The organism is Nocardia mangyaensis, assembly GCF_001886715.1.
Taxonomy (GTDB): Bacteria; Actinomycetota; Actinomycetes; order Mycobacteriales; family Mycobacteriaceae; genus Nocardia; species Nocardia mangyaensis.
The window spans coordinates 2,816,191-2,931,533 of the sequence record NZ_CP018082.1 but is presented as its reverse complement, the minus strand read 5'-3'; the positions used below and the strand labels follow the sequence as shown (position 1 = coordinate 2,931,533).

Annotated in this window: 99 protein-coding genes, 1 tRNA gene and 12 pseudogenes (2 of these 112 only partly in view); 47 read left to right on the top strand and 65 right to left on the bottom strand. The window is 64.3% G+C overall.

Going from position 1 to position 115,343, the window contains the following annotated elements:
- On the top strand, positions 1-106 hold the 3' portion of the coding sequence (locus tag BOX37_RS13395) for an oxygenase MpaB family protein (protein ID WP_071927930.1). 650 nt of this gene lie to the left of the window's left edge; the window shows 106 of its 756 coding nt (coding positions 651-756); its start codon lies off the left edge, out of view; its stop codon occupies positions 104-106.
- Between the two features lie 150 nt (positions 107-256).
- Here the strand turns inward: BOX37_RS13395 and BOX37_RS13390 are convergent.
- From BOX37_RS13390 to BOX37_RS13335, 10 genes and pseudogenes are all read right to left on the bottom strand, one after another.
- Positions 257-1,054, bottom strand: a pseudogene (locus BOX37_RS13390) (IS5 family transposase).
- 272 nt (positions 1,055-1,326) lie between these two features.
- Complete coding sequence (locus tag BOX37_RS13380) at positions 1,327-1,992, bottom strand: MspA family porin (protein WP_071927929.1); 666 nt, start codon at positions 1,990-1,992, stop codon at positions 1,327-1,329.
- Positions 1,993-2,072: 80 nt separating this feature from the next.
- On the bottom strand, positions 2,073-2,735 hold the full coding sequence (locus BOX37_RS13375; RefSeq protein ID WP_071927928.1) for an MspA family porin: 663 nt from the start codon (positions 2,733-2,735) through the stop codon (positions 2,073-2,075).
- Between the two features lie 853 nt (positions 2,736-3,588).
- On the bottom strand, positions 3,589-5,538 hold the full coding sequence (locus BOX37_RS13365; protein ID WP_071927926.1) for a primary-amine oxidase: 1,950 nt from the start codon (positions 5,536-5,538) through the stop codon (positions 3,589-3,591).
- 135 nt (positions 5,539-5,673) lie between these two features.
- Entirely contained in the window at positions 5,674-6,231 is a 558-nt protein-coding gene (locus tag BOX37_RS13360) for a flavin reductase family protein (RefSeq protein ID WP_206045822.1), read from the bottom strand.
- Positions 6,232-6,258: 27 nt separating this feature from the next.
- Entirely contained in the window at positions 6,259-8,013 is a 1,755-nt protein-coding gene (locus tag BOX37_RS13355; protein ID WP_071931465.1) for a dipeptide ABC transporter ATP-binding protein, read from the bottom strand.
- Between the two features lie 71 nt (positions 8,014-8,084).
- A complete protein-coding gene (locus tag BOX37_RS13350; RefSeq protein ID WP_071927925.1) occupies positions 8,085-8,972 on the bottom strand; it encodes an ABC transporter permease in 888 nt (295 codons plus the stop codon).
- Entirely contained in the window at positions 8,972-9,997 is a 1,026-nt protein-coding gene (locus tag BOX37_RS13345) for an ABC transporter permease (RefSeq protein WP_156910386.1), read from the bottom strand. The genes BOX37_RS13350 and BOX37_RS13345 overlap by 1 nt, the downstream gene beginning before the upstream one ends.
- Positions 9,998-10,002: 5 nt before the next feature.
- The gene (locus tag BOX37_RS13340) at positions 10,003-11,484 is read right to left on the bottom strand and encodes an ABC transporter substrate-binding protein (protein ID WP_167659933.1); all 1,482 of its coding nucleotides are present in this window, start codon (positions 11,482-11,484) and stop codon (positions 10,003-10,005) included.
- A gap of 68 nt (positions 11,485-11,552) precedes the next feature.
- A complete protein-coding gene (locus BOX37_RS13335) occupies positions 11,553-12,929 on the bottom strand; it encodes an NtaA/DmoA family FMN-dependent monooxygenase (RefSeq protein ID WP_206045821.1) in 1,377 nt (458 codons plus the stop codon).
- 1,209 nt (positions 12,930-14,138) lie between these two features.
- On the opposite strand from BOX37_RS13335, the gene BOX37_RS13325 reads away from it, so the two are divergent.
- Together BOX37_RS13325 and BOX37_RS36370 are read left to right on the top strand one after the other, a co-directional pair.
- The gene (locus tag BOX37_RS13325; protein WP_071927921.1) at positions 14,139-14,528 is read left to right on the top strand and encodes an IS5/IS1182 family transposase; all 390 of its coding nucleotides are present in this window, start codon (positions 14,139-14,141) and stop codon (positions 14,526-14,528) included.
- Between the two features lie 281 nt (positions 14,529-14,809).
- Positions 14,810-14,929: pseudogene (locus BOX37_RS36370) on the top strand (ATP-binding protein); the annotation flags it as partial.
- 25 nt (positions 14,930-14,954) lie between these two features.
- Here the strand turns inward: BOX37_RS36370 and BOX37_RS13315 are convergent.
- Positions 14,955-16,061 (bottom strand): helix-turn-helix domain-containing protein, encoded by a 1,107-nt coding sequence (locus BOX37_RS13315; protein ID WP_084759603.1) that lies wholly within the window; start codon positions 16,059-16,061, stop codon positions 14,955-14,957.
- A 329-nt stretch (positions 16,062-16,390) separates the two neighbouring features.
- Between BOX37_RS13315 and BOX37_RS13310 the strand changes: the two genes are divergently transcribed.
- Both BOX37_RS13310 and BOX37_RS33955 read left to right on the top strand, forming a co-directional pair.
- The gene (locus tag BOX37_RS13310; protein ID WP_156910385.1) at positions 16,391-16,528 is read left to right on the top strand and encodes a hypothetical protein; all 138 of its coding nucleotides are present in this window, start codon (positions 16,391-16,393) and stop codon (positions 16,526-16,528) included.
- Between the two features lie 61 nt (positions 16,529-16,589).
- Positions 16,590-17,102, top strand: a complete 513-nt coding sequence (locus BOX37_RS33955) for a hypothetical protein (RefSeq protein WP_156910384.1) — start codon at positions 16,590-16,592, stop codon at positions 17,100-17,102.
- Between the two features lie 38 nt (positions 17,103-17,140).
- On the opposite strand, the pseudogene BOX37_RS13305 reads toward BOX37_RS33955, so the two are convergent.
- The 8 genes and pseudogenes from BOX37_RS13305 to tal all read right to left on the bottom strand — a co-directional run.
- Positions 17,141-17,550, bottom strand: a pseudogene (locus BOX37_RS13305) (transposase); the annotation flags it as partial.
- Between the two features lie 151 nt (positions 17,551-17,701).
- The gene (locus BOX37_RS34640) at positions 17,702-17,941 is read right to left on the bottom strand and encodes a hypothetical protein (protein WP_071927918.1); all 240 of its coding nucleotides are present in this window, start codon (positions 17,939-17,941) and stop codon (positions 17,702-17,704) included.
- Positions 17,938-18,303 (bottom strand): MaoC/PaaZ C-terminal domain-containing protein, encoded by a 366-nt coding sequence (locus BOX37_RS35780; RefSeq protein ID WP_084759601.1) that lies wholly within the window; start codon positions 18,301-18,303, stop codon positions 17,938-17,940. Before BOX37_RS35780 ends, BOX37_RS34640 begins: the two co-directional genes overlap by 4 nt.
- Positions 18,300-19,050: pseudogene (locus BOX37_RS13285) on the bottom strand (SDR family oxidoreductase). The gene BOX37_RS35780 and the pseudogene BOX37_RS13285 overlap by 4 nt, the downstream one beginning before the upstream one ends.
- A gap of 45 nt (positions 19,051-19,095) precedes the next feature.
- Positions 19,096-20,100 carry a glucose-6-phosphate dehydrogenase (coenzyme-F420) gene (fgd, locus tag BOX37_RS13280; RefSeq protein WP_071927917.1) on the bottom strand — a complete coding sequence of 335 codons (1,005 nt, stop codon included), beginning with the start codon at positions 20,098-20,100 and terminating at the stop codon, positions 19,096-19,098.
- 58 nt (positions 20,101-20,158) lie between these two features.
- On the bottom strand, positions 20,159-21,604 hold the full coding sequence (gndA, locus tag BOX37_RS13275; RefSeq protein ID WP_071927916.1) for an NADP-dependent phosphogluconate dehydrogenase: 1,446 nt from the start codon (positions 21,602-21,604) through the stop codon (positions 20,159-20,161).
- A gap of 3 nt (positions 21,605-21,607) precedes the next feature.
- The gene (gene pgi, locus BOX37_RS13270; RefSeq protein WP_071927915.1) at positions 21,608-23,293 is read right to left on the bottom strand and encodes a glucose-6-phosphate isomerase; all 1,686 of its coding nucleotides are present in this window, start codon (positions 23,291-23,293) and stop codon (positions 21,608-21,610) included.
- Positions 23,290-24,399 (bottom strand): transaldolase, encoded by a 1,110-nt coding sequence (gene tal / locus BOX37_RS13265; RefSeq protein ID WP_071927914.1) that lies wholly within the window; start codon positions 24,397-24,399, stop codon positions 23,290-23,292. Before tal ends, pgi begins: the two co-directional genes overlap by 4 nt.
- A 167-nt stretch (positions 24,400-24,566) precedes the next feature.
- On the opposite strand from tal, the gene BOX37_RS13260 reads away from it, so the two are divergent.
- The 7 genes and pseudogenes from BOX37_RS13260 to BOX37_RS13230 all read left to right on the top strand — a co-directional run bounded on the left by BOX37_RS13260 (position 24,567) and on the right by BOX37_RS13230 (position 31,333).
- Positions 24,567-25,349, top strand: coding sequence for a DeoR/GlpR family DNA-binding transcription regulator (locus BOX37_RS13260; RefSeq protein ID WP_071927913.1), 783 nt, complete (start codon positions 24,567-24,569; stop codon positions 25,347-25,349).
- Positions 25,350-25,475: 126 nt separating this feature from the next.
- Positions 25,476-26,294 (top strand): annotated as a pseudogene (locus tag BOX37_RS13255) (IS630 family transposase); the annotation flags it as partial.
- Positions 26,295-26,519: 225 nt separating this feature from the next.
- Positions 26,520-27,607: pseudogene (locus BOX37_RS13250) on the top strand (IS110 family RNA-guided transposase).
- Complete coding sequence (locus BOX37_RS13245; protein ID WP_338039868.1) at positions 27,561-27,926, top strand: transposase; 366 nt, start codon at positions 27,561-27,563, stop codon at positions 27,924-27,926. Before BOX37_RS13250 ends, BOX37_RS13245 begins: the two are co-directional and overlap by 47 nt.
- Before the next feature lie 877 nt (positions 27,927-28,803).
- Positions 28,804-29,007, top strand: coding sequence for a hypothetical protein (locus BOX37_RS13240; protein WP_071927912.1), 204 nt, complete (start codon positions 28,804-28,806; stop codon positions 29,005-29,007).
- A gap of 539 nt (positions 29,008-29,546) precedes the next feature.
- A complete protein-coding gene (locus tag BOX37_RS13235; protein WP_071927911.1) occupies positions 29,547-30,254 on the top strand; it encodes a DUF8020 domain-containing protein in 708 nt (235 codons plus the stop codon).
- Positions 30,255-30,691: 437 nt separating this feature from the next.
- Complete coding sequence (locus BOX37_RS13230; RefSeq protein ID WP_156910383.1) at positions 30,692-31,333, top strand: TetR/AcrR family transcriptional regulator; 642 nt, start codon at positions 30,692-30,694, stop codon at positions 31,331-31,333.
- Positions 31,334-32,321: 988 nt separating this feature from the next.
- Here BOX37_RS13230 and BOX37_RS13225 read toward each other — a convergent pair.
- From BOX37_RS13225 to BOX37_RS13195, 7 genes are all read right to left on the bottom strand, one after another.
- On the bottom strand, positions 32,322-33,086 hold the full coding sequence (locus BOX37_RS13225) for an SDR family NAD(P)-dependent oxidoreductase (protein ID WP_071927909.1): 765 nt from the start codon (positions 33,084-33,086) through the stop codon (positions 32,322-32,324).
- 507 nt (positions 33,087-33,593) lie between these two features.
- Positions 33,594-34,352 carry an enoyl-CoA hydratase/isomerase family protein gene (locus tag BOX37_RS13220; RefSeq protein ID WP_071927908.1) on the bottom strand — a complete coding sequence of 253 codons (759 nt, stop codon included), beginning with the start codon at positions 34,350-34,352 and terminating at the stop codon, positions 33,594-33,596.
- 470 nt (positions 34,353-34,822) lie between these two features.
- Positions 34,823-36,028: a flavin reductase gene (locus BOX37_RS13215; protein WP_071931461.1), complete on the bottom strand. Its 1,206-nt coding sequence runs from the start codon at positions 36,026-36,028 to the stop codon at positions 34,823-34,825.
- Between the two features lie 282 nt (positions 36,029-36,310).
- Complete coding sequence (locus tag BOX37_RS13210; protein ID WP_167659932.1) at positions 36,311-37,534, bottom strand: acyl-CoA dehydrogenase family protein; 1,224 nt, start codon at positions 37,532-37,534, stop codon at positions 36,311-36,313.
- A gap of 56 nt (positions 37,535-37,590) precedes the next feature.
- Positions 37,591-38,394: an enoyl-CoA hydratase/isomerase family protein gene (locus BOX37_RS13205; protein WP_071927906.1), complete on the bottom strand. Its 804-nt coding sequence runs from the start codon at positions 38,392-38,394 to the stop codon at positions 37,591-37,593.
- Between the two features lie 93 nt (positions 38,395-38,487).
- A complete protein-coding gene (locus tag BOX37_RS13200; protein WP_071927905.1) occupies positions 38,488-39,729 on the bottom strand; it encodes an acyl-CoA dehydrogenase family protein in 1,242 nt (413 codons plus the stop codon).
- Between the two features lie 54 nt (positions 39,730-39,783).
- A complete protein-coding gene (locus tag BOX37_RS13195; RefSeq protein WP_071927904.1) occupies positions 39,784-40,902 on the bottom strand; it encodes an acyl-CoA dehydrogenase family protein in 1,119 nt (372 codons plus the stop codon).
- 187 nt (positions 40,903-41,089) lie between these two features.
- On the opposite strand from BOX37_RS13195, the gene BOX37_RS13190 reads away from it, so the two are divergent.
- Together BOX37_RS13190 and BOX37_RS33285 are read left to right on the top strand one after the other, a co-directional pair.
- The gene (locus tag BOX37_RS13190; RefSeq protein WP_167659931.1) at positions 41,090-43,519 is read left to right on the top strand and encodes a CaiB/BaiF CoA-transferase family protein; all 2,430 of its coding nucleotides are present in this window, start codon (positions 41,090-41,092) and stop codon (positions 43,517-43,519) included.
- A gap of 170 nt (positions 43,520-43,689) precedes the next feature.
- Positions 43,690-44,512, top strand: a protein-coding gene (locus BOX37_RS33285; protein ID WP_206045820.1) for an IS5 family transposase whose coding sequence is annotated in 2 segments (ribosomal slippage) — positions 43,690-44,037 and positions 44,039-44,512 — 822 coding nt in all. Because the reading frame shifts where the segments join, the coding sequence is not laid out codon by codon here.
- Positions 44,513-44,555: 43 nt separating this feature from the next.
- Here BOX37_RS33285 and BOX37_RS13175 read toward each other — a convergent pair.
- The 8 genes from BOX37_RS13175 to BOX37_RS13140 form a co-directional block, all read right to left on the bottom strand.
- Positions 44,556-45,320 (bottom strand): NADPH-dependent F420 reductase, encoded by a 765-nt coding sequence (locus BOX37_RS13175; RefSeq protein ID WP_206045819.1) that lies wholly within the window; start codon positions 45,318-45,320, stop codon positions 44,556-44,558.
- Positions 45,320-46,240 (bottom strand): TIGR03619 family F420-dependent LLM class oxidoreductase, encoded by a 921-nt coding sequence (locus tag BOX37_RS13170; protein WP_071927902.1) that lies wholly within the window; start codon positions 46,238-46,240, stop codon positions 45,320-45,322. The genes BOX37_RS13175 and BOX37_RS13170 overlap by 1 nt, the downstream gene beginning before the upstream one ends.
- Before the next feature lie 819 nt (positions 46,241-47,059).
- Positions 47,060-48,724: a long-chain-fatty-acid--CoA ligase gene (locus BOX37_RS13165; protein ID WP_240505331.1), complete on the bottom strand. Its 1,665-nt coding sequence runs from the start codon at positions 48,722-48,724 to the stop codon at positions 47,060-47,062.
- Positions 48,725-48,839: 115 nt separating this feature from the next.
- Positions 48,840-49,604 (bottom strand): acetoacetate decarboxylase family protein, encoded by a 765-nt coding sequence (locus tag BOX37_RS13160; protein ID WP_167659930.1) that lies wholly within the window; start codon positions 49,602-49,604, stop codon positions 48,840-48,842.
- A gap of 216 nt (positions 49,605-49,820) precedes the next feature.
- A complete protein-coding gene (locus tag BOX37_RS13155; RefSeq protein WP_206045888.1) occupies positions 49,821-51,284 on the bottom strand; it encodes an aldehyde dehydrogenase in 1,464 nt (487 codons plus the stop codon).
- A gap of 182 nt (positions 51,285-51,466) precedes the next feature.
- Entirely contained in the window at positions 51,467-51,910 is a 444-nt protein-coding gene (locus BOX37_RS13150; RefSeq protein ID WP_071927900.1) for a VOC family protein, read from the bottom strand.
- A gap of 70 nt (positions 51,911-51,980) precedes the next feature.
- Positions 51,981-52,370, bottom strand: a complete 390-nt coding sequence (locus BOX37_RS36115) for a Zn-ribbon domain-containing OB-fold protein (RefSeq protein WP_167659929.1) — start codon at positions 52,368-52,370, stop codon at positions 51,981-51,983.
- Positions 52,371-52,374: 4 nt separating this feature from the next.
- A complete protein-coding gene (locus tag BOX37_RS13140; protein WP_071927898.1) occupies positions 52,375-53,532 on the bottom strand; it encodes a thiolase family protein in 1,158 nt (385 codons plus the stop codon).
- A 148-nt stretch (positions 53,533-53,680) separates the two neighbouring features.
- Between BOX37_RS13140 and BOX37_RS13135 the strand changes: the two genes are divergently transcribed.
- The gene (locus BOX37_RS13135; protein ID WP_071927897.1) at positions 53,681-54,496 is read left to right on the top strand and encodes a crotonase/enoyl-CoA hydratase family protein; all 816 of its coding nucleotides are present in this window, start codon (positions 53,681-53,683) and stop codon (positions 54,494-54,496) included.
- Between the two features lie 85 nt (positions 54,497-54,581).
- On the opposite strand, the gene BOX37_RS13130 is transcribed toward BOX37_RS13135, so the two are convergent.
- Positions 54,582-55,475, bottom strand: coding sequence for an alpha/beta hydrolase (locus BOX37_RS13130; protein WP_071927896.1), 894 nt, complete (start codon positions 55,473-55,475; stop codon positions 54,582-54,584).
- 577 nt (positions 55,476-56,052) lie between these two features.
- Here BOX37_RS13130 and BOX37_RS13120 point away from each other — a divergent pair.
- A pseudogene (locus tag BOX37_RS13120) lies at positions 56,053-56,481 on the top strand (IS701 family transposase); the annotation flags it as partial.
- A 242-nt stretch (positions 56,482-56,723) separates the two neighbouring features.
- Here the strand turns inward: BOX37_RS13120 and BOX37_RS13115 are convergent.
- The 12 genes from BOX37_RS13115 to BOX37_RS13060 form a co-directional block, all read right to left on the bottom strand.
- Positions 56,724-57,281, bottom strand: coding sequence for a nuclear transport factor 2 family protein (locus tag BOX37_RS13115; RefSeq protein ID WP_071927894.1), 558 nt, complete (start codon positions 57,279-57,281; stop codon positions 56,724-56,726).
- 216 nt (positions 57,282-57,497) lie between these two features.
- Positions 57,498-57,686 carry an oxidoreductase C-terminal domain-containing protein gene (locus tag BOX37_RS36110; protein ID WP_071927893.1) on the bottom strand — a complete coding sequence of 63 codons (189 nt, stop codon included), beginning with the start codon at positions 57,684-57,686 and terminating at the stop codon, positions 57,498-57,500.
- A 54-nt stretch (positions 57,687-57,740) separates the two neighbouring features.
- On the bottom strand, positions 57,741-58,805 hold the full coding sequence (locus BOX37_RS13105) for an IS630 family transposase (RefSeq protein ID WP_071927892.1): 1,065 nt from the start codon (positions 58,803-58,805) through the stop codon (positions 57,741-57,743).
- Between the two features lie 506 nt (positions 58,806-59,311).
- A complete protein-coding gene (locus tag BOX37_RS13095; protein WP_071931452.1) occupies positions 59,312-60,502 on the bottom strand; it encodes a CaiB/BaiF CoA transferase family protein in 1,191 nt (396 codons plus the stop codon).
- Positions 60,503-60,861: 359 nt separating this feature from the next.
- A complete protein-coding gene (locus tag BOX37_RS13090; RefSeq protein WP_071927890.1) occupies positions 60,862-62,016 on the bottom strand; it encodes an acyl-CoA dehydrogenase family protein in 1,155 nt (384 codons plus the stop codon).
- 93 nt (positions 62,017-62,109) lie between these two features.
- Positions 62,110-62,922: an HpcH/HpaI aldolase/citrate lyase family protein gene (locus tag BOX37_RS13085; protein ID WP_084759591.1), complete on the bottom strand. Its 813-nt coding sequence runs from the start codon at positions 62,920-62,922 to the stop codon at positions 62,110-62,112.
- The gene (locus BOX37_RS13080; protein ID WP_071927889.1) at positions 62,919-63,803 is read right to left on the bottom strand and encodes an HTD2 family dehydratase; all 885 of its coding nucleotides are present in this window, start codon (positions 63,801-63,803) and stop codon (positions 62,919-62,921) included. Before BOX37_RS13080 ends, BOX37_RS13085 begins: the two co-directional genes overlap by 4 nt.
- Before the next feature lie 163 nt (positions 63,804-63,966).
- Positions 63,967-64,722: an SDR family NAD(P)-dependent oxidoreductase gene (locus tag BOX37_RS13075; protein WP_071927888.1), complete on the bottom strand. Its 756-nt coding sequence runs from the start codon at positions 64,720-64,722 to the stop codon at positions 63,967-63,969.
- 109 nt (positions 64,723-64,831) lie between these two features.
- Positions 64,832-65,212: an ATP-binding cassette domain-containing protein gene (locus tag BOX37_RS13070; protein WP_071927887.1), complete on the bottom strand. Its 381-nt coding sequence runs from the start codon at positions 65,210-65,212 to the stop codon at positions 64,832-64,834.
- Positions 65,213-65,443: 231 nt separating this feature from the next.
- Positions 65,444-66,622, bottom strand: a complete 1,179-nt coding sequence (locus tag BOX37_RS13065; RefSeq protein ID WP_071927886.1) for a thiolase family protein — start codon at positions 66,620-66,622, stop codon at positions 65,444-65,446.
- Between the two features lie 301 nt (positions 66,623-66,923).
- The gene (locus BOX37_RS36105; protein ID WP_156910734.1) at positions 66,924-67,064 is read right to left on the bottom strand and encodes a hypothetical protein; all 141 of its coding nucleotides are present in this window, start codon (positions 67,062-67,064) and stop codon (positions 66,924-66,926) included.
- A 118-nt stretch (positions 67,065-67,182) separates the two neighbouring features.
- A complete protein-coding gene (locus tag BOX37_RS13060) occupies positions 67,183-67,959 on the bottom strand; it encodes an alpha/beta fold hydrolase (protein ID WP_071927885.1) in 777 nt (258 codons plus the stop codon).
- Between the two features lie 537 nt (positions 67,960-68,496).
- Here BOX37_RS13060 and BOX37_RS13055 point away from each other — a divergent pair.
- Both BOX37_RS13055 and BOX37_RS36100 read left to right on the top strand, forming a co-directional pair.
- Positions 68,497-69,012 carry an MFS transporter gene (locus tag BOX37_RS13055; protein WP_071927884.1) on the top strand — a complete coding sequence of 172 codons (516 nt, stop codon included), beginning with the start codon at positions 68,497-68,499 and terminating at the stop codon, positions 69,010-69,012.
- A 147-nt stretch (positions 69,013-69,159) separates the two neighbouring features.
- Positions 69,160-70,104, top strand: coding sequence for an LLM class flavin-dependent oxidoreductase (locus BOX37_RS36100; protein WP_071927883.1), 945 nt, complete (start codon positions 69,160-69,162; stop codon positions 70,102-70,104).
- On the opposite strand, the gene BOX37_RS13045 is transcribed toward BOX37_RS36100, so the two are convergent.
- The 3 genes and pseudogenes from BOX37_RS13045 to BOX37_RS13035 all read right to left on the bottom strand — a co-directional run bounded on the left by BOX37_RS13045 (position 70,023) and on the right by BOX37_RS13035 (position 72,355).
- Positions 70,023-70,694 (bottom strand): TetR/AcrR family transcriptional regulator, encoded by a 672-nt coding sequence (locus BOX37_RS13045; protein WP_071927882.1) that lies wholly within the window; start codon positions 70,692-70,694, stop codon positions 70,023-70,025. The genes BOX37_RS36100 and BOX37_RS13045 overlap by 82 nt on opposite strands.
- A complete protein-coding gene (locus BOX37_RS13040; RefSeq protein WP_071927881.1) occupies positions 70,691-71,182 on the bottom strand; it encodes a phosphotransferase family protein in 492 nt (163 codons plus the stop codon). Before BOX37_RS13040 ends, BOX37_RS13045 begins: the two co-directional genes overlap by 4 nt.
- A gap of 11 nt (positions 71,183-71,193) precedes the next feature.
- A pseudogene (locus tag BOX37_RS13035) lies at positions 71,194-72,355 on the bottom strand (acyl-CoA dehydrogenase family protein).
- A gap of 152 nt (positions 72,356-72,507) precedes the next feature.
- On the opposite strand from BOX37_RS13035, the gene BOX37_RS35265 reads away from it, so the two are divergent.
- A complete protein-coding gene (locus BOX37_RS35265; RefSeq protein ID WP_338039867.1) occupies positions 72,508-72,822 on the top strand; it encodes a helix-turn-helix domain-containing protein in 315 nt (104 codons plus the stop codon).
- Positions 72,792-73,343 (top strand): TetR/AcrR family transcriptional regulator, encoded by a 552-nt coding sequence (locus BOX37_RS13030; protein ID WP_240505330.1) that lies wholly within the window; start codon positions 72,792-72,794, stop codon positions 73,341-73,343. Before BOX37_RS35265 ends, BOX37_RS13030 begins: the two co-directional genes overlap by 31 nt.
- 469 nt (positions 73,344-73,812) lie before the next feature.
- Here the strand turns inward: BOX37_RS13030 and BOX37_RS13025 are convergent, their stop codons facing one another.
- On the bottom strand, positions 73,813-74,634 hold the full coding sequence (locus BOX37_RS13025) for an SDR family NAD(P)-dependent oxidoreductase (protein WP_071927880.1): 822 nt from the start codon (positions 74,632-74,634) through the stop codon (positions 73,813-73,815).
- 96 nt (positions 74,635-74,730) lie between these two features.
- On the opposite strand from BOX37_RS13025, the gene BOX37_RS13020 reads away from it, so the two are divergent.
- The 10 genes and pseudogenes from BOX37_RS13020 to BOX37_RS12980 all read left to right on the top strand — a co-directional run.
- Positions 74,731-75,345: a TetR family transcriptional regulator gene (locus tag BOX37_RS13020; RefSeq protein ID WP_071927879.1), complete on the top strand. Its 615-nt coding sequence runs from the start codon at positions 74,731-74,733 to the stop codon at positions 75,343-75,345.
- A gap of 836 nt (positions 75,346-76,181) precedes the next feature.
- Positions 76,182-76,775: a TetR/AcrR family transcriptional regulator gene (locus tag BOX37_RS13015; protein ID WP_071927878.1), complete on the top strand. Its 594-nt coding sequence runs from the start codon at positions 76,182-76,184 to the stop codon at positions 76,773-76,775.
- 118 nt (positions 76,776-76,893) lie between these two features.
- On the top strand, positions 76,894-77,760 hold the full coding sequence (locus tag BOX37_RS13010) for an SMP-30/gluconolactonase/LRE family protein (protein WP_084759588.1): 867 nt from the start codon (positions 76,894-76,896) through the stop codon (positions 77,758-77,760).
- A 245-nt stretch (positions 77,761-78,005) separates the two neighbouring features.
- On the top strand, positions 78,006-78,626 hold the full coding sequence (locus BOX37_RS13005) for a nitroreductase family protein (RefSeq protein ID WP_071927877.1): 621 nt from the start codon (positions 78,006-78,008) through the stop codon (positions 78,624-78,626).
- A gap of 108 nt (positions 78,627-78,734) precedes the next feature.
- Positions 78,735-80,075 carry an NtaA/DmoA family FMN-dependent monooxygenase gene (locus BOX37_RS13000; RefSeq protein ID WP_071927876.1) on the top strand — a complete coding sequence of 447 codons (1,341 nt, stop codon included), beginning with the start codon at positions 78,735-78,737 and terminating at the stop codon, positions 80,073-80,075.
- A gap of 203 nt (positions 80,076-80,278) precedes the next feature.
- The gene (locus BOX37_RS12995) at positions 80,279-81,760 is read left to right on the top strand and encodes an MFS transporter (protein WP_084759586.1); all 1,482 of its coding nucleotides are present in this window, start codon (positions 80,279-80,281) and stop codon (positions 81,758-81,760) included.
- Positions 81,761-81,822: 62 nt separating this feature from the next.
- Positions 81,823-82,431, top strand: coding sequence for a transposase (locus BOX37_RS36095; RefSeq protein WP_071927875.1), 609 nt, complete (start codon positions 81,823-81,825; stop codon positions 82,429-82,431).
- A 258-nt stretch (positions 82,432-82,689) separates the two neighbouring features.
- A complete protein-coding gene (locus BOX37_RS33930; RefSeq protein WP_156910378.1) occupies positions 82,690-82,893 on the top strand; it encodes a hypothetical protein in 204 nt (67 codons plus the stop codon).
- Between the two features lie 121 nt (positions 82,894-83,014).
- A complete protein-coding gene (locus BOX37_RS12985; RefSeq protein WP_071927874.1) occupies positions 83,015-84,166 on the top strand; it encodes a 3,4-dihydroxy-2-butanone-4-phosphate synthase in 1,152 nt (383 codons plus the stop codon).
- Positions 84,167-84,557: 391 nt separating this feature from the next.
- A pseudogene (locus tag BOX37_RS12980) lies at positions 84,558-85,184 on the top strand (IS110 family transposase); the annotation flags it as partial.
- A 48-nt stretch (positions 85,185-85,232) separates the two neighbouring features.
- Here BOX37_RS12980 and BOX37_RS12975 read toward each other — a convergent pair.
- Both BOX37_RS12975 and BOX37_RS33925 read right to left on the bottom strand, forming a co-directional pair.
- On the bottom strand, positions 85,233-86,366 hold the full coding sequence (locus BOX37_RS12975; RefSeq protein WP_167659926.1) for an acyl-CoA dehydrogenase family protein: 1,134 nt from the start codon (positions 86,364-86,366) through the stop codon (positions 85,233-85,235).
- A gap of 788 nt (positions 86,367-87,154) precedes the next feature.
- Positions 87,155-87,430: pseudogene (locus BOX37_RS33925) on the bottom strand (IS3 family transposase); the annotation flags it as partial.
- A 254-nt stretch (positions 87,431-87,684) separates the two neighbouring features.
- On the opposite strand from BOX37_RS33925, the pseudogene BOX37_RS12960 reads away from it, so the two are divergent.
- Positions 87,685-88,729, top strand: a pseudogene (locus BOX37_RS12960) (IS110 family RNA-guided transposase).
- Between the two features lie 299 nt (positions 88,730-89,028).
- Here BOX37_RS12960 and BOX37_RS12955 read toward each other — a convergent pair.
- Entirely contained in the window at positions 89,029-90,705 is a 1,677-nt protein-coding gene (locus tag BOX37_RS12955; RefSeq protein ID WP_071927871.1) for an AMP-binding protein, read from the bottom strand.
- A 2-nt stretch (positions 90,706-90,707) separates the two neighbouring features.
- Positions 90,708-92,393: a CocE/NonD family hydrolase gene (locus tag BOX37_RS12950; RefSeq protein ID WP_240505328.1), complete on the bottom strand. Its 1,686-nt coding sequence runs from the start codon at positions 92,391-92,393 to the stop codon at positions 90,708-90,710.
- Positions 92,394-92,542: 149 nt separating this feature from the next.
- Between BOX37_RS12950 and BOX37_RS12945 the strand changes: the two genes are divergently transcribed.
- Both BOX37_RS12945 and BOX37_RS12940 read left to right on the top strand, forming a co-directional pair.
- The gene (locus tag BOX37_RS12945; protein WP_206045816.1) at positions 92,543-93,700 is read left to right on the top strand and encodes a GAF domain-containing sensor histidine kinase; all 1,158 of its coding nucleotides are present in this window, start codon (positions 92,543-92,545) and stop codon (positions 93,698-93,700) included.
- The gene (locus tag BOX37_RS12940) at positions 93,694-94,299 is read left to right on the top strand and encodes a response regulator transcription factor (protein ID WP_071927869.1); all 606 of its coding nucleotides are present in this window, start codon (positions 93,694-93,696) and stop codon (positions 94,297-94,299) included. The genes BOX37_RS12945 and BOX37_RS12940 overlap by 7 nt, the downstream gene beginning before the upstream one ends.
- A gap of 269 nt (positions 94,300-94,568) precedes the next feature.
- On the opposite strand, the gene BOX37_RS12935 is transcribed toward BOX37_RS12940, so the two are convergent.
- The 3 genes from BOX37_RS12935 to BOX37_RS12925 are packed head-to-tail and all read right to left on the bottom strand — an operon-like array spanning position 94,569 to position 95,579.
- Positions 94,569-94,958: a TetR family transcriptional regulator gene (locus BOX37_RS12935; protein ID WP_071927868.1), complete on the bottom strand. Its 390-nt coding sequence runs from the start codon at positions 94,956-94,958 to the stop codon at positions 94,569-94,571.
- Positions 94,951-95,238, bottom strand: coding sequence for a DUF3558 domain-containing protein (locus tag BOX37_RS12930; RefSeq protein WP_071927867.1), 288 nt, complete (start codon positions 95,236-95,238; stop codon positions 94,951-94,953). Before BOX37_RS12930 ends, BOX37_RS12935 begins: the two co-directional genes overlap by 8 nt.
- Before the next feature lie 35 nt (positions 95,239-95,273).
- The gene (locus BOX37_RS12925) at positions 95,274-95,579 is read right to left on the bottom strand and encodes a hypothetical protein (protein WP_071927866.1); all 306 of its coding nucleotides are present in this window, start codon (positions 95,577-95,579) and stop codon (positions 95,274-95,276) included.
- On the opposite strand from BOX37_RS12925, the pseudogene BOX37_RS33920 reads away from it, so the two are divergent.
- Positions 95,511-95,711 (top strand): annotated as a pseudogene (locus BOX37_RS33920) (hypothetical protein); the annotation flags it as partial. The gene BOX37_RS12925 and the pseudogene BOX37_RS33920 sit on opposite strands and share 69 nt — an antisense overlap.
- A gap of 27 nt (positions 95,712-95,738) precedes the next feature.
- On the opposite strand, the gene BOX37_RS12920 reads toward BOX37_RS33920, so the two are convergent.
- A complete protein-coding gene (locus tag BOX37_RS12920) occupies positions 95,739-97,391 on the bottom strand; it encodes a 4Fe-4S binding protein (RefSeq protein WP_071927865.1) in 1,653 nt (550 codons plus the stop codon).
- Complete coding sequence (locus BOX37_RS12915) at positions 97,388-99,538, bottom strand: molybdopterin-dependent oxidoreductase (protein WP_071927864.1); 2,151 nt, start codon at positions 99,536-99,538, stop codon at positions 97,388-97,390. Before BOX37_RS12915 ends, BOX37_RS12920 begins: the two co-directional genes overlap by 4 nt.
- 72 nt (positions 99,539-99,610) lie before the next feature.
- Here BOX37_RS12915 and BOX37_RS12910 point away from each other — a divergent pair, with 72 nt between their 5' ends.
- From BOX37_RS12910 to BOX37_RS36085, 7 genes are all read left to right on the top strand, one after another.
- Entirely contained in the window at positions 99,611-100,222 is a 612-nt protein-coding gene (locus BOX37_RS12910; protein WP_156910376.1) for a TetR/AcrR family transcriptional regulator, read from the top strand.
- 294 nt (positions 100,223-100,516) lie between these two features.
- A complete protein-coding gene (locus tag BOX37_RS34895; protein ID WP_071927863.1) occupies positions 100,517-100,798 on the top strand; it encodes a hypothetical protein in 282 nt (93 codons plus the stop codon).
- A 609-nt stretch (positions 100,799-101,407) separates the two neighbouring features.
- The gene (locus tag BOX37_RS12900) at positions 101,408-102,301 is read left to right on the top strand and encodes a hypothetical protein (RefSeq protein ID WP_156910375.1); all 894 of its coding nucleotides are present in this window, start codon (positions 101,408-101,410) and stop codon (positions 102,299-102,301) included.
- Positions 102,302-102,589: 288 nt separating this feature from the next.
- Positions 102,590-102,958: an LLM class oxidoreductase gene (locus BOX37_RS12895; RefSeq protein WP_420811596.1), complete on the top strand. Its 369-nt coding sequence runs from the start codon at positions 102,590-102,592 to the stop codon at positions 102,956-102,958.
- Positions 102,959-103,033: 75 nt separating this feature from the next.
- Positions 103,034-104,212, top strand: coding sequence for an IS701 family transposase (locus BOX37_RS12890; RefSeq protein ID WP_420811611.1), 1,179 nt, complete (start codon positions 103,034-103,036; stop codon positions 104,210-104,212).
- Between the two features lie 194 nt (positions 104,213-104,406).
- Positions 104,407-104,928, top strand: a complete 522-nt coding sequence (locus BOX37_RS36090) for a transposase (protein ID WP_156910373.1) — start codon at positions 104,407-104,409, stop codon at positions 104,926-104,928.
- 31 nt (positions 104,929-104,959) lie between these two features.
- Positions 104,960-105,193: a hypothetical protein gene (locus tag BOX37_RS36085; RefSeq protein WP_071927859.1), complete on the top strand. Its 234-nt coding sequence runs from the start codon at positions 104,960-104,962 to the stop codon at positions 105,191-105,193.
- 96 nt (positions 105,194-105,289) lie between these two features.
- Here BOX37_RS36085 and BOX37_RS12875 read toward each other — a convergent pair whose 3' ends face one another.
- Complete coding sequence (locus tag BOX37_RS12875) at positions 105,290-105,580, bottom strand: hypothetical protein (RefSeq protein ID WP_071927858.1); 291 nt, start codon at positions 105,578-105,580, stop codon at positions 105,290-105,292.
- 732 nt (positions 105,581-106,312) lie between these two features.
- Between BOX37_RS12875 and BOX37_RS35955 the strand changes: the two genes are divergently transcribed.
- The 3 genes from BOX37_RS35955 to BOX37_RS33915 all read left to right on the top strand — a co-directional run bounded on the left by BOX37_RS35955 (position 106,313) and on the right by BOX37_RS33915 (position 109,252).
- Positions 106,313-106,579, top strand: a complete 267-nt coding sequence (locus tag BOX37_RS35955) for a helix-turn-helix domain-containing protein (protein WP_071927857.1) — start codon at positions 106,313-106,315, stop codon at positions 106,577-106,579.
- A gap of 197 nt (positions 106,580-106,776) precedes the next feature.
- Positions 106,777-108,072: a site-specific integrase gene (locus tag BOX37_RS12865; protein ID WP_156910372.1), complete on the top strand. Its 1,296-nt coding sequence runs from the start codon at positions 106,777-106,779 to the stop codon at positions 108,070-108,072.
- Positions 108,073-108,220: 148 nt separating this feature from the next.
- Positions 108,221-109,252 (top strand): hypothetical protein, encoded by a 1,032-nt coding sequence (locus BOX37_RS33915; RefSeq protein WP_156910371.1) that lies wholly within the window; start codon positions 108,221-108,223, stop codon positions 109,250-109,252.
- A 1,390-nt stretch (positions 109,253-110,642) separates the two neighbouring features.
- Here the strand turns inward: BOX37_RS33915 and BOX37_RS12855 are convergent.
- A tRNA-Pro gene (locus tag BOX37_RS12855) sits at positions 110,643-110,716 on the bottom strand.
- 195 nt (positions 110,717-110,911) lie between these two features.
- On the opposite strand from BOX37_RS12855, the gene BOX37_RS12850 reads away from it, so the two are divergent.
- Complete coding sequence (locus BOX37_RS12850) at positions 110,912-111,745, top strand: LLM class F420-dependent oxidoreductase (RefSeq protein ID WP_071927854.1); 834 nt, start codon at positions 110,912-110,914, stop codon at positions 111,743-111,745.
- A 75-nt stretch (positions 111,746-111,820) separates the two neighbouring features.
- On the opposite strand, the gene BOX37_RS12845 is transcribed toward BOX37_RS12850, so the two are convergent.
- The 3 genes from BOX37_RS12845 to BOX37_RS12835 form a co-directional block, all read right to left on the bottom strand.
- Positions 111,821-112,138: a GYD domain-containing protein gene (locus tag BOX37_RS12845; RefSeq protein ID WP_071927853.1), complete on the bottom strand. Its 318-nt coding sequence runs from the start codon at positions 112,136-112,138 to the stop codon at positions 111,821-111,823.
- 238 nt (positions 112,139-112,376) lie between these two features.
- A complete protein-coding gene (locus BOX37_RS12840; protein ID WP_071927852.1) occupies positions 112,377-113,273 on the bottom strand; it encodes a phosphotransferase in 897 nt (298 codons plus the stop codon).
- Between the two features lie 46 nt (positions 113,274-113,319).
- Positions 113,320-113,910 (bottom strand): TetR/AcrR family transcriptional regulator, encoded by a 591-nt coding sequence (locus BOX37_RS12835; RefSeq protein WP_071927851.1) that lies wholly within the window; start codon positions 113,908-113,910, stop codon positions 113,320-113,322.
- A gap of 62 nt (positions 113,911-113,972) precedes the next feature.
- Between BOX37_RS12835 and BOX37_RS12830 the strand changes: the two genes are divergently transcribed.
- Entirely contained in the window at positions 113,973-114,503 is a 531-nt protein-coding gene (locus BOX37_RS12830) for an SRPBCC family protein (protein ID WP_071927850.1), read from the top strand.
- Between the two features lie 188 nt (positions 114,504-114,691).
- Positions 114,692-115,343, top strand: the 5' portion of a protein-coding gene (locus BOX37_RS12825; protein ID WP_071927849.1) for a YciI family protein. 62 nt of this gene lie beyond the right edge of the window; 652 of the gene's 714 nt are visible here — the first part of the coding sequence; it begins with the start codon at positions 114,692-114,694; its stop codon lies off the right edge, out of view.

The following is a 115,343-nucleotide window of genomic DNA, read 5'->3' as shown; positions in this document are numbered from 1 at the left end:
GTTCCGCTCCTACGCCACCGGCCTCCGGATGGCGGCAACGATAGCGCCGCCGTCGATTCGCTACGTCCCGTCGGCGCGTGTGGAGAGGCCGCTGCGGCCGGCGTAAAGCATGATCTTGGAGCAGTCCCGGGTCCGTGCAGACGGAGACCCGCGGCCCGCCTGCCCGGCGGCAAGAACCGCATCCACTCGGAATTGCAAAGCAGGTCGCTGAAGATGCCGTTAACTCCGAAATCGATGGTGCTGCTTAGAGCTCCTATCAGGTTCGATTGCTGAGTCGTCGCCAGCAGATGAGCGCAGCGGCGAGGTCGAGAAATCCTTGATGGATGTCGGTGCGGCGTTCCCAGCGGACGGCCAGGCATCGGTATTGGTGCAGCAAGGCCAGGGTTTGCTCGACGATCCAGCGGCCGGCGGTCACCTTGTCGCGGGTTCCGCTGCGTGGGATGTAGACGGTGATTCGTCGTTGCTCGAGTTCGTCGTAGACGCGCGGATAGTCGTAGCCCTTGTCCGCGATCAGGGTCGTGATCTTCTCGCGTGGTCGGCCGGGGCGTCCTCGCAGAGGCCGCACACGGTCGAGTAGTTCGGGCAGCACGAGGTGGTCGTTGATGTTGGCCGCTGATTGAACGATTGCGAGTGGTAGGCCGTTGCCGTAGGTCAGGATGTGGTGTTTCGCTCCGGTTTTGCGGCGGTCGACCGGGCTTGGACCAGTGTCGGCGCCCCCCTTTTTGCCCGTACGTGTGAGCCGTCGGGGATGACGCGGTCGAAATCGATCAGTCCCGCGCGGTGGCAGTGGGCGAGCATCGTGGTGTGCATGGCCTCGAATACCCCGGCGGCCTGCCAGTCGCGTAGCCGACGCCAACAGGTCATGCCGGACCCGAATCCCAGTTCTTGTGGCAGGGTCTTCCCACCCGATGCCGGTGATCAGCACGAACAGAATCCCTTGCAGGACAAGTCGATCGTTCATCCGTGCTGGTCCCGGTGTTCCCGCCGCCTTGACCGGTAGTAGCGGTTCGATCACTGCCCACAGCTGGTCGTCCACGATCCACGGCGCTGCCACGACGAAACATCCTGCACTACAAGCAGACTCGTCGCCACCCGACAGAACCTGTTAGGAGCTCTTAGTACTCCAGCAATAGATCGTGATCCTGGTGCTGGTCGACCCTCGGGCAGTAACGAGGTGCTACCGCGATGTTCATCGCGGCCGTCACCGGACGCATTTATGCCGTCACCGCGCGCTGGCTCGTTCGGGCCCCGCAAGAGTCGACGAGCGGGTTTCGTCCGTCGAGCCAGCGCGCCACACCAACGGTGTGATCACCTGCGCTCGATCGTTCAGCCGAGGCTGAACGGCTGGCCCCACAGGGTGACCCAGGTGGTGACCGATTCGGTGATCACCTCGACGCCGATGAACGACCGAGCCTGGGCATAGCCGCCGCAGCCGTTCAGTCCGATGGTCTCATCGGACCAGGTCACCGAGCCGGTGCTGCCTTGGAAGCCGTTCAGGACCGAGTGCCTTTCGTTGCCGTAGTCGTCGGGGCTCTCAATATCGAGCACGTAGAACGATTTCGCCTGGCCGGGGCCGATGGTCAGGTTGCCGCCGGTTTCAGCGCTGGGACTCACCGAACCTTCGCTGTCGACGCTAGCGGCAGCGCCGCCTTCGGCGCCGCCGCCGGTGATGTTGACCTGGCAGCCCACTACGTAGCCGGGATAGATGTAGCCGCCGGGTTCGCCGCCGCCGGCGATCTCGACCTGGGCACTACCGGAAACCCACGCGTTGCGGTGCACCGGGGTGGACCCCATGGACGGGCTGATGGTGGCCGACTCGCCCACCATCCGCACGGTCACCACCGTGCCGTCGGACAGCGTCTTGACGAGTTCACCGCCGGGCAGCGGTACGAAGGTATCGGCATTGGCGGCGCCGGTGGAGAACAGACCCATGGCGATGGTGGCAGCGGCACCGACGCCGGCAAGGCGTGCCACTTTCTTGCGGTTGATCATGGTTGGACCCTTCGAGGGGAAAGCTCGCGTGGTACGCGAGGGGAGGTTCGTTTCGATACGACGTGGACGGATCCGCCGGTTCAGCCGATGCTGAACGGCCGGCCGTACAGGGTCGTCTTCGAGTAGTGGTCGCCGATGATCTCAACCACCGTGTACGACCGCGCCTGCGCGTAACCCGCGCAACCCTGGATCTCGATCTCGGCATCCTGGTACTCGACCGAGTACCGGCTGGGCTTGGTGATGTTCTTGTAGTCGATCTGGACGAACTTGACCTCACCCGGGCCGAGCTCCACGCCGACCGAGCCGCCGATGTTACCGCCGTTGAGGTTCACGCCGAGGGACCCGCCGAGGCCGATGGCATCGTCACCGATGCTCACCTGGCAGCCGACGATATAGCCGGTGTTCAGCTGCGAAGCGCCGTGCGTCGAGGAGTTGTTGGTGCCATCCGCACTGGTCGGGCCGTTGTTCGGGCCGACCTCCCCCTCGGGGGTCACCGCGACATCGGCGGCCGCGTTACCGGAAACCCAGACGACCCGGCCCGCGCCGTTGGCTGCCATCGAGGGCGAAATAACGGCGTGTTCGCCGGTACGGGTGATGGTGACGCCCGGACCGGCCTTCTGGCCGTCCGGTAGCGGCACGAACGTATCGGCATTGGCAGCGCCCACCGACAGCAGGCCCACGGCGACAGCGGCCGCGCCGCTTGTTGCGGCGATCGTCGGTCGCGTGGAAAGGAAGGTTCTCATTGTCACGTTGTTGTCCTTGTCTTCGGTACTGCTGCCTCATGGCGGCTGTCTCTGGCCGGGAAATTCGGACCGCCGTCCAGTCACTAGATCTGCCGGTCCCGGAAACCACGCTTCGTGGCCGTCCAATCGCAGAAAAGAGTCGACGTTCCACTAATGCGTGGGCAACAGGCATAGGGGCTTCTCCTTGCGCCCCCCGTTCATTTGCAGGAGCGCCTTGTCTGGCGTGTTCCCTATATGAGTTCCGCGTTGAAGATATTCACGTCGTCGATGACGACGCCGTCGAGTAGTCGGTAGAACTCCTCAACGTTCTGGCGTCATAAAGGTGCGTTCGCGTTGTGTGGTCGTTGTCGGGCAGAGAACTACTTTCTCGAGATACGGATTGTCCGGCCTGAGCGGCTGGTCGAGGGGAGGCGCTGAAGGGCGGTGAGCATCCCGACCCGACCGCAGTGAGCGGCCACTGAGCGCCAAACCAAGACGCCGATCGCCAGCACGGATTCGGTGGTGGCCACAAGGAGTGCGACGTCAAGGGGCACGGTGGAAAGTCCGCTGTGGGACGGGCCGTGATGTGGCATCTGGTGCGTCGAGTGATCGCCTGCCATTGCGATGTGTATGGCGATCATTCCCAAGTTCATGGTCGCCGCGAGCGTCCAGTCGCGCACCGAGGGCAATGACCAGAGATGAAGCGCACAGAGCATGCACCCAGCGATCATCGCGGCCATTAGGATGGTGAGCAACGGTTGCGGTCCGCTATGCCCGTCCAGCCTTTCCGTATGCAGTGCGGCTGATGCTAAAGCCAAGCCGGCACCGACCCGGCCCAACCGCCGTGTGGTTCGGGTCGGTGCCGCGGGGTACTTCACGCGTGGTCAGCGGGGTCAGCGCAGCAGTGCGTGGTGGTGCCGGTCGGCACTCCGAGAGCGGGGTTTCGGTCGAAGAATCCGACCGGCTTCAACTTGAATCCTGCGTAGTCGACGGGCATGACCGGCCAATCCTCAGGGCGCGGAAAGTGGGTTAGCCCGAAGGTGTGCCACACCACGATGTCTTGTGCATCGATGTTGCGATTCCCGGCGACGAAGGCAGGCAGACCCGCCTGCCCGGGGTGCTGGTTCACCAGGTCACCCGCTGGATAGCGTTGTGCGGGGTCATAGGGCGTCACCCACAGGTTTTTGGTCGCGAACGCAGCGCGGGCCGCGATGGAGCTCGCGTCATCGGCGAGCAACACGGGCTGTCCCTCCGGGTGCAGCGCATAGCCGACATCCTGGCCGAGCCGGTTCTGCTTGGTCGGATTGGTGATGTGCCAGGTTCGTGCTTTGCGGTTGTCGGCAACCCGTTGTGCCTGGGACTCGGTGAGCAGGGTCGTCTTCTGTGCGCGGAATGCGTTGCCCCACGGGTTGTCCGGGCCCACCGGAACCCGCACCGCATCGACCTCCGAGACGGTGTTGACGTCGCCGTCGACGGCCATATCCAGTCGAGCGGAGAACAGATGCTGGTGGAACGGGGCGCCCAGGCCGGGTGCCACCTCGGTAGCGAAGCCGCCAGGACCGCGGTAGGCGGAGGGGAATACGACGCCGGTCGCCTTGGCTTCGAGTTCGACGGTGCCGTCGAGATACAGGTACCAGTAGAAGCCGTAGTCGTAGTTGCCTATCGTCAGGAAGAACGAGATCACCAGCCGACGCGATCGCCGCGTCTCCGACATGCCGTTGAACGTGTCGGTGTGCTTCCACAGCACACCGTAGTCCTCCTCGTGCAGGCAGATAGCGTTGCGCAGCACCTTCGGATCACCGTGCTCGTCGGCTGCGGTGACGTCGAAGTAGTGGATCTCGCCGAGGCAGTCGCAGCCCAGCTCGAGGGAGTTGGTGTAGCGGCCGAACAGGTATTCACCTTGGTCGAAGTAGTTCTGCCAGTAGCGCACCGGTGACGGATCGGCGTAGGGCACAACCATCTCGGCGATCGAAGCCCGGTAGATCACCGGACGCCGAACCCCGTTGTCGTCGAATGACAACTGGTGCAGGGTAAGCCCTTCGCGCACGTCGAATCCGAACCTGAAATTCCAGTTCGCCCAAGTGATCTCGGTGCCGTCCACGGTGAAGCTCGGCCCCTCGGGCTGGGTGATCTCGATGGGTTTGAGATCGGCGCGGATCGGCGCGGCGTGCGGAGCCGCATTCCATTCGCCCCGCTCGACGGGAACGGGCAACACGACGTCGTCGATCACCTGCACGACCTGACGCGCGACCAGGTCGACGTAGGCGTTCACACCGTCGATGGGGTGGGCCCACGGTAGATCGACTGCGTCGTCTTGGTGGAAGGCCAGTACTCGGACGATGCGGCGACCGACCTCGTCGTCGTGCCCGAATACGCCGGCCGACAACGGAACTGCACGAACCTTCGCCGGATCGATAGCGCGCCTTTCCATAGCTGCAACCCATTCGACGCTACCGAGCAGGTACTCCTCGATGTCGGCGAATTCCTCGTCGAGGATCGGCACTTGCCCCTGCGTCGCCGAGTCGATCGACGCCGAGCTGGCGATCTCGCCGTTCGTGACCGACACGATGTGGTCGGTCCCAGCCCCGGTCGCGCGGTCGAGCAGCAGCACTCGGGCACGCCGCTCGATGAGGTCACCGGGGGTGAAACCCTGCACCATCGACTTATGTGGTTCGTCCAACGCGACATAGACGAACCGCACGCTGTCGCCGACGAGCCCGGCGTCGGTCAATACCGTCTTGACCGCGCGAATCTCGTCGGCGGACAAGGGCGTCAGCGGATGATCGGCGTGTAGGCCGGTGTGTGCGGCTTCGGTGGTGGTCATCGGTAGGCCTCCTGATCGATACGGTTCTTGTCTTGGCGCCGCCAGGTGATAACCGCGACGACAGCGAGCGCGATCCAGCGGTGATCTTTGCCGCGGCAGGTGGGGGGTCATGTGCTTCTTGCCGTGTGTTGTGAGTCAAGAGACGGCGATCGATCCGGTGGCGGCGAGTTCGCGGAAACGTGATCGGTGCCAGATCAGGGGCTCGGCCTCCCCGACGCCGAGCCGGCTGACTTCGAGCAGGATCAACCAGTGGTCCCCTACATCGTCCACGCGGTAAATAGAGCACTCGAGCCAGAGTGCTGCGCCGTCAATGAAGATCGCGCCATTTTCGCGGGTCTCGACCGCAACCTGCTCGAAGCGGGTTGCGCGGTCCTTCCCGGCGAGTTGTCGGGTGAGGTCGCCCTGTCCTCGGCCGAAGATCGACACGCCGAGCGACGTGGCACCGGACAGGGCTGTCCATGTCCCGGAGCTCTTTTGAACAGCGACCGCAACGAGGGTCGGGGCCAAGGAGACCCCGACCATGAAAGACGATACGACGAGCGCGTGCTTGATTCCGTCCCGTTCGGCTGACAGCACTGCCACGCCTGAAGGGAATTGTGAGAACGCGTGCCGAATGGCTTTCGAATCGGCAGGCACGATCTTCTTCTCAATCACTACTTCTCCAATTGAAATGATCTGGACGATGTGATTCACGCCGGGTCCGGCGTTCTCAGGGCCCGTTCATGCGGTGAGACGCACCTCGGGGACCGCGTCGTAGAGGGCCTGGGTATACGGGTGGCGCGCCTGGGTGAACAGCGATGCGGTGGCACCCTGATCGACGACTCGTCCGTCCTTCATCACGATTGCCCGGTTCGCGAGACTGCGGACGACTGCGAGGTTGTGGGTGATGAACAGAAGCGAGACGCCACTGCGGCGAAGATCATCCAGAAGGTTGACGATGGCGGCCTGCACCGAGACGTCCAAGGCCGAGGTGACTTCGTCGCAGACGATGATGCTGGGTCTTGCGGCGAGTGCACGTGCGATGGCGACGCGCTGCTTCTCGCCCCCGGAGAGCTGACCGGCGTACTTGCCGAGAACGCGCGGAGAGAGCTGAACGCGATCGAGGAGCTCGGCCAGTTCGCCTGTCGAGGCGCGAGTGCCGGCGAGCATCTCCAACGGTCTCCCGATGATCGACCGGATGGTGTGGGACGGATTGAGTGAGCGGTCCGGGTTTTGGAATACGATCTGGACCTGCTGGAGTTGTTCGCGGGTGCGGGCTTTCGCTTGACCCGGCAGGGGCTCGCCCCGGAACAGGATCTGGCCACCTGAGGGCTGATGCAGACCTGCGATACACCGGCCGGTGGTCGTCTTTCCGCTGCCGGACTCCCCGACGACGGCCACGCATTCTCCCTTGCCGATCTCGAAGCTGACATCCTCGACCACGACGTTCCTGCGTTGCCCCTGGCCGTAGGCTGCGACCAGATCGCGCACCTCGATCTCGGGAACTCCGATCAGTGGGGCGACCATCTCCTCGCGGATCGTCACCCGCACCGGGACGGAGTTCGGGCGCACGCACCGGATGTATCCGTCGTCGTGCGCCGGAACGACCGGGGGGTACTCCTCCGCGCAGAGGTCGGTGGCGACGGGGCATCGTGTGCGGAAGAAGCAGCCGCTCGGCCGTTCGCCCGGTTGCGCGGCGGTACCCGGGATACCAGTGATAGCGCGTCCGGTCAGGACGCTCGGTACCGAGTTGAGCAGTTCGGCGGTGTAGGGATGGGTGGGATTGCGGAAGATCTGCATACAGGATCCGACTTCGACCAGACGCCCCGAGTACATGACGCCCACCCGGTGGGCGATCTCCTGAACCACGGCGAGGTCGTGCGTGACGTAGACAAGGGCTGATTCACGTCGCGCCGCAAGGTGGGCTACGAGTTCGATGATCTTCTTCTGGGAGGTCGCGTCGAGCGCTGTGGTCGGTTCGTCCAGCACGATCACGCTGGGCCGGCCGACCAGTGCCATTGCGATCAGGATGCGTTGCTGCTGTCCGCCGGAGAGTTCGAACGGGTAGCGATTGATGAATCGCTCGTCGGCGGGAAGCTCCACATCGCTGATCGCCTCGATACATCGCTTCCGGGCGTCGGCAGCGGCCACCCCGTGCACCGTGAGGGTCTCGACCATCTGCGAGATGATCGTCCGGCGCGGGCTGAGCCCCTTGCTCGGGTCCTGGGGAACGTAACTGATCCGGGAACCGCGAACAGAGCGCAGGTGCCGAGCGGTGAGAGCAGCCAAGTCGGTGGCGCCCACCCTGATCTCACCCGCGCTGATTCGCGCGCTGGCGCGGGCGAAACCGAGCAGCCCGAGCGCGACGCTCGACTTCCCGCAGCCTGATTCTCCGACGAGAGCGAAGATCTCCCCCCGCGAGACATCGAAACTGATCTCGTCCACGATCTCGACGCCCGACTCTGTCTCGATACGCAGACCGCGCACCTGAAGCACCGGTTCCTGCTCCGGATCGCAGATAGCGGGTGTGCTGGTCGTATCAGGTCTCAGCGATGCGCGAGCGCTCATCATCGGGTCCTTCCGCCCACGGAACGGGCAATCGAATCGGAAACACTGGTGACGGATACGGTGAAGAGCGCGATGGCTATGGCCGGCACGACGACCGCGATGGGTTGTGTCAGGAGGCCGATCCGGTTCTCGTTGATCATCAGGCCCCAATCCGCCGCCGGCGGCGACTGGCCCACGCCGAGGAAGCTGATACCCGCGTAGATCAAGGCGGCGAATCCCACCCGCGCGCCGAAATCGGCGGCAAGCACAGACCGGGTATTGGGCAGGATCTCCCGCACAGCGATGCTCAGCCGGTTCTCACCCCTGGCAAGCGCCGCTTCGACATAGTCCGCCGAAGCCGCCTCCCGGGTCGCCGCCCGCGCCACCCGAATCGCTCCCGGGGCCAGAACGACCGTCAATGCCGCGAGCGAGGCACCGGGCCCGGTTCCCAGACTCGCCAGTACGAGCAGAGCCAGAATGAGCGCCGGCAACGACAGCACCACATCCACGATCCAGGTCGTGACCAGATCGAACCGGCCTCCGATCGATCCGGCCAGCGTGCCGATCACTCCTCCGATCACCAACGAGATCAGGGGAGCCAGCAGCGACAGTATGACGAGAGTGCTTCCGCCGTGCAGGAAGCGGCTGAGGACATCACGTCCGAGATAATCGGTGCCCAGCAGATGCGTTCCGTTCGGAGCGCCGAAAGGAACGCCGGCAACCTGCGTGATGCCGAACGGCGCCACGAATGGACCGACGATGACGATCAGCAGGATGATCGCGAGCACCACCACACCGAACCGGCCGCCGGACGTACCCGTCGCGAGCCTGTACACAGTCCCTGCACTCGCCGCGGCCCGCCTCACGAAGGAGGCACGGGTGGGTGCAGTCGTCGAGATCGCAGCCATCAGAACGCACCTCCGCGTCGCAACTGCGGATTGAGCGCCATCGCCACGAGATCGGCGATCAGATTACTCAGGATATACGCAGCACTGATCAGGATCGCCAAACTGGCTACCGTCGTGATGTCACGAGTCGAGACCGCCTGCACGAGCATCGTTCCGATCCCCGGATAGTTGAAGACCATCTCGATCACGACTACACCGCCGATCAACGACCCCAACGCCAGACCGAGCATCTGCACCGTCGGGCCCAATGAGTTCGGCAGCACATGGCGAATGATCAAGGTGCGAGTCGGCACCCCACGCAACACCGCCATCTGCACAAAATCGGACTGCAGCACCTCGATCGTCGAGGCCCGCACCAGACGAGTCAACTGGCCCGCACCCACGATCAACATTGCCAACACGGGCAGCGCCAGGAGATGCGGCTGCTCCAGCGCCGTCAACCGGGGATTCAGCATCGAGACACTCGGCAAAATCCGGAGCCAGCTGGCAAAGATCAGCACCAGGAACGTGCCCACAACGAACTCCGGAGTGGAGAGGAACCACATCGTGCCGGTTCCCACGACCTGATCGACCATTGTGTCCTTCCGCATCGCCGACCACGTCCCCAAGGCCAACGAGACCGGAATCAACAACACCAACAGGCACCCGGTCAGGACAAGCGTGTTCCCCAACCGCGGCCCCACGAGATTCGCGACCGGCTGATGAGACACCATCGAGACACCGAGGTCACCGTGTAGCAAACCGGTGAGCCAGGACCAATACCGAATAGCCACTGGCTGATCCAAGCCGGCCGACTTCAACGCTGCCTGGAGAGCGGCCGGATCACCGGCTCGAACTCCTAACGCGACCTCTGCCGCATTCCCGGGTAGGAGGTTGGCACCGAAGAACACCAGCACGGACACCGCTAGCAAGGTGGCTACGCCCGCGGCGATCCGCAGCAGGACGTATCGCAGAAGTGGGGGAAGCGACCGGCCTCCTCGCCTGGAAGCGGAGACCCGATGACGAAGCGACTCAGTGATAACCATTGTCGTCACTTCACCATCACGTCGGAGAAGTCGTAATCACCGAACGGCATCCGCATATTGGTAGTGAGTCCGGAGACGTAGTCTGCATGCGCGGTGACGAGGTTAAGGAACGCCGGGATGATGTACGGGCCCTCGTCGTAGATGCGCGTCTGCGCCTCGATCAGGTGTGATCGCTGATCGGCGGGGCCACTGGACGAAGTCGCGGCCTCGTAGGCTGCGAGGAATCCCGGATCGGTCCAAGCGGTTTCGCTCAGACCGGAATCGACGGCCAGCGGGCTCATCTGCATATTGATCTGAGTACCGATCGGACGCCCCTCCCAGTACGTCGGGGACCACGGCTGCTCGCTCTGCGGGGTCGCGTAGAACTCGGCCATGGGCATCTGCTGCACGGTGATCGTGACGCCCGCCTTGGCGGCCGACGCAGCGAAGAGCGTGACCATCTCGTTCATGCCCGGAGCGAGATTGGTGGTCGGCAGGCTGAGAGTGAGGTTCTCGTAGCCGGCCTCTTTGAGCAGCTCGCGGGCTTTGTCGTCGTCGTAGCTGCGTTGGGGCAGGTCGGCGAAATTGGGATCGAACCAGCCGAACAAGTCGTTGCCGACGGCCGCGTTCCCGCCGTAGGCGTTACTGACGATCTGATCGCGATCGATCAGAAGACGCATCGCCTCCCGTACCCTCGGGTCATCGAACGGCTTCATCCGGGTGTTCATCCGGATGCCCACCCACGACCCGGAAGGCTTGTTGCTGACAGAGAGGCCGGATCGTTCGAGCTGCGCGATCCCGCTGAACGGCACACCCGAGATCGCGTCGACTTGACCAGACATCAGCGCATTCAACCGTGCGCTGTCGTCGTTGATGGAATCGATCTCGACTTTTTCCAGCTTCGGAGCGCCGCCCCAGTAATCGTCGTTCCGAACGAAAGTCGACTGCTGGCCAGGCGTGAAGGATTCGAACTTGAAAGGACCTGTTCCTATGGGCCGCTCAAAGCTGGTGGTACCGTCTTTGATGATCAGCTCGTTGGTATCGACAAGCGTTTCGGGGAAAAGGAAGTTCGGTGCTGTCAGCGGCATTTGCAACGTCAGATCGTCGACCTTGTGCAAACCCGGCCGATCCACATTCGACCAAATATTCGCGGCCCAGGTCTTGTTCTCGACGTTGTAGTTGATCGTGTAGATGGCATCGTCCACGGTCAGCGGCGTGCCATCATGCCACCTCACCCCGTCACGCAGCTTGAGCGTCCACACAGATGCGTCGTCGTTGGGTGTGAATGATTCAGCGAGGACGTTCTCCACGATCTCATCGCCTGACCCCATCTTCACCAACGGCTCGAAGATCTGAAAGGCGCGGGCGATACTCACTTCCGTGTCCATATGGGTCGGGTCAAGGGTCTCCGAGGTGCCCGCACCGACGATTCCGACCCGGAGCACGCCTTCACCTGAGGCGCCCGGCGTGCAACCCGCCAGAGCAGCGGCCCCGGCGAGCAGCGTCACCCCGACTATCGCCGAGACGACTGAACGAACGCGGCCTCGGGCACGCCGCGTAAGTAGCGAATAGGGCATTATTGTCCTTCCGGCAGGGTGCTGTGCTGCGGTTGCTCAGGTCGGGCGGTTTGCGCGACCCTGTAGTCGGGTCCGTATTGCTCGCGTGCACCGAGGTGCTCACGCAGAGTGGTGCCTTCGTAGTCGCGATGGAAGAGCCCGCGGTTTTGAAGAATCGGCACTACGTTGTCGACGAACGAGTCGATGCCGTCGTCATAGACGTCGATGATGATCCAGAATCCGTCGATCGCGCCCGATTCGAACCACTCCTGCATATGGTCGGCGGCTTCGGTCGCGGTCCCGACTTTGGCGGGATGCTCGTCGAATACCCCCAGCGCGAGGATGTCACGGACACTCCATCCCTCGCTCGCCAAGGCATGAGCGCGGGGTATCCGGGCGTGCTCCCAGATCGGCATGTCGGGATGAGGAGGGCGGAGCGCGCCGATCTCATCCGGCTCGAGCACCCGATCGAGGTCGTCCATCGTCAGCGGCACCCCGAGCAACTCACCCAGCTGCGGCACCAGCTGAGGAAACTGCGATTGCAATAGGGAGACGCGCCTCTCGATCGCCTCTCGTTTGGTGCGGGCAACCGTGGGGTAAAACCCTGCGATAAACTTCACCCCGTCCGGATCACGTCCGGCTTCGGCCGTATACCGTCGGAGGGTCTCTCGTTGCGAGCGCGCATCCTCAATCGACGACGCAAGACCGACCACAAGGTCCGCGCAACGACCGGCAAGGCGAAATGAGTCCGGTCCCAGCCCGGAATGGACCATGACGGGCTGTCCCTGGTCGGAAGGCGGGATATAGAGCGGGCCTCGCGACGTGACGTAGTTCCCGGCGAAGTCGACCGGCTTGACTCCACCCGGCCTGGTGTACTGCCCGGCTGCCTGGTCATGGGTCCACGCGTCGCGACCCCAACTCGCCCACAGCGACTGGACCAGTTCCACGCTCTCCCACGCTCGACCGTACCTGTCCTTTCCGGGAAGAACGGCCGAGCCGAAATTGGCCGCGACCTCGGGATGAGCGGATGCAACCACGTTCCAAGCCACTCGACCATGGCTGATGTAATCGACAGTTTTCAACTGCTGAGCCAGGGTGTACGGGTAATTGAAGATCGCCGATGCGCTCACGACGAACCCGATCCGCTCGGTCGCCCGAGCCAGTAGGGCGGAATGGACGATGAGGTCCGGAGTCATCTGCGGACCGAAATGCTCGATGTCGACGACATGGTGCGGTCCGTTCGGGAAGAACAAGAACTGAAGTTTTCCGCGCTCCGCTGCTCGCGCATGACGGATCCGCACGTCGTAATCGAGGTAATCGGCCGGATCAACCCCTGGTGCCCGCCATGAGTCGGCTGCGGCACCATAGCCATTACCGAGCTCCATACCGATGATCATCTGCCTTGCTTGCATTATGAGTCGTTCTCCTTTCGACGTGGAGTTAGAAGTGCCGCCCTATGTCGCTCCCGATGAAATCCGTGAGTCGCATCAACAAACGATAACCTGCCACGGATCGCGGCCGATTGGAATGCGCCTCGCCTCCCGTACCGTTGGGGTACCGAATGCTCTCATATGGGCACTCATCAAGCGACGGAGGAACTGCGGGGATGCGAAACAGCGCGCGACTCGAGCCATTCCTTGAATTGAGCGTTGTGAGTTGACAATGTTGGTGATCGCGGAAACCCGGGTAGATGCGACTACATCTAAGTTAGGCGTTCTTTCCCTGAAGTGGTTATCGCTGAGACGCCAAGGTTGTGTTCGTTTGCGCCATCCACCGGGGGCGCGTATGCGTAACCGTCGATCCGTCGTGCCTGACCTGTCGGCTGACAGGTTGAAAGGACCACTTCGTAGCCGGTCTTACCACGAGCATCGGATGACCTGCTTGCCACTGATGGGGCGCCCTGACCGGCTTGTTCGCCAGTTATGGGACCAACTCGGCGTGGCCGCGGGGGTTTCCGGGCGCTCGGCCGCTGTATGGGGCGGATGCTGCCGGAGGTTTCGGTGATCGGGGTCAGAGTGATTCTGCGGCTCCCCGACACAACCGATCTCAGGGCGCTGCGACATCAACGCGGAGCGACCCTCGTCCATGCCGCTATGAGTATCGGCGCCGAGCCCGCCAGGCTCAGCGAACTTGAGCGAGGCAAAGGGCCTGACACCCTCCTAACGGCACGCTACCGCCGCTGGCTCACCGCCGGTTGACATGAATAGGAGCATCATTCCGACCTGCCACCTGGTCGTGCAGCCGCCCCGGCTCTGAATCGTTACGCGACACCGGAATTGGGGTTCGGAAGGCAGCGCACGACGGCGCCTGTCGCTGATTGTGAACCCAGGGCGGAGGTGCAGGTCGATTTCGGGCGGCTCAGCCTGCTCACCGGTATGCAGGGCCGGCGTCGGGGTGGTGAAGGGTTTGATCCTCACCGCAGTGAACCCGGACAACATGAAGGTCATCGTCGATGCGGCGAGCCCGACCGCTTCGCGGTTGGACGATTCGCTCCGCGAATACGCCGACGCCGGTGGGTTCGTAGTCGACCCGGCGCGGGTCCGTAGAGCTCCCAACAGGTTCTGCCAGTTGGTGACGAGTCCTGTTGTAGTGCAGGATGTTTCGCCGTGGCAGCGCCGTGGATCGTGGACGACCAGCTGTGGGCAGTGATCGAACCGCTATTGCCGGTCAAGGCTCCGGGAACGCCGGGACCAGCGCGGATGGACGATCGCGCTGTCCTGCAAGGGATCTTGTTCGTCCTGATCACTGGCATCGGGTGGGAAGACCTACCGCAGGAGCTCGGGTTCGGGTCCGGTATGACCTGCTGGCGGCGGCTACGCGACTGGCAGGCCGCCGGGGTGTTCGAGGCCATGCACACCACGATGCTCGCTCACTGCCACCGGGCGGGATTGATCGATTTCGACCGCGTCATCCCCGACGGCTCGCACGTGCGGGCGAAAAGGGGCACCGACACCGGTCCAAGCCCGGTCGACCGCCGCAAGACCACCACATCTTGACCTGCGGTAACGGGCTACCGCTCGCGGTCGTGCTTATCCGCGATCAAAGTCGTGATCTTCTCGCGTGGTCGGCCGGGACGTCCTCGCAGCGGCCGCACACGATCGAGCAGTTCGGACAGCATGAGATGGTCGTTGACGTTGCCCGCTGACTAGGGCTACGACTATCCGCGGGTCTACGCCGAGCTCGAGCAACGACGGATCACCGGCTACATCCCACGCCGCGGCACCCGCGACAAGGTGACCGCCGGCCCGCTGGATCGTCGAGCAAACACTGGCCTTGCATGCTCGTGCAGTCGGGGATGGAGCGGCTGCAATCAGCCGCCCACGAACTCGTCGTCGAAGGCGACTCCTACCGAGACCGACAGAAACCGCGACGCAGCAAACCAGCCACATCGGATTGACCGACACTCCGATCATCGGCCACCATCAGCACACTGCCCGCGACCGGACCAACCCGGTCCCATGCCCATGGCGAACCGGTGGTCCTATCACCTCGGTAGGCGACAACCATCGGCGACGGTACTGACGCGGACTCTCGCCAGACCAGCGGCGGAAAGCGTGACTGAAGCTCGAGACTTCCAAGTACCCGACGAGGGACGCGATCTCGCTGATCGTTGCATCACTCGAGCGAAGCATGTCCGCGGCCCTCTTGAGACGCACAGATGCGCGAACTCGACGGAAATCTATACCGCTCTCGGTAAGCCGGCGCTGAAGGGTGCGTCTGCTGATGCCGAGTTCCGCCGCTACACCATCGAGCCCCGAATGAACGTCTATCATCCGCTCCAACGCGTCCGAAACCAGCACTTCGATGCTTTTTCCAGGCACTGGACGCATATCGGAACGGTCTAGCTTCGCGACGTATTGCTGGTGAAGTAGCTGATCACCATGAGGCAGCGGTACCTTATCGAGCTCGACAGGCCAGGCAAATAGTAGCGGCCCCTCTCCGTACCGGATTGGTGCGTCGACATAGTCGGACAGTCCGAAGGCGGCCGTCTCGGCGGGCACCTGAATATCAGCGAATGGGAACGGCGCGCCCCATAGCTCGGTGTATAACACCACTCCGGCGATCGCCTCCCGAACAACTTCGAAGAGATGTCCAGGAGTGCCTGGCGCGAGATGGTGGTCGAACGCTATTGCCAGTCCGGTAAACAAACCATCCTCTCGCACCGCCGGGTACCTCCCGGTTCCCCCGCCGTGCGTCTCTGCGAGATACCTGACGTGGCTCAGCGTGGGAGCAGTGATGTTGGCCATGCCGAAATCCCCCCACGCTCTAAAGGTGTTTCGACGCCCACACTCGACCCAGATGTCAAGACGATCACGCGTTGTGGCGGCGAATAGCGTGTGGAGATCGAGTTCTTGTTGTCGCGTAATCTCGCTGTCGTGCCGGGAAAGGATGTCCGGGGAAATACCCGCAGCGGTCAGAATGCTCGCAGAATCGTAGCCGTTCCTGTCAAGTAGCTCGCAGAGGATATGCACGTCCATAATTAAACCGGGGGGAATAGCCCGGGCCGTTTCGACGACTGTCAGAACCATAAAATCACCTCGTACTCACGTAGAAGCATAATGGACCCCGATTGTTTCCGCACCGTTTCACTCGATGCAAGGTATGTAAACGGGCTCTTCATGCCAGCGGTGGACAGGGCAGGGCCACACGCCGGGTTCGGGATGCGGCGTGGATTGCCCGCTGGTGGCGGGCCTCAGCAACGACCGCAACCGTTCCAGGCTCGGTGCCGGGCCTTGCTCGCAGCCGATATCCGGAGCCCGGGCAGCGCCGGACGCGGCCGGCGACGATTCACCGATAACTCCTTGTGACCGGTCGTCGCCTGCGTCGCCCGGCCGCCTCGATCGAGAGGAACGCCGGTATGAGCACTCCGATGGACCGCGAGGCGGCTGACCGCATCAGCGAGCCAGCCGAACGAGACGCCGAGTCAGCATCAGCGACCAGCGGGTCCGCAGAGCCCGCCGAGGCTGCCGCCGACCGCAACGAAGAAGACGACTGAACCGGCCTAGAACAGGCCACCGCCCTGGCGGGTACGGTCGCCATCGGGCCATCTCGGGGGCGTGCCGGTTCTGGCGGTTCGCTGCTCGGACCTGGCTCAGCTGCCGGTGCTGGCGTGCGGCCTGGTTGGTTCGCATGCTGTGGGACCGGCCTGCGGCGCAGGATGCTTCGGCGGCGCGGTGCTGACCCCGGGCAGCGTTTGCGGGCATGCCCTGGCCCGGGTGCGGGTGTCCCACTGCCGTTCTCCGGCGTCGGCATCGTGGCCGAGGCAGCCGACCTGCCGTGCGGCGTCCGGCGCCGAGGCGCAGGTACATGCCGGGCAAGCTTCCGCTACCGACCGCATCGCCGAGGCCGAAATGGCCGCCGCCGCAGCTGAACAGGCCCGCCGCGAGGCGCAGGAGGCTTCGTGGATCTCGGCATGGATGGCCTGGTTCACGGTGGCGGCTGAGCACTCCGTCGAGTTCGGTCACGCTCTTGCGGTAGTAGTCGCGGCCTTCCTGCCGGTGCTGCTCGCGGTTCTGCAGGCTCCGTGCTCCCCTATAGTCTGCCGCACCACCGGCGCTGGACCGCAGTGAAAGAAGATCCTGGTCGCTGGGTGTTGGGCTCCGGATCTCAGAGGTGCCGACGCGTGGTCGGTGACCGTGTGCACGCTGACGGCGACCTGGCAATTGCCGACCTTGCCCAGAGTGCCCGAGTACTGGCCGGCCACACACGGCGACCCGGATCCGCTTTGGCGAACCCGGTATCGTCGATCGCCCACGCCTGCGGGACGATCACCTCACACGCCTTGTGGGACAACACCTTGCGGACCGGCACCATGTCCCACGGCGAGGAGGTCACGAACTGCTGCAACCGCTGATGATCGGTCTGCAGCCGCTGCGCCATGGGCTGCACCGGTTTGCGTTTGCCATCCCGCATCACACCGCGCACATACAACCCAGCCGTGGCCACCCGATCCTTACGCGCCAGCGATGAGAACACTTCACCCACTGAGGAGTCGAGCTGTTCACCGACCAAAGCCAGACCAGCAGCATTCCTTGACGGGAAGGTCTTCGACGCCGACCGCGGCAACGGGAAGACCGCCAGCCTGAAAGACCGGCGCGCTTGCCGAGGTCGGTGACCAGATTTGGATCGTTCACGACCCCCAGCAGACTGATCACGGTGGCACCGGGGTTCATGTCGTCGAGCTGGTAGGCCGCCGGAGCGTTGAACCGAGCACGACATAAGCGGCGCGCGCGTTGCCGATCGTGGCGCGCGCCTCGACGTAGGCGCCGTCAGAGAACGACGCGAGGGTGCCCGTGCCGGTCTCGACCACGACGTCGTAGCCGAGCCGGACGAGCCGGGTGGCCGTCGCCGGAGTGGCGGCCACCCGCGTTTCGCGGGGACGCGCTTCGCGCAGGACCCCGACGATCATGATCCCGAATCCTCGACCAGTCCGGCGAGCCGCGCCCGGTGCGCACTGGCGGTGCCGAAGGCGAGCTGGTCGGCTTTGGCGCGCTCGAGGTACAGGTGGGCCGGATGCTCCCAGGTCATGCCCATGCCGCCGTGTAGCGGCTCCGCCTCTTCGCCTGCGTAGACCGCGAGGGCTCTGCAAAACGCCTGGGCCAACCACGGACCGTGTGTCGCCTTCGCCGGATCGATATGGATCCATTGGTGATCGCCGGTCGCGTCCGCGAAAGTGTCGATCTGGGCCTGGGCCACGGTGTGCCATTCGGAGTAGCCGAGGCGGGTGCCGACAGCGTCGGCGAGTTCGTCGATGCCGTGGAAAGTCCTCATGCCTTCGGCCCGCCCGCGACGTAGAGCACCTGTCCGGAGACGAACCGGCGCCCTCGCTGACGAAGAACGACACCGCTTGCGCGATATCGTCGGGCACACTGGTGCGCGCCACGGGGATCTCCGCCGCGGCCCCGGCCTTGAAGTCCTCGAACGCGACACCGACGCGCGCCGCCGTCGCCGCGGTCATCCCGGTTTCGGTGAAGCCGGGTGCGATCGCATTGGCCGTGATGCGAACTTGCCGAGTTCGAGTGCGAGGGTCTTGGTGAAGCCCTGCAGCCACGCCTTGGCGGCGGCGTAGTCGGCCTGTCCGCGGTTGCCGAGCGCGGAGGTGCTCGACAGGTTGGCGATGCGACCGAAACCGGCTGCGGTCATGTGCTTCTGGACCGCCAGGGGCATCAGGAACGACCCGCGCAGGTGGACGTTGGTGACGGTGTCCCAGTCGTCGGCGGTCACCCGGAAGAGCAGGTTGTCGCGCAGGACGTCGGCGTTGTTGACCAGCACGGTGGGCGCGCCGAGCTCGGCGGCGACCCGCTCGACAGCGGCGTCGACGGCGACCTCGTCGTCGACGTCGGCGCCGATCGCTATCGCACGTCCACCGGCGGCCGCGATCTGGGCGACCACCGGTTTGCCCGCGGCCTCGTCGAGATCGATGACGGCGACGGCGAATCCGTCCGCGGCCAGACGGCGGGCCACGGCAGCACCGATTCCCCGGGCAGCACCGGTGACGATCGCGGGGTTGGTACTCATTCGAGTCACTCCGCTGAGTTCGATGTGTGTTCGACTATTCGCCGGTTACAACGCGCGCAGCCTGGGTGCGAGATCACGGGCGAACAGGTTCAGAAAACGTTGTTGGTCATGACCGGGAGCGTGGAAGACCAGGTGGTTGAGTCCTGCGTCTATGTAGGGCTTGATCTGTTCCACTGCCTCGTCCGGGTCGGCGGCGACGATCCAGCGTTTGGCAATCTGCTCGATCGGCAGCCCGTCCGCGGCGGCCTCCATCACGATCGGGTCAGTGATGGAATGCTTCTGTTCTGCGGTCAGCGACAACGGTGCCCAGAACCGCGTATTTTCCAGCGCGAGTTCGCGATCGGTGTCATAGGAGATCTTGATCTCGATCATCCGGTCGATATCGTCGAGCGCGCGGTCCGCCTTGTTCGCTCCCTCGCTGAGGGCCGGCATCAGCTTCTCGGTATAGAGGTCCATCCCCTTGCCCGAGGTACAGATGAAGCCGTCACCCACTCTGCCTGCGTACCGAGCCATCACAGGACCGCCTGCCGCGATATACACCGGAATGCCTTGCTCGGGCACGTCGTAGATCGAGGCGCCGACTGTCTGGTAGTACTCGCCGTCGAAGTCTGTGCGCTGGCCCGTCCACAGTGCTCGCATGAGTTCGATGGATTCACGGAGCCGCGCGAAACGCTCTTTGAACTGCGGCCATTCGCCCCTGTAGCCGGTGGCGATCTCGTTCAGTGCCTCACCGGTGCCGACTCCCAGCATGATGCGGTTCGGGTATAGGCACCCCATGGTCGCGAACGCTTGCGCGATCACTGCCGGGTTGTATCGGAAAGTTGGCGTCAGCACCGAGGTGCCGAGTTGAATCCGCCGGGTGCGCTCTCCTGCTGCGACGAGGAACGCTAGCGAAAAGGGCGCGTGGCCGCCGTTATGCCGCCAGGGCTGGAAGTGATCGGAGACCGTCGCGCTGTCGAGGCCGTGTTGCTCTGCGGCGACCGCCAGCTCCACCAGGTCCCGCGGGCCGAACTGTTCCGCCGATGCCTTGAATCCGAGTTTGATATCCACTGCCTCTGTCTCTGTCTCTCAATTCTTTTCAACGAACGCGACGATGTCGACTACCACATCATTCGGTGCGTAGTTCGCTGCGGTCTCCGCTCCACAGCGTGTGGAATTTGCCCGGTCTGTCGGTGCGTTCATACGTGTGGGCGCCGAAAAAATCACGCTGAGCCTGGGTGAGGGCGGCGGGAAGACGTTCGGCGCGGAGAGCGTCGTAGTAAGATAGCGAGGAAGCGAAGGCCGGCACCGGGATCCCCAGCCGGACAGCGGTGGAGACGACACGGCGCCAGCTGTCCACAGCTTCGGCGATGGCCTCGCGGAAATAGGGGGCCAGGATCAAGCTCGGCAGGTCCGGGTTGCCCTCGTAGGCCTCTTTGATGCGGTCGAGGAAGCTGGCCCGGATGATGCAACCCCCACGCCAAATGGTGGCCAAATCACCCGGATACAAACCCCAGCCGTATTCGGTGCTGCCGGCCGCGATCTGGTCGAAGCCCTGGGCATAGGCGACAATCTTGGAGGCGTACAGGGCCTTGCGGACATCTTCGGTGAATTGCGCTGCATCGGTGGGGTTCTCCGCCAGCATCCCGGAGGCCAGGCCATCGGCGGCCCTGCGTTGCGCGCGCGATCCCGACAACGCGCGGGCGAAGACGGCCTCCGCGATCCCGGTGACGGGTACGCCGAGGTCCAGCGCGGACTTGACCGTCCACCTGCCGGTGCCTTTCTGCTCGGCGGCGTCTACGATGACATCGACCAGCGGCTTGCCGGTGGTTGTGTCGATCTGCTGAAGCACTTCCGCGGTGATCTCCACCAGGTAGCTCTCCAGTTCACCGGAGTTCCAGTCGGTGAACACCTCGGCAATCCGCCCGGCGTCGAAGCCGAGAGCGTCGCGCAGCAGGTGGTAGGCCTCGCCGATAAGCTGCATGTCGGCGTATTCGATGCCGTTGTGCACCATCTTCACGAAATGACCGGAGCCGTCCGGGCCGATATGGGTGCAGCAAGCAACGCCGTCGACCTTCGCGGAAATCGATTCCAGCAACGGCCCCAGCGACTCATAGGACTCTTTCGGCCCGCCCGGCATGATGGAAGGCCCGTTGAGCGCGCCCTCCTCACCGCCGGAGATCCCCGCCCCCACGAAGTTCAGACCTCGAGCCGTCATCGCTGCCTCGCGGCGGATGGTGTCGGTGTAGAGGGCATTGCCGCCGTCGATGATGATGTCGCCGGGCTCCATGACCGCGGCCAGATCCTCGATCACCGCGTCGGTGGCCTCGCCCGCCTTGACCATGATCAGCACTCGCCGCGGCTTCTCCAAAGCGCCGACGAATTCCTCGATGGTCTCGGTGCGAACGAACGCGCCCTCGTTTCCGTGAGCGCCGAGCAGCGCGTCGGTCTTGGCGACGCTGCGGTTGTGCAAAGCCACGGTATAGCCGTGGCGAGCGAGGTTACGGGCGATGTTGCTGCCCATGACGGCAAGGCCGGTCACACCGATCTGAGCGGTCACACTGAAGGAAGTCATATTTCAGATCATTTCGTCGTTAGCAGTGGTTGAATGATCGGCCATGCCCGATCGACGGACACGCCGGTAGCGCCTCATGAGTGCGTTGGTGGAGCTGTCCAAGCTGGGTGCTCGATCGGATTCGAGATCGTCGTGGATGCTCGTGGCGAGTTTCTTCCCGAGTTCGACGCCCCACTGGTCGAACGAGTTCACTCCCCAGATCCAGCCCTGCACGAACACTTTGTGCTCGTACAACGCGATCAGTTGCCCCAGCGTGTACGGGGTGAGACGCGGAAGCAGGATCGTGTTGCTCGGCCGATCGCCCGCAAACGAACGGTGAGGCGGCCGCTCACCGGCATTACCGAGGTCGCCGAAAGCCAGAGCTCGGGTTTGCGCGAACAGGTTCGCCATCAGCAGGTCGTGGTGCGCCCGATGCGAGTGAGCGGGCTCGAGTACGCCGATGAAGTCGCTCGGGACAATGGTTGTTCCCTGATGCAGCAGCTGGAAGAAGGCGTGCTGCCCGTTCGTGCCCGGCGCACCCCAGAGGATCGGCGCGGTATCGACAGCGATCGCACGTCCGTACCGATCAACGGACTTGCCATTGCTCTCCATGTCGAGCTGCTGGAGATAGGCCGGCAGCAAGGCGAGCCGTTGATCATACGGCAGAACTGCCAAAGCTTGTGCACCACAGAAGTTTCGATGCCAGATACCCAGCAGGCCGAGCAACACGGGCAGGTTGTCCTCGAGTGGAGCCATGCGGAAGTGGCTGTCGATGCTGTGCGCTCCGGCCAGGAGCTCACGGAACTGCCCGGAGCCGATGACGATCATGAGCGACAGCCCGATCGCCGATGGCACCGAATACCGTCCACCGACCCAGTCCCAGAATTCGAACATGTTGGCCGGATCGATCCCGAACGCAGCCACCTCATCGGCGTTGGTCGATACCGCCACGAAATGCTTCCCCACCGCGTCGGCACCGAGTCGATCCACCAGCCACTGTCGGGCGGTGCGGGCGTTGATCAACGTCTCGACCGTGGTGAACGTTTTCGACGAGATGACGAACAGCGTCGTTGCAGGGTCCAGCCCACGAAGGACCCGGTCGATGTCGTGACCGTCGACGTTCGAGACGAACCGTGCCTCGACCCCGTCCTGCGCGAATTCGCGCAACGCGTGGTAGGTCATCGCCGGTCCGAGATCGGACCCACCGATACCGATGTTCACCACTGTCCGAACCGGACGGCCGGTTGCGCCACACCACCGCCCCGACCGAATCTCCTCGGCGAGGTGGCTCATCCGCCCCAGGACGTCGTGCACCGAGCGGACCACATCGACACCGTCCAGCAGAACGGTCTCACCTGCGGGAGAACGCAGAGCGGTATGCAGCACCGCTCGATCCTCGGTCGTGTTGATTCGCGCGCCGCCGAACATCGCCTCGATCCCCGTAGCCAGACCACGCTCGCGGGCCAGACGCATCAGCAAACTCACGGTGCGTTCGGTGATCAGGTTCTTCGAATAATCAAGTACGAGACCGTCATACTTTGCGGACAGGGCGGACCCGCGCCGAGGATCGCGATCGAACAGCTCCCCCATTGTCGTCGCCGCCAACTCCGCATGATGGGCGACCAATTCGCCCCACACGAACGTTTCGGATGGGCTCACAGACGACTCGCCTGTCGAACCGAGACCGGCGTCCTGAGACGACCTCCTCATGACCGACCCCCCGACAGGAGCCGCTCGACGGCCCCGATCAGCGCTTGCCACGATGTCTGAAACTTCGCGATACCCTCGTGTTCGAGCTGCTCGAGTACCTCTTCGAAATCGATCCCGACCTCGGCGAGCTGGCCGAAGACTACCCAGGCATCGTCGTAGTTGGTCGTGACACGATCGCCCGAAACGGTTCCGTGCGCGATCACCGCATCCAAAGTGGCCGCCGGCATGGTATTGACCGTTCCGGGCGCGACAAGCTCGGTCACGTAGCGGGTGTCGACGTAGGCGGGGTCCTTCACACCGGTCGACGCCCACAGCGGACGCATCGGTGCGGCCCCGGCCGCACGCAGCTCCAACCATCGACTGTCGCGCAGCATGTTCTCGTACAGCAGATACCCCAAACGCGCATTCGCGATCGCGACGCGTCCACGCAGTGCGGCAGCAGCCGACGTCGCGATCGCGTCAAGACGCCGATCCACCTCAGTGTCGACGCGCGAGATGAAAAACGATGCGACAGCCCCGATCTCCGACAGGGGGATCCCGGCGGCCTTCGCCTTTTCCAGCCCCGTCAGAAATGCGTCGATGACCTGGTGGTAGCGCCGCACGGAGAAGATCAACGTCGCGTTGACACTGATCCCTTCGGCGAGGCAGGTGGTGATCGCCGGCAAACCCTCCACGGTGGCGGGAATCTTGATCATCGCGTTGGGCCGGTCGACGATATGCCACAGCTGCCGAGCTTCCTCGATCGTGCGTTCGGTATCGCGGGCCCATCGCGGGTCGACTTCGATCGATACCCGGCCGTCGCGTCCCCCGGTTGCTTCGTACACGGGCGCCAGCACGTCGCAGGCCGCGCGAACATCTCCGGTGGTCAACGCGCGAACTGCAGCGAGCGCGGACATGCCACGCTCACGCAGAGCCTGCATCTCCTCCTCGTATTCCGCGTCTTCGCCGAGTGCGTCGTGGAAGATCGTCGGGTTCGTAGTCAGTCCGACTACCGTGCCCGACCGGACGAGCCGTGCCAGCCGGCCCGTCCGCAACAAGTGCCTGCTCAGGTCGTCCAGCCAGACCGAGACGCCCTCGTCGGCCAAACACTTCAGTGTGCGGTTCATCGGATTCCTCGCAGTCTGTTGCGCACGAACTCGCGCAATCTTTGCTCGAAAGCATGCAGACCCTGCGCGGGGAAGTCAATATCCTGTTTCAGTAGGAGCTCGAGTACGATGCACGAACTCGTACGTCGCAATCACTGATCCACCAACCAGGTTCCGGGAGGCAACCTTTGCTCGCGAGCACCCGACGGCGCGAAATCATGCACCGCCTGGTCACCGACGGCTATGTCGAGGCCAAGGCGCTCGCTGACATGCTGGGAGTCGACGCATCGACAATCCGTCGCGACCTGGACGCCCTCGAACGAGCCGGGCAGGCACAGCGCACCCATGGCGGCGCCCGCCCGACACCCGGGGCCACCGCGAAGCTGCCCTACAGCATGAAAGAAGGCGAACGCCTCGAGGACAAAGCCGCTATCGGTGAGGCGGCCGCGGCCCGCGTGTCCGACGGTGAGACAGTGATTCTCGACAGTGGTTCCACCACCTACGAGATCGCGCGCGCACTGCGACACCACACTGGATTAACCGTGATCACCAACGATTTGCGCATCGCCAAATACATTGCCGAAACGCCGGGTGTCCGGCTGCTGGTCACCGGAGGCGAACTGCTGGGATCGGTTTACACCCTCGTCGGTGAGCACGCGATCGCGTTCCTGTCCGACTACACCGTCGACTGGGCCTTCCTGGGTGCCGACGCAGTCGACATCGAGGCCGGGATTACCAATATGAACACCCTCGAGGTGCCTCTCAAGCGGGCGATGATCACAGCTGCCGGACAATCCTTCGTCGTGGCCGACAGTTCGAAATTCGGCAGGCGTGCGCTCGCCAAGGTCGCCGGCCTCGACGAGATCACCGGCATCATCACCGATTCCGACCTCGATGCCGACATCTCCCGCCAGTTCGGCCACGTGATCATCCCCGCCGAAGCCTCCAACCACTCACCGCCCCGCACCTAAACAGTCACAGGAGCCAGAATGTGCGGTTCACGACTCGTGACCGACCGCGGCGTCTGGCACTGCGTTATCGCGTGCCATCCTAGTGTTCCGCGCCTGAAATCCATTGTCCAATTGTAGGATTCGGCGGTGGCTAGGACGGGGCGGCCGAGATCGGGTCCGGATTTGGTAGTGACCGACGCTCAGCGTCGGGAGTTGGTGCGTGGTGCGCGAGCGGCGACGTCGACGCAGGCGTATGCGTTGCGGTGCCGGATCGTGCTGGCCTGCGCCGAGCCGGGCGCGTTCAACACCCACGTTGCCGCTGAGGTGGGTGTGTCGGCGATGACGGTGCGTAAGTGGCGGAACCGGTTCATCGAGTACGGATTGGCTGGTCTGGCCGATGAACCGCGGCCGGGCCGGCCGCCGTCCATCCTGCTCGATCAGGTGCAGCAGGTGGTCGAGATGACCCTCGAGCAGGTCCCGGCCGATGCCACGCACTGGTCGCGGTCGGCGATGGCCGGGCGGTCCGGGCTGTCGAAATCGACGGTCGGGCGGATCTGGCGGCGGTTCGACTTGAAACCCCACCTGGCCGATGGTTTCAAGATCTCCACCGACCCGTTGTTCGTGGAGAAGGTCGTCGATGTCGTTGGCTTGTACCACAATCCGCCCGAACAAGCCGTGGTTCTCTGTGTCGACGAGAAGTCTCAGATGCAGGCTCTGGACCGGTCCCAGCCGGTCTTGCCGATGATGCCCGGCATGCCCGAGCGCCGCACCCACGACTACGCCCGTCACGGCACCACCAGCCTGTTCGCCGCATTCAACATCGCCGATGGCACCGTCATCGGCGAACTCCACCGCCGCCACCGCGCCACCGAGTTCAAGAAATTCCTGGTCACCATCGACAAGGCCGTTCCTCACGAGCTGGACGTGCACCTGGTCTGCGACAACTGTGAAGATGATCAAGTGCCGTCCTGGGCTGGGGTCTGACCCGTGCGACAACCGGCCGTGGTGTCTTTTCGTAGATCTGTCGGCCCAGCCCTGGGCGGTGCTTGCTGCCGCCGGACCGGTGGGGCGTGTCCCGATAGGGGCCTTGCCGTGAACAGGGCACCATCACAGTTCTGACCGCCTCCACCGGCCCGGCGACGGCCATCCGTTCCCCGAGTTCCGGTCAGGAGACAGACGACTGTGCCCAGCATGCCCCACCCGGTCCTGCCCAGCCAAGACGACAACACCGCGGGCGAGGTCGTTCTCGGCGTGGACACGCACAAGGATCTACATGTCGCGGCGGTGGTCACGCCCTTGGGAGCCTTGCTGGGCAGCCATGCGTTCCCTACGACCAGGGCCGGCTACGAGCAGCTGCTGATGTGGGCGCGCACCTTCGGTCCGCTGCGGCGGGCCGGGGTGGAATGCACCGGATCCTACGGCGCGGCACTGGCTCGGCACCTGCGTGCGGAAGACGTGCAGGTGATCGAGGTCAATCAGCCAGACAAGGCCACTCGCCGCCGCCGCGGCAAAACCGACGCCATCGACGCCGAAACAGCCGCCCGGGCAGTACCCTCGGGCCGGGCGACCGGCAGCATGAAGACAGGTGACGGGCCGGTGGAAATGCTGCGAATGTTCAAGCTGGCCAAAGCATCCGCTATCAAGGCCCGGACACAGACGATCAACCAGCTCAAGGCCGTACTGATCAGCGCCGACCCGGCGCTACGCGAGGCCTGAGCAATCCCGTACTCTTCCGTCGCTGCGCAGAACTCCCGCCGACCGCACCGAACGACGTCACCAGCGCCGCGATCCACACGCTTCGGCTGCTGGCCCGCCGGATCCGTGAACTGACCGGTGAGATCCGTGATCTGGAGCACCGGATCACTGATGCCGTCGCACTACACACCCCGGTGCTACTGGACCGTCCTGGAATCGGCCCCGACAGCGCGGCAGCCTTGCTCGTCACGGCCGGGGACAATCCGGACCGCCTGCACAGCGAGGCGTCCTTCGCATCCCTCTGCGGCGTCAGCCCCGTGCAGGCGTCCTCGGGCAAGACCCACAGACGGCGACTCAACCGCGGCGGCGACCGCCAGGCCAACGCAGCGCTCTACCGCATCACGCTCTCCGGCCTGCGCTGGGACCAGCGCAGCCGCGACTACCTCGACCGACGCACCACCGAAGGCAAGACTCGCCGCGAGGCCATCCGCTGCCTCAAACGCTATATCGCACGGGAGATCTACTACCTGATCACCAATCCGACACCCGCACCGAGCACGCAATCACAACCCACCGCCGCTTGACATCCATAGGGGCATCTACGCCACCCACAAGACCCCGATGGTCCAGCAATGGCTCGCCGCCCACCCACGGTTCCACGTGCACTTCACCCCGACCGGCTCCTCCTGGCTCAACCAGGTCGAACGCTGGTTCGGGCTCCTCACCCAGCAACTACTACGCCGCAGCGTCCACAAAAGCGTCGCTGCACTCGAGAAAGACGTCCGAGACTGGGTCGACCAGCAGAACACCAACCCACGCCCATTCGTCTGGCGCAAGACCGCCGACGAGATACTCGACTCCCTCGCACGATATCTGCAACGGATTTCAGGCACGGAACACTAGAGTTCCTCACAAGCCATCTCGACCGATGAACGACCCGCTCCGCGCGATTGGTCGAGCAACTGGACCGACCGTACGCGGTGTTGGTCGCTCAGGGAGGTCCTTGTAGGTCCCGAGGATTCTCTGGCCGACGTGACGCCGGATGCCGGTGACCGTCGGACCGGTCTCCTCTCGGACGCCCCTCATCAGTGCCGCAGCAACTGATTCGCTATATGTATGCGTTCCGGCGGGCGGTCCGCAGAGGATCAACCGCGTGTTCGTGTACATGATGGCGCTGTGGGACCACACCCCCTGCTCGCCCACGTCAGGGCCGAAGGACGGCGGAAGCATACAAACCTCTACCAACAGGGCGATAACCGCGACGATGTTGTCCAGCGCGGTATCCACTCCGCCCGTCGGACGGCTCGGCGACCTGCGACAAAGCCGGCTCGTCCTAGTGGGCCTGGGGCTGTGATGGGCTCGCTGACCTTCGCCTAACCTCTGGTCTCTCACCCACCTGCTGTTCGCCGAGTCCTGCACAACTCCGATCCCACGCACGGGAACCAAGACAGCGCCGGTCCGTCGTGACCTTCGCCCGCGTCACTTCGGCTCATACGATATCTATCTAGCGCAAGCTATTGACGTTCCATGGTGGTGCCAGTAGCTTCGTTCCTATGGCCGACATCACATGTGGATCGAGATGAGCAAGCGCCTCTCGCCGAAGCAGTAGGCCCTCGGGCAGCGCGCACGGCGACGGCAGCGCTTGAACCGGGCAGTCCACGCACTGACTCACACTTCGGTCCGAATAGGGTGGGCGGTCGCGATCGGAGAATGTCCGAATCAATTGCTGGTGGACAGGCATTGCCTTGAAACGGAGAAGGCAGCATGAAGGAGAAGAATCGTGCAGACCGGCGTCTTTTCGATGCACCCCGACGCGGGCGGTGTTCCCCCGCTGAATCTCGCTCGCTTGGTCGAAGACAGTGGCACCGAGCCATTGTTCCTTCTGACCCACTCACATTTGCCTGTCAACAAGAAGGTCGGGTACGGCAGGGAGGGGAACGAGGAGGAACGTGGGCACCGATTCACCAAGCCGCCCGCCGCGTGAGCGCTACCGTAACCACGATTGGGTGACCACGATCGCCGTGAACGGTGGCCCGGCGACTTCGCCCCTTTGATTTGGTGCCGGGATCTGCCTGATTGCCACCCGTAGGACCCAATGTATGCGGCCAAGGAGGTTCTTTACCGGATGATGTTTCCTTTTCGGTATCGATGCGGGCGCGCGGTGGAACAGTCGGAAATTGCGGGACTGCGGGGTGAATATCCGAACCCCGTACCGCGCTCATGGTCGAACGTATTGATGCGATGAAACAGCCCGGGTCTGCCGAACGCGCCGCTTACCACGGCGAACACTTTCGCTTTCGAACCTGTCTACAGTTGGCCCCAGCCTGTCGCACGGCCCGCATTTGCGCATCCTGACCAGGCCGTTTGCTCTGTGCAAAAAAACAGAGGCATACCCACATACAGGCGGTCACCAGGTGACGACGGCCAGTTGCGCGCATCTCCATAACCCCATTGAAGCGCGGTCCGCGCTCAGCACTTCCTCGACAACGCAGTTCGAGGAACTCCGAAAGAGAGAAGCACCCGATGAGAATGATTACCGCTGGCTGTACGTTGCTGGCTACCGTGGTGGTTACGACCGCCCAGGCCGGACTCGCGACGCCACAACCCGCCGACCAGGGCGTGAATTACACCGCTAGTGTTACCGAAAAATCCACCATCATCGCCACCGACGCCGGTGATCTCGCCGTCGAGGATGGGGTTTTCAAGATCATGGCGGCCGATGGAACCGTACTCGCCGGCACGGAATTGCGATTTCGTGTTGATGATTTCGAATTCCCGATCGCCGCAGAGATCAAAGATCGCACCGCGACGCTGACCCCGCAGTTCGATATGGCACGCGCCATCTATAGGCCGGTCGCACTGCCGTTCGAGGATCAGGCGCCATGGACAACCCAATACGACCGTGAGCAGGCAGCTTTCGCCCGCATGCTGGGCACCATCAACATTGGTGCCACCATCGGCGGCATCGTGGGCGGCATCGGCGGCGGCGCGGTCGGGTGTGTCCTCGGTGGCATCGCCGGTGCGACGGTCGCTTCGGCCACCATAATCGGCCTGTTCGGACCGTTCATCCCCGCAGCCGCTATCGGCTGCATCGGCGGCATCATGGCCATCGGAGCGCTCGGCGCACTCGCCGGCCAGCTGTTGATCGCCGCCCCGATCGCGATCATGGCCGTGGCACAGTATTTCACCACGATCAATCAGCCGATGCCCACCCCGGCCACGACGCAGTAAAAACTGCGTAGCACCCACGTCCATCATCGCGCCGCCCGGCGCTCAGAGTGCCGGGCGGTACCGGCGATCTCGCCGCATCTCCGTTCAGGTCATCACTTTTGAATCGCACGATGACGACGGATCAACTTGATGAACTGCTCCGACATACTCGCCGCGCCGACCCCTGCAGCGCTAACATGCCTCGCACAATCCTGTCGCCAAACGATCGAACGGCGCGACAACCTCCCGAGCTCAGCTCGATTACTCGAACCCAGTGAATGGGAAGCGGGGTCCGCTCCGTCGCGGGGTCGGTTTCGGACAACAGGGCTCGTCTGGTCGCGCGGTAGCTCCCGCAGCCTACCGGGCGTTCGATAGGTTGAGCCTTTGACGAAGATGCGCGGGCGTATAGAGTCTCTAGTGACCGCTCGCTAGTGGTCGCGACGCCAAACAGGAGACGCGTGGAGGGCACCGATATGGCCGCTGGAGATGCCACACTCAGCCAGTACGACTGGCACACCTACCCCGACGTACCCCTCACCCCCATCCTTACAGTCGCCCTGAACTCCTTCCAGGAACTCGGCTACCACGGCACCACAGTCCGGGCCATCGCAGCCGGGGCGAACCTCACCATGCCAACCCTCTACTACCACTACGGCAACAAAGAGGGAATCCTGTTCGCCCTGCTCGACATCGCCCTCGACGACTTCTACACCCACATCGACCTATGCCTCGCCGACGCCGACGACAACCCCCTGCACAGGTTCGAGAACTACATCACCACCGTCGCCTTGCACTACACCCACCGCCGAGACCTCGCCATGCTCCACGATGAGTACCGATTCCTCGGCGACACCCTCCGTGAAAAATACCTCACCAAACGAAACCTCGTACAAACCAAACTCGAAGACCTACTCCAAGACGGCATCACCGCAGGCATCTTCGACGACAAAGACCCCCACTTCACCGCCCGCGTCCTCCTCGGCATGCTCGGCGGAATCCTCGACTGGTACAACACCAACGGACCGCTCACCCCCACCGAAATCGCCGACCGCTACACCCACTACGCAGTCCGCCTCGTCACCAAACACACCGAAGCGTAGGGCTGAGCTTCGCCAGGCCCGTCGCGAGCCCGGCAAAAGTCAGCCCGGTTGTTGTCGTGCGGATACACGAATTGCGCTCGGAGGTCGCCCCGGCTAGTCCTCGACCACCGGCTGAGGTTTGCGCGAAGCCGCGTGCGCGCGCCACCGTCGTCCAGCGCAATTTCTGGCGCGTGGGTCACGGTGGGTCGACGCCGGTGACCTTTCCGCGCCTTGCAGGAGTACGACCACGGCGGCGTGCCCTGCGCAGCGCAGCCGCGACCCGGGTCCGAATGAGCTTGGCCGCGGTGGCCCGGGGTCGGGGCGACAATGAGGACAGCGCGAACTCCAGGTTTGCGAGGTTGGTCGCAGAGTTGTCAGCGAAGGCCGCCAGGAGCATCGGGGTGGTATCCACGCAGCAGCGATCGCAAATTCATTGCCGGCTTTGGTGCTCCGCCAGACCGCGTCCCGTTGGGCACGCAAGTCGGCGATGGACTGGATGGGGTCGCTGTCCGTATGGGCCGGTGTAGGTGGCATCGACGCACAGAATGTTGGCCGCGGCCATCGGGGGCGTTCACAGTAGCGAGCGACGGCCATCGGGTTAATCGCGTAGACCGGCCGACCGATGGCGCGGGTCGTGGTGCAACCATCGGCCCGCATGGGATTTCGCTCGCGACCGGGATCGGGATCGGGATCGTCCGTGATCCGCTTCTTCGATGCCAGGGTGCCGTCGTGTTCGACGATGCCGCACGAGACCTGTCCTTCTCAGAGAATGAAGTTCGCGTCTACGAGGTGTCAGCCGTGCGGACGGGCTCCGACCACGATCATTGAAACGCCTGGCAGTGGCTCCGTGCCAGGAGCCGCCGAACGACAGCAGTTCAGGGAGTGCGATTCGGCCGCGACGCCACGCAATGCCTTGTCGGAGAGGCCGAGACCTCGGATCCGAGCGTCCGTGGCCCCGGTTCCCGCGCCCACGAAAAGATGGCGGGGATGCACGAACCAGATGGCCGGATCAGACGACGCTGTAGCCGCCGTCGACCATGAGGGTGCTACCGGTCATGTATGAGGAGGCTTCGGTCGCCAGGAAGATCAGCGCGGAATCCATCTCATCCTGACGCCCGAACCGTCCGAAGATACTGTTCTGTTCAACCATCTCCGAGAGCGGCCCCATCGATTCGCCGGTCATCTCTGTCTCGACGTAGCCCGGGCACAGTGCATTGACCCGGATCCCGCGTCGCCTCGACCACTGACTCGCGAGATCGCGTGTCAGGCCGAGGACGCCGGCCTTGCTCGCCGAGTACGCCGCCGACGGGAATCGTGAGGCCGTCACGCCGTGCAGGCTGGCGATATTGACAATTGCGGAACCGGGAGCCATCACATCGGCCGCGGCCTGAGCCATCCAGTACGTTCCCATGAGGTTTACATCGACGATGTTGCGGAAATGATCCGGTGACTCCTTGTGGCTGGGCATCGACCCGCCGAGACCGGCGTTGTTGATGAGGATATCGAGTGATCCGAACCTATCGACGGTGGCTCTCACCAATTCCTTGCACTGATCCGGACCTGTCACGTCCATCACGACGGGATGAGCAGCGATTCCCTCAGAGTTCAGGACACCACACAGTTCGTCGAGGCGCTTCTCTCTCCTCGCGGCGACGACGACCGACGCCCCGACCGAGCCGATGGCGAGTGCGAAGCCCAGTCCGAGACCGGAGCTGGCTCCGGTGACGATGGCGACCTTGCCGTCCGCGCGAAATCGCTCCAGATACTGGTTCATACAACCCAACCTTATCGATGAATATGCGGGTGAATGCACCGACCCGTGGGGTGGCAATCACCCGGACTGTTGTCCTGTGGTGCTGAGTGCGAGTGGCGCCGAGGACTGCACCGGAGGTACCGCGGCGCTACCCTACCAATCTAACGATCGATAGATATACGAAATTGCGAGATCGGTCTATCAGGAGGCACGACCGGTGAACCGGCCCTCGTCGGCAAACCCGCGGGGCATCCTGCACGATCCCCCTCCGGCTGCATCGCAGGCGCGTCGATCCAGCAATTGCTGCCTTGTCCGACTTCGGCCCTCGCTCATGGAGGACGTGCTCGCCGACTGCGTCGTGCAGGTGGGGAGCAGGCACTCGACATTGCACGTACGGCCCTGGCTGCCGTCCTGCCTGAAAAAATGCCGACCACGACCATCGCCGGCAGGCGGCGCATTTCGCGGCCCAAGGCGAGGATTCGAAGACGAGATCGTGCCGGGTCGGCGACCGCCTCTTCGCCGGGGATGTCACTTTCTGAAGCGGGTGAAGTGAGACGACGGATCGTAGGTCGGGTCACCCTGATTCACCTTAATGAACTGCTCCAGGACGCTCGCTCGGGACGACTCCTCGAGACCCTGGAAGAGCAGTCTCTTCGTAGTCCGCAGCGCCCAGGGCGAGTTCGCGGCCAGCGTTTTGGCCAACTGCGCGGTGAATTCGTACACTTCATCGTCGGGAACGACGTGATTGACCAATCTCATCTGGAGCGCTTCGGCCGCCTCGTACAGCGAGCCCGAGTAGAGCACCTCGGCGGCAACAGACCAGCCGACGAGACGGGGAAGCAGCCACGTTGCGGCGCCGGTGTCCGTGATGGTTCCCAGTTTCACGCCCGGATGCCCGAGCCGGGCGCTCGTGGCACAAACTCGAAGATCCGCCTGTAATGCCAGCTCGAAACCGTAGCCGACCGCCGCACCGTTGATCATGGCGATTACGGGCTGGCGCATCGCGGTTAGCGTCCACAGACCGGCCGCATCGGTGATTGAACCGCTCGCCGGCGGCGCGTTGTTGGTAAGAAAGGTATCGTCGCCGGACAAATCTGCGCCTGCGCAGAAGGCGCGACCCGCCCCCGTAATGACAACAACATGCACGTCGTCGCGAGCCGACATTTCCTCTGCGGCTGCATTGATCTCGCGGATGCGTTCGAACGTGACGGGGTTCAGGCGGTCCGGATCGTTGAGAGTGAGCCAGCCGATCTGACCTTCAACCTTGCTCAGTACGAAGTCGCCCATTGGCGCGATCCCTTCTCTTGCGTGTCGTCGTTGCGGGCGGCTTCTCTCCCTGGGCTCGACGGGGATCCCACAAGTACTCCTCGGGCTTGGCACACCCCGAGAGAGCGTATATATAGCGCTCGATATGTCTGCATCAAGACTACAGCCCATCGAGCAATCGGGCGATACGACCCCACCGCGCCCCGACCACCTTCGCCGACCTTCGACGACGTGTAAGCGACCCTGCAGCCGAAACGCTGAGGACAGACTGACTCGCGACCCGAAAGGGTGGCGTGCGCCACTGCGCCATACGCCCACGATGCAGCGCCACCGCGAGAGCCGACGAAGTGGCCGCTTCGCCGCGCCGGATTTCGTCGACAACTCGCCTCACATGTCCCGACGCCAACCGCACGCCGATATCCGCGCGCAAGGCACAATGTTTACGTACACCGAGCCGCTCAACCCTTACCGACCTGACCGCTCGGCACCTCTTACCGATCGGACGCGTCAGGCTCTATGGGTCGGGGAAAATCGTCAGGCAAACTGCCGCCGAGCAGCGCCGTGCACCGACGTGAGGCCTCGAGGAGACGCTGAATGCAAAAGCGCACGGTCTCGTTGGACATGACGGTCTGCAAGCCGTACAGACCCATCTGCACGACGCGACCGTCCGCCAAGAAGATCGGGACACTCAGCGAGCGGACGTCATAGGCCTCGTCCGGGGTGTCGAGAGAAGGCTGATCCAACATAGTCTTGCGGACCTCGCTCAGCGCACCCAGCAAGGTGGGATCCGCGAGCTCACTGCGGCGGTTGTCGATCGCTTCTTCCATCGCCGCATAAGGCATCTCGCCCCGGCCAATCACGTACCCGCGGCGACGCACCAGGCTCAGCACGTCGTGCCACTGGCTCGGCCCATCGCCGGACTCGGAATCGATAGATGCTGCCCACCGCTTGACGTCGCTGTTGTCGCCCCAAGCCGCCAGCGTCGTGCCGATGGGCGCCAGATAGGGCAAACGCCGACCCACGCGGGTAGGGGCGCCCGCTTGTGGCGATGCCTGGGATCCCGCCCCGGCCAGCACGATGAACTCGTCGCGCGTGTGCGCTGCCAGGTTGCACTCGGTTCCACACTCATCGGCGACACTCTCGAGCTCCGCCCGCACCGCCTCCACGACCGGAAGGAATCCGGCGAGCGCCGACTCGGACGCGGCCAACGACGAGTGGAGAAAACGTCCGTAACCGCCACGGAAGAACAGCAGCGGCAAGTCCCTGGAGGCCGTTTCCAGCGCATTCACGCGTCCGACGACGAGGAAGTGATCCCCCAGCGTCTGCACATCATCCACTTCGCAGTCGATCCATGCCACTGCTCCATCGACAATTGGAGAACCGCCCGGCGAGGGGTGCCAGGTGACTCCGTCGAACTTGTCAGCGGCCTTGGACGCGAAGACGCGGCAGAGCGCTTCGTGGTCAGCACCGAGTATGTTGACGCAAAACCGCCCTTGTGCCTGGATCTTCGGCCATGTCTTGGACCCGATGCTCGGATAGAACGCTACGAGTGGCGGTTCGAGGGAGACGGACGAGAACGATCCGATGGTCAGCGCAGCCGGAGACTCACCGGGGATGACCGCCGTAACGACAACAACGCCCGTGGGATACTGGCCGAGCACCTGCCGAAATTGCTCCGGCGTGAATGATTGCGTCATGAGGGCACCGACCCCATCAGCGCGCGCGTGTTCCTTCGCGTACGGCCCCGACCGGAGTACGTGGCGCCCTGAGCGCATTGCACACCCTTCTTCACTTTGCTCATCGATCAGCTGTCCAATCCTTCCACCGCGGCCGATACTGGTCCGCCTTCGGGAGCTTCGCGTTCTAGCGGTCGGTAGATGCAGCCCCACGCCCCGGGCCGACCCGCGTCCGAGCACTCTCGTTCAGCGAGGGCGCCGAGCGGGCCGCCGCCGCCGAACGATCCACTCGAGTCACTTGGCTCACGATGTGCGTGACGACCCCGTTTGTGCCTCCGCGAGCAGCACCGGGGCCAGGTTCGCGGTCTGATGAGGGCTGAGCATGAGATGGTTCAAAGCGACCGCAGTGTCTCTGGTCAACCGAGCAAAAACATTGTCCCTCGGGATGGCGTCCGAACCAGCCCAGACCGAAGCAGTCGACACGATGTCCCGGAGCACACGATGAGCGTAATGATCAGCCTGCTGCACCCGCGCCGTGTGCTGCTCGGTGACCCGCCCCTGAAGGGCAGCCTGCCAAATCTGCTGATACGCACTCAGCAGGAATGCGCGAGCACTCTGATACAGCGAGTCGATCCGGACGAAATCGCTCTGGAACACTCCGTTCTCGTCCAAGGCAGCGACCTCGCCGCGCCGACGGCCCTTCGCCGACTTGGCCACCTCCTCGATGGCCCGCTTGGCAACGCCGAGAGCAACAGATGAGTGGTGCAGGTGCACGAGAGGCAGGAAGCCTTGGCCGAACACCGGGTCGGAAATCCGCTCGCCCGGGGCTACTGACAGCCACTTTTCTTCCAGCACGTGCTCTTTGACCCGGTAGTGACCTGATCCGGTTCCCTGAAGCCCCGCCGGGTCCCAATTGCCAAGCCACTCGATGTTGCTGGGGTCGATGTAGGAGTTGACCACGACCGGCTTGCCGTCTTCGCCGATGACCTCTTCTCCATTGCTGTCAAGGAGATACAGCATGCTGGCCACGCGATCGACGTGTTGGGTGCCGGATCCGAATGGCATTGGCTCGGACACGACGAGGTAGCCCCCGTCCACAGGACGTGCGGTTCCGGGAACCTTGCCGAACGCGAAACCGCACGCGATCCGATCGGCGTCGTCACCGATGATCAAGCGGTACGAGCTTTCGGGAAGCAGGAGGCCTGGGAACAACGTACCCACCGTGTGAATGGCAAAGGTCCAGCCAGCCGAGGCGTCTTGACGCGAAATCTCCTCAGCGACCGTCAGATAGGACGCACTGTCGAGCCCCTCACCGCCAAGCCGAGTAGGAATGAGCAGCCTGTAGAGGCCGGCGTCCTTCCATGCCTGTACAACCTTGCGCGTTACGAGCTTGTCCTCGGTGCCTCGAGCAACTTCCGACTCGACGAGCGGAGCGAGGGATCGGGCGACCGAAACCCACTTGTCGACGATCTCAGGATCTGACAGCCCTCGTTCAACAGCGACTGGTGCTTCATTGTGAATCGTCATGCTTGCGACCTCCATGGCCTGTTGGGAGTTGAGCAAAGTAGTGGGAACGGCCAACTTCACGTGCCTGTGTAAACACCGGGGCGCTTCTCCATGAATGCCGTCGCGGCCTCGACGAAGTCGCGTGACGACATCGTCATGCCCTCGAGCTGCAGGCTCAGCTCCAAAACCTGTCCGGCGCGCTGGCCGAGAAGTCGATTCAACGCCGCCTTGGTTCCCTGGACGGCAAGGGGCGGAAGGGAGGCAATTTTGATTGCGAGCTCCTGAGCACGGGGAATAACGTCCTCGGGACTGTCGACCAGATCTGTCACCAGGCCGAACGCATACCCTTCTTCCGCAGTGATTGGATCACCCGTTAGCAGGTGCCGCTTGGCACGCAGGATGCCCGCGGAGATCGGCCAGACGACCGCACCGCCATCTCCCGCGACGAGGCCGATCTTGACGTGCGGATCAGCCAGCTTCGCTTGGCGCCATGCGACCACGATGTCGGTCGCGAAAGCGACGTTCGCGCCAAGCCCCATGGCAGCACCCTGGATAGCCGTGACGATGGGAAGCGGGAAAGACAAGAGCTCATTCATCAGCTCAAGGCCTTCGGAGACAGCTTTAGCTCGAGCGCCGAAGTCCTCAGCCACCTCGCGCACCTTCCCGACGTCGCCCCCGGCGGAGAATGCCTTGCCCTCTGCGGCCAGGATCACGACGCGGATACCGTCCTCGGCCCGACGCAAGTACTGGAGAACCTCGACGAACTCCGCGTGCTGCGGCACGTCGAACCGGTTCATCTCGTTCGGCCGCGTGAAGGTAACCGTTGCCACCGCGCCGTCTCGCGAGAGACGCATCGTCTCGAGCTGGTCGCCATACTTCATCGAGCCACTCACTTTCACTAGCGTTCGCTACACACATGATGCCGGTCACATTCATTCCCGTCAACTACGGTTCTGCACCGACTGGCTGCTGGGTCAGCTGGCTGCTGACTTCTTGATGTCTTTGAACGCCACCCCGCGGTCAGGCGCATGCCCGCGTGGCAAGCCCAGCAGCCGCTCACTGATGATGTTGCGCTGGATCTGATCCGAACCGCCACCTACTGAGTTGATGAACGCGTTCATGACCTCCCGGTTCACAGACTCGCCCGCCCGGTGGCTCGACCCGTACATCATGGCCTCAGGCCCCAGCATCTGTGCCTTGTACCGACCGGTCGCATGCAAAATCCGCGAGGAGGCAAGCTTGCCCAGCGCAGCCGCCGCAACCGGGCTGCTGCCGCCCTCGCCAGACATCAATCTCTCGTTGTTCCAACGGTGGACGAGTCGCCAGGTGTGCAGCTGAGCGATGGCCTGACGGACAGCCGAATCATCGGCTCGCCCTGCGTTGCGCGCCGCATCGATCAAATCTGCCGAGCCCTCGCTGCTGACCATGCCGGAGCGATCCAGCTCTTCGGCCCTGACGCCGGGTCGATTGCCGGCCTCGAGGTAGGCACCCAACCACTCGCGCTCTGCTGCCAAAACCTCCTGCAGCACGGACCAACCGCCGTTGACCTCACCGACGATGTTCTCTACGGGCACGCGAACGTCCGTCAGGAAGACTTCACTGAACTCCGAGTCACCCGTGATCTGTTTGATCGGTCTGATGTCGACGCCGGACTGCCGCATCGGGAGAATGAAGAAGCTGATGCCCTGGTGCTTGGGAACGTTCTCGTCGGTACGAGCCAGCAGCACGCCCCACGTGGATTCGGCCGCCGACGACGACCACACCTTCTGCCCGTTGACGACCCAATGATCCCCGACGAGGGTGGCTTTAGTCTGCAGACTGGCAAGATCCGATCCGGCGCCGGGCTCGCTATAGAGAGCCACGCCGTGATCTGCCTCGCCGGCCAGCAGATCGCGCAAGAAGGTCTCCCGCAGCTGAGCCCCACCAAACCGTGCCACGGCCATACCGACCATGCGGACCCAGCCGTGCACCGCGCTGATGCCTAGGTCTTGGCAGGATCGCGGGGCTCCGACCGCCTCGAACTCCGCGCCGACCACCTGGGCAAGCGCCGTGCCCAGTCCGCGCCCGTAGGCGTTCTCGGGGAAGGTGGGCACCGCCCACCCGGCCAGCACGACGTCGAGACGCCACTGATGATCGTCGACGCCCTTCCAGTGCTCGGAGAGCCAGGTACGGACCTCGTGGCGGAGCTTGTCGGATGCTGCTGCGTCTTTCCTCATGCTGAATACTCCTGTGTGCGATGGTAAGCGGTGGCCGGTCGAGCCCAGGCCGGGTCAGACTCCGAGAGCCTTCGCCACCTGCTCTCGATGAGAGTCAGAGTTGCCGAGGAAGAGAGCCATCGACTTGGCTCGCTTGAAGTACAGATGCGGGGCCATCTCCCACGTGAAGCCCATCCCGCCATGCACCTGGATGTTCTGGTGCGACGCCAGCTCGAACACGTCCGAGCAGTACGCCTGCACCAGGGGGGAGATCTCGTCGAGGTCCAGACCCTCATGACCGCTCGCTGCGGCTAGACCGACCTGCATGGCCGACCGCGCAGACTCAACCTCCAGCATGACGTCGGCCAGCATGTGCTTGATCGCTTGGAACGCTCCGATCGGCTGGCCGAACTGGATGCGTGTCTTTGCGTAATCAACGGCCATGTCCAGCGAGGCCTGGGCGCCGCCTACCTGCTCAGCAGCGAGCGCGATCCCGGCCAGTTTGAGAACACGGCCCAGGATCGACCATCCAGAGTTCTCGGCTCCGAGAAGCCTCGCCGGTGCATCGTGGAACGTGACCGTCGCGAGCTTGCGCGTCTGATCGAGGGTCTCCTCGAGATGCGCGGACACGCCAGCAGACTCCCGATCGACGATGAACAACGAGATCTCGCCAGACGTGCGGGCCGCGACGACGAAGAAGTCAGCCACGTGGCCGTCGAGCACGTAGAACTTCTGGCCGGTCAGCTCGTAGCCGGCTGCGACCTTCTTCGCCTCCATCGTGACGCCGGCCTCGTCCCAGCGACCTGACGCCTCGACGAATGCGACCGATCCGATGGCCTCGCCCGATGCGACTCGCGGGAGATATTCCTTTTGGGCCGACTCATCAGCACTTTCCACCAGACATGTCGCAGCCAGCACGACCGTGGAGAAGTATGGCCCGCAGAACAGTGCTCTGCCCATCTCTTCCAGAACCACGCCGAGCTCGACCCAGGTGTAACCCGACCCACCGAACTCCTCGGGCACGACAAGGCCCTGCAGCTCCTGTCCAGCAGCAAGCTGTCGCCACAGCACCGGGTCATATCCTTCGTCTGTCGCCATGAGCCGGCGAACTTCCGACTCAGAGGAATGTTGAGCGAACAGACCCTTCATCGACGCTCGCAGGCTCACGTGATCTTCGCTGAAAACTGCAACCATTTGTCCTCCTCGGGCACCCGTGAGCGCCCCGCCAACCTGCTCTTATCCGACAGTAGCGGCCGGTATCATCAGTGTCGATCTAGCGATCGATATGAGATTGTATATAGCGCTCGCTCTAGACTGTTATAGCATCAAAGTGACTGTACTCAGTCAGCGCCTCTCACAATCCTTACGATGGAGTCCTCGCATGACTAGCAAGATGGAAGATCTGCCCTTGGCTGGAGTTCGCGTGGTCGAGCTCACCGATGGTCTGCTCGACATGACTGGTCGCATCCTTGGAGACTTCGGTGCCGATGTCATCAAGGTCGAGTCATCCGATACCACCCGCTTGTCCGTAACGGGACGGAAATCGGAGCCGAACCTGCAGTTCCTGGTCGAGAACTTCAACAAGACAAGCGTCGCGCTGGAGTCTTCAAATCTCGCCGACGACGAGCGCTTCTCCACCCTGCTTGCATCAGCTGACATCTTCATCCAGGCAGGACACAGGTACGCGGACCATCCCATCGAGGCCGAGGGGCTGCTGGCGCTCTACCCTCATCTGGTCGTGCTGTCGGTCAGCGACTTCGGCAGCACGGGGCCGTACAGCGACTTCGTAGCCACCGACGCGGTCCACCTCGCGATGGGCAGCCAGCTCAGCCGATCCGGTGCTTGGCCACGTGAGCCCGCCACCATCCCCTTCGACCTGGCGTATCACTCGAGTGCCGCCCAGGCAGCGTGGGCAGTTTTGTCGGCTTACTACCAGCGGTTGGTGCGAGGTCACGGCGACCACATAGACTTCTCAGTGTTCGAGGCCGCGATCGAGGTCGTCGATCCGCCCTTCGGAACCGCAGGAACCGCGTCTGCTGGAACGAAGACCGCCGGGGCGCCGACTGACCCGTACAGTTCAGAATGGGGCCGACCGCAGTCGAAGCCCTACCCCATCTACCCGTGCGCCGACGGGTTCGTCAGGTGCCTGGTCCTTGCGCCCGGTCAGTGGAAGGCGATGTACGGTTGGCTGGGCGAACCCGAGGTCTTCAGCGATCCCAAGTACCAGACCATTCTCGGCCGGGATCAAGAGAAGGACGCTTTGGAGCGCGCCTACATCGAGCTGTTCCGGCACCGGACGAAGGCCGACCTCGCGGTAGAGGGTCAGACCCGCGGTATCCCGATTGCTCCGGTACTCAGCCTCGCGGAGGTAGCTGCGGAACGCCACTTCGCGCAACGGGGCGCCTTCGTCAAGGCCGAGCTCGAAGATGACATTCAAGCCCTAATTCCTTCGGGATTCGTGGAGATCGACGGCGAGCGGATCGGATTCCGCCACCGCGCGCCCCGCCCGGGCGAACACAACCAATCGCTGGGCGCCGTTGTGAACTCCAGCGAGGAGACTGCGCCTCGTGCTGAGAATGCGCCACAGACGCTGGCCGGCGGAGCAGCCCCGCTTCCACTGACAGGCGTCAGGGTCATCGACTTCGGAAGCATCGTCTTCGGAGCCGAAGTCGGTCGGCTTTTCGCCGACCTCGGCGCCGACGTCATCAAGATCGAGAACAACGCCTTCCCGGACAAGTACCGCGGTGGCAGCGAACCGGGGTCGCTCATCGCCAAGAACTTCGCTCTTGGCAACCGGGGCCGCAGGAGCTTCGGGGTCGACACCCGGGCACCTGAGGGACGCGACTTGGTCAAGCAGCTCGCCGTTTCGGCTGACGTTGTCGTCTCCAACTTCAAGCCCGGCACCCTCGAGCGCATGGGCCTCGGCTACGCGGAACTCGCGGCGGTCAACCCTCAGATCGTATGGATGTCAGCGAGTGGATTCGGCGACACCGGCGACTGGGCGTCGTGGCTCGCTTACGGCCCCGGCGTCAGAAGCGCGGCCGGTTTGACTTCCTTGTGGCGGTACCCGGACGATCCCAGCGGCTTCGGCGACACCACGACGGTCTACCCCGACCATGCAGCAGCACGCATCGCAAGCGTGGCTATCCTCTCGGCCCTCATCCGGCGCCGGAATCACGGCAACGGTGCAGACATCCGCGTTTCTCAGGCGGAGGTGGTGATCAATCAGCTGTCGCACGAGTTCGCCCGGGAAGCAGTCGGACTCGACCTGACCCGAGCCCCAGGTGCCCCCTGGGGCGCCTTCCAGAGCGCCGGAGAGGACGACTGGTGCGTGATCTGCGTTCGCGACGACGCTGACTGGGCCAATTTCTGCTCAGCCATTGGCCATCCCGCATGGTCCGCCGATCCGATGTTCTCCGACGCCGAAGCGCGAATGGCAAACTGCGAGCAGTTGAACGCGCACATCAACCGATGGACCACGGACCGCTCCCCCGTCGAGATCATGGAGCTGCTCCAGTCCCATGGCGTTCCAGCCGGCGTCATGAATCGTCCGCCCGAGCTGCTGGACAACCCGCAACTCGTCGCACGGGACTATCTCGGGCAGCAGGTGCAGCCCGGTTTCGACGAGCCACTCAACACAGTCCGTCGTCCGTTCCTCTCACGACACATCAACATCCCTGCCATCCAGGAATCCCCCTCCATGGGCCGCGACACTCTTGTCATCTGCGCGGAGCTACTGGCGCTGGGGACTGCCGAGGTCGAGCGCATGGTGGGACAGGGCGTCCTGCAGCCACCTACTTCGGACTTCTGACGACGACAACTGACTGGGTCCACCTTCGGATTGCCGAGGTGGACCCAGTCAGTTCCATCGAAGCGCGCTCTTGGCACGACGGTTGTATTTCGTTGTGCTAGAGGATGTCTCATGTCGTAGGCAGTAGTCGCGGCATGGGCGAAATCGGCTGTCGTACATGATGTTCGGTCGTGACCGACAAACTGTCGTTGCGTTTGGTGCCCGATGAGCTCTGGGAGCTCGTCGAGCCACTGCTACCGGTGTTCACCCCACGACGCCAAGGTGGCGGTACCGCACCCACCGATGAGCGGGCCGTGTTCACCGCAGTCGCCTATGTGTTGACCAGCGGATGTGTGTGGCGGATGCTGCCGCCCTCGTTCGGGGTCACTGTCCCGACCGCGCACCGCCGGTTCACCGCCTGGACCGAGGCAGGTCTACGGCGGCGCCTACAGTGCGCCGTGCTCGATGAGCTCGGCAGCGAGGGTTTGCTCGACTGGCCGCGCGTCTTGGTCGATGGTGCGTCGGTTCGAGCAAAGAGGCGGCCCGATGACCGAGCCGAATCCGGTCGATCGGGGCAAGTCGGGCTCGAAACTGCACGTACTGTCGGACCGGACGGGGACACCGTTGACCGTCGCGGTCTCGGCGGCCAACACACCTGACGCCGCCGCCCTGCGACCGTTGGTGCGAGCCATCCCAGCGATCCGTTCCCAGCGCGGTCCGCGTCGACGGAAGCCGGGAAAGTTGCACGCAGACAAGGCATATGACCACCACGAACTGCGGCACTGGGTGCGGGATCGAGGCATCGGCGTCCGAATCGCTCGCAAAGGAATCGAGTCGAGTCAACACCTCGGCAGGCACCGCTGGGTCATCGAACGCACCATCGCCTGGCTCGGCGGCTATCACCGGCTCTCGATCCGCTACGACCGCAAGGAGACTCACTACTGTGGGTTCCTCACCCTGGCAGCGACGTTGACCTGCTACAAGAAATTGGCGAAAGCCCGATCTGCGACATGAGACACGCGCTTAGCTCTCGGGACCTGGTCGGGGTAGCGATTGACTACATGTAGATGACCCGGTTGAACTCGACAAGCCAGTCGCCGAACCGATCGCCGGTCTTGGTATAGCTGTGCGTCTTCTCGATGAGCAGCGCCATGCTGAGATCACGTATCCGCGGGACACTCGTCTTGTCGGCGGCGGCAAGCGCGGCTGGCATCTCCTCGCGCGTCAGATCGGTGCAATACACCGGCGACGCCGGCTGCTGGCGCCACGAGTCCTCAATGGAACCTGCGTCAAAAGCGTCGAATCCAGTTTCCTCGACCAGACGCATAGCGACGTCGCGTCCGACGGCGTCGTCTCCCGCAACCGGAATGGCGATCCGGTTTTCCGTTCCCGACGGTGTCGCCTTCGTTGCGAACGACTGCGCAGTGATCGCGTTCCATGCCTTCACGACAGGACGTCCGAGAACTTCGGACACCCACCCGCTCTCAACCTGTCCTGCATCGACTACGGGAACGTTCCCGTCACGGTGCGGATAATAGTTCGACGTATCGATGATTATCGCCTTGGCCGAGAGGACTTCAATCAACGCCACAATTCCGGGCATTTTGTTGAACGGGATCGAGGTAATCAGCACGTCGACGTCGGCCGCGACCTCATTCGCCTCGACCCGTCGCGCACCGAACTCACACAGCGACGAGTCAATGGTCTCGGGCCCGCGGGAATTCGCTACTTTCACATCGTGCCCGGCCTGGCTCAGCCTCCTCGTCACCGTGGACCCGATTGAGCCAGCACCCAAGATCCCGATACGCATCCGCGAAGTCATCACGCGACCGTAGGTGCGTAATTTGCCAGCTGAGGGGCCAATGCGCCCAGCTCCTGGATGAACTTGCGCTTCTCGGCTCCGCTGATGAGTGCCGGGATCATGAACACGACCCGGTCCGGCTTCATGGCGGCGTACTGCTCGACGAACTCGAGGCGACCGAAGTTGATCGTGACGTCCACCGTCCGGCCCTGGCTTGCCGCACGTTCGCGCAGCTCGGTGATTCGGTCGCCCAGCTGGTCGAAGGTGCTGTCGGTATGACCAGGGAACCACCCGTCTGCATGGCTGAGCACGCGGTCCAGAACTGTGGGCCCCATGCCACCCATCAGGATCTGCGGATGAGGCTTACTGATCGGCTTCGGCCAGCTGAAGACCGGGTCGAAGTCGACGTGCTCGCCGTGGAACTCCGCTTGATCCTCGGACCAGATCTGCTTCATGGCATCGACCCGCTCGAGCATCAAGTCGGTTCGGGTCTTGAGCACCACCCCGTGGTTCTCCAGCTCGCCGCGGTTCCACCCCGCACCGGCGCCGACCCCGAAAATCAACCGACCATTTGTAAAATGGTCGATGGTTGCCAATTGCTTGGCGAGGAACAACGGCTCGCGCTGAACGACGAGGCAAATTCCCGTGCCCAGATTGAGGATGGACGTCACAGCACCCATCGCCGCAATGGTGGTTAGCTGATCGTAGTTTCGGTAATACTCGCGAGGCAGGTGGCCAGGCGACACCTTGAATCGCTCTTCGCGTTCCTCGCCACCGCCGTACTCGGCCTTCTTCTCGGTAGCTATCGCCCCTCCCACCGGCACGTGCGAGTGGTCCGGCAACCACAACGACTCGATACCGCTGTCTTCGACAAGCCGAGCCATATCCAAAGGGCTGATGCCGCACTCGTCGGTGTTCATCGACATAACGCCGGTCTTCATACCACGTTCTCCTTAACGAAGGGGCCGATCACAAGCAGATCGAACAAATCGCTTCTTGTTGTCCTAGTGCCCCGTGTCGCGTGACCCACGACACGGGGCCAAGCTCAAGGCAACTTTAGTGACCCAGACCACTTTCGTCAATAGCTTACGCTAGATAGATAGGGCTTCAGAATCGCGTCAGATGCGAAGACACGTCATACGCCTGACGGCCTTGGTCACCTTGACGACTTGCCGCATGACGCCGACGCAAGCTGTCTCTTGCAAAGCCTGAATCATGAGTGCCTCGGTCACCTGAGCTCCCACGACAAGCTGCGATGGCGCCTACGAGGTCGATCGCGAATTCACATAGCCCACCATCAGGCCCGACGTGGTTGACCAGAGTCCGCTCGGCGCTGCGCAGCGGCGATGGAGAGGATCTCCGCAGCGACTCCCCAGTCCACCAGGCGCGATAGCAGCCCCGCGATGTCGGTGATGGTGCCCAGCTTGACCGCGGCGTGACCCCATGATCGGGGTCATTGAGACGGTCCAGCCGTAGGCCCTCCACTGCGGCCTGTACAAAGCTGTCCATTCAGATGAACTTCTACCCTTGCATCCACCACCGAGCGGTCGCCTCACTGGGAGATCGGCCTACCGGCCGAGCCGCTATCAACGATAGATAGCGAGCAGACCGTGTCGACTGCCGAGAGCGCAGCGACACGCCCGCGACTCGATCCGCATCGTGTCGCGGAACCCGCCGCTCTGAAAGGTGCCCCCATGGCAATGGCCCCATACCACTTCGCGCGGTGTGGGGCCAAAGATCTTCGGCGGGTCGACCAGCAGTCAGTGTCGCTCGTCGAACTGTGCGCGCAGGATCTTCTTGTCAAACTTGCCTGTCGTCGTCCGCAGGATCTCGTCGACGATCTCGAAATGTTCCGGCACCCACCAGCGTGCCACGCGTTCCATCAGGAACGTCTTCAAGTCGGACTCCGTAGCCGGAGCTCCCAACACCACGAACGCCAGGGGTCGCTCGCCCCATCGCTGATCAGCCACCCCAATGACGGCAGCCTCGCGAACCGCGGGATGCGCAAGCAGCTCAACTTCAAGGTCCTGAGACGAGATCCATTCGCCTCCGGACTTGATCACATCCTTGGCGCGATCGGTGATCCGTAGCTGCCCCGTGGAATCGACCGTGCCCACATCGCCCGTGCGGAGCCAACCGTCGTGAATCGCTGCCGCAGTCGCGGCGTCGGACTTGAAATAGCCGCTCGCGACTGCTGGGCCACGTACTTCGAGGGCGCCCACCGCTACGCCGTCGTTCGGCATGACCGTACCGTCGACGTCCACCAGTCGCAGCTCGTACAACGGGGAAACTCGGCCCGCCGTCTTGCGGCGCGTGCCTCCGTCGGTCCGCGCGGCGCTCATGGACCCGCGATCAACCGTCGCGCCCGGAAATATCTCGGTCATCCCCCAGCCTTCGATCACGTCAGCATCGAAGCGGGTCTTGTACGCCTCGATCAGGCTTTCAGCCACCGCCGTCCCTCCGCACAGGATGGTGTCGAGCGAAGACAGATCGTGGCTGCGACCTGCATCAGCGGCTTCATCCATGTACTGCAGCAGATCGAGCCACAGAGTCGGAACACCCGCTGACCAGGTCGCCCGCTGGTCGGCGATCAATCGAGCCAGGGGACCCGGCTTCAGGTGCCTTCCCGGCATGACGATGTCACTTCCGACGAGGCCGCAGATGAACGGAAGACCCCAACCCATCGCGTGGAACAGCGGCACGAGCGCAAGTACCCGATCTCGGCTGGTGATTCCGTAAACATCGGCGCCCGACATCGCCAAAGCGTGCAGAATAATCGACCGGTGAGAGTACAGCACCCCCTTGGGGTCGCCGGTCGTGCCGGACGTGTAACAAAGCGCAGCTGCAGACCGCTCATCGAGGTGCGGCCACTCGAAGTTGGGGTCCTCACGCTCCAGCAACGTCTCATAGTCGAGGGCGCTCGGCAGCTCCGGAGCCGGGTTGCTGAAGTCATCGATCACAATGACCTCTCTGACCGACTCCAGACCGGGCAGCACCTCGGCGAACTGGCCAGACAACGAGCTCTCGACCAGCACGACGACGTCCTCGGCGTGGTCGACCGTGTAGGCAAGCTGGTCGCCGTGCAGACGCAGGTTCATGGTGTGCAGCACTGCACCCATGCTCATGACGGCCAGGTACACCTCGAGATGCTGCGCGTTGTTCCAGGCCAGGCTCCCGACACGGTCGCCCGGTCGCACCCCGAGTCGTTGCAAGGCATGCGCTAGCCGGCCGGCTCTAGCGACGACATCTCGAAAATCCCGTTCGGCGCACGCACCGGTGTCAGGGTCGATGAGAGTGAAGACCTTCTTGCCGCCCCAGATACCCTCCATCCGGCGGAGGACGTGCTGGACGGTGAGCGGGAAGTCCATCATCAGACCGGGGTAGGGGGATCCCTGTCTAGGGCTGGTCGGCTGCATCACGTCCATGATCTCACCAACACCTCCTGGATAGTGGTTCTGTTTCAAATCGAGCAGCGGCCGGCCAGAGATCGAGATCTGCAGGCCGCCTGATCAGCGTTGGCGTGGTACGTCAGCGACGTGCTCAGACCGTCCCAGCCAAGCCGTTCTCATGCTGATCGAGGGCGTTGTGCGCGCTCCAGTCGTCCAGTCGGCCGTAGTGGAACGGCAGGAACTCCTCCTTAGGGATCACGGCCTGGAGGTAGCTGTCACCCACCGGTCGAGGCTGACCCATCTCGGATGTGGCGTACGAGGCGCTGAGCACTTCGAGGACGGGGAACTCGTCGAGGGGATCATGAGCAGTCCCGCCCAGGACGACCGAGCCGGTCCCCGGTCGAACCTGCGGGCTGCGGACCTCGACCTCCTGCGCGAGCAGGAGTGCGTCGTCCTGTAGGCCACCTCCCAGAGCTAGCGTGGCCTTCACCGAGTACAGTACGCCGTTGCCCGCGGCCGGTCCGGTGTCTTCGCCAGCATCCACGTGTAGCGTCATCAGCCGAGTACCCATCCGATCCACCGTGCCGACGAACGAGTTCTGCGTGCGGAACAGATCGATCGAGGCCATCTTCTTGGGCTCGCCGAATCCCTCACGCCCGATCAGAAGGGCGGGATCGTAGCCGTCGATGAACATCGCCAGAATGTACTCGCCCTCGATACCATTATGGACCGAGTCGACGTACAGGCCTGCCATCGTGAAAGCGCCGCAGTAGTTCGTAACCCAGCGAGTGACCCGCACCACGACCCGGCCGGAACCGGTAGGCATCAGCGGCGCGGGCAGCACCGTAGCGATCACGTCGGGATCGCTACGGAAAGCTACCTCGATGCGCTCGCCAGTGAGTCGCTTGTTGGCCAAGGTGGCGTTGATGCGGTCGATGCTCTCGGCTGACTGTCGGAAACTCACTGTGGAGCCCCTTCTCTTAGATGTCATGGCGTCAAATGATCACATTCGCTCAACCACGGGGACACGACGATTCGCACTTTCTAGCGCTCGCTAGCTTGAAGTATGCCGCAGCTCCCAAAGTGCGTCAAGGAGCACAGCGCGTGGTTCAGCCTCGGGCGAGCTAAGGAATCAGCGCATGACGAACGGGTCGGCCGTCGGCGCGCCGGTGTTGATCCAGACCGTCTTCGTCTCGAGGTATTCATCGATAGCGGAGATACCGTTCTCCCTGCCGATGCCCGAGTCCTTGACACCGCCGAATGGTGCCATGAAGCTGACCGCCCGGTAGACGTTGACCCATACGGTGCCGGCCTGGATCTGCTCGCTCATCCGAAAGGCGCGTGAGATATCACTGGTCCACACGCCCGCACCAAGTCCGAAGCGTGAATCGTTGGCAATGCGTATGGCTTCCTGCTCATCTTCGAAGGGGATGACAGCGAGCACCGGACCGAAGACCTCTTCCTGCGCGATGCGCATGCTGTTGTCGACTCCCGTGAAGATGGTGGGCTCGACGAACCAGCCGTTGCCGCACTCAGGTCGGTCGGCAGGTCGACCACCGACCGCAACCGTCGCACCTTCCTCAATCGCCACATCAATGTAGTCGAGCACCTTCTGGTACTGGGGACGTGTCGTGACCGGCCCTACCTGAGTGCCCGGATCCATCGGATCACCCATGCGAGCGGTTCGGCTCATGTCGACGATGCGCCGCACGACCTCGTCGTGGACTGAGGACTGGACCAAGAGGCGCGATCCGGCGATACAGCTCTGCCCCGTGGCAGCAAAAATGCCAGACACGACCCCGTTCACGGCAGCGTCCAGGTCCGCGTCGTCAAAGACGATATTCGGTGACTTGCCGCCCAGCTCGAGGGTCGAACGCTTCAGCTGACGTGCTGCCTGTGCGCCGATATGCCGTCCTGTTCTGTCCGAGCCGGTGAACCCGACCTTCCGCACCAGGGGATGGTCGATCAACGGAGAGCCAACCTCCGCCCCGAAGCCCGTCACGACATTGACGACGCCCGGCGGAAGCCCTGCCTCCTCCATCACCTTGACGAGTTGAATGGTCGAGGCGGAGGTGAATTCCGATGGCTTGATCACCACGGTGCAGCCAGTCGCCAGCGCTGGGGCCAGCTTCCACATCAAGAGCATGAGTGGTGAGTTCCATGGGGTGATGATGGCCACGACACCGAGCGGTTCGCGACGCGTGAAGGTGAAGTAGCCGGGTTTGTCGAGCGGGATGACGGTGCCCTCGACCTTGTCTGCCAATCCTCCGTAGTACCGAAGCCACTCGGGCAAATAGGCGACCTGGCCCCGCATCTCGGCGAGCAGCTTGCCGTTGTCACGGACCTCGAGCTCTGCCAGCAGATCCACGTTGGCGGCGATCCCATCGGCGACCCGGCTCAGCACCCGGCCCCGCGCGGTCGGGGTCAAGGAGCCCCAATCACCTCGGGTGAACGCGTGGTGCGCAGCCGTGACTGCGGCATCGACATCGTCGGCCGTACCGCGAGCAATCTTGGCCCACGGTTCGCCTCGAAACGGGTCTTCGGTCTCGAACCAGTCGCCTGAGCTGGACAGCCGGTCCTTGCCATCGACATGCATCGCAAATTGTTGCACTGGTGCTCCTTTGAGCGAGTAGTCGTGCGCTGAACTGGGAACGGTCAGCGCCACTCGATCCACGACCTTGTGTAGCCGATCGTCTTGATGCGCCCGATCAGGGGCTTGTCGTCGGTGAATGCCTTCTCACGATGGAGGACGCGATCAGCACGCCTCGGATGGTGTTGCTACTTCGACGAACGCCTCATCGCGTCCCCGAGGCTGTCGCCTTCGTACTCCAGGAGACACACCCGGATGCCATACAGGTCCTCGGCGGCGAAGATCGCTTCCTTCATGCCTCCCACGACGAACTGTCGAACCAGCCGCAGTCCACGCGCTGACAACTCTGCGATGGCCGCTTCGATGTCGTCGACCCGGAAGTGGACGTTGCGGAAACCCTCCTCCATGCCCTCGACCTCGACCAGCTCGAAAGTGCCGCTCGCATCGAGGGCCACTCGCATGCCTGACTGCGGTGCCCTCTCGTCAGGCATGACACCATCGGCCGCCTGGATGTCGAGCTTGGTGGTGTCCACGATGTCGAACTCGAGGCCGAGCACCTCGGAGAACCGGCGCACTCCTTCTTCGAGGTCCTCGACGACGACGCCGATGAACTCCAGGCGATCCATCTTCATCGCACTCACCTTTCACTGAACGACAAGTCCAACTTCTCGACGAATTGACACGAACTCGAGGCGCAGTGGCCTACCGCGGCACTGCTATGACGGGGAGAGACTCACCACCGTCGATCGACGCGAACTCGATCGTCACCATCTGCCCGACACAAAGCTCGAGACCTGCCGAGCCCTGAGCGTAGATCCACGGCCCCTCATCGAGCTGAACCATGGCGACCACATAAGCGGGCTTGGTGGACTCGCCGTCACGAAGGTGCGGCGTAGTCCAGGAAACAATCTCGCCCCGGCCCGCCGCCCCGGCCCAGGCGACTCGGTCGGACGAACAGTACGTGCAGCGACGCGCCTGGGGCGCGGACCACTCGTGACAGTCCCGACAGCGCAAGATGACCAGCTCACCCCGAGCGGCCGCGTCGAAGAAGGGCGCCGACCAGGTATCGCGTTGCAGTTGCAGGAGACTCATCAACTCACGCCCCATCAGCCAGGATCAAGGTGGAATGATCATCAAAGGTTCCGCCATTGCCGCTGACGAGAGCGAGGTCGTGGCGACCGACCTGGCGGTCTCCTGCCTGGCCGCGGACCTGCATCACCGCCTCGGACAGGGGGGTCATGCCCCACATGTAGTAGCCCGACAGGTGACCGCCGCCGGTGTTGATCGGCAGTCGCCCGCCAGGACCCGTTGCGCCCGAACGGAAGAACTCTCCCCCAGCACCCTTCTCGCAAAAGCCATAATCCTCGGCGCTCACCAGCGTCGTGAAGGTGAAGCAGTCGTAGAGCTCGGCCAGGGCGATGTCCTCGGGCTTCACGCCGGCCATCTGATAGGCCTGCCGTCCGGACTCGACCGCTCCGGTCGTCAGACCGAAACGGCTGCGACGATCCATCGGATAGTCCGGGTGCGACTGCCCCATGCCCTTGACCGTCACCAGCGGCTGCGCCAGATCTCGTGCTCGCTCGACCGAGGTCACTATGACTGCGATCGCGCCGTTGGAGACCAGGCAGCAATCGAACAACCGAAACGGATCAGAAATCATCCGAGAGCTCTGGTGATCATCGATGGTCATAGGTTTGCGCATCTGCGCGTGCGGGCTCAACTCGGCCCACGACCGGGCACTGACGGCCACCTCGGCCAGGTCGAGGCTCGTGGTGCCGTAGATCGCCATGTGGCGACGCGCCGCCAGGGCATACCCAGCGACCGCACCGCGGAGTCCGACCGCAACCGGCATAGCGGCCAGTCCGGTCAGCTCGTCGACTTTGCCCGCGTATCGGGCACCGGTAGTCAGGCCCTCGCTCAGCGGATCATCCGCGAAGACGCACGCGACCGTGTTCGCTGCTCCGGCAGCGATCGCCAGGCATGCCGTCTGAACCATCACGCCAGCTGACGAGCCGAACGCCTGGACATCTGCTGCGAGCCGCAGATCTCCCAGGCCGAGTCGCTTGGAAAGACGGAGGTTAACCCCACGCATGGCACCGGGGTTGACCAGCAGCCCATCGATATCTGACAGGCGCAAGCCTGCATCCTGACACGCTTTCGTCACAGCCTCGTCGGCGAAGTCCTCTGCCGATCGACCGTAGACCTTGCCCATCTGAGTCATCCCCAGACCGGCAATCGCACCTATGGCACTCATGTGGCACCTTCCGAACATCGAGCCTGCCAGCACCTTCGCCCGCAGGCAACGCCCCGACGCTAGTCGTCACCCTACATGGGGTCAATAGCGTACGATAGCTATACAAAAAATACTCAGGTTGTTGCCAGTCGCGGCGAGAGGATCAGACGTGGAGAGTCAGACAGAGTCGACCAGCGAACCAGTACTGCTGCAGGAGCGGCACGGGCACAAGCTCGTGCTCACCCTTAACCGTCCTGCTGCGATGAACGCCATGAACGCCGAGCTGTCCGGTGCGCTGGGCGACGCATTGGAGGAAGCAGAACACGATCCATCGGTCTGGGTCATCATCCTCACCGGGGCGGGCGACCGCTCCTTCTGCGCCGGGGTGGATCTGAAGGCGACCGCGCGTGGCGAGTCGACTCACGCATCGCAGGAGGCGTTCGACAAATGGCACTTCGGAGGATTCGTCAAGCACGTGGTCAGCAAGCCCATCATCGCTGCCGTCAACGGATTCGCGCTGGGAGGAGGTACCGAGATCGCGCTGGCGAGCGACCTGGTCGTCGCTGCCGACACCGCCACCTTCGGCTTGCCCGAGGTCAAGCGCGGGCTGCTGGCCGGTGCCGGTGGAACGTTCAGGCTGCCGCAACAGCTTCCCAAGAAGATCGCCATGGAGATCTTGCTGACCGGAGATCCCCTGAGCGCAGAGCGAGCTCGCGACCTCGGCCTGGTCAATCGCGTGGTAACGCGTGCGCGACTGGTTGAAGCTGCGCTGGAGCTCGCCGACCGCATCTGCGTCAACGCCCCGCTTTCGGTCCAGGCGACAAAGCGCATGGCTCTGGGTATCGATGGCGATTGGATCGCGGCGGACGAAGAACACTGGGAGCGCTCGAAGAGGGAGTTTGCAGAGCTTCGCAAAACCGCCGACTACCGCGAGGGACCACGCGCCTTCGCCGAGAAGCGCGAACCCAACTGGCAGGGCCAGTAACCGAACACGAAAGCGCCCCCCTGCGAAGCCGTCGAACGGACATCGTGGGGAGGCGCTTTATGATCGCCCGTCGGAACTACCGGCGTCAGGCGACCTTTGACGCCCAGTCAGCGACGGACTGCAACGCTTCGTCGGCCTCCGGAAGGTTGCCGGCGAACAACTGGAACACGTGCGGAACGATGTCGTACTCCTCGTAGGTGACATCGACGCCCGCTTCACCAGCGCGCTGGGCAATGAGCTTCGCATCGTCGAGAAGGACCTCCACAGCGCTTGCCTGGATCATCAGCGGGGGGAGCCCCGCGAGACCGGCCAGGGCAGGCGAGACACGAACATTCTCGAAGTCTCCGCTCGGGCAATAATTCTGCCGCAGCGGAAGCATCATCGGCCTGGAGCACATCACGTCGGACTCGTCGTTGCTCTCGAACGATCCCGAAACGAGTCTGAAGTCGGCCCAAGGCGACATGAAGATACCGCCCGCCACGCGCGTTCCCGCACGCGTGAGATCGATCAAGGTCGACAGCGCCAGTGCCGCGCCGCCGCTGTCTCCGCTGAGGAAGATGCGCCCGGGCGACGCGCCCTGGGCGACCAGCCAGCCGAACGCTGCCGCTGTGTCGTCGATCGCCGCAGGGAAAGGATGCTCCGGAGCCAGCCGAAAGTCGAGGTTGTAAACGGTCATCTTGCTGCGCGCTGCCAGGTGGGCGGCCAGTCGGGTGTGCGACTCGGGAGACCCCATCGTGAGTCCGCCGCCATGCAAGTGCAGGATGACGCCGGCGCCGACGTCCTGCGGTACGTGCCGAAGCGCCCGGCGCCCACCCATGTCGACCTCGTCGACGACGACATCATCACGCTCCGCGCCGAACGTCCCCATACCCTCGGCGCCCTCGCGCAGACTCTCGACCGAGGGGGCCGCAGCTCCAACCATGCCGGCGGTCCAAGCACGCAGGTCTGCGTCCAACTTCTTAGCCAATTCGCTTGCCATCTTGTGTTCTCCTCTGTGTATTTCAGATCGCGCTAGTTCGCCGCTGGTGCCTGGCGTGCTGCCACGCCAACTCGCCCACCAGCACCGACGCCTTCACGTCAACGGTGTTCAAATCGAGAATCGCCTGCGATGCGCGCACATGAGCCCGGCCCGAGGGACGGCCACACAAGAGCCGGTATCGGGCGTGTGCCCAGCGAAGATCTTGATCAAGCCGGACTTGCCAAGATCCATTCCGACGCGGAAGACAATGGATCTCACCGGGCTGAAGCCCAAGCGCGCCTGGTTCAGCGCATGTCGCCCATGAAAGATCTCGGACAGCCCACTCTTTGACAGCACGGGAGTGTTCTCCGTCGGCGTAGAGCTCAAAATGTTCAGACCCCAAGCCTGCTTGCAGGCAACCATGGCAACCTCGCGACAACTGTTCATGACCCCCGTCACAATAGCGTTCGTTAGATACAGTGGCAAGAGAGCGGTCTTCCATGAAACTTGACCTCAGCAAGTGGCGCTTAGAATTCCGCTCAGCACTGCCACTGCCACCCAGTACTGCGACGGCACTCGGTTCGGGTACTTCGCCTGTGTGGTAGATGTTGTTGCGGCGGAGTTGGATTGGCTGCATGCCAGAATCGGCGGGCGGTTCACGCGTTCGGAACCGCGGGTGCGGGCTCGGGAGTACGTGACCGGATTGATCGCAGGGTTGGAGCGTAACAACGCGTGGACGCTGGCCGAACGGGCTGGTGAAGTCGGTCCGGATGGGATGCAGCGGTTGCTACGGCGGGCGGACTGGGATGTCGATGGTGTCCGTGATGACGTGCGTGAGCATGTGGCCGCCCGGCTTGGTGATCGTGACACGGTGTTGATTGTCGATGGCACCGGTTTCCTGAAGAAGGGGCTTCGATCGGCGGGGGTGCAGCGTCAGCATTCGGGCACGGCTGATCGTACCGAGAACGACCAGATCGGAGTGTTTTTCGCCTATGCTTCCCGTCACGGGTCTCGGCAAGTCGACCGCGTCAACGCAGCTATGCGATCAACAGCAAACTGGCTCGCGCTAGGCACATCTTCGATGCCGCCTCGACGAACGGTTTCAGCGTGCGCGACGCCGCGATGACGGATTCGCGTTGTCGCGCGCGCCGCGAGGCTCGTGATCCGCGGAGCGACCACCGAAACTGGTCCCGGTCGCGCCACCGGACGGCCGCCCGGCCGGGTGGCTGTCGCCGAGCGCTAAAATGAAACGTTCTTGGCCGACTCGACTCACCACTCAGCGTCGTACGTGGCGTCCCGAGGCTCAATCGCACCGCGGTTGATTCCCTCCGGGATGTTGAAGAAGTCCCAGGCCGGCTCGTACGCACTCGACGCACTCCAGTCGTACACGGTCAGGCGACGAAGCACCTTCCAAGTACCCTCACGCTTCTCGAACAGGTCACGGTAACGGCCGGAGTTGAACCCGATGGTGTCCTGCTCGATCAATCCGAGGTTGTCGTTCTGACCGGCGCCATACACCCCGACGAAGACGAAGGACGTCTCCACCTTCGCCCGGCCCCCGTCCCTGGAGAGAATGCGCGGAACTCCGATGTGGTGGTGGCGGGCCCGGCCTGCATCATCACGGGCATTGATGGCCCGCTCGAAGAATCCGGCCGCATCGCCGTCATACATGCCGTGATTGTCGGTACCTTCGGGCCAGAAGATGGTCGCCATCAGCGCCGCATCGGCTCGGTCGACCGCGCGCCCGTAGCGGAGCATCACCTCTTGAATGGCATGAACTTCCAACAGGTTTCGGATTTCGACAAGTTCAGCGTCAGTAAGACTCATGTGTAAATCGTACAGCTATCGAACGTACGCTAGGTAGGGACTGAGTACGGACATCACAACGAGCCTCCAACAGCGGGATGGTTCAGAACCGAGGTTTGCCTGAAGTAGTGGACATCCGAGACATCGGGTCCCTCGAAGAATCGAATGGAGGCCGGGCGGGGACGTGGTCTCCGGACGAGCTCGCGACTCTTGACACATCACGGCCCGTGGGCGGAGTCATCCTTCCGTCGAGGCCTCTCCTGGAAGCAGGTGTTTGAGCGGGATGCTGGCATCCGCCAGCTCCGACGGTTCAACAACAGCTCGTTGATTGACCATTTTCCGCGCAACGGCAAAGTCTCGCGGACTGGAGACGACCCCCGCGGCGCACACCCGATTGTCCCGCAGGTAGAACACGGCGATACACATCGGGCTTTATCAGGGTCCTGTCGAACGACCACCTCGTCACTCGGCTCGCAAGACCTATTGGGCCGTATTTGAAGTTCTTCGGCGGTCGGCCTTGGCCAAGATCTGCTCGGCGGTCTTGGTCCAGACGAAGGGCTTCGCTCTCGGGTTCCAGCCGTTGATGAACTCGCGGATCTTGGTCGTCAACTCACGGACGTTGCGGAAGGTACCGCGGTGGATGGCTTGGCGTTCGATGATGCCGAACCACACCTCGACCAAGTTCATCCACGACGCCGAGGTCGGAGTGAAATGCACCCGGATACGCGGGTTCTCGGCAAGCCAGGAGCGGACCTCGGACTTCTTGTGAGCGGCGTAGTTGTCCATCACCAGGTGCAGCTCACCGTTCGGATAGGCGCGGGCGACATGGCGCAAGAAAGCGAGGAATTCCTGGTGGCGGTGCCTGGGTTTGCAGACGCCGGTGACTTTGCCGGTCGCGACTTCCAACGCCGCGAACAGGGTCGTGGTGCCGTTGCGCACGTAGTCGTGGGTTTGACGTTCGGGGATCCCGATCTGCATCGGCAACGTCGGTGAGGTCCGGTCCAGGGCCTGGATCTGGGACTTCTCGTCGACGCAGAGCACGATCGCGTTCTCGGGCGGGTTCATGTAGAGCCCGACGATGTCGGTGACCTTGCCGGCCAGTTCCGGATCGGTGGAGAACTTGAACGTCTCCGCTCGCCACGGTTGCACCCCGTATTCAGTCCACACTTTCGACACGGTGCCGTGTGCGATACCGAGGTGATCGGCCAGCAGGCGTGAACTCCAATGCGTGACACCGTATTTGCGTGGTGGTGGGGTCAAGGTGGTGGTGATCAGTTTGTCCCGGTCCAGAGTCCGGGGCCGGCCTGAGCGGTGCTCGTCGTGGAGCCCGTCGATGCCGTGTGCGAGATAGCGGGAGCGCCAGTTGATCACGGTCTGGCGTGAGATATCGAACCTGCGGGCGATCTCGGTATGGGCGACTCCGTCGGCTGCCAGGGTGATGATCCGGGCTCGTAGAACGAGTCCGGACTTCATCGTCGTGGACCGGATCCAGGCTTGCAGGATCTCTCGGTCACCGTCACGCAACACCAGAGGGGCAGCTCGCACCCGCTGATTCAACCAGATCGTTTACTGTTCAACAACTTTGGAATCACCCCACTATGACTTGAAGCGTCAAGCCGCATTGGTCGGACCAGAACCACGGCACTGCGATGTACGGTTCCGGATTGCCCGTGAGGCGGGAGTTCGCGATCCTGATACCGGACAATCTCCAACCCGTCGTATCCGACGCCGACCCGCTCAGGCCGCGGTTCATTGCGGACTGGCTCGACTACACCGTGCAGGCCGGGTTCATAACCGACCCCGCGCGGATGCGTTCCCCGAAAGACAAACCCCCCGCAACGAGATGCTCGATTACCGCCGACACCCGTATCCACGGCACCACCTGGGCGCATTCGGTCGAAGATGCGGCCGCGAAGAGCTACCCCTGCAGTTTCCCGTGCCAGCTGTCTACGCCGACCCGATCTTGAAAGACGTGTAAGCGCTCCGCATGATTTTCATGCCCCCGACCCATGTCGTTGTGTTCGCTGCCGCAGCAGCGAAACTGCTTGGTATCAAATTACGCGGTTGATCCGAAGTCGTTTTATGTCGGTGGGGCTGTATGCGTACTCAGACAGGATTCGATCCGTGTGGTCCCCCAGCCCGGGCACTGGATCGAAACGAGCCTCGACACCGCTCAGATTCGCCGGCGGCAGCAGGGCTCGAACCGATCCGCCCGGTGTGTCGACGTCGCGCCACCTGTTGCGACCGGAAAGCGAAGGGTGTCCGAGAAAGTCGGCGACCTCACCCAATCTGCCGTTGGCGATTCCGAATTTGTCGAGTTTGGCGAGTAGGTCTTTCGTGGACAACTGCTCGGTTCGACGGGAAATCAACGTATTGCACTCTTCCCGGTGCGCGACCCGCGCAGAGTTTTTGGCGAACTTGGGATCGGAAGCGATCGAAACGTCCCCCAGTACCTCGGTGCAAAAGTTCAGCCACTCACGCTCGTTCTGGATCGACATGAGCACGGTCCCGTCCGACGCCGGAAACGGTCCATAAGGCGCTATGGTTGCATGCTCGGCACCGACGCGCGCCGGTTGCGTTCCTCCGTACTCGGTGTAATAGGCGGGCGAGCCCATCCACTCCCCCAGAGCTTCGAACAACGCGACCTCCACTGCACGCGCCACACCCGTCGTAGCCCGCACATATAGCGCCGTGAGAATACCGCTGTACGCGTACATCCCCGCGGCAATGTCCGCGATCGAGATCCCGACTTTCGACGGCACATCGTCCGGCCCGGTCAATGACATCAGACCGGACTCGCCCTGGACGAGCATGTCGTACGCCTTACGTTCTGCCCACGGACCGGTGTTTCCGTATCCCGAAACATCGCACGGGATCAACGACGGATAACGCCGTTGAAGCGACTCGGCATCGAGGTCCATTCTTGCCGCGGCACCCGGCGCCAGATTTTGGACGAACACATCGGCGCTCGCGAGTAGCTTTTCGAGGATCTCGCGTCCATGATCGGACTTCAAATCGAGAGTCAGGGACTCTTTTGATCTGTTGAGCCAGACGAAGTAGCTCGCCTCGCCGTTGACCGTTTCGTCGTAGCGGCGGGCAAAGTCGCCGCCCTCGGGTCTTTCCACTTTGATCACTCGCGCACCGAGATCGGCGAGTTGACGTGTCGCGAAGGGCGCAGCCACCGCTTGCTCGATGCTGACGACTGTTATACCCGCCAAAGGGAGTGAGGGGTCGACTGTCATGGTGGTCCACCTTTCAAACATACGGCCATAATTTTGCTCAGGTGGATCGCCAATCCACCGCTGCACTCCAGTTCAGGGCCCTCGCGTCCAGTCCGGGGTCGGGCCCTGCGTCTGCTCGTTCCGCGCAACGTGTTGAGTCCGGACGTCATGCCGCCACCGTGATCGACTGAGCAGCGCGTGTGATCGGCGCATCCAAATGTGGTTCGAACAATCCGATCGACGTGTACGTACTCGATGCACCTCCAGCTCGGGCACATCCAGCACATGCCGGGCAATGGATTCCGGCAAGAACACACGGGTGTGGGCGAACGGACTCTCCTCGTGCAGTCTACGAGCAGATACTCACGCCACGGGTTCCGCTACAGCTTTCCTCGCGACACGAGCTGGCTTGCGATGACGTTGCGTTGGATCTCATTGGTGCCCTCGCCGACGATCATCAATGGAGCGTCGCGGAAATAGCGCTCCACGTCGTACTCGGTGGAATAGCCGTAACCACCGTGGATGCGAACCGCGTCGAGTGCGATCTCCATGGCGACCTCGGAGGCGAACAACTTGGCCATGCCGGCTTCCATGTCGCATCGTTCACCGCTGTCGAACTTCTCGGCCGCGTGCAGTGTGAGCTGACGAGCTGCCGTCAGCTTGGTAGCCATGTTTGCGAGGTAGTTGCCAACGGACTGATGCTTCCAGATGGGCTTACCGAAGCTCTCACGCTGCTGTGCGTAGGCGAGCGAGTCCTCCAGGGCGGCGGCCGCGACGCCGAGAGCGCGGCAGGCAACCTGGATGCGGCCGGTTTCCAGACCCTTCATCATCTGCGCGAAGCCTGCACCGCGTACGCCGCCGAGGATGGCGTCGGACGATATCCGATAGTTGTCGAACGACAACTCACACGTTTCGACGCCCTTGTAGCCGAGCTTCGGTAGGTCCCGAGAGATGGTCAACCCTGGCCCGTGCTCGACGAGCACGATCGAGATTCCCTTGTGCCGCGGCGTCGCGGACGGATCAGTCTTGCACAGCAGTGCAATCACACCTGAGCGACGCGCGTTTGTGATCCACGTCTTGGACCCATTGATCACGAGGTCGTCCCCGTCTGTCTTGGCGCTGGTCGACATGGCCTGAAGATCCGATCCTCCGCCGGGCTCGGTGAGCGCCATTGTCGCGCGAAGTTCACCCGTCGCCATCTTCGGGAGATAGTTCCGCTTCTGCTCTTCGGTTCCGTACAGCGTGATGAGTTTTGCCACCACGGTGTGGCCGCCCATAGCGCCCGCGAGACTCATCCAGCCCCGCGCCAGTTCCTCGGTCACATGGACGTAGCAGGGCATCGTGACAGGCGAACCGCCGTACTCTTCCGGAATAGCCAGACCGTAGATGCCGATCTGCTTCATCTGCTCGATCCACTTCTCCGGGTACTCGTTCGCGTGCTCGACTTCCTGCACGGTGGGCTTGACCTCACGGTCGACGAACTTACGAACGGTCTCTACCAGGAAGGCTTCTTCGTCGTTCAGTTTGAGGCTCATAATCACTGCTCCGAATCGAGAACCGAGCCACGCCCGGTAATCTGTATTTGTACGGCCATTTTCTTGGTGGCTCTCGTGTTCGCCGCGTCGGTGCTATCTCCTCGCCGTGGCCAGGATTCGAGCGGCGCGAGCGACAACGGGCGGATCGACCATGTGTCCGTCCACGCTGGCGACTCCGCCGTCCGCCGGCAACGACGCGGTAATCTTCTCGGCCCAAGCGACCTCGGCAGAGGTCGGTGTCAACGCGGCCTTGGCGGTCTCGATCTGAGACGGGTGAATGCACAGCTTTCCGCTGAATCCCAACGACTTCCCGTAGAGCACATCCGATTCGAGGATCGTCGGGTTGCCGAGGTGCGTCGTAACTCCGTCGATAGGCGAGTCGATGCCAGCGGCGGCTGCGGCGATCACCAGTGACGAGCGTGCGACAAGAAGAGCTTCACGCTCGCCCGGGTCGACGCCGATTTCAGCCGCGAGATCGATATGGCCCAGCGCGGTACGAACGACGCCGGGGACCGACGATATCGCCGGTGCAGCAAGGACTCCGCGCGCGGTCTCGATGAGTGCGATAACCGGTAGCCTCTCAGCGAGTTCAGCCAGAGCTTGCGGATCGTCCGCTTTGGGAACCATGATCGCTGCTCCCGTTGCGGTTATCGCTGCAATGTCGGCCGCCCAATGCGGTGACCTGCGCGAATTCACACGCACAACGGCCTGTCCGCCGTCGCGCAGCCATTCGACGACGTTGTCTCGCGCTGTTATCTTGTCAACGTCCGCAACGGCATCTTCGAGGTCGAGTATTATAAGGTCCGCCCCCGACGCTGCGGCCTTGTCGAAGCGGTCCGGTCTCGTTCCTGGTACGAACAGGAAGGTGCGCGCAACCGCTACACGTCGTGCCAGTTCGGCCTTCAACGCCGGACCGCCCTTGCCGTTGCCGCCGTCGCGACCGAGCCCGTCACTGACAGCGACGCGGACCGGCCGTCCTCGGCCGACACCCCCTCGACGACGAATAGATCGTGCGCAAAGAGTGGGTGTTTCAGACGGAAGGAGAATTCTCCGACCCTGGAATCCCCCCATGCCTGCCCTACCAGATCTGCCATCAATGTCGCCAGAAGAGGACCGTGCACCACAAGACCCGGGTATCCCTCGACTTCGGTTGCGTACGGTGCGTCGTAATGAATTCTGTGGGCGTTGGCCGTAAGAGCGCTGTAACGGAACAACGCCGTGGTCGGAATCGAACGTGTTGTCGCCCAGGTCGAGTCAGCCGAAGGCTCGACCTGAGTTGTTGCTCGCTCGAACGTTCTGGTCGGCCCGCCGCTGTCACTGCGATACACAATCTGTTGCTGCTCGGTTCGGCAGAGCTTCCCGGCCTGCTCGAACTCGTGCCGGACGACAACGAACAACATCTCTCCTGTGCCGCCACGCTTTGGCGTCACAGACTCGACGGACGAACGCCGGACAGTCGGAACGTCCACCCGCAAGTGCCCGTGGGACGTCACGGTCGATCCGGCGAACATACGACGACGGTCAGGTATGGGCGGGTAGAAGTGCCCCTCTGCCGGATGACCGTCCAATCCGAGTTCGGATGAGGCGGGCCAATCCTGAAACGCCGTCCAATGGCCAAGAATCGGAACAATGCCGTCGGCCAAGCGCGCCTCGTCGGAGTCCAACGTCCGAGCGAGCTGAGTCAGCCGTTCCCGCGGTACCACATCGACGGTCTCGACAGGGTCGGGGGCCCATCCATCGACGTATCTGGCGAGTTCGATCGCACCCGTCGTGTTGTTTCGAGTCATTTCACGCTCTTCTATCGTTAAAGTCGTTATGCAATAGTTGACAAGGTCAAATTCTCTGCCCCCGTGCGGCGGTCATCGGCTGTAGAGCACTGCCACCTGGCTTGATGGGTTCACGAGGCTTAGCCGTAGTAAACCGGCGCGTCGATGTGTCAGAAGAATTCAGTCAGCGCGGTGCCATCCGAATAGCACCGTCGAGGCGGATAACCTCACCGTTGAGCATCGGGTTGCGGACGATGGCGTAAACCAGGTCCGCGTACTCATCGGGCAGGCCGAGCCTGGCAGGAAACGGCACCGACGCTCCCAGACCGTCACGCACCTCCTGCGGCAGCTCTCCAAGTAGGGGCGTCTCGAACAGGCCAGGCGCAATGGTGGCGACCCTGATTGCAGCGCCAGCGAATTCGCGAGCGATCGGCAGAGTCATGCCCGCGATCGCAGCTTTGGATGCCGCGTACGATGCTTGGCCGATTTGACCGTCGAAGGCCGCCACCGAGGCCGTGTTGACGATGACGCCGCGCTCCTCACCGTCTCGCTTATTGCTGGACATCGCGTGGCCCGCGAGTCGGATCATGTTGAACGTTCCAATTAGGTTGACCTTGACCACACGTTCGAATCGCTCCAGAGCTAGAGGCCCACTTCTGCTCAGCACGCGGCCGGGGTCGCCGATCCCCGCACAGTTCACCACGACCGACAGGTTGCCATCTCGGTTGGCTACGTCCACTGCCTGTCCGACAGCTTCGGAGTCGCACACATCGGCAGCCACGAACTCGAGATGCGGCCACGAATCTGCTGCGCGCTGCACCGAAGCATCGAGGTCGAGTGCGATTACCCGCATCCCCTCTGAGGCCAGGCGTTGTGCCGTCGCAAGGCCAAGGCCCGAGGCCCCGCCAGAAACCAGCGCAGAGCGTCCTTTAACATTCACGTGACTCTCCTTACGATATGATCGACAATCCACTACCCGCATCCAACTTCTGTGACGAACACACCTGACGGCCTATTCGACGACTCGCCTCAGTCCAGCCTTTCAAGTGTCATCGAATTATCAAAGCGCGCGCCAGCGTCAACATTTTCTGCTCACCGCCGGACAGCAACCCCGCAGACCGATCAAGCAACGTGCCCAACTCCGGAAAGACCTGGATGGCGGCGTCGACACTACCGGCACCCAGCAGCAAGTTGTCACGAACGTTGAGCGACCTGATTACCGAGCGATCTTCAGGAACGAAAGCGAGCCCCCGACGGACTTGATGGTGAGCCCCTCTTCGCACCCCGGACCCGAGCACCCGGAAGGTTCCAGCCTTGGCCGGCAGCACCCCTACCGCAGTGAGAAGCAGCGTCGTCTTGCCCGCACCGCTCGGGCCGCGAAAGGCCACGATCTCAGCCGGGCGAACCTCGATGCATACGTCGCGGATCACAGTGAGTGGGCCGTAGCCACCCCGGCGATCTGGCGCATTTTTCGCATGACTAACTCCTTGAGGTGATCGAGAATCGCGCCCGAAGTGGGCTGAAGTCACATCGGCTCAGTTCAATATAGCGTACGATAGATACATCCGCAATGCTGCGCGACGTTCCACCTTCATCCGTGCAGTTCACACCCAACAGGCGGGTAGCGGCGTGCGCAGTCAGGGCCGAAGACCCGACTGCCGCTAAATCCGCTCGATGATCGTGGCGTTCGCCATGCCGCCCCCCTCGCACATGGTTTGCAAGCCGAACCGCCCACCGGATGCCTCGAGGTGGGTGAGCATGGTGGTGAGCAATCTTGTGCCGGATGAGCCGAGCGGGTGGCCGAGTGCGAGCGCTCCCCCGCGCGGATTCACCTTGTCAAGGTGCACGTCGAACTCTTTCGCCCAAGCCAGCGGGACCGACGCGAATGCCTCATTCACCTCGAAGGTGTCGATATCATCGATGTCAAGACCAGAACGCGTGAGCGCTCGGCGTGTAGCGGGAATGACTCCACTGAGCATGACAGTAGGGTCCGAACCAGTGACAGTCATCGTGTGAACAGCAGCTCGCGGAGTGAGTCCAAGCTTCGATGCTCGGTCTTCGCTCATGATCAACACTGCCGACGCCCCATCGGTGAGAGGCGACGAGTTGCCAGCGGTGATCATCCATTCGATCTCGGGGAAGCGCGCCGAGAAGGCATCCTCACGGAAAGCCGACCGCAGCCCAGCCAACTTCTCTACTGTCGTCCCGGTTCGCACTGTCTCGTCAATCCAGTGCTCCCTACCATCCGGCAGAGCGACTGGCACGATCTCGGTTGTGAACATACCCGACGCCAAAGCCTCACTTGCACGGCGATGGGACTGCGAGGCGAACGCATCGAGCGCGGCTCGGTCCAATCCCCACCGCGCGGCCATCAGTTCAGCCCCGATCCCCTGGTGAGGCATGCCCTCTGGGTAGCGCTCGGACAAGGGAGCGAAAGGGGCGCCTACCTGAACGTTGGTCCCCATGGGCACACGGCTCATCGACTCCACGCCGCACGCGATGACGATGTCGTAGGTACCGGAGATGACCCCCTGCGCGGCAAAGTGCGTTGCTTGCTGACTGGATCCGCATTGACGATCGATGGTCGTTCCGGCCACGTCCTCCGGCAGACCGGCGGCGAGAGCGGCTGTCCGCGCGATGTTGAGGGCTTGGTCGCCGACCTGTACGACGCAACCGGCGAGAACGTCCTCCACAAGCTCGGGATCCAGATCTGACCTGGAGATCAACTGTTGCAGGGTCTGTGCCAACAACGCGGCAGGATGGATCTCCGCCAGCGCACCCCCGGGCTTGCCCCGCCCGGAGGCGGTACGAACGGCGTCAACGATTACTGCTCTGGTCATAAGTTCTCCTGTAGTACGAGGACGGAAACGACACAATCCGGCGACCGGGAACACTGGCGGCCGATCACCCCGAGCCAGGGGCCCAACTGCAACAACTCCTCTATCGATCGCTAGATAGCGACGATACAGGCAATCGCCGATATCGGCGCAGAAGGAGCCAGCGTTTGCTCGACTGTCCAGCGGTCGGCGGCCACCTTGTCACGGGCCTTCGTCGTCGGATGTAGAACGTCGATGGAACTCCTGCTCGAGTCGCGTCATCCGGCGGTCTTACGACGAACCGGGAGTGCCGGTGGATCACGGGCTACTGCGGTGTCATCGTGCGAAGCAGGCCCGCCTCGTCGGCCAACCGCGTCATCGCCCTCGAGAATGGCGGATTCTCAAACGCCTCGAGCCACCGCGGCCCCACAACCTCACGCGTGAACCTTCTCGCGAGGTCTCGCAGCTCCTTCTGTTCGCTGAAAAAGCAATCTAGCTATGCCAACGTCCGAGCGCGACGGCATGACGGGCACGACGACAAACCGTCGTGCCCGTCATAGACAGCATTTTCCTGGCCTCTGATCTCAGCGGCTGTGGCGGCGCAGGAATCCCAGAAGCGGGCCGCTAACCAGGTCGGAGTGAGTGAGGTTCACCGCATGGTATCCGCGATAGATCGTAACCAGCGCCTCGCAGTTCGCCAGCCCCTCAGCCATCCCCTTCGCAGCCTCGATCCCGTCGTACTCCCCGTTGATAACGATGGAGGGCACAGTGATATTGCCCAGCAACGGGGCCATGCTATCCCGCGCAAGAAGCTCGTCGACCTGCACAGGAATTGCTTCTTGCGACCAGTCCCGCCATTTCGCTTCCCACAAGCTCCAGTCATAGTCAGGCGGGAACATCACGTCCGCCATCATCTGCATGTGCGCTTTGGTCGGCCCATTGGCCGCCCACTCAGCGAACATCGCCCCGAACTCCTTCCTGATAGGTTCGGGTTCGGGATCGACCGGCGTCCCGATCATTGCGATCCCGATGACTCGTTCCGGCGCGCGCAGGGCTGCGCGCATCGCCACGAAACCGCCCTGGGACACGCCGCCATAGAAGGCCCGGGCAGCGCCGAGATGTTCCATCAGCGCGAGTGCGTCATCCGCGTGGTCCCAATAGGTGTACGGGCCGGTCAGCGGCGTCAGACCGAAGCCGCGCGCGTCCATCACCACACAGCGGAACTCATCACGAAGGGCTTCGACCTGGGGGACGAGCAGGTCATGGTCTGTAGCGAAGGCGTGCATCAACAGCACAGCGGGGCCATCACCCCCCGTATCTTCGTAATAGATGTGCTGACCGTTGACGTCTGCGTATGGCATATCAGTTCCTTACTGATTCAATCCCACGACCCGCTTCGAGAGGATCTCGTTCCCGGGTTGTTTTGGCGCATAGACGATGCCGATGACGGCATTGGGGCCTGGATCGCGCTATGTAGCGAACGCTAGCGCGGGAGCTTGGAGGTGTCAATGGTTCCCACCGAGACGCCGTGCACCCGCGGCCCACAGGGCCGGTACCCCTCACCGCCGATGAAGAGCGGGCACACCTCGATACGGCGGTCTGTGACGATCCAAAGCGATACAGCGCGGCGATCGCGCCTTCGGAATCTTGACACCGGCGTCGATGCTTCGCCCTAAGTGCCACAGTCACGTGCGGTGTGCTCAGTTGGCGCGCTGGTCGAGCATGGTGACACACACCTAGTACGCTGACTTTGCCTCTTGCCCTCGCGGCCATCCGGACGTACCGGGCAACGGGATCGGCCTGCTGGTGCTAATCCCGCTGGTGCTGACCAATGTCACCGGTCTGAGCACTTCCAGCTCGGCCTTTTCCTGATCCCGGGCGGCGCCGAGATCTCGATCATGGCGACGCTGAGTGGCCGGGTGTACGACCGCGTCGGACCGCGCCCGCTGGTGATCCCGGCTGCGATCGTCTGGTTGGCCGTCCTGTGGTTCCTCAGCCGGGTCGACGAGGGCACGAGCGTCGTCACTCTGATGATCGCCTGGCTGGTGTTCACCAGCGCGATGGCCAAGATGTGGGCGCCGCTCACGACGAGTGCGATGGCGCCCTGCGGACCGAGCTTCCCGCACGGCTCCGCGGCCTTCGCCACCGTCCAGCAGCTCGCCGGTGCCGCCTTCGGGGCGGTGTTCATTTCCGCCTACATCGTCGGTTCCGGTGCCCGGGACGTCTGCGTGCTCAGTACGGAACAGGCCACGTCCGCCGGACACGCCGCCTTCCTTGCCGCCTGGGTCATCGGCTTGCTCGTCATGGTAGGTGCCTTCTTCGTCCGTCGGACAGCGAGTCCGGCCGCAGACGGGACAGTCGTCGACGCGCCGGTCGCTGTCGAGACGGTGGCCGACGTGACCGCCACCGTCTGAGCGGTTACCGAGAAGGTGGCCCGGTGACCATGACCGACAAGAAGCTCGTCCTCGGTATGGGACTGATCGACGGATACGGCGGCCTGCACGGCGCCTGGCGCGCCCCGCACGTGGTCCCCGGAACCTACCGCAGATGTCGACGCCACCGTGCGTCATGCGAGAGCTGCCGAGCGTGGCGAGTTCACATTCCTGTTCACCCCCGACTTCCCCGCCGTGCGCGGCGACGTCGAGCACTCGACGATCAGCAATCTCATGGACCCACTCATCCAGCTGTCCGACGTCGCGCGCGAGACGACGAACGTCGGCTTCGTCGCGACCGGGTCCACGACCTTCCATGAGCCGTTCAACACAGCACTCCAGTTCAAGGCCCTCGACGTCCTGAGCCACGGTCGCGCAGGCTGGAACGCCGTCACGACGAGTGATCCTGTCGTCGCCGCCAACTATGGGAGACCCGTCGCCGATCGCGAAGAGAGCTACCAGCGCGCACACGAGGCGATCCAGATCGTCCAGCGCTCTGGGGCAGCTGGCAGGAGGACGCGTGGGTCAAGGACCAGGCAGCGGACCGTTTCATCGACCCGTCGAAGCTGCAGCCCGTCAACCTGCAGGGCCAGTACGTCGCTTCGCGAGGTCCTTTGGCGATCCCACCGTCGGAGCAGGGGCCAGCCCGTCGTCTTCGCATCCGGTGGCCCCAGCCCGCACCTACTGTCGATCGCGGGCCGCTACGCGAGCGGCTTCATCGCCGAGGTGTGGACGATCGAGGAGGCGCGGGCCCAGCACGAGCTCGTGCGGAACGCGGCACGCGAGGCCGGCCGCGACCCCGACGAGATCAAGTACATCGCCGGCATCATGACCACCGTCGCGCCGACCGTGAGCGAGGGGCTAGACCGTCGCCTGAGGTACGAGGGAGCCTCTGCCTGGCCCGCCTGCCTGCCTGCCTACGGATGCGTCAGCATTCTGAGCGTTTACACGCGTAGGAATCCTAGTTCGAGTCGGCTTCGTACCTCGCGACGTCACCTCGGTCGATCCACAGTTTGCGGAGGTATGCCAGATAGCCCGCTCCAGTACTGCGCGACCGCTACCTCGACCGCCTGATGCTTTGGAACGGTCCGGCCGGTGTCCAGCCAATAGCGGGCGGTGACCTGGCTGGCTCCGACTATGCCAACCGCCCAGATCCGCGCCTGATAAGGACCGAGCTGGGAGTCCTGGGTGACCAGTTCGAAAACGGCGTCCACACACGCCTCTGTAGCCCGGTCCACAATCCGGTGCACCGACGACTCGTTGACGATGCCCGACTCGAATACCAGCCGAAAACCTTGGGACTCGTCGTCGACAAAGTCGAAGTACGCCTCCACGGCCGCTCGCACGCGCTGATGGTTGTCATCGGTCGACCGCAGGGCCAACAGCACACCCGAGACCAGCGCGTCAGCGTGACCTTGCAGCACCGCCAAATACAGCTCCAGCTTGCCCGAGAAATGTTGGTACAGAATAGGTTTGCTGACACTGGCCCGCGCCGCGATTTCATCCATACTCGCCGCGTGGTAGCCGCGCAGCACGAAGGTTCGGCTCGCAGCCGCCAGCAGTTTAGGATGTCGCGCCATGCGTGCCGCCCGCGATGCTTTCCTGCGAGCCGACACATAGGCGGACACCCGATAGGACGGTCCCTCGTCAACGAGGTCAGTCATTTCGGCCCTCCATTCACTCCGGCGAAAGACTGACCCGCGGGTCGCCCGAACTTTTGCAGGGCGACCGCGTGCGGGTCGATCTCGTGCAGTCGGGCTAGAACACGCACCAACTCGGCCACGCTCGCCTCGACCTGGGCATCGGTCAGGGTTGCGAGGTCGTCCTGGTCGCGGGTCACCAACCCATCGATGTACTCGACCACGGTCATCGATGCCCCGAGCGTGGCGCCTTGCGCATCGAACGCGACTGTCCTCGCGACCGGCACCGCCGAGCCTTGGAGTGCGTCGGTGACGGTGTACTCGCGGGCCATATCGTGCGCGGACGGGGTGAGCCCGGCGACCGGCGGGCGGCGCACCACCCAGCGCGAGACGTCATCGGCGGCGGCGAAGGTCAGGTTCGACCGGCCCCCACTGATCAGTTCGACGCGCAGCTCGCCTCGCACCTCGACGCCGTTGACGCGCAGGAACTGTTCGAGTGCGGCGATATCCATGCCCGGCAGCGTCATTCGGAGTCCCGCTGCGCACGCTTGGCGGCACTCACCGCGCGTTTGGCGATGGCCCACCGGTGCACCTCGGAGGGCCCGTCGTAGATCCGGAACGGGCGCACCTCGCGCGAGAGCCGCGCCAGCGGCAGATCGGCGGAGACACCGAGACCACCGCACATCTGCATACTCCGGTCGACGATGCAGAAGATCGCCTCGGCGGCATAGGTTTTCGCGATGGAGGTGGCGCTCGCGGCGGGCTCGCCACAGTCGAGTTCCCAGCAGGCACGAGTCAGCAGGGAACGGGTTGCGGCGATGTCGATCTCGTTGTCGGCGATCATCTTCCGCACCATGCCGAGGTCGCCGAGACGCGAACCGAAGCCTGCACGGTGGGCAACGTGCGCGACCGCGACGTCATGACCGCGACGGGCCGCGCCGAGCCAGCGCATCACGTGGGTCGTCCGGGCGGGGCCCAGCCGCACCTGGGCGCATTCGAAGCCGCGATCGACCTCGCCGAGTACCGCCGACTTCGGGACAAGCAGATCGTCGAAGAAGACCTCGCAGTGACCACCGATCATCGACTTGTCGAGAGTGTCGAGATGGCGGCCTATACGAATACCCGGACTGTCGGCCGGTGCCAGGAACATCGTCGCGCCGCCATGTTGTCCCGGCTCGCCCGAGGTTCGGGCCATGATGATGAAAGAAGCCCGCGCCGTCGGCGCGGACCGCGCGAGTAGTCAACGCGGAAGGGTCTGAGCCCGAACCGGGAGCCGGTTCGGTCATGGCGAAGGCCGAGCGCACTTCGCCGCGCGCGAGCGGGGCGAGGAACTGCTGCTTCTGCTCCGGGTCGGCGATGTGGGCGAGCATGTGCACATTGCCCTCGTCGGGGGCGGCGATGTTCAGGGCCGTCGGGCCGAACAGCGAATAGCCCGCCTCCTCGAACACCGGAGCGCGGTTCGACATGTCGAGACCGTGGCCACCGTATTCGCGCGGCGCGTGCGGGGCGAAGACACCGGCATCACGGGCGGCCTGCTGGAGTTCCACGCGCAGTTTCTCGCCACCGGCCGCGGTGATGTCGCCGTCGTGCGCATCTTCGACCGGGAGCACGCGGTCGCGGATGAAGGTCCGGGTGCGCTCGGCCAGGCTCTGCACCTCGGACGGATAGGACAGGTCGATCGGCACGGGTCCGCTCCTCGGCTCAGTATGCCGAACGCTCGATCGGCATTGAAAGCCCTTGACACTGGCACGTCGTAGTAGGACCTGTCAAACACCTAACAAAGCCGACGCCGCCGTTCAGGTATACTAAACACTCGCTAGAGAGTGGACCGCCCGACCTGGGCGCGCGGTTACGAGCGGCGAGGGTCACGGCGGGCCTGACGCTGCGGGAGATCTCGCGTCGTATCGACGTCAGCCCGGCCACGCTCAGCGCCATCGAGACCGGCAAGACGGGTGTCTCGGTGCCTCGACTTCGACTACTGGCCGCCGAGCTCGGCACGACGACGCAGTGGCTGATCGGCGACCTACCGAGCCCCCGCCCCACAGGCGCGGCGTCGGCGTCGCTCCGGTCTGCGGGACGGCTCGTGCGTGGCGCGAGTTCCCGCGGCTGGATTTTGATCCATTGCTGGCCGCCGCGATCGAATCCTTCGTAGAAACCGGCTACCACGGCGCCACCATGCGTTCGATCGCGCAGCGAGCCGGTATGAGCGTGCCTGGCGTCTACCACCACTACCGCGACAAACATGATCTCCTGGTGCGGGCACTCGACCTAACCATGGACGAGCGGCGCTGGCGGGTCGGCGCTGCCCGACGCGAGGCGAGCACCGGCCGCGACCGAGTGACCCGGGTCGTCGAGGCACTCGCCCTGTTCCACACCCATCGCCGCGAACTCGCCTTCATCGGTACCAGCGAAATGCGAAGCCTGAACCCGGGCAATCGACAGCGAATCACCGCTTCCCGCAACGAGATCCAGCACATACTCGACGAGGATATTGATGCCGCGCTCGCCGAGGACAACTGCACCGCCGAGTACGCGAGGGCCGCTGGCCGCGCAATCGCGACCATGTGTACCGCCCTGCCGCAGTGGTTCCGTCTCGACGGCCCGGCAACGCCGGAGCAGATCGCCACCGCCTACGCCGAGTTCGCCCTCGGGCTGCTCGGCGTCCGCCGCTGACCCGACAACTGCGACCCTGGTACTTCGACCGCACTGCCCCAATTACGTCGGCACCGCGACGCACCCGCGCTGCCTGCTCGATCCCTCCGGAACGACCCGAACCTCCTGCCGACGTTGGCCAGCTATCTGACCGACAGCCGCAATCGGCAAAACATCGCCCGCGCACTGTTCATCCATTCCAAGCACCGTCAGCTATCGGCTCGACTTCGAACACCACCACGGGCCGGCCGCACCTGGACCCAGGTGGTCGAGGTCTGCAACGGCGATCTCCTCCTGCCGACCGAGGCAGGGCAACATCTCAATGATGCGGGTCGGGATCCCGGGCTTCGTCAAGAGCTCGCCATTTCTCATCCCTCCTTTGAGGTTCTACTACCCGGACGCGGTGCTCGCGAGAGCAGCGCGTCCACGGGACGGGAAGACGATTGCGTCCACCACTGCCAGCTGGCCCGCTGCATGGTTGGCGGGACGGCTACCGCTTTCCGGCCTCGGCCTCGGCCGACAGCTCGGCCCACTCCTGCCAGCCCTTGACCCGGTCGGCGTAGAGCTGGGGGACGATCTGGAGGGGGAAGGTGCCGAAGAAGATCCGCGACGGTGGGGTTTCGGCGTCGACGACTTTCAGCAACGCGGCGCCGACTCCCGCCGGGTCGGGATTCGGGACGTTGGCGAAGCTGGCGTGGACCGTCTCGCGGTAGCTGTCGTAGGCCGGCAGTGGTGCGGATTGGGCGGAGGACGCGTTGAACTCGGTGCCGAAGGGGCCGGGCTCGAGAACGGTGACCTTGATGCCGAAGGCGGCGACTTCCTGGGCCAGGGAGTCCGAGAGCCCCTCGACTGCGGCCTTGGCGGCGGTGTAGCCGCCCGTGGTGGGGAAGGCGGCGAGGGCGAGCAGGCTGGTCACGTTGACGATGTGGCCGCTGCCTCGAGCGCGGAGGTAGGGCAGGGCCGCCTGGGTGACCCACAGGGTGCCGAAGACGTTGGTCTCGAACTGGGCGCGGACGTCGTCTTCGGTCAGCTCTTCGACCATGCCGAACAGACCGTATCCGGCGTTGTTGACGACGACGTCCAGGCGGCCGAAGTGTTCGTGGGCGCGCCGCACGGCATCGGACACCGCGGTTCTGTTCGTGACGTCCAGGGTCAGCGGCAGGATCGCGTCGCCGTGGGTGGCGACCAGATCGGCGAGTGCGTCGGTGTTGCGGGCAGTCGCCGCGACTTTGTCGCCCCGCGAGAGCGCAGCCTCGGTGAAGTGGCGGCCCAGGCCGCGCGAGGAACCAGTGATGAACCAGATCTTGCTCATGGGAAGAACTCCTCGGTAGAAACTAAGACAACATTAGAGACGATATACCCATATGGGATTGAGTACCACTTAGGTATGTTGTATTACACTCATGGCATGGCCGAGACCTCCAGGACCGTGCGCTCCACGTTGCGGGAGCGGACGCGAGCTGCCATGCGCGACGAGGTCAGCGAAGTCGCGTTCCGGCTGTTCTCCGAACAGGGTTTCGACAAGACGACGGTCGAGCAGATAGCCGCCGAGGCCGGGTTGTCGCGGACCACCTTCTTCCGGTACTTCGGCACCAAGGAAGAAGTCGTCCTCGGCAAGATGAGCGAGTTCGGCCCCCGGATCGCCGCGGCGCTTGCCGCGCGCCCCGCCGAGGAACGGTGCTGGCAAGCACTGCGCCGTTCCTTCGATGTGATCACCGAGCCGACGGCCGACGAGCCTCAGCCGTTCCTGAACCTGATGCGGCTGCTCAACGACGCCTGCGCCCTGATGACGCGTCAGTGGGAGAAGACGCAGGGCTGGCACAGCCTGTTGGTGCCCGAGATCGCCCGCCGGCTTTGCGATGACTCGGAATCCACGGGCGACCTGCGCGCCCACGCTCTCGTGGGCGCGGCGATCTCCTGTCTGGATGCCGCGACCGATGCCTGGACGGCCAGCGAGGGAGCCGCACCGTTGTCCGAACTACTCGACCAGGCCATGGGTGTACTGGTCGAGCCGGTCATATAGGCGACGAAACACGCTCGCCGGCACGGGGTTCCCATTGTCGCGGCGGGGACTATTTTCCGGCAGGACCACGGTTGCGTCGAATCGGTGTCCACTGATTCGGCGAAGCCTTTTCAGCCGGTATCCGCGGGACAGCGTTGCCCACGATGTTCACGAGGGACAATCGGTCCTAATCCCATGCCGCGACCAGTGAATTCCTTCGACTCCGATCGGTTCGCGAAAGTGGATACGCGAACCCCCCGAACCGATTCGTCGTTGCAACTATCGATGCCCAGCTACCGCTCAACGCACGCTTAGTCACTCTCGTCAACGTTCTCGCCCTGCGCGCCGATACCGATGGCTTTCCTGTACCGCCGCACCTTCACCGGCGATCTCGAAGCTGCACGACACCCGGCGGCAAGGCTTTCCGAAACGGCTTCATACAAGGGTTCGAACTAATGCTCGACTACGCCTTGGCGACCGACTGATCATCACGCTCACTCACCCAGGCTCTCTGCGTCGATTCCCAGCTCACGGGTAGTCGTCGCCGACAGCCCGCCCACCCAGTTCCCGACTGGGGCTACTACCACCGAAACCCCGGACGGTCCCGAAGGTCCACGGTCGAGCACAGATGCTTCAGACCACGCGAGCTCATCCGGGGCCACCCACACACACCTCAGAGACCTACCTGCGCTTCCAGCAGGCAGCCACGGCGCATAAAAGGACTCCGTCCAAGCTCACGGGAACTTCAGTGACGGAGCCGACTTGACCGGATGCTGCCTCCGCTTTAAGCTTCGAGTCAATGCGGAGGAAGCATCCGTTTTGATTCGGTCGCACGATCGTCGGAAGCAGGAGGGCCCATGAACACCAGTGAACAGCGAGAGCGCAAGCCCCGCCCGGACGTCCAGCGCAACCGCGCTGCCCTTCTGGAGACCGCGCAGCGCCACTTCCTGCGACACGGAGTCGGCACTTCGCTCGAGGCGGTCGCCAAGGAGGCGGGCGTCGGGCCCGGCACCCTGTACCGGCACTTTCCCACCAGGGAGGCGCTGCTGGCGGCCGTGCTGCAGACACGCTCCGAGAAGCTGGTGGCCCGCCAGGCGGACATCGAGCAGATCAGCGATGCCGGCGAGGCTTTGGAGCAGTGGCTGCGGGCGATGGAGGAGTACTTCAGTGCCTTCAGCGGGCTCCCGGACCCGCTCATGGCCGCGGCCAGGGCGCAGGATCCGGACAACCCGCTCACGATTCCTTGCGACATCTTCATCACCGCCACCGACAAGTACGTGGAGACCGCGCAGAACGCAGGGCACGTGCGCGCGTCGGTTCGGGGCTATGACCTGTTCCTCGCAGCCTGTTCCATTGCCTGGATCAAGGGCAACGGCGCCGACGACGATTCGCTCGACCGCCTCCGCACACTCCTCGCGAGCGGCTACCGCGCGCGGGACGAGAAGGCCTAAACCGCCAGGCGCCCCGGCTCACTCAGTTCTGATCCGACAGCGCCCGGTACCGCAGTTCTATCAAGGAGGAATTTTGAGTCATACGCCAAGGGTTCTGCCCGCTGATGCTCGCCGCATTGTGGCGCAGGGTGATCTCGGCTACCTCGAGGGCGCCCGGTGGCACCGCGGGGCACTGTGGTTCTCGGACATGACCCGCTGCAAGATCAATCGCCTATCCCCCGGGGAGTTGCCCGAGGTTGTCGCCGATGTGCCGGGGCGTCCCTCGGGTCTCGGCTTCGGTCCCGATGGGGCACCGATGGTTGTTTCCATTGACGATGGTCGGTTGCTGCGGGTGGGAAGTAGGGGGTTGGAGGAACTCGCCGACCTTGGGTCGGTCGCGTTCAATCCCAATGATATGGCCGTCGACCGAGAGGGCCGCGCGTATATCGGTCCGCAGGGCTACGTTTTTGGAACCGATCCCATCGGCGTGGGTTTGATCATCCGCCATCCCGATGGCCGGATCGAGACGGGCGGCAAGGATCTCATATTCCCCAACGGCATCGCTATCTCAGGCGACGGGCGCACCCTGGTCGTCGCGGAATCGTTCCGAGCGCCACGGACCAGACTCACCGCATTCACCGTGACCGACAACGGTGCGCTGACAGACCAGCGCGTGTTCGCCGAGTTCGGGTCACCGGATACAGAGGCCATCGATGGCATCGGCATCGACAGCGAGGGTGCGGTATGGGCAGCTTTCCCGTGGATCGGTGAATTTCGGCGTATCCGCGAAGGAGGCGAGGTCACCGACGTCATCCGAATCGACCCGGACACCGCGACATATCCCGACGGCGGCACTTTCGCAGTAGATGCGGTCCTCGGCGGGCCGGAGATGAAGACCCTCTACCTGCTCATCTCGGATACGAGCCCCGAGCGTCTGGTCAATGGCATGGATGCCACGGGCCGGATCGAAGCCATCGAGGTCGAAGTGGCGGGAATCCGGGACTGACGGCAGTTCCGGTGTCGGCGCAAGTGTCTCCGCGACAACGTCCCGGAGCGCTCCGTGCCCCGCCCGGCGACAGCGATCCTGGAGAACGTCGTGGAGATGAATCCCGCCGCCCACCGCCGACCCGCGCCGCCCCCGGGTGCGAAACGGTATGAGGGCGATTTCGGCGCCGTGTCAGTACACCAACAATCCACGAACACCAAAAAGCGAACGCGAACAGCGCGCAGTCCCCGCTCTGCGCCGGAGCCTTGCCGTGCCGCTGCCCGCGAGCATCCGCAAGCCAGTCGGCTCCCACAAAGGCGTCCTGCACCCAGCCGTGGGCAGTGCACATCGTCTCGGGTGTGGAACGGAACGCGCTGGCCAGGGAACTGCTCCAGGCCGATGAGGATGGACGCATCTCCCCGGATTTCACCGCCGACTACGGCGAGGGTATCTACTCCGAGCGGGCGCAGGCCCTGGCCGCGCGCTACTACGGAAGCCTGGGAATCGAGCGCTCGGACCGGGAAGGCAGGAAGGTGGCGGTCCGCGAAAACCTGGAGTTCTTCGGGGCTCCCCACGTCGCGCTCCTGTTCATGCCCGCTTTGGGCGACGGGATGCGGACGGCCGGTGATATCGGCATGTACGCGCAGAACTTCTTGCTCTCGCTGGCGTCGAGGGGGTTCGCCGGCGTTCCGCAGACCATGCTCGGGCTCTATGCCGGCACCGTCCGCGCGGTCCTGGATGTTCCCGAGGATCTCAAGCTGCTGTTCGGCATCTCCTTCCGTACGGCTGACCCTGCGGCGCCGGTGAACGCGTTCGGCAGGACACGCATCCCGCTCCAGCAGAGCGTGGTCCTGCACAGCACTCTCGCCGTCCTCGACGGTCAGTAATCTGTCCGCCACAAATCCCGCCCTTGACAATCCGGAGGCGACCTCCGTATTTTTAAAGACAACCGGAGGTTACCTCCGTTTTTCTTTGCCTCGCTTGGAGGAGCAATAATGACAAGCCGACAGATGGTTCTGGGAATGCAGTTCAGCGGCGGTTACGGGGCCGAGCCCGGGGCCTGGCGGCTGCCGGGTGCGAACCTCAACAGCTACACCGACATGGACCAGTTCGTGCGTTACGCACGGACCGCCGAGCGCGGCAAAGTCCAGCTGCTGTTCATCGCCGACACCCCGGTCCTGGACATGGACCTCACCCACCACGCCCCGCGCCAGGCAATCGAGCCGCTGCTGCTGCTGACCGTCCTCGCCCGCGAGACCGAGCGGATCGGCCTGGTCACCACCGCCTCCACGACTTTCACCGAGCCCTACAACCTCGCCCGCCAGTTCAAGGCCCTGGACGTGATCAGCCACGGACGAGCCGGCTGGAACGCGGTGACCACCTCCACCCCCGCCGCCGCGGCGAACTTCGGCAGCCAGATCCCGCCGCGCGCGGAGAAGTACGAGCGCGCCCACGAGGTCATCCAGATCGTGCAAGCGTTGTGGGGTAGCTGGGAGAAGGACGCTTTGCTGCTCGACGTCGAGAACAACCGGTACGCCGACATGGACAAGATCCGGCCGGTAGCTCTGCAGGGCCGCCACGTCGCCTCTCGCGGCCCACTGCCCATCCCCCCGTCCGAGCAGGGCCAGCCGGTCATCTTCCAGGCAGGCGGCGGCGAATACGGCCTCGAGATCGCAGGCCGTTACGCCAGCGGGGTCTACGCCAACCCATACACCATCGACGACGCCCGCGCACAACGACAGGCTCTGCGGGACGCCGCCAAGCGCGCCGGTCGCGACCCGGACGAGGTAAAGATGCTCGCCGGCTTCATGCCGACCATCGCCTCCTCCCGCACGGACGCCCTGCAGCGGCGCCGCTTCCTCGACGAGGTCGTCGACCTGGGCCAGCGCGTCCGTTACCTCGGCACCATGATCGGCCTCCCGCTCGACCCCGACCAGCTCGACGAGCCGTTGACCACGCAGCAGTTGGCCGCCGCCGTGCCCAGCCCGCACGACCCGCGCTCCGCCCGTGCCCTGGAAGTGGCCCGGGAAGGCTGGAGTCTGCGCGACGTGCTCGCCCACGGTGTGATCGACTACCACCCGGTGATCGCCGGCACCGCCACCGACGTGGCCGACCACATGCAGGAATGGTTCGAGGCGGAGGCCTGCGACGGGTTCTCGATCGCCCTCGACGGCTTCCACGACGGCTTCGACGCCTTCGTCGACCAGGTCGTCCCGATCCTGCAGGAACGCGGGCTGTTCCACGAGGACTACGAAGGCCCCACGCTGCGCGAGAACCTCGGCGCCCATGAGCAGTACGGCCTCGACCCGCGCGTCTCCGAGCAGGCCCGGCCGTGACCACCACGACTCCTGCCACCACCGCGGCGTCCGGCACTGCCTGCCGTCCGACACCGTGAATCCGTAGGCGTTCCGCGCCGCCAGCCATCTCCTGCGGCCCACCCCGACCATGACGCTCGCTCGACGAACTAGCAAACGTCGCCGCCGACAACGGCAAAGCGCACAGCGACCCGCCCCTCGCACCACCCCCGGAGCACCCCCACATGAACAAAGCCCTCCTGGCCAACGACCGTGACACTTTCCGGGACGACGAGCCGCCCGAGAGAGATGTCGCGGTGTCGGCGTCGGCCATAGCGACCACTGCGGCCGCCGGATCTCCTGCAGGGCTCGTCCCCGTCCTCGCATTCAGCGGCATCGCCGTCGCCGTCATGCAGACCCTGCTCGTCCCCGTCATCGCCGATCTCCCGCGACTGCTGGACACCACGCCGTCCAACGCCGCCTGGGTGATCACCGCGACGCTGCTGTCCAGCGCGGCCGCCACTCCGGTCTTGGGGCGGCTCGGCGACCTCTACGGCAAGCGCCGCCTCGTCCTCGTCAGCCTCGGGCTGATGGTGCTGGGCTCGCTGATCTCCGGATTCACCTCCGACCTCGTGCCCATGATCGTGGGCCGCGCCGTTCAGGGCTTCGCGTTGGGCGTCATCCCACTCGGCATCGGCATCATTCGGGATGAATTGCCGCGCGAGCGGCACGGATCGGCCATGGCGCTGATGAGCAGCTCTATCGGCGTCGGCGGCGCGATGGCTATACCGCTGGCCGCGCTCATCGCCCAGAACCTCGACTGGCACTGGCTGTTCTTCGGCGCCGCCGCCCTCGGCGCGGTGGCCATGGCCGCGATCATCGCCGTCGTCCCCGAGAGCGCCCAGCGCACCCCCGGCCGCTTCGACCTGATCGGCGCGGCCGGGCTCACGCTCGGACTCGTCGCCCTGCTGCTGCCTGTCTCCAAGGGCGCCGACTGGGGCTGGGGAAGCGCCACCACGCTGGGACTCTTCGCCGCCACCGTGGTGATCTTCCTACTGTGGGGCCGCTTCGAACTGCGCGTCAAAGACCCGCTGTTGAACCTGCGCACCGCGTCGGGCCGCCAGGTCCTGCTGACCAACCTGGCCGCGATCACCACCGGCCTCGCGTTCTACGCGGTGACACTCGTCTTGCCGCAGTTGCTGCAGCTGCCCGAATCCACCGGGTACGGGATGGGGATGTCCATGATCTCCACCGGTGTCTGCGCGGCATCCATGGGCCTCGCGATGATGATTGCCTCCCCGCTCGCCGCCCGGCTCTCGGCAGCACGCGGGCCGAAAGTCACGCTGATGACGGGCCTGGTGCTGCTCGCCGTCGGGTATCTGGCGGGGACGGCGCTGCTGGGCGCCGTGTGGCAGATCGTGCTCGTCGCCATTCTCGCGGGCAGCGGCGTAGGCGCCGCCTACTCGGCGATGCCCGCGCTCATCCTCGGCGCCGTCGACCCTTCGGCATCGGGCGCCGCCAACGGGCTGAACACGCTGATGCGAGCCATCGGCACGGCACTGTCCAGCGCCGTCGTGGGTGTCGTCCTCGCAAGCACGGCTCAGCGCGTGGGAAGCACCGAGGTGCCAACGTTAGAAGGCTTTCGCATCTCGTTCCTGATCGCGGCGGGAGCGGCGCTGCTGGGCATCGTTCTGGCAGCGTTCCTACCGGGGCGTAAGAGCTCATAATAGGTTCTTTCGGGTAGCGACGAGTTCTGTTGTAGTGCAAACCTTTTCGATGTAGCGGTGCCGTGGTCGTGGACGACCAGCTGTGGGCAGTGATCGAACCGCTACTGCCGGTCAAGACGGCGGGAACACCGGAACCAGCACGAATGAACGATCAGGTTGCCTTGCAAAGGATCCTGTCCGTGCTGGTCACCGGCATCAGATGGGAAGACCTGCCACAGGAGCTGGGATTCAGGTCCTGGATGGCCCGCTGGCGGCGGCTACGAGACTGGCAGGCCGCCGGGGCATTCGAGGCCATGCACCAAGATGCTCGCGCACTGCAACCGCTCGGGATTGATCGAGGTCGATCGCGTCATCCCCGACAACCCGCACGTGCGGGGCGAGGAGAGAGCGTCGACACCGGTCCAAGCCTGGTCGACCGCCGCAAGACCGGGCACTGGCGTCGCCAGCCGCCCGACGCCAAGCCGGCGAATTCAAGAATCCGGGCGCGACGTCACACCCACGATGTCGAAGATCTACATCCTGCCGAGAGTGTTCATCATGTAAAGACGGCTCGGGGCCGACCGCGCACGGCAACCAAGAGACAAGACAGCAGCGGTCCGCCCCGACTTCGCCAGCGAAGCACCATCTCAAACCGAACCTATCTAGCGCATGCTATTGACGCTGATGGGTGATGCCAGTAGCTTCTCTCCTATGGCTGACATCACATGCCGCTCGACATGAGCGACCTGCCGCCGAGGCAGTGAGTCCCTCCAGGGCAGCCTGCGCGGTGAAGGCAACACCTCAACCGGGCAGTCCACTAGCCGACCCATCCACACGGAGAGGGTGGCCATCGCGATCCCTTCAGGAGTCGCGGACCGAAATGTGGCTGAATCAATTGCCAGGGACGGGCATTGCCTTCATCCGAGAAGGCAATATGAAGGAGAAGTATCGTGCAGAACGGCATTTTCTCGATGAACACCGACGAGGACTGTATTCCCCTTCTGGACTTGGCTCGCTTGGTCGAAGACAGTGGTGGCATCGAGTCACTGCTTCTTCCCGACCACTCGCATGTGCCCGTCAGTTTGTATGCGCCCGTTAAGAAGACATCCGAAAAGTATTCATTAGCGCGCACACCAGCTAATAGCGTACGCTAGCTATATGCCCGGAACGGGCAGACCCACATGCGTCGCCGGATGACATCGCTTTCGCTCGCGCCGTGAATCCAGCGACTTCACCCGATGCCGGACGTGACAGCCCGAGAGACCGGAGATCATCATGAGCGAATCCATTCGCCGAGTCGAGCGGGCCGTTGCCGACCTGGTCAACGGCAAAACCATCGTCCTTATTAGCCACGGCAGCGAGGTTGCGGATGGATACCTCATCGTCGCTGCGGAGAAGGCCACCACGTCGGCTGTGAGCTTCATGGTCCGCCACACATCCGGCTTCATTTGCGCTGCGGTTACCGATGAGGTGTGCGCAAGGGTCCAACTACCGGCGGTGGCCGACGATCCCGACCCTACCGGGGACCGCTTCACAGTCGCAGTCGATGCCGCGACAGGTGTCACCACAGGAATCTCTGCCGAAGACCGCGCTCGGACCTTCCGCCAAATCGCGGACTCGTCCTCCGGTCCGACAAGCTTTACCCGTCCGGGGCATGTCATTCCGATACGAGTCCACAGCAGCGGTGTACTCGGTCGCCGCAGACCGGCCGAGGCCGCCGCCGACCTGATGCGCGCAGCCGGGTTGGCGGAGGTCGGCGCGCTAGCGGCGCTAGTCTCGGTCAACGACCCCACAGGTATGGCCGACTCGAGGGAGTCATGTGCATTCGCGTCGATACATGATTTGAATTGGCTGTCAGTCGAGGACGTGGTGACGTACCGACGGAGTATCGAGTCGAACGTTCGCCAAACCTTCCTCACCGAACGTGAGACGGCCTACGGCATGGTCGAGGCTATCGGATTTCAAAGTGAAGTCACCGATTGCGACTATGTGACCTACCGGTCGGTGGGCTCGGTCACGGCGGCGGATGCGCTGGTTCTTGTCCGTTTCGAATCAGACTCGGCGTCGCACTTGCCCTTTCCACCGGGACAAGCCGACTCAATTCTCACCACTACCCTGGCCAAAGACGGCGCTCTAGTCCTCATCGGGCGTTGCTCCGACCGTGTCGACGTCGAGCAGTTGTCGAGCACTGTCGGCCACCAAGCCACGAGTGGGCGTCTGGCAGATATTGCGCAGATCCTGCGGATCGCGGGTGTCACCGAACCTCGTCTCGTCGAGGCGCCGAACGGACTATCGGAGACCTTGTCCCATCTCGGTTTCCTACAAGCGCCGCTGATGCGCGGACAGGACCGCCGAGACCCGGAGGTCCTCACGGACTCCTCCGCAGGAGGCCACCGGCTCCGTTTTGCGATACGGAGTGCGTTTTAGCGCAAGGCCAGACCCTGCGAGCAACGTGACCGCGTGCCGGCGCCAGCGGATAGTGAGCCGATACCCAGGCCTCCATCGACTTCGAACGCAACACCGATGACAATCGACCATGCTCCGATCTGGCGCGACGGCCGTAAAGTGCGCTTCCGGCGACGCACCCCCGTTACCTTCTTCATGGCCCCTGACAAGGGGCCACGGTCGCCAGGCCCGGTATGACTTCTTCCCCCTGTCTTTCGCATGATCCGGGGGGTGGTGTCGCCGGGTTCTGGTGGCGTCGACGGACCGCTAATGGGGACAGGGCTGATCGTAGGTCTCTTCGTAACGTGGGTGCCGGGCGTTGACGCTTGATCGGCGACCGTTCCGGATTTGCGACGCGATGAGGAAGAGCGAAGTGGCACAGGCGTATGCCGTGTTCTGCGGCATAGACGTTGGAAAAGGCGAACACCACGCGGTCGGTCTCGACACGACCGGCAAGCGGTTGTTCGACAAGGCGCTGCCCAACGACGAAGCCAACACCATCGGCGCCCTGCCGGTCACCGTCGCCCGCGCCTGCGGCCACGACGTCGCCTACCTGCCCGGCCTGTCGATGCGCCGCATCGCCGATCTCTATCCAGGACAAACCAAAACCGATGCCCGCGACGCCTACATCATCGCCGATGCCGCCCGCACGATGCCGCACACACTGCGCCGCGTCGACACCGGCGACGAGACCCTCACCGAACTCGGTGTCCTGATCGGGTTCGACGACGATCTCGCGGGCGAGGCGACCCGCACCAGCAACCGCATCCGCAGTCTGCTCACCAGCATCCATCCAGCGCTCGAACGCGTTCTGGGACCGCGTATCTCGCGTCCGGCTGTCCTGGAAATCCTGTCGCGCTGCGGCGGGCCGCAAGGAATCCGAGCGGCGGGCAGACGCAAACTCACCACGATCGCGACCAGACATGCACCGCGCATGGGCGCGCGGCTGGTCGAGGAGATCCTGGCCGCGCTGCCCGCGCAGACGGTGACCGTTCCCGGAGGACCTACACGCTGAAGTACCGCGCTCGCCGACGACTCTCGCTGCGATTCAGAACGCGCCCGGCTCAGCACCCGGCAGCCCCATAATGCTCGCCACTGTGGAATAGTGCATCTCGGAGGTGCACTCGGCGATCAAGCAACCCATGGCATCACGCACATACACCTCGATTCCCGCCGAATGCAGGTAGCCACGTCCGCCATGGAGTGTCGCGCACTCACGCGCCACGTCGGCCGCCATCTCGGAGACAAACGGCTTCACAAGATGGTCCATGATGCTGTCACCCTGACCAGCATCAACCAGCTGCGCCGCGTCGTAGAGCATCGAACGGCCAGCCTCGATGTTCTGCTTCATACGGACGAGCTTGTGCTGTAACGCCTGCATCGATGCGAGCGGCCGCTCGCGGACGGTACGCTGCCGCAGAAACGCTTCGGTCTTCTCCCACACGCCATCAGCAATCCCCAGTGACATCGCAGTGATGAAGTGCGTCGAGGCCGTGCCCGCACCGGAAATATTGGCGAGTTCCCGATCCTTGACCAGGGAGCTCAGGTCGTCGACGAGCTCAGCGGGCACCCTGACGTCGGTCAGTTCGATACAGCCCCATGGTGCGCCCACACCCATCTTCGGCATCGGAGTCACTTTGACCCCGCTCTGACTGGTGTCGATCCAGAACATGTGCATGTTGTTCTCGAAAATGCCCCCGACGCCGAGCATGTCGGCGAAGGTGCCCTGTGTTACGTAATAGCGCGCACCGTTGAGCACGTAGTCGTCGCCGTCGCGTTCGGCGATCTCGGGGTGCTCGGTGTAGTTGGCGATCCCGACCGGATCAGTGAATGCCGCTGCCGCGAAAATTCTCCCCGCGACCGCGTCCTCGAACCAGCGCTCCATCACCACCGGGTTCATGACCATGTTTAAGGGAAAAAGCATCTGGTTCATCGCGGCGATGGCGATCGCTGGACACTCACGGGCAAGTTCCTCGACAACCAGAACTCCTCCCATTGTGCCCATCTCTGCCCCGCCCAGAGCCTTGGGCACCATCGTGCGGAAGAACCCTTCCCCGCCCATCAACCGACTCATCTCCATCAAGAACGGCGGGTTCTCATAGGCCTCGAGCCGGCGGGGTCCGACAACCTCACGCGCGAACGCCCTCACCCTCGCGCGAAGCTCGGTCTGCTCGGCGGTCAAGATCCTCGACAAGATGCCCTCTTTCAATATTGGTGATGCCTGACTGCGAAATGCACTCCCCGAGGTCGTGTACAACCTTGGGCTGCCGCCTCCGGCGATTGATTCGACAATGATCTGCGCCCTACGGCGCTGGTCGTCTGGCAGCGCTCCCTTGCTTCTGGACGCGTTTCGCGCAAGCATCGACAGCGAGCCGAGCCCGACGGGCCCTGTCTAACGTTCGCTAGTTCGATCCTAGACGCCCGCCGCGAAGTTCGTCATGGTTTCGGAGAACACCGCGCGACCGCTTGTCAGAAGCGAGTGCCCCGACACCGCTGTCGAGCACCGGCGCGGCTGCGAACAGCGCGAACTGCCACGGAGCAAATCAAGGCACGATTTCAGAGAGCCGTCGTCGAGGACACTCGGGTCCTCGAACCGTCCGGACGGGTTGATCATCACCAACAAGCACGATGTCTGCCCGAGTGGGAGGGGCAGCGGCAGGGATATGTGGCACATTTGCTCGTCTTCGGGAGGGCTGGAGTGATTTCGCACCGTCGCCAAGCCTCTCCCCACGAAGTCCGTGAAGCCAGAATGCCACATGCAAGGATGCAGCGAAGCCGTCGATGGTTGCGCCATCCGTTCCGCCCTACAACTCATGCGGTCCCGATCGTGCCATCTTGGCGCCGCCACCGACTGTCCTGCATGAACTTTCGCCGTCGCGAATATTCTCCGGCTCGCGCGCATCACTGAACGCACCGCGTCGAATCGCTATCCGGCCTGACCCCGCCGTACCCACTCACCGCGTCAACCGGGACCCGCTGCTTCGAGCACAATCTCGCGACGCGGTTTTCGCCGGCGCGGATGCCGCCGGGCGGGCAGCTCGTCGGCGATGGATCGGTAGCTGAACGCTGTGTCGTCGCCGTGGATGTCGTAGGCGGCGTTGATCAGGTGCGCGTCATCCCATCACGCTGCGAGACACAATGTCTCTCCCACCTTATGGATAGCTTGCGGGAGAATCCGAGCACCCGGCAGGTCACCGTGACAGGGATCTTGTCAGCGGCCAGGTCGAGGACCAGCGGGTAGGTCTGTAATGGTCTTGGCCGATCCGAGATCGGCTGGCAGGCTGACGCTCCGGCCACTGCGCGTGACTCCGGGTAGATACGACCCCGATCCCTCGGGTGTCTTGAAAATGAATTGTCCGCGCAGGGGCCGGGCGTCGGACCGCCCGCCCGGATGGCCTGATCAGAAGAATGTCCGCGCCCGCCGCGTGACCCGTTACAGATTTGCCTCCGAGTGACCGGCCGACGCCACCGCCGCACGCACCTGAGAGGACAACAGCCATATGCCCCGCATCGCAGACCGCTACGAATACGTCATCGGCGTCGACACTCACGCCCGTACTCACACCTTCGTGGCCATCGAGTCGCGCACCGCAGCAGTCATCGACAGCCGTGAATTCCCAACACATTCAGCAGGTCTGGCACGAGCAGTGACCTGGATCTGCAACCGCACCAGCGGCGAAGTCTTCGCCGCTGTGGAAGGCACTTCGTCCTACGGTGCGATCCCGACCGCGACGCTCATCGATGCCGGCATCGCCGTCGGTGAAGTCCGGCCGCCATCACGAAAGCAGCAAGCGGTCGATGGCAAGACCGACCGAATCGATGCCGAGACCGCTGCCAGATCCGTGTTGGGACGGGTCCCGAGTTGCGGTGCCACGTTCGGCTGGCGATCGCACCGCGTTGCGGATCCTGCTCGCCGCCAGGCGCTTGCTTGACCAACAACGCACCGCCAGCCGAAACGCTCTCACCGCACTGCTACGAGCCATCGATCTGGGCATCGACGCCCGCCGACCCATCACCAATCCGACCATCGCGGTCATCGCTAGCTGGCGGGCGGCCTCGGGTGATCAGGTCACCAAAGTCGCACGCGCCGAGGCGCGACGGCTGGCGCGACCGATCACCGACTACGACACCCAGCTCAAGGCCAACCACGCCAGCCTCGACTCACTGGTCAGCAAACTCGCCCCAGGGTTGCAAGACACCCCCGGCATCGGGCCGGTCACCGCGGCGATCATCTGCTGCGCCTACTCCCATCATGGCCGCGTCCGATCCGAGGCCGCCTTCGCCAGCCTGGCCGGGGTCGCACCACAACCAGCTTCGTCGGGCAATACAGTCCGACATCGGCTCAACCGCGGCGGTGATCGCCAACTCAACCGCGCTTTCGACATCATCGTCCGGACTCGCCTGAGCTACGACCCCGACACCCGTGCCTACGCCGAACGCATTCGCGCACAAGGCAAATCAGCCCGAGAAACCAGACGCAACCTCAAACGCTACGTCTGCCGCGCTGTCTTCCGGCAACTCCAAACCACAGTGACTTCGGCTTGACAAATGCCATAGAAGATTCAGCAGGCAGTACTGGTTGCTGGGTGTGGCAACGGTTTTTGCCTCCGTGGTCAAGGCGCTCGACCGCCGATTACTCGCAAGTGCTTGGAGGCCAGCTGGTTGTGGAAGTAGATTTCCGCTGTTGCGCGGCGGCCGATCCGGTCGGTCACGCCACGCCGAGCCGCGAAGTCAAATCCCTACGGTGTGGTAGGGGCCATGTCGGCAGGGGTATCGACCAGTACGCCAACCTCCTCCAGCACCAAAACGCTGGTCATCGGCAATTAGTCGCGTCGAGGTTTATGTCACGCGTTCCTGACCGCAGCGGCATCACGAAGGTCGAGGGCCTGGACGGACTTCTCCCGCATTTCGACCTTGCGGACCTTGCCGGTCACGGTCATCGGGAAGTCTTCGACGACCAGGACGTAGCGCGGGATCTTGTAGCGCGCGAGTTTCCCGGTGGCGAAGGCTCGGAGACTCTCCGCCGTCACCTCTTCGGCGCCGTCACGCAGCTTGACCCACGCGCAGAGTTCCTCGCCGTACTTGACGTCCGGTACCCCGATGACCTGGGCGTCGACGATGTCGGGGTGGGTGTAGAGGAACTCCTCGATCTCGCGGGGATAGATGTTCTCCCCGCCCCGGATAACCATGTCCTTGATCCGGCCGGTGATGTTGACGTACCCGTCGTCGTCCATGACCGCGAGGTCGCCGGTGTGCATCCACCGCGCGGCGTCGATCACCTCGCCGGTCTTCTCGGCGTCGTTCCAGTAGCCCAGCATCACCGAGTACCCGCGGGTGCACATTTCGCCCGCCTCACCTCTCGGGACGGTCAGGCCGGTCACCGGGTCGACCAGTTTGATCTCCAAGTGCGGGTGTACCCGCCCGACGGTCGAAACACGCAGTTCGAGGGAGTCGTCTACGCGCGTCTGGGTCGAAACGGGGCTGGTCTCGGTCATGCCATAGCAGATGGTGACCTGCTCCATCTCCATAAGGGATACGACTTGCTTCATCACCTCGACCGGGCACGGCGACCCGGCCATGATCCCAGTGCGCAGGCTCGACAGGTCGTATGCCGCGAAGTCGCGGTGGTTGAGCTCGGCGATGAACATCGTCGGCACTCCGTACAACGAGGTGCACCGCTCCCGCTGCACCGCCTCGAGGGTCGCCTCGGGGTCGAAGCCCGGCGCCGGGATGACCATTGTGCAGCCGTGGGAGGTGCAGGCCAGGTTGCCCATCACCATGCCGAAGCAGTGGTAGAACGGCACCGGGATGCACACCCGGTCCTCCGGGGTGTAACCGCAGATGGCACCGACGAAGTATCCGTTATTGAGGATGTTGTGGTGCGATAGAGTCGCTCCCTTGGGGAACCCTGTCGTCCCGGAGGTGTACTGAATATTGATCGGGTCGTCCGGTGACAGCGCGGCCTGCGCCTCCGCCAGCCGGGCCGCGTCCCCGCGTCGACCGGCTTCCAGCAATCCGTCCCACTCGGCCGTCCCGATCAGCACCACCGAACGCAATCGAGAACAGTTCCCGCGGACCTGTTCGATCATCCCGGAATAGTTCGAGGTCTTGAACTCTCGCGCCGACACCAGTACCGAGATCCCGGCCTGCTCCAGCACGTATTCGAGTTCGTGCATTCGGTAGCTTGGATTGATGTTGACCAGGATGGCACCGATTTTCGCCGTCGCGTATTGCAGCAGCGTCCACTCGGCCATGTTCGGAGCCCATATACCGACCCGCTCACCCTTGGCGACGCCGGATTCCAACAGTCCCAGAGCGAGAACATCGACGTCCTCACGCATCTGTAGATAGGTCCACCGCCGACCTGTCTGGACCTCGACCAGGGCCTCCCGGTCCGGGTGCGCGGCGACCGTGCGGTCGAAGTTGTCGCCGATGGTGTCTCCGAGCAATGGCACATCGCAGGTACCGGAGGCGTAGGACGACCGCACCGGCGCTGCAGGGGTGTGTTGGCTGCCATTCATGCTTACTGCCCCTCCGCGGGAGCCGGGATCACGGGAAGCACTATGCGGGAGGGTTGGGTGGCATGGTGGGCGATTTCCTGCCGGGCTGGGCGTGAGCGTGTTCCCTGCTCGATGGGCTCGCCGGTGTTCAGGTTCCGGTCCCAGCGCGGGAAGTTGCTGGATGTGACGTGCACGCGGATGCGGTGACCGGCGCGGAATACGTAGCTAGTCGACCACAGGTCGATGACCTGTCCGGTGAATTCGCCCGGGGTCGCCACCGCGCGCACGATGCCGTCGACGATGTTGCGTGAGATGCCTTGTGTGTCGACGTCGCAGAGGCGCACGACCCAGTCGGTCGTCGGTGCGTCGGTCGCCGCGGTGAGGTAGGCCTTGATGCGGCCGGTAACCTCAAGGTTCTCAGCGAGTGGGTCGCTGGTGTAGACGAGGACGTCGGGCCGTGCTTCGACCCGGGCTTGGTCCACGGGGCCGGGCAGAAACTCGTTCGACATCAACAAGGCGCCGCCGGTGGTCGGCACCGGATCGGCGGGGTCGTAGGTGAAAGCGCCGGTTCCTTCCCCGACTTCTGGGGCGTCGAAGGCGAGTCGGTCACCCGCGCGCAGGAACAGGTCGGTGTCGACGGCGCGGACAAGGGGCCACTGCTGCTCCTCGCGCCATTGGTTGATGCCCATGACGAACAGTAGGACCGGCGGCAGCTCGGGTTGCGGTGCGTCGTCATCGGCGTCCGGTGCGAGCCATTGGCGGAACCAGCCGAGCTCGAGGTCGGCGAGCCGGCCGCGGAAGCCCATCAGCTCCGTACTCGCGGCAGTGCCGAAGTTGACGTCGCCGAGGTAGCCCATGGTGCCGATGTGGGACCACGGACCCATGATCAGCTTCGCCGGGCGTCCGGCCGCCCGCATCGCGGTGAAGTTGTCGAGCGTGCCTTGGCAGAAGATGTCGTACCAGCCTCCGGTGTGCAGGCTCGGCAGGTCGACCTCCGCCTGCCGTCCGGCGACGCGGCAGGACGCGCTCCACTCCGGCTCGCGCCGGGATCGCTCGAAACCGAGCTCGGGGATGCCGTGTCGTTCGAAGACGGGGTGGTGACCGGCGGGCAGCTCCCAGTACGCGGTGTTCGCGACCGCGTCGAGGTCACCGATCAGCGTCATGAGCGCCTGCCCCTGGGCCATCGGATCGTTGGCGTGCCGACGGAGCAGGATATCGACGCCCTGCATGAGCGACCAGGGCACGGTGATGCCGAGTTCTGCGGCGCCGCCGCGGGCGAAGAGACCGTCCTCGGGTTCCGACCAGGTGACCCTCGGCGAGATCGCTTTCAGCTCCGGCGGCTTGGCGAGCGCGGCCATCCACTGAGTGTTGCCGAAGTAGCTGGCGCCGAACATCCCGACGGACCCGTTCGAACCCTGCAGCGCCGCGGCCCAGCGGACCGTGTCGTAGCCGTCCTCCATCTCGAATGTCCATGGCTCCCACTCGCCGTCCGAGGCGAAGCGGCCCCTGGTGTCCTGGACAACGACGAGGAAACCGTGCCGTGCGATCCCGACCGCACCCAGCATGGCGGCAATCATCGGCGTGTTCTTGCCGTAGGGCAGCCTGGTCAGCAGCACAGGCCACGGCCCGCCGGTCGTCGGCCGGTAGACGTCAGCTCGTAGTATGACACCGTCGCGCATGGTGGCCGGCACGTCGTGTTCGATCGTCACGTCAAGCACTGGGTAGCCTCCCTCGTTCCTCGCACCGATGCGAGTGACCAGATCCTGACAGACCGGCTACACGCCGCGGTACACCCGAACGGGTGTACCGGTGTGCGAGCGCGTGCGGTGCAGTGAGCCGGAATGACGAGGAGGTACCGGTGAACGACGATCCGATGGTGACAAATGCCGGTGCGCGCGTGTTTGATGAGGTAGTGCGGGCGCACCCCCTCCTCGATCTCGGGAAGCAATATGCGGACCTGCTCGCGGCGCTGGACCGTGGCGAGGTGCTGCGGCGCGCCCTGGCTCTGGTCGCCGTCGGTTCGGATGTCGCCTGGACGGCCCGTCCCGACGTGGACGGCGTGCTGACGCTCGAACAGGTCACCGGCGACTGGACCGGCGTGCTTCGGGCGCTCCGGGTGCCGCCGAACACGGGCCTGACCGGCAAGGTGTTCCGGGCCGGGCGCGCCGAGTGGGTCGACGACTACTTTGACAGCCAGAAGATCACCCACGACTTCGACCGCCACATCGCCACCGAAAAGGTGCGGCGAGTGCTGGCCGTCCCACTGCTCCGCGACGGGGAATCGCTCGGTGTCCTCGCCATCGCCCCGCGTGAGGGCGGGACGTTCGGCGACCGCGACATCGAACACGCCTCGGTGATCGCGGCTCAGGCCGCGCTGGCGGTTTCGGTCGCCGAACGCGCCCGGCTGAGCCGGGAGATCGCGGTGCACGAGGAGCGACGGCGGCTCGCGGCGGATCTGCACGACAGCGTCGGTGCGCTGCTGTTCGGCATCGGTTCCGGCGTGGCCGATCTCGCCGAGTCCGCCCATGCCGACCCCGAACTGCGTGTCCGGCTAGAGCGGCTGCAGAGGCAGGCAATGGACGCGAGCACGGCGCTGCGTGAGTCGTTGCGCACGCTGCGCTCGTCGCCGGCCGCGCTCGCGCTCGGTGTCGCTCTGCGCGCCGACTGCTCGGCCTTCACCGACCGCACCGGGCGGCCCGCAGAACTTGTCATTCTCGATGAAGAACCGCCCGAGCTCGCACCGTCCCGATCGGACGTACTCATCACCGCGGTTCGCGAAGCCCTTTTGAACGTCGAGAAGCACGCCCATGCCAGTGCCCTCACGGTGTCAGTGCAGCGAAGCAGTTCCTGGCTCACGGTCGCCGTGCACGACGACGGCGTGGGCCTTGGCCCCGACCACGCGCCGGGGGTCGGCCTCACCAGCACGGCCGAAGCACTCGGCCGGCTGGGTGGGTCCGTCCGTGTCGTGTCCGATCCGGACGGTGGCACGATCTGGCGGGCACGGTTGCCATGCTGACCCGCGCGCAGACCCGGATCGTGATCGTGGACGACCATCCAGTCGTCCACGACGGGGTCGCGGCCCAGTTGCAGCGATACCCGGACATGGCCGTCGTCGGCCATGCCGGGAGCGGCGCGGACGCCATCACGGTCTGCGACGAAGAACGACCCGACATTGTGCTGCTCGACCTGCGGCTCCCCGACTGCCTCGCCGCCGACGTCGTTCCCGAGGTGCTGCGGGTCAGCCCGGACAGCCGCATCCTGCTGTTCACGGCGTTCCCCGAACACGCCGCCGTTGCGCCGACATTGGCCGCTGGCGCCTGCGGCATCCTGGTGAAACACGCTGGCGGCATAGCCATCCGTGACGCGATTCGCAGCGTCGCCCGGACCGGCGCCTTCCGCACCGCAACGCCAGCCTCGTCCACCGCGCCGGTCACCGCCCGCGAATACGACGTCCTCCGGCTCGTCGCGGCAGGGCACACCAACCCCGAGATCGGCACCGAGCTCAACCTGTCGATCAACACAGTCAAGACCTACCTGCGTACCGTGATGCACAAACTCGCCGCCCGCAACCGAGCCCAGCTCATCGCCAACGCCCGCGGGCAAGGCCTGCTCTGACCGGTCGGCCACGAAGTAAGGCTGCGATAATCGACCACGACTCGGGGTGCGTTCGTCACCGATCCGGCATACCTGACCCTTGTAATGCCGTATGCGTCCGGGGCGGGCGGCCATCGCGACCTCGGTCCGGTACCGCAGATGCGACCCGAGCGGCGCCCGAAATCAGTTTCTCCGGCCCGTAGATGCTGTGAGGGCAATCGTGCGACATGCGCGGGCAGCAGCCACCACTGCATCGTAGGTGAGGTTGTCAGGATCGCCCGCTTGACCCCTCAGCCCTGCTCGTTCCCGCAGAACGTCGGAGAGTTGACACTGCGCTCGTTGTGTTCGCTCGAGGTAACTGCAAACAGAGCGGGTGATGCGCCGATGATCCGCGTAAGTGCCGCATCGCGACGTGCCAGTTCCTCATCTCCGGATTGGTCGACCGAAAAGGAGAAGACCTGGTGAAGCGACTCCCAAACCGGCTCGTGAAGCGGTCGCGCGCGGAGCAGGTCGGCGAAGGTCTCACCCAGTGCGTCGTACTTGCCGAGGAGAATGTTGTCTTTTGATGTGAAGTATCGATGGAGCGTGCGCCGCGACATCCCGACGGACTCTGCAACCTGTTCCATGGTGACTGCGTCGTATCCGCGCTCGACGAAGAGCGCGAGAGCTGCGTCAACCACCTGATCCTTGAGGATCTAACAGGTGCGGGCCCTGTTCGGACGGATTCGGAACCCTGCGCTGTGTGAGATCGGTGAGGTCGTTTTTGGCCGGTTCGAATCGGATGTTGAAACTCCCCGACTGCGACGTCTGGATCGAGAACCACGAACACGCGGGCAAATCCTGCGGGGGTGTTTCGGCTCGAGCGGCGGGGTCGAGCACGAAACGCGCGAGATCCTCGCTGTCCAGCACGCGGCAGGGATGGTAAATGAGGTCGGCCAACGTCCACGGCTGCGGTGCCATTGCCGGAGCTTGCGAGGTCAGTGTGCTCGCCCTCGTCACCGCTGCCGGTTCCGAGCTGACACCGATGCCACAGCGATCTGCGGCTTGCGCTCCGCGACGTAGGCGCGGAGCCGCCCGTAGGAGACGTCGGCCATGCTGCGCTCATCGATCAGCCGGGCGTGAATCCGGCGGACCGTATGCCGCTGCTTGCGTGGCGCATCCAGATCCGCCAACAGGATCGCGTCAATGATCGCCGCGTACTGGTCGACTTTCGACTCTCGACGCGGATACCGCTTGCGCTCAGTCGACCACGCCGATCCCGCTGCCTCATCGACGGTGTGCCAGCTGACCTGGTACTTCACCTGGATCGCCCGCCGCGAACTTCCGCCAACATCAAGTTCTTCGGCGCGATCGAAGTCGACATCGAGGGCGAACTCGCGCAGTTCGGCCCCACCGGGTACCGGCCACTGCGGGTGCGCGACACCCTCTTCTGATCTCGCCCTTGGCGGCCGGAGGCGAGATCAGTGGGGCGAGTGGGCGATGGTGAGCATCGCATCGGTGGAGGTGAGTTTCACTTGTGGGCGGCCTGTGGCGCGGCCGACGGCGCGTTCGAACTCGGCGATCCGCTGCCACTGCGAGCGGTCGATGCGGTGTGGTTGGCGGGTGTCCAGAAGTTGGGTCAGTTCGTGCGGGGACCGTGCCGGGTCAGTGAGCCTGCCCGAATCGAAGTCCTCGAGCAGGCGATCGACGGTTTCAGTGGCGCATGTGCGGTTGGTGCCAATCACGCCGGAGGGGCCGCGTTTGATCCAGCCCGCTGTATATACCCCGGGTAGTGGCTGGCCGGTGCTCGGGTCGAGTACCCGTCCGTGCTCGTTGGGTATGGTGCCCGAGCGTGTGTCGAAGGGGATTTCGGGGATCGGTTGGCCGCGAAATCCGACCGCGCGCAACACGAGCCCGGTCTCGATGTCCTCGATGCGGCCGGTCGGTTCGGCGGTAAGCGTGCCCTCCCGTTCGATCATGCGGTTGTGCGCGATGCGCAGGCGTTCGACACGGTCGGTACCGAGTATCGCGACGGGAGCGCTCAGGAAGCGCAGCGTCAATCGTCTGGTGGCACCGCAGTTGGCGGCCAGAACCTCGCACAATGCCCTGGACTTGCGTGCGGGAGCGTCGTCGAGGTCGTCGTCGGTGAGGAGCGACGGGTCGGTGAGAACGTCGATGTCGTCGAGGTGGGCGAAGGCGAGCAGCTCGGGTGAGGTGTAGGCGGCTTGCGCAGGACCGCGCCGCCCGAGCAGCACCACTTCCTCGATCTTGCTGTGTGCCAGTTGCTCGAGCGCGTGATCGGCGATGTCGGTGCGGCGCAGCCGTTCGACGCCCAGCAGCAGCACCCGGGCGATGTCCAAGCCGACATTGCCGTTGCCGATGACCACCGCGCGCCGGTGCTCGAAATCGAAGCGGCGGTCCCGGTAGTCGGGGTGCCCGTTGTACCAGGCGACGAATTCCGCGGCCGCATGACTGCCCGGGAGGTCTTCTCCGGTGATGCCGAGTCGTCGATCGCTCAACGCGCCCACGGTGTAGATCACGGCGTGGTGGTGGCGGGCCAGTTCACTGTGGGAGAGGTGGCGCCCGATTTCGACGTTGTAGAAGGTGTGGAAGTTCGACCGTGCGGCGGTCCAGGAGAACACGTCGGTGATCTGTTTGGTGTGGGTGTGATCAGGCGCGACGCCTGCGCGGACCAGCCCGAACGGTGTCGGTAGCCGATCGAACATCGAGACCTGCACCGGGGTGTGGGTGTCGGCGAGCAGGCGCTCGGCGGCGTAGAACCCGCTGGGGCCCGCGCCGACGATCGCCACACGCAACGGCGCGCGATGTGTTGTGCGCACCGGGCGCGGGAGGGTCGGGGTCGGCAGTGACACCGGCCGGGCGTAGCGATAGTAGTCGGCGTTGATGCTCGAGTACGTGCTCAGCGCGGCGGGTAGTTCGTCTGCGGCGTAGACCGCATCGACCGGGCACGCCTCAGCACACGCCCCGCAATCGATGCACCGCGCCGGATCGATGTAGAGCATTTCGGTGCTGGCGTAACCGGTTTCGTCCGGGGTGGGGTGGATACACGCGGCCGGGCACACGTCCGCGCAGGTGGCGTCGTTGCAGCAGTTCTGGGTGATCACGTAGGTCATCGGGCACTCACCACAACCGGGATTCCGTTGAAGTAGGCGTTGCCCGAGGGCAGATCGATCTCGCGTGCGTCGGTGGGTGTGAGCTGGTTGTAGCTCATCCCGCCTGCGGCCATCGCCGTGGACCAGGTACCGGCGTGGCCCCATCCCTGGGTGAGACCCAGACAACCGGCGAAGACTTCCTCGGTCACCTCGACAGGAACCTCGATGTGCCCCCACGGCGAGGTGATCGATACCAGATCGCGGTCGTGCACCCCGGCTGCTGCGGCATCGTCTGGATGCATTTTCGCTCGGCACTTACGTAGTCCGGTCATCAGTTTGGGCACATTGTGCAACCAGGAGTTGTGCGACCGCAGCTCGCGGATGCTAAAAAGCCGTAACGGATACTCGCTTTCGGCCGGGTCGGGGGCAGCCAGTCGCCGGGTTTCGGACAGCATTTCCGGCGAGCTCACCTGGATGCGTCCGTCGCGGGTGTGGATCTTCTTGCCGAGCACGCCGGTGGGGCAGTGATCGGCGAGTTTGATCGCGCCCTGATGGTCTAGCAGCTTTCTGCGGTTGATCCCGTGTGGCCGGAGCCCGAACAGATCGCCGTGTCGGCCCAGGCGGGTGAGCAGATCCACCGACACCGAGGGCGGGATCCGCACTCCGAGCTTGCCCAGCCACTGCGCGCCCGGCACCGGGGACGGCACCACGCCCAGTTCGCGGGCGAGCCGATCCACGATCCACCAGTCATCGCGTGTTTGCCCGCGGGCCGGAATCACCGGGCGCACCCATTGCGCGTTCGGCACTGTGGATTGAGCCTGGGTGAACGCGGGCATCTGTTCGCGTTCGAGCCACAATGTCGGCGGCAGAATCCAGTGCGCGTGCCGTGAGGTCTCGGTGATGTAGGGGTCCAGCGACACCATCAGATCGAGGGTGTCGAGTGCGGTGGCGGTCTCGAGGGAGCCGGGCCCGCTGGTGACGACGTTGCTGGACATGGCGATCAGCGCCCGCAGCTGTCCGCGCCCGGGGGTGGTGATCTCCTTGGCCAGGCACGCCAGTGGCGCTTGCCCGTTGACTTCAGGGACATCCTCGACCCGGGTGTGCCATCGGCCACGCCCGGACACTCCGAGCAGCTCGGCGAAACCTTCGATATCGGCCATCGGATCACCCAGGACCATGCCGCCGCGTCGATCGAAGTTGCCGGTGACTACCGAGAGGCTGTCGAGCAGGAATTTGGTCAGTGTCGAGAACTTGCCCAGCGACGCACCGCAACGCCCGTACGCGCAGGCGCCGGGCGCCGCGGCCATGTCGCGGGCGAGCCGGGTGATGGTCAAGGCGTCGATGCCTGTGCGCGCGGCTGCGGTATCGAGGTCGAAATGCCGGGCCAGCTCGCGTAACCCGTCGATGCCGGTGATCTGTGTGCGCACCGCGTGCTGATCGATCAGGTCCTCTTCGAACATCACGCCCAGCATCGCTCCCAGCAGCCACGGGTCCGCGCCCGGACGAATCGGAACATGCTCGAACAGCTTGGCTGTTTCGGTGCGACGCGGATCCACGACCACGACCTTGCCACCGCGTGCGGGGATGTCGAGCAGTACATCGCGGATCCGTCCGGTCGTCACCAGACTTCCGTGCGACACCACCGGATTCGCGCCGAGGATGAGCGCGAAATGGGTGTCGGCGAAATCGGGCAGTGGGTTGACTCCGGTCGCGCCGTACATGATGTGCGCGGCGGCCCAGTAGTTGTTGACATCGATCGACGCCGAGGCGTAGTGGTGCTTGGTTTCCAGCGCTGCGGCCAGACCCACCACGGTGACCGCGGCGGCGTAGTTCCAGGCGATGGGATTGCCCCACAGCACACCGATGGATCGATTGCCGTGCTCGCGCTGAACCCGGCGCAGCCGCGCACCGATGTCATCGAACGCCTCGCACCAGCTCGCGCGCGCGAAGCTGCCATCGGGCAGTCGACGCATCGGATACAGCACCCGGTCGGGGTCGGTGACCACGGTGTGGAACTGCACACCCTTGGAACACGCGAAACCCCGTGACGCGGGGTGATCGGGATCGGGCCGCAGCCCCAGCACGCGATCGGCCTGGACCGTCGCGATCAACCCGCACGACGCTTCGCAGATTCCGCAGAAGGTCTTCTTCTCCACCGTCGCGGTCATGGGTCACCCACCCCTTCTTAATCAAACTATCTGTTCGATTAGCATTACGGACAGTATGTACGATTAGCGGCTGTGACCGCAACACCTCAACGCCGTCGCACGAGCACCGAAGCGAGAATCTTGCAGGCCACCACGACGCTGCTGTGCGACGGGCAGCGCTTCGCGGAGCTGCCGGTGGAACAAATCCTGCTGCTGGCCAACGTGTCCCGATCCACCTTCTATCAGTGGTTCCCGGACAAGACCGCATTGATCCAGCGCGTGGCCGAGCCTGGAGTGCAGGAGTTCCTCGCCGCTTCGGACTCGTGGTGGACCCGCAGCGAGGGGGGATCTGCGGACACCCTGGCCGACATCGTCACCCAGATGCTGGCCCTGGCCCGAGCCCGCGCGCCCATCTGGCGCGCCTATCTGGAAACCGCGTCCTCTGACAGCGTGTTCGGCGCTTCCCTGCGCGACGCTACCGAGATCTATACCCGCAAGATGGCTGCCCGCTTGGACCGTGAACGACACGCCGGGCTCGTCCCAGCCGAGGTGGACGCGAGCCAGACTGCACGATTCATCGTCACCACCATGCGAGCGAGCTTCATCGAGGTTCTCACCGCCGGTGACACCGCCGAGGACGAGCGCTTTGCCCGCACCCTGGGCAGAGTGTTCTGGTTGTCGATGTACGGCCCGATCGCACGGTAACCGGGGCCGACAGCTGCGCCCGAGCAACCCCGGCTACCCCGGATGATGGTCTATTGTCCGGGTAGCCGGAGGCGGCCTGCGGCGGACCTCGCCCGGCGGTACGCGAAGCAGCCCCGTTATCCGGGGCAAGCAAGAAACGGGCGATCCGCCGGCCGCGAAGGTGACTCGGCTGCGCACCACACCGACGCGCACCCTGCGCACTGTCGCCGAGGCGTTCCTCGACACCATCGGCTCGCCGAACACCCGCCGCTCCTACATCGCCCTCGTCAAGACCGTCGACGCGATCGACAGCCGGTGCCTGGACAGGCTGATCGGGCACAGCCGCGCCTGGACTCGGTCACCGACGCCGAGGTTGGCGCGGCCCTGGAAACCCTGTGGGGCAGCGTGGCGGTCGACACTTGGAACGCGCGCCGCGCCGCTGTCGGCAAATGGCTGAGCTGGTGCGCCGAGCAGGGCTGGACCGCACCAACGCGGCCGGCGTCGACCGGGCGCTCGACGCCGCCGGACTCCGAAACCGGTCCGCTCACGCACCGCGATCGACCGGCGCATCGCCCGCCGCGTCGGCGCATGCCCTGAGCGGGTCGCCAGATCCATGTGCGGGAGAAGACGCTGTGGAGGATGCTCCACGAGACCTGCGCCCGCACAGAAGAACTGCTCGTGCGCGTTGACTTGCCGGTACGGGTCGGTGATGGAGTGGGCGAGTGTCTCGGCGCGGCCGGGATCGTTGACAGCGACAACCAACGGTGCACACTACGCGGCTGGCCCCCACACGGTGTCGGATACCGGCTGTGTGCCAACATCATTCGTCCGTACATAGGGGTTGGACGTGATGCCACCCCGAACGATTCCTTCATGTGATCGAAGACACGTATGGCTCTTCTCTGAAGATTGGAACTGATTTCTCAGTCCAACTCTTGGAGATCAGCTCGCAGGGTGTCACCCGCTATCGTTTCGGTCCACGGGGACGGGCCCGCAGATCTCAGCGGCCGTCGGCGGCGCGGGGACAGCTGCTGCTTACCGGAGCGAGGCCCATACGTAACGGTTGTTGCTCATCCGCAGGCGTAGCCGAATGGGCCCGCCCCTTACGGAGGCCAGATAGTCGGGTCTCGCAAGGGCAGAGGCCGAGCCGTCGCTGTGCTGTCGGATTGCAGATCATGGCCGCCGGGCGTGTTGAGCCTGCCAGCGTTGAACAAACCCAGGCCGTGCTCGACGGCCATCATCCGGTCCGGGCTGCTGGATGTCACCGTCGAGGACAGCACCCGCGTGAGCGACGTTCTCACCCTCGCCGCCAACCGGCTCCGCTGGCTCGGTTCGATCCTGGGCCAGAGCGAACAATTGCTCACCGGCGTCGATTCGACTGTCGACCAGGTCACCGCCATGCAAGTCGAAATCCGCACGCTGCTGACCACATTCAAGCAGGTCACCTCCCAGTTGGTGGTGTCGATCGATGCCTCCTCCAAAGCCCTGCCGACGGGTGCGGATGCCGCCGCCTCGGTAGGCGTGGCCGACCCGACCACCCGCGCCACCGACCCGGTCGTCGCCCGCGCGGTAGTACTCATGTTCGTCGGCGCACTGCTCATCGCACTGCTGTACGCCCACCTCGTCGAAGGCGCCCATCAGCGCGCACGCGTACTCGCCTTCTGCGCCGCCGCCGTGGCGCCTGCCGCCGTGGCGCAGACGGTCCTGGACTCGGTGCCACGCGCCGACGCGGCTTTCGCCTTCTCGGCACTCGTGTCGCTGGCCCTCACCGCGGCGGCCGTCGCGGTATTGCGGATCTGCCCGGATCGGTGGGGCGTGGTGGTATGGATGCTCGTGACCGGTGCGGCGGTGACGTTCGAGGGTGGAATCGACGGCGGTTACGGCGCGATCGGGGATCTTGTGCGCCGGCTACTCCCCAGCGGATACGCGATCACCGGCCTCGCCGAGGCGGCGCGCAGCGGCATCGGTCCCCGCACGCTCGTGCCATTGGCCGTTCTCACCGGAGTGGGCGTGACCGCGTTCCTCGCGCTCGTGATCCTGCGTGGCATGGTCGGAAACCGCTCGAGAATCCCGGCCGCGCCGGAACCCGCCGACGCGTAGCCTTCGCCGGCGCGACCGGGCGCGGCACGCTCGGCCATCATCCGCTGCCACGCGGGCGGGACCACTCGGCCCTGGACCGCGACGAGGTACCGGCTCGGGGTATGTGCCCGGGACGGCGCTCGCCGGGTTCGAGGTCGGCGAGCGGCGCGGCCGTCTTCTGGTGGATGTCCTTGTCGCGGCGACCGCAGGCGTGAGGTCCTGGGCGAATACCTGATGAGACAAGCCTCCAGGGTAGAGAAACTCGATCGGCCTGGGATATAGCGCCTCACCTGGCAGTTTGCACTGGTAGTGACGGGGAGAGACGAGGCAGAGATGGCCGAGGCGGATCTGAGCGTCCGAGCACGTATCGCCTATCTTGGAGCGAAAAAGCCGTACCGCCGTGTGTTCGACCACCACGGCTGGGGTCACGTCCACGAGAAGTGGACGGACATGGCGCAGCGGGGCGAAACAGCGGCCATGGGTAACCTAGTGGACGACGAGATGTTGCATACTTTCGCCGTCGTCGCCGAACCCGAACATGTTGCGTCCGCGATCGTCGAACGCTATGCAGGGCTCAGCGATCGGGCCAGTGTGATGACACCGTACGCGACCGTCCAGGACCTGTGGGACTCGATCGGCGCCGGTATCCGCGCCTACAGGAACGGCATTCCCGCTTAGCACGGCAGTTGTATTTCGTTGTGCTGCACCAGGGCTGGCGGTGCGGTAGGTTGCCCGTTCGTGTTGGATGATGTTGTGGCCGAGGATGTTTCGGTGTGGCGGGTGGCGTTCGACGAGGTGTTCGCTGGGATCGCGGGGATGTTCGGTCGGGTGGAGTCGCGGCGGTGGGCGCGGTCGTACCTGACAGGGTTGCTGGCGCCGGTGGAACGCAAGAACTCCTGGCAGCTCTCCGATGCCGCGGGTGTGGTGGGGCCGGACGGGCTGCAGCATTTCCTGAACCGGTCGCGGTGGGATGCCGATGAACTGCGCGACAGGCTGCGCTCGTATGTGACGACCGCGTTGGCTTGCCCGGATGGTGTGCTGGTGGTCGACGAGACCGGGTTTCTGAAGAAGGGTGTCAAGTCCGTGGGTGTGCAGCGGCAGTACTCCGGCACCGCCGGACGTGTGGAGAACTGCCAGCTCGGGGTGTTCCTCGCCTACGCTGCCGGTGCGGGGCGAGCATTGATCGACCGAGAGCTGTATCTGCCGGAATCGTGGACCGGCGACGCGGACCGATGCACCGAGGCAGGGATCCCCGACCCACGTCGTGAACAGGGGGTCGTGACCAAACCCCGGTTGGCCGAAGCGATGATCGCCCGCACCGTCGAGGCGGGCGTGACCGCCGGCTGGGTCGCCGCCGATTCCGCCTACGGGCGCGACGGAAAGTTTCGCTCGTTCTGCGAGGCTCGCCGGCTGTCCTACGTGCTGGAAGTGCCGGTCCGTCAGACCGTGAACGACCTCGACGGCCGTCGCCGTGTGGACACCCTTGTCGGTCGCGCGCCCGCCGATGCCTGGCATCGCGTATCGGCCGGTCTCGGTGAGCGAGGCGAACGCGTCTACGACTGGGCGTGGGCCACGCTACCGTCCTTCGGCGACGTCCCGGCCGGGTTCTCCCGCACCCTGCTGGCCCGCCGCAGCCTCGACGACCCCACCGACATCGCCTACTACCTGTGCTTTCACCCCGCCACCGTTACCCGCGAGCAGATCATCGCCGTCGCCGGCTCCCGGTGGGCGGTCGAGGAATGTTTCCAGGCCGCCAAGGACCAATGCGGCCTCGACCACTACCAAGTCCGCAAATGGACTCCCTGGTACCGGCACATCACCCTGGCCATGCTCGCCCACGCCTTCCTCGCCGTCACCGCCGCTACCGACCCAAAAGCCCACGCGGGCTGGGTCGAATCACAGTCGCCGACGTCCGCCGTCTCCTGGCGATAGTCCTGCACCCCGCCCGCACTCTCACCCACGCCCTGGCCACCTGCCGATGGCGGCGCCGCCACCAGAACTACGCCCGCCAACTCCGACATCAACGAAACCGATTATGAAGCAACGAAATACAACTGTCGTGTTAGCACGACAGTTGTATTTCGTTGTGCTGCAAGAGGTTCTTTGGTACGGTAAATTGCCGGTCTGTGTTGGATGATGTTGTGGCCGAGGATGTTTCGGCGTGGCGGGCGGCGTTCGACGAGGTGTTCGCGGGGATCGCGGGAATGTTCGGACGGGCGGAGTCGCGGCGGTGGGCCCGGTCGTACCTGACGGGGTTGCTGGCGCCGGTGGAACGCAAGAACTCCTGGCAGCTGTCCGATGCCGCGGGTGTGGTGGGGCCTGATGGGCTGCAGCATTTCCTGAACCGGTCGCGGTGGGATGCCGATGAGCTGCGGGACAGGCTGCGCTCGTACGTGACGACGGCGATGATCGCCCGCACCGTCAGTGCGGGCGTGACTGCTGGCTGGGTCGCCGCCGATTCCGCCTACGGGCGCGATGGGAAGTTGCGGGCGTTCTGCGAGGCTCGCCGGCTGTCCTATGTGCTGGAAGTGCCCGTCCGTCAGACCGTGAACGACCTGGACGGCCGTCGCCGTGTGGACACCCTTGTCGGTCGCGCGCCCGCTGGTGCCTGGCATCGCGTGTCGGCCGGGCTCGGTGAGCGAGGCTAACGCGTCTACGACTGGGCTTGGGGCTGGGGGCTTGGGCACGCTACCGTCCTTCGGCGACATCCCTGCAGGGTTCGCCCGCACCCTGCTGGCCCGCCGCAGCCTCGACGACCCCACCGGCATCGCCTACTACCTGTGCTTTCACCCCGCTACCGTCACCCGCGAGCAGATCGTCGCCGTCGCCAGGTGGGCGGTCGAGGAATGTTTCCAGGCCGCCAAGGACCAATACGGCCTGGACCACTACCAAGTCCGCAAATGGATTCCCTAGTACCGGCACCTCACCCTGGCCATGCTCGCCCACGCCTTCCTCGCCGTCACCGCCGTTTGCGCAGGTCACAGGACCCAGGCAGGAACGCGCGACGCCCTACTTGTGAGCCTCTATAGGCTGGCCTCCGATGAGTTGTTCGCGCTCCCAGCGCACCCACACGACACCGGTCTTCCAAGGCGTCCACAGCAAGACTGCGTCGCGACGAATTTCCTTGCATCCCAACACCTTCATGGAATCGAGGCGGGCGTCCCGTTCCCGTCGCGCCTGACTCCGCCGGATCTCCGAGCTCACCGGTCTCGACCAGTCCGCTCCGCCGATATCCGCACGCAGGCGGCCGCGCTCACCGAACTCGTCCGCGATGGCCGCACTCCAGGTCAGATCGAACACATCGATTAGGACCCGCGCACAAGCTCCACGCGGATCGACGCACCCTCGGCGAGCAGTACCCGACTCGCGGCCAATGCCGGAGTGGAAGCGACGCTCGCATGATTCGCGCCGCTGACACGTGCGCGAATCCAGTGGCCGCCTGGTTGGATTGCACGAATCGCCAACAGATGGACGGCAGGATGAGCGGCGCGAGTCTGCGGTCCGAACCGCCCACCTGCCGCCCTGAAAGTAACAATTGCTCTGCAACGCAACATGTCTGACCCCGGATGCACTAAGAACGTCTCACTGTACCCGGAATGAGCGCCCTCCTTCTGGACCGGTTTCAGTGTCGGTTCGGGAGAGTCGGTCGGCACGGGCGCGGGCGTTGAGCCCTTCCAGACCGTCAGTTTGGTCAGCGCACATTGAATCCATCCTGACCACCGGTTAGACCCTCTTATCGGCGGTCAGGCCGCCTGTCGGCCCCGGTCGGCGTATGGATTCGATCCGCCGATTCCTCTGTCCGGCTATCTCGGCCGCGCAACGCCGAAAGCCCCGAGCTCGCACGTAATGAGCTCGGGGCGTTCGTGATTGGGTAATCGGCCGCACACAGGCTCGATGCAAGCTAATGGTTGGCGTTTCACAGTGTAGACGCGGCGATCGGGTTCAGCCATTCGGCGGTCAGCGGATGCGGCCGACAACTCGTCTACAGTGGAGCGTGAAGAGTCGTTGACCGGGGAGGAACCTCGGTGACGCATGCCTTCCCACGACTGTCCTTCGACAGCCCCTCGTCCGAACGACGGGACAGGTCCGCAACGGCCGTCCCAACCCGACGACGAAACGTGGCTGAGTACCGTTGAACTGTCGGACCGCCTGAAGATCCCCGTGAAAACACTCGCTTCATGGGCCTCCGGCGGGACCGGACCGCGCTTCGCCCGCATGGGCCGCTACCGGCGATACCGACTCGGCGACGTGCGCGACTGGGAAGCTCAGCAGCTGTTCACGCGCCGCGATAGTCGCTGACCGAAACGCCGCATTCGGCGGATATTTCCATGCAAACACGCCACACAGGTTTGCCGACGATGCCCTGCGCATCCGAGGCCCTTCTGCGCGTCCACCAGTCTGCCCCGGCAGCGACGCCGCCTCCCCCAACCTTGCGAGCTTCTGCGCGCAGGGTATTCGGGCTGCCGTGCTGTCGACAACACACGAATGAGGTGACCATGACAGGCCGCCGCCCGCGTCCCGTGGGCACGTTCGCGACTCCGTCCAAACCCAAGAAGCAGCGCAACGGCTCGTGGAAGGCAACGGTTCGCTTCTACGGGGTCTGGGGCACTACCCAGATCACCCGATTCGGCGCGACCTCGGGAGAGGCGAGCGACCGACTGGCCGAGGCCATGCGCGATTTCCGTGAGGTTCCGCGCAACAGCCAGATCACACGTAGCACCACTCTCACCGCGCTTGCCCAGGAACTGTTGGCCGAGATGCGGGCCGATGCCGCCTGCTCGGCGGGTCTGGTCGAGGACTACCGACGCGAGATCGAAGTCTCCACACACCGCCGCGCGAATCCGAAGACGATCAAGATCGACAACTCGATCGGTCGCCTTCAGATCTGGCAAGCCACTGCCGGCGAACTCGACCGCCACATCAAACAACTCACCACGCTCGGACTCCGCCGAAAAGCCAAGCAACACAAGATCATCCTCCGATCAATGATGCAAATAGCGGTCCGGCACGGCGCCCTCGACGCCAACCCCATCGATGGCGTGGCAGCGTTCAGGAGAGTCGCCAAACCCGCCCGCGGCAAGATGGCCGACATGGAATCCTTGCCGGCATTCCGTGACCAGGTCCGCGCCTGGGCGCGGGGCGAGGAAGTTCCCGGAACACCGGCATACACCAGCGGTCCGAAACGGGACTGGACCATGGTCTGGGTTGTCGATGTCATCACCGGGACCGGCATCCGCCCCTATGAAGTCTTCGCACTGTTGCTCGACGAGATCGATCTCGACGCGCCCGTCCCCTACTTTGATGTCACCGGCACCCTCGTGGAAGTCAAAGGCGCCGACAACGGTGGGTGGGTGCGCAAACCCACGCCGAAGTCCGAGAACGGATGGCGCCGAATCCTGTTACCCCAACACACCGTTGAAGCCATCGGTGAAGCGATCATCGACCTGGAGATCACCCGATGCCCGAACCCGATGGGTCTGCTGTTCCCTGCCCGCAACGGATCGCTGCGTAACCCCAACAATTTCGGCCGCATCTGGCGGGCGGCCCGCGGTGAGAACTTCGCCTGGGTCACCCCACGCACCTTCCGACGTGGCGTCGCCACCGCGGTCGACCGCGCCTTCGAAAGCCCCGAGCGCGCCGCCCGCCAACTCGGCAACACCACCGCTGTCGCCAAAGCCCACTACATCGACCGCCCCGACACCGCACCCGACAATCGCGAGATCCTCGAGCGCTGGGCCAAAGGCGGTCCGCAGGAGCACCGCCAGTCACCACTCGAAACCCCGGACATGTAGACCGTGATAGCCCGATCGGCATGTAAGGAGCGCAGAACGCCGGAAGCGCTCCCCCGTGTTCCGAGCCACAGTTTGGACACGGTCCACCACGCGGTTCCGTCGCTACAGTCGATATTGACCAAGCCAGGCGCCCGATGAGAGATATTCCGTGACAGTCGATTTCATCGAACCCCAGCCCTCCGACGACCACGAGCACCCGCTTGGCGCTGATCGAATCGCGGCGATGGTCACCGACCTTCCTCCATTGACAGGCGAGAACCCCAACGCGGCGATTCCACTCGAGGCCCAGGCCGCCGACATGGTGCAGGAAATGCTGTATGCCATCGAGAAACAACTCGATGTAGTCGACAGCCAGATTTCCGGGTACACCGACGGAAACGGTCGTCTTGTCTGTTGGACCGAACAGCGAGTCGACACGTGGAGAATCGCGAGAGCCACCCGACAACACGTCCCGACGTGGGCCACAGTCCGTGCCGACCGCCGTCCGCTGTACGCAATGATGTCGAATGCCATGGTCCTGCGTGGTTTGATCTCTGCGGAAGACCCGAGTCCTCCCGTGTGGGCGTACATAGCCAACGAGCGCAACAAGCCCCCGCCCTCAAACTTGCGGAGCCTCGTCTGCGACTCTTCTTGCGGCAACGGCCTGCCCGTGTGCCCGGGCCATCACGTACCCCCCGGACACACGGCGCTATTTGTGAGCGTCGATCCCGCACAGGTTGTGGCCAGCAACTATTCCCGCTGGGATCTCGCGCTCAGCGGTGCCTATATTCCGGCGGATTACCTCGATGCAACTCGCTTCTATCGCCTCCTCACCACCGTGTATCCAGGGGGCGCTGGCGAGCCAGTATCAGCCCGGGACTGGACGCCTGCCCTGCGCACGCTCGCACGAGCGTCAGCGGTCCGAGCATTCGATCTCACGCCAGGAATCCCTGGGATGGGTCCGCAGACCCTGTTCTCCGAAGCTGACGAGGCACGTCGCGATCGCACCATGCAGATCGCGTTGCCAGCGTTGAAGCACTCGCAGGTGCGCCAGGTCGTACATGGACCGTCATGGGAGCAGAGAGAGGAATGGTGGTCCTTCGCGGTCAAGCACAAACCGGTCGCCGTTGCGCAACGCAGGCACGCATGCCTACCCGTCGATCAACTCGGTCAGCCCGGCATCGAGGGCGACAGCGTGTGAAACCCGACCTACGTTGGGCGCTGCTCGAGTGCAGACGTCCAGCGATTGCCCGCTCGTCCGGCTGGTTGAATCTTCCACTGGCGACAGACGCGTAGAAGAACTGCTGAGCAACCCAGACCACTCTCGAAAGTCGAACCCGGTCTGATCACCCGGTTCGACTATGGCAGTGTCCGAATACGTTCTGACCTGCATATATTGTGCGAAACGGGGAACTCGAACCCCTGACCCCCACATTGCGAGGTTCGAGTCCTCAGCAAGCCGCGAATGCCGAGGAACACAGCCGCCGCGAGCAGTTGGCTTGGAATCCCCGCTCGAGCAGTGCACACAGTGAGAAAGGCAACGCTCAGCCCCACGAGTCAGGTCCTGCCCGCTCGCACGGGCGAGCACGGCACTCCTCGCTAGGCCCGCGCCGCCGGCGAGTTGGTCGGCGAACGCGGACTGGGCCGCGGCAATCAGTTCCGCTGAACGACGGTGGTGGCGACAATGATCTCAAGCTAGCGAGTCCAGAACATCACGGTTGAGGGACGAGCGGGTTCGGCTGCGACCCTGCTGGGCTTTCAGCGAGTGCCCGTTCGAACTGTCGACGCAGCTCGGTGTTGGTGCGCGGCCGGGTATGGCCATGGCGTCCGCCGTGAAATCTTGATGTGCAGGACGGACAGAGCCTTGCTCGGCCAATGGTTCGCCCCCATCGTGCCGATGAGCTCTCCCCTTTCCCACCAGCACCCGCAGGTTGGTCCAGAAACAGTATGAAGTCGATGCAGGTTGAGCCTGGACGTGATGCGGCTCGTCCCGACCGATGACCGGTCGGGACGAGCCCTTCCCCGTGCACCCACGCGCCGCCGCCACGTCGCGGGGCGCAGTCCAGCCTAGGCGCCGCAGGACCACAAGCACAGGAGCCGCGCCCAGCCGACTGGACCTCGTGTCAACGGTCGCTTGATTGCCACTGCCACAAGCAACTTCGTGGATGGCCCAGCTGCCCGCCACCCGTGATACGAAGGCCGAGCTTCGCGATTCCCACAGGGAGCAGAGACTTCGGCTGCACCAGTGCATACCCGACATCGACTGAGTCCCGTTCGGCACACGCGCGGGCCGCCCACCGACAGGTCGGGCGGTTGGTGCCGTCACATCGATCCCCGGCCCGTTGCTGCATCGGTCGGGACAGCAGCGGGACTCCGCCGCATGGTTCGGCGCGGAAGTCGGCCGCGAAGAAGGACTGCACCTGACCGACCGCACCGACCTCTCCCAGTAGCCCGGTCGAGCGGAATCGAGAGGCACTGGACAGGTGATCAGATTCAAAACTGTGGAGTTTCTGTGGAGTTTGGCCAAACCACGTCAAATCTCCGGGACACAAGAAACCCCCTCCGACCCAGGTCAGAGGGGGTTTTCACTGTCGGGCTGACAGGATTTGAACCTGCGACCACCTGACCCCCAGTCAGGTGCGCTACCAAGCTGCGCCACAGCCCGTCTTGCCCCCGTCGCCGGGTGCTCGAAAAGATTACCGCACCACTCCGCGTAGGAACTAATCGGCTGGTAGATCGGGGTTTTTGACTGGGTGGCCCGCCGTCACGGTGAGGTGGACCAGGTGTGCGTCAGGCCCTCATCGCAACGCGGTTCGTCCGCGACGGAATAGTTTCGGCCCCGCGGCCGGTTGCCTCCGGCATGACCAAAGTTGTCGGACGGTACGGGGTATGGCGTGGATACAAGGGATTCACCCCACAGGCGGCGCGTGAGATCGAAGAGCTCGGGTTCGGGGCGCTGTGGCTCGGTGGTTCGCCACCTGCGGACCTACCGGAGGTCGAGTCGCTGTTGGAGGCGACGGACTCGTTGACTGTCGGCACCAGCATCGTCAACATCTGGACGGCGCCGGCCGACGCCGTGGCCGAGTCCTTTCACCGGATCGAACAGCGCTTCCCCGGGCGATTCCTGCTCGGGATCGGCGTCGGGCATCGCGAAGCCAATGGTGCGGACGCCATCAAGCCGTATGACGCGTTGGTGAGGTATCTGGACGAGCTCGACGCGGCGGGGGTGCCGAAGGAGAGCAGGGCGTTGGCGGCACTCGGGCCGCGTGTCCTGAAGCTGGCGGCCGAGCGGACCGCAGGCGCACTTCCCTATCTCGCCCCACCCGAGCACACCCGGATCGCACACGAGGTCCTCGGTGCGGACGCACTTCTCGTCGCCGAGCAGAAGGTGGTCGTCGACGACGACCCCGACCGCGCACGGGCCATCGCCCGGCAGATGGTTCCGATGTATCTGGGGTTGGTGAACTATGTCAGCAACCTGCGTCGTCTCGGCTTCTCCGAGGAGGACCTGGCTACGCCGGGCAGCGACCGCCTGATCGATGTTCTCGCGGTCAACGGCACGCCCGCCGAGATCGCGGCCGGGTTGGCCGAGCACGTGGCAGCGGGGGCGGATCATGTCGCGATCCAAGTCCTGAACGAGGACTACCTCGAGGCGCTGCGCACGGTGGCGACGGCATTGCCGCTCGAACGCTGAGGACCGGTCGAAGAGCTCATCATCGGTCTGACCCGCGACCTCGCCCGGAAATATCGGGCGAGGTCGGTTCCGACGCTATGTCGGAGGCCGGTAGGTGACGTCCAACGCGACGGCTTCGTCGACCTGCGCGGGCGTCAGCAGCCTGACAGTGTGCGAAACGGCAGCACCGGCGGCCGCGGTGCGAATCGCGAGCGCCGCGGCGGCGACGTCATCGGGGACGTCACCAATGACGAACAGATCGTCCTCCCCGAAGGCGAAATAGCACGATTCCACCTGACCGCCGACGCTCTCGACCATCTCCGTGATCGCCGCTTGGCGTGCGGTACCGCCCTCTGCCAGCAGCCCGTGCGCCCCCTCTGGGAAATAGCTGACTCGCCACAGATACTTGGGCATATCCACCAGCCTCCTCGGTCGACACGATCTCGTCGGGACCGAGCCTAGGTTCCCGGGGCGGCCGTGATCGCCGCCACCGATCGCTGTCGCCGCAATGATGCGTCAACGCAACAGCCGCGATACCTGAATCGGCCGTGGGCGTGAGCGAGGTCGGCAGATCGAAGCACACTGACGGCGGCAGTCGGCGTTGTACCGCTGGTTCGCCGGGAACGGCTGGGGCGAGATCGTTACGCGCGCATCAGACGCCCGTCAAGACACGTGCGAGTGCGGCCCGGCCCGCAGGCCCCCAGTGCGGCTTCCCGCCGGGAAGACCGCGATCCCCATTCTGTCCGATGAGCATCAGGAAGAGGCCCTTCATCGCGGCCAGCCCGCGGGCGCGCCGGATCGCCGCCTGGTCTGCCTGGGCGTACATGTCGAAGAACTGCGCGGCGGTGCCCGCGGGTAGGAGCACCCACGCGGCGGCGAGGTCCCACGCTGGATCGCCCGCGAACATGTCACCGAAATCGACGACGCCCGTGATCGTTCCCGCCGAGACGACGACATTCGCGGGATGGAGGTCGCCGTGCACCCACACCGGTGGGCCCGCCCATGCGGGCGCCGCAACGGCGTCGTCCCAGACGGCTTGGAGGTCGGCGGCGATGTTGTCGAGGGCGACGGCCCGGAGGACGTTCTCGAAGCCGGCCGTGTAGTTGCGGGGATGGGCGCCGCGGTCTGTGGCGACCGGCGCCTCGGCGGGTGCCGTCACATGGAGCGCCCGGAGGAAGCCCGCCAGCGTGTCGGCCGCGTGGGTGCCACGGCTGATCGTGCCATGGTCCAGCGGCTCGCCGGGAACCCATGTCATCACGGTCCAGTGCTTGGGGAAGCGCTCGGACGGCTCACCGAATCGCACGGGGACCGGGACCGGAAGCGGCAGGCGCGGGGCCAGCACGGGCAGCCATCGCCGCTCCTTGAACTGGAACTCCGGTGTGGGATCCATGCGCTGTATACGCACGGCCAACGCGTCCCCGAGGCGCCACATCTGGTTGCCCCAGCCGCCCGCCACCTCCCGGATGGTCAGCCCGGCCAGGTCTGGGTGTTGCTCCCGTAGCAGCTCGCGGACCAGGTCCGCGGTGATCTCGATCTCGTTGTCGCCCATGCGAAGTCACAGTACCGAGGTGGCAGCGAGCCGCCTCGCGGCTTGTCTAGCTCGGCCGCATCGCGAACAGTGCCGCCGCTGCCTGCTCGGCGAGTTCGGGGGCATGGTCAGGGATCTGCCGGCCGACACTCAGATACCGCCTGATCATGGCGTAGGGCAGGTCGACCACCGCGAGCAGTGCCCGGTCTGCCGCGTCGGGCGCGGTATCGCCGGTGTTCGCGATCAGAGCACTCAGCGCGGCGTGGAGCGCGGCGTTGGCTCGCGCGGTGTCGGCGCGAGCCTGTTCGCTCCAGTTCTGCTCATCCAGTTCCCTTGCCCCCGCGAGGAGTACGCGCGCTTCGCGGGGATTGCGCCGCGCCCAGTCGAGGCTCGCGCGGGCACTTCGGCGGATCGCCTCCTGCGGATCTTCGAGACTCAGCGCGGCGAACAGATCCTCGTGGAACCCCCGGAGCGCGCGTGTCCACAGCGCGGCCAGCAAGGCGGGGCGATCCGGGAAGCGGTGATACACCGATCCGCTCGGTGCGCCCGCGGCTTTGGCCACTCCCGACATGGTGACAGCGGCGGGTCCGCCGCCGGCCAGGAGTTCGGCAGCGGCGTCCAGGAGCCGATCGACGTCGTGCTTCGGTGGCCTTCCCATGTAGTGGAGGATATGCTCTAATTCGTTTTAGAGATCACTCTCTATAATCGAGGAGTCGGGCCATGGCAGTTCTCAATATTCACCGACGACACCTGCCTGTACCGGAGGGCGAGGTCGGCGCGCTGGTGGACACCCTGGCCGCCGAGGACGACGCACTCTGGCCCAGCCACTCCTGGCCCGCGATGCGGTTCGATCGCCCCCTCGGCGTGGGCGCGGTGGGTGGGCACGGCCCGGTCCGGTACACGGTGGAGCACTACACCCCCGGTCGCTGGGTGCGCTTCCGCTTCACCGGCCCCCGCGGCTTCGACGGCTTCCACGAATTCACCGTCCAACCCACGCCCGAGGGCACCGACCTGGTTCACCTGCTCACCATGAACGCTCACGGCTGGGCGCGTCTGACATGGCCTCTGGCCTTCCGGTGGATGCACGACGCCCTCCTGGAGGACTGCCTCGACCGCGCGGAACACTCCCGCACCGGCGCCGTCGCCCACCCCGCCCGGTGGAACCGCCGTGTCCGCGTGCTGCGCTGGATCGCCGCCCGAATCGTGCCTTCTAGAGAGACGGCCTCAGCTACCACACACCTCGCGCGGTGAGCTCGCGTCCGCACCGTCGGCGTCGATGGCTGCCATTCTGATCACCATGCGTCGATGAGTCTCCCCCGGTCGACGACTCCTCACGCTGTGCGAGATCGATTCGGCGCCGATGTGGAGAATGCTGCGTGCGGTTCGTCGTCCTGGTAGAAGGGGTAGTCAGCCCCTCACATCGAGGAAGGGTTTACGCCATGCATTATCTGGTGACGTTGGTGGGACGCGAAGACACTCCTGCCGCGCAACCCGGTACGCCGGAGTTCGATGCCGAGGTCACGCGGTACGCGGAGTTCGAGGAGAAAGAGGGCGCGGCCGTGGCGGGTGGCGCGGCGCTGTTCCCGTCGGCGGAGGCGATCCAGGTCCGTCGCGCGGGCGGGCAGACTCTGGTCACCGATGGGCCGTTCACCGAGCAGGCCGAGGTGGTGGGCGGGTTCTACGTGTTCGAAGCCGCCGATCTGGACGAGGCCATTCGCCTGGCGCGGCAGCTGCCCGCGGTCGACAGTGACGGGGTGGAGGTGCGCCCGCTCGTCGAGTGGATGCCACACGACACCCCGCGAGCGGACTGGTGGATGGCCCTGCTGTGGGAATCGTCCGCGGCAGTCGTCGAGCCGGGCACGCCGGAGTGGGACACGATGGCGGCCGAGCACGCACGGTTCGGCGAGAAGTACGCCGATGCCCTCCGCGGCGGCGGTGCGTTGCGGCCGCCGTCCACCGCGACCACCGTGCGGGTGCGTGACGGGCAGCTCCTGCTGACCGACGGCCCCTATCCCGAATTCGCCGAGGTGATCGACAGGCTCTACCTGTTCGCCGCCGAGGGACGTGACCGAGCCGCCGAGATCGCGGCGG

Bases quoted from the DNA above. Each gene is read 5' to 3' on its own strand.
- BOX37_RS12830 (WP_071927850.1), top strand. From the start codon at position 113,973: ATGGCAGTTCTCAATATTCACCGACGACACCTGCCTGTACCGGAGGGC.
- BOX37_RS13080 (WP_071927889.1), bottom strand. From the start codon at position 63,803: ATGACTCGAAACAACACGACGGGTGCGATCGAACTCGCCAGATACGTC.
- BOX37_RS35955 (WP_071927857.1), top strand. From the start codon at position 106,313: ATGCCTTCCCACGACTGTCCTTCGACAGCCCCTCGTCCGAACGACGGG.
- BOX37_RS13130 (WP_071927896.1), bottom strand. From the start codon at position 55,475: ATGGCAAGCGAATTGGCTAAGAAGTTGGACGCAGACCTGCGTGCTTGG.
- BOX37_RS13095 (WP_071931452.1), bottom strand. From the start codon at position 60,502: ATGACAGTCGACCCCTCACTCCCTTTGGCGGGTATAACAGTCGTCAGC.
- BOX37_RS13025 (WP_071927880.1), bottom strand. From the start codon at position 74,634: ATGAGCAAGATCTGGTTCATCACTGGTTCCTCGCGCGGCCTGGGCCGC.
- BOX37_RS13220 (WP_071927908.1), bottom strand. From the start codon at position 34,352: ATGGGCGACTTCGTACTGAGCAAGGTTGAAGGTCAGATCGGCTGGCTC.
- BOX37_RS13040 (WP_071927881.1), bottom strand. From the start codon at position 71,182: ATGGATATCGCCGCACTCGAACAGTTCCTGCGCGTCAACGGCGTCGAG.
- BOX37_RS13200 (WP_071927905.1), bottom strand. From the start codon at position 39,729: ATGAGGAAAGACGCAGCAGCATCCGACAAGCTCCGCCACGAGGTCCGT.
- BOX37_RS12850 (WP_071927854.1), top strand. From the start codon at position 110,912: ATGACCAAAGTTGTCGGACGGTACGGGGTATGGCGTGGATACAAGGGA.
- BOX37_RS13065 (WP_071927886.1), bottom strand. From the start codon at position 66,622: ATGACCAGAGCAGTAATCGTTGACGCCGTTCGTACCGCCTCCGGGCGG.
- BOX37_RS35780 (WP_084759601.1), bottom strand. From the start codon at position 18,303: ATGAGGACTTTCCACGGCATCGACGAACTCGCCGACGCTGTCGGCACC.
- BOX37_RS13190 (WP_167659931.1), top strand. From the start codon at position 41,090: ATGACTAGCAAGATGGAAGATCTGCCCTTGGCTGGAGTTCGCGTGGTC.
- BOX37_RS13350 (WP_071927925.1), bottom strand. From the start codon at position 8,972: ATGGCTGCGATCTCGACGACTGCACCCACCCGTGCCTCCTTCGTGAGG.
- BOX37_RS13115 (WP_071927894.1), bottom strand. From the start codon at position 57,281: ATGAGTCTTACTGACGCTGAACTTGTCGAAATCCGAAACCTGTTGGAA.
- BOX37_RS13020 (WP_071927879.1), top strand. From the start codon at position 74,731: ATGGCCGAGACCTCCAGGACCGTGCGCTCCACGTTGCGGGAGCGGACG.
- gndA (WP_071927916.1), bottom strand. From the start codon at position 21,604: ATGACTTCCTTCAGTGTGACCGCTCAGATCGGTGTGACCGGCCTTGCC.
- BOX37_RS12985 (WP_071927874.1), top strand. From the start codon at position 83,015: ATGAGCGAATCCATTCGCCGAGTCGAGCGGGCCGTTGCCGACCTGGTC.
- BOX37_RS13210 (WP_167659932.1), bottom strand. From the start codon at position 37,534: ATGACGATTCACAATGAAGCACCAGTCGCTGTTGAACGAGGGCTGTCA.
- BOX37_RS13335 (WP_206045821.1), bottom strand. From the start codon at position 12,929: ATGATCATCGGTATGGAGCTCGGTAATGGCTATGGTGCCGCAGCCGAC.
- BOX37_RS13150 (WP_071927900.1), bottom strand. From the start codon at position 51,910: ATGAAGATGGATCGCCTGGAGTTCATCGGCGTCGTCGTCGAGGACCTC.
- BOX37_RS13315 (WP_084759603.1), bottom strand. From the start codon at position 16,061: ATGGTTCTGACAGTCGTCGAAACGGCCCGGGCTATTCCCCCCGGTTTA.
- BOX37_RS12995 (WP_084759586.1), top strand. From the start codon at position 80,279: ATGAACAAAGCCCTCCTGGCCAACGACCGTGACACTTTCCGGGACGAC.
- BOX37_RS12915 (WP_071927864.1), bottom strand. From the start codon at position 99,538: ATGACCGCGACGGTGGAGAAGAAGACCTTCTGCGGAATCTGCGAAGCG.
- BOX37_RS13195 (WP_071927904.1), bottom strand. From the start codon at position 40,902: ATGGTTGCAGTTTTCAGCGAAGATCACGTGAGCCTGCGAGCGTCGATG.
- BOX37_RS13045 (WP_071927882.1), bottom strand. From the start codon at position 70,694: ATGACTGACCTCGTTGACGAGGGACCGTCCTATCGGGTGTCCGCCTAT.
- BOX37_RS13205 (WP_071927906.1), bottom strand. From the start codon at position 38,394: ATGAAGTATGGCGACCAGCTCGAGACGATGCGTCTCTCGCGAGACGGC.
- BOX37_RS13365 (WP_071927926.1), bottom strand. From the start codon at position 5,538: ATGACCACCACCGAAGCCGCACACACCGGCCTACACGCCGATCATCCG.
- BOX37_RS13140 (WP_071927898.1), bottom strand. From the start codon at position 53,532: ATGAGTGCCATAGGTGCGATTGCCGGTCTGGGGATGACTCAGATGGGC.
- BOX37_RS12835 (WP_071927851.1), bottom strand. From the start codon at position 113,910: ATGGGAAGGCCACCGAAGCACGACGTCGATCGGCTCCTGGACGCCGCT.
- BOX37_RS13170 (WP_071927902.1), bottom strand. From the start codon at position 46,240: ATGAAGACCGGCGTTATGTCGATGAACACCGACGAGTGCGGCATCAGC.
- BOX37_RS13165 (WP_240505331.1), bottom strand. From the start codon at position 48,724: ATGGACGTGATGCAGCCGACCAGCCCTAGACAGGGATCCCCCTACCCC.
- BOX37_RS13060 (WP_071927885.1), bottom strand. From the start codon at position 67,959: ATGCCATACGCAGACGTCAACGGTCAGCACATCTATTACGAAGATACG.
- BOX37_RS13375 (WP_071927928.1), bottom strand. From the start codon at position 2,735: ATGAGAACCTTCCTTTCCACGCGACCGACGATCGCCGCAACAAGCGGC.
- BOX37_RS13380 (WP_071927929.1), bottom strand. From the start codon at position 1,992: ATGATCAACCGCAAGAAAGTGGCACGCCTTGCCGGCGTCGGTGCCGCT.
- pgi (WP_071927915.1), bottom strand. From the start codon at position 23,293: ATGAGGAGGTCGTCTCAGGACGCCGGTCTCGGTTCGACAGGCGAGTCG.
- BOX37_RS13225 (WP_071927909.1), bottom strand. From the start codon at position 33,086: ATGAACCAGTATCTGGAGCGATTTCGCGCGGACGGCAAGGTCGCCATC.
- BOX37_RS13015 (WP_071927878.1), top strand. From the start codon at position 76,182: ATGAACACCAGTGAACAGCGAGAGCGCAAGCCCCGCCCGGACGTCCAG.
- BOX37_RS13310 (WP_156910385.1), top strand. From the start codon at position 16,391: ATGAGCACTCCGATGGACCGCGAGGCGGCTGACCGCATCAGCGAGCCA.
- BOX37_RS12845 (WP_071927853.1), bottom strand. From the start codon at position 112,138: ATGCCCAAGTATCTGTGGCGAGTCAGCTATTTCCCAGAGGGGGCGCAC.
- BOX37_RS12930 (WP_071927867.1), bottom strand. From the start codon at position 95,238: ATGGCACCGCAGCCGTGGACGTTGGCCGACCTCATTTACCATCCCTGC.
- BOX37_RS13345 (WP_156910386.1), bottom strand. From the start codon at position 9,997: ATGGTTATCACTGAGTCGCTTCGTCATCGGGTCTCCGCTTCCAGGCGA.
- BOX37_RS12865 (WP_156910372.1), top strand. From the start codon at position 106,777: ATGACAGGCCGCCGCCCGCGTCCCGTGGGCACGTTCGCGACTCCGTCC.
- BOX37_RS13215 (WP_071931461.1), bottom strand. From the start codon at position 36,028: ATGACGCAATCATTCACGCCGGAGCAATTTCGGCAGGTGCTCGGCCAG.
- BOX37_RS13090 (WP_071927890.1), bottom strand. From the start codon at position 62,016: ATGAGCCTCAAACTGAACGACGAAGAAGCCTTCCTGGTAGAGACCGTT.
- BOX37_RS12940 (WP_071927869.1), top strand. From the start codon at position 93,694: ATGCTGACCCGCGCGCAGACCCGGATCGTGATCGTGGACGACCATCCA.
- BOX37_RS34640 (WP_071927918.1), bottom strand. From the start codon at position 17,941: ATGATCGTCGGGGTCCTGCGCGAAGCGCGTCCCCGCGAAACGCGGGTG.
- BOX37_RS36110 (WP_071927893.1), bottom strand. From the start codon at position 57,686: ATGTGTATCGCCGTGTTCTACCTGCGGGACAATCGGGTGTGCGCCGCG.
- BOX37_RS12920 (WP_071927865.1), bottom strand. From the start codon at position 97,391: ATGACCTACGTGATCACCCAGAACTGCTGCAACGACGCCACCTGCGCG.
- BOX37_RS13235 (WP_071927911.1), top strand. From the start codon at position 29,547: ATGAGAATGATTACCGCTGGCTGTACGTTGCTGGCTACCGTGGTGGTT.
- BOX37_RS12840 (WP_071927852.1), bottom strand. From the start codon at position 113,273: ATGGGCGACAACGAGATCGAGATCACCGCGGACCTGGTCCGCGAGCTG.
- BOX37_RS13155 (WP_206045888.1), bottom strand. From the start codon at position 51,284: ATGCATGTCGATGGCAAGGACCGGCTGTCCAGCTCAGGCGACTGGTTC.
- BOX37_RS12955 (WP_071927871.1), bottom strand. From the start codon at position 90,705: ATGAATGGCAGCCAACACACCCCTGCAGCGCCGGTGCGGTCGTCCTAC.
- BOX37_RS13055 (WP_071927884.1), top strand. From the start codon at position 68,497: ATGGCGACGCTGAGTGGCCGGGTGTACGACCGCGTCGGACCGCGCCCG.
- tal (WP_071927914.1), bottom strand. From the start codon at position 24,399: ATGAACCGCACACTGAAGTGTTTGGCCGACGAGGGCGTCTCGGTCTGG.
- BOX37_RS36115 (WP_167659929.1), bottom strand. From the start codon at position 52,370: ATGAGTCTCCTGCAACTGCAACGCGATACCTGGTCGGCGCCCTTCTTC.
- BOX37_RS13000 (WP_071927876.1), top strand. From the start codon at position 78,735: ATGACAAGCCGACAGATGGTTCTGGGAATGCAGTTCAGCGGCGGTTAC.
- BOX37_RS13175 (WP_206045819.1), bottom strand. From the start codon at position 45,320: ATGACTTCGCGGATGCGTATCGGGATCTTGGGTGCTGGCTCAATCGGG.